Annotated in this window: 103 protein-coding genes, 1 tRNA gene and 1 riboswitch (1 of these 105 only partly in view); of the genes, 51 read left to right on the top strand and 53 right to left on the bottom strand. The window is 71.2% G+C overall.

Annotation, left to right across the window (positions count from 1 at the left end; all coding sequences use genetic code 11):
• Together pstA and pstB are read left to right on the top strand one after the other, a co-directional pair.
• Positions 1-333 carry the final stretch of a phosphate ABC transporter permease PstA gene (pstA, locus tag ACIPKM_RS15215; protein WP_092385143.1) on the top strand. It extends 753 nt beyond the left edge of the window, so the window shows 333 of its 1,086 coding nt (coding positions 754-1,086); its start codon lies beyond the left edge, outside the window; the stop codon is at positions 331-333.
• A 31-nt stretch (positions 334-364) separates the two neighbouring features.
• Positions 365-1,144 (top strand): phosphate ABC transporter ATP-binding protein PstB, encoded by a 780-nt coding sequence (gene pstB, locus ACIPKM_RS15210; RefSeq protein ID WP_070417788.1) that lies wholly within the window; start codon positions 365-367, stop codon positions 1,142-1,144.
• Between the two features lie 370 nt (positions 1,145-1,514).
• Here pstB and ACIPKM_RS15205 read toward each other — a convergent pair whose 3' ends face one another.
• The 3 genes from ACIPKM_RS15205 to ACIPKM_RS15195 all read right to left on the bottom strand — a co-directional run bounded on the left by ACIPKM_RS15205 (position 1,515) and on the right by ACIPKM_RS15195 (position 4,222).
• On the bottom strand, positions 1,515-2,396 hold the full coding sequence (locus tag ACIPKM_RS15205) for an anti-sigma factor domain-containing protein (protein ID WP_402737040.1): 882 nt from the start codon (positions 2,394-2,396) through the stop codon (positions 1,515-1,517).
• On the bottom strand, positions 2,393-2,992 hold the full coding sequence (gene sigK / locus ACIPKM_RS15200; RefSeq protein ID WP_070417786.1) for an ECF RNA polymerase sigma factor SigK: 600 nt from the start codon (positions 2,990-2,992) through the stop codon (positions 2,393-2,395). The genes ACIPKM_RS15205 and sigK overlap by 4 nt, the downstream gene beginning before the upstream one ends.
• 600 nt (positions 2,993-3,592) lie before the next feature.
• A complete protein-coding gene (locus tag ACIPKM_RS15195; RefSeq protein WP_070417785.1) occupies positions 3,593-4,222 on the bottom strand; it encodes a DNA-directed RNA polymerase subunit beta in 630 nt (209 codons plus the stop codon).
• A gap of 125 nt (positions 4,223-4,347) precedes the next feature.
• Here ACIPKM_RS15195 and ACIPKM_RS15190 point away from each other — a divergent pair, with 125 nt between their 5' ends.
• The gene (locus tag ACIPKM_RS15190) at positions 4,348-4,509 is read left to right on the top strand and encodes a hypothetical protein (RefSeq protein ID WP_175473634.1); all 162 of its coding nucleotides are present in this window, start codon (positions 4,348-4,350) and stop codon (positions 4,507-4,509) included.
• Positions 4,510-4,561: 52 nt separating this feature from the next.
• A tRNA-Lys gene (locus tag ACIPKM_RS15185) sits at positions 4,562-4,634 on the top strand.
• Between the two features lie 56 nt (positions 4,635-4,690).
• Here the strand turns inward: ACIPKM_RS15185 and ACIPKM_RS15180 are convergent.
• Positions 4,691-5,035, bottom strand: coding sequence for a tyrosine-type recombinase/integrase (locus ACIPKM_RS15180; protein WP_083403398.1), 345 nt, complete (start codon positions 5,033-5,035; stop codon positions 4,691-4,693).
• A gap of 249 nt (positions 5,036-5,284) precedes the next feature.
• Between ACIPKM_RS15180 and ACIPKM_RS15175 the strand changes: the two genes are divergently transcribed.
• The 4 genes from ACIPKM_RS15175 to ACIPKM_RS15160 all read left to right on the top strand — a co-directional run bounded on the left by ACIPKM_RS15175 (position 5,285) and on the right by ACIPKM_RS15160 (position 9,785).
• Positions 5,285-7,003, top strand: a complete 1,719-nt coding sequence (locus ACIPKM_RS15175; protein ID WP_071295868.1) for a hypothetical protein — start codon at positions 5,285-5,287, stop codon at positions 7,001-7,003.
• A gap of 319 nt (positions 7,004-7,322) precedes the next feature.
• A complete protein-coding gene (locus ACIPKM_RS15170) occupies positions 7,323-8,426 on the top strand; it encodes an acyltransferase (RefSeq protein ID WP_070417784.1) in 1,104 nt (367 codons plus the stop codon).
• 63 nt (positions 8,427-8,489) lie between these two features.
• Positions 8,490-9,299, top strand: a complete 810-nt coding sequence (locus tag ACIPKM_RS15165; RefSeq protein ID WP_175473635.1) for an SGNH/GDSL hydrolase family protein — start codon at positions 8,490-8,492, stop codon at positions 9,297-9,299.
• A gap of 165 nt (positions 9,300-9,464) precedes the next feature.
• Positions 9,465-9,785 (top strand): hypothetical protein, encoded by a 321-nt coding sequence (locus ACIPKM_RS15160; protein ID WP_070417782.1) that lies wholly within the window; start codon positions 9,465-9,467, stop codon positions 9,783-9,785.
• 240 nt (positions 9,786-10,025) lie between these two features.
• On the opposite strand, the gene ACIPKM_RS15155 is transcribed toward ACIPKM_RS15160, so the two are convergent.
• Positions 10,026-10,958 carry an aldose 1-epimerase family protein gene (locus ACIPKM_RS15155; RefSeq protein WP_071302105.1) on the bottom strand — a complete coding sequence of 311 codons (933 nt, stop codon included), beginning with the start codon at positions 10,956-10,958 and terminating at the stop codon, positions 10,026-10,028.
• Positions 10,955-11,833, bottom strand: coding sequence for a DeoR/GlpR family DNA-binding transcription regulator (locus tag ACIPKM_RS15150; protein WP_092385152.1), 879 nt, complete (start codon positions 11,831-11,833; stop codon positions 10,955-10,957). The genes ACIPKM_RS15155 and ACIPKM_RS15150 overlap by 4 nt, the downstream gene beginning before the upstream one ends.
• Positions 11,834-11,897: 64 nt before the next feature.
• Between ACIPKM_RS15150 and galT the strand changes: the two genes are divergently transcribed.
• Complete coding sequence (galT, locus tag ACIPKM_RS15145; RefSeq protein WP_071295865.1) at positions 11,898-13,007, top strand: galactose-1-phosphate uridylyltransferase; 1,110 nt, start codon at positions 11,898-11,900, stop codon at positions 13,005-13,007.
• Positions 13,004-14,140: a galactokinase gene (gene galK, locus ACIPKM_RS15140; protein WP_071295864.1), complete on the top strand. Its 1,137-nt coding sequence runs from the start codon at positions 13,004-13,006 to the stop codon at positions 14,138-14,140. The genes galT and galK overlap by 4 nt, the downstream gene beginning before the upstream one ends.
• 41 nt (positions 14,141-14,181) lie before the next feature.
• Here the strand turns inward: galK and ACIPKM_RS15135 are convergent, their stop codons facing one another.
• From ACIPKM_RS15135 to glyA, 4 genes are all read right to left on the bottom strand, one after another.
• Positions 14,182-14,685, bottom strand: a complete 504-nt coding sequence (locus ACIPKM_RS15135; protein WP_402737039.1) for a hypothetical protein — start codon at positions 14,683-14,685, stop codon at positions 14,182-14,184.
• Positions 14,686-14,714: 29 nt separating this feature from the next.
• Positions 14,715-15,167 (bottom strand): hypothetical protein, encoded by a 453-nt coding sequence (locus ACIPKM_RS15130; protein WP_071295862.1) that lies wholly within the window; start codon positions 15,165-15,167, stop codon positions 14,715-14,717.
• Between the two features lie 211 nt (positions 15,168-15,378).
• Entirely contained in the window at positions 15,379-16,290 is a 912-nt protein-coding gene (locus ACIPKM_RS15125; RefSeq protein WP_070419370.1) for a tetrahydrofolate dehydrogenase/cyclohydrolase catalytic domain-containing protein, read from the bottom strand.
• Between the two features lie 26 nt (positions 16,291-16,316).
• Positions 16,317-17,600: a serine hydroxymethyltransferase gene (glyA, locus tag ACIPKM_RS15120; RefSeq protein WP_302847420.1), complete on the bottom strand. Its 1,284-nt coding sequence runs from the start codon at positions 17,598-17,600 to the stop codon at positions 16,317-16,319.
• 59 nt (positions 17,601-17,659) lie between these two features.
• Positions 17,660-17,745: riboswitch (ZMP/ZTP riboswitch) on the bottom strand.
• Between the two features lie 37 nt (positions 17,746-17,782).
• Between glyA and clpS the strand changes: the two genes are divergently transcribed.
• The 8 genes from clpS (at position 17,783) to nagA (ending at position 24,201) form a co-directional block, all read left to right on the top strand.
• Positions 17,783-18,082, top strand: coding sequence for an ATP-dependent Clp protease adapter ClpS (clpS, locus tag ACIPKM_RS15115; protein ID WP_402737038.1), 300 nt, complete (start codon positions 17,783-17,785; stop codon positions 18,080-18,082).
• A complete protein-coding gene (locus tag ACIPKM_RS15110; protein WP_070417774.1) occupies positions 18,079-18,555 on the top strand; it encodes a DUF2017 family protein in 477 nt (158 codons plus the stop codon). Before clpS ends, ACIPKM_RS15110 begins: the two co-directional genes overlap by 4 nt.
• Positions 18,552-19,493, top strand: a complete 942-nt coding sequence (locus ACIPKM_RS15105) for a GNAT family N-acetyltransferase (RefSeq protein WP_402737037.1) — start codon at positions 18,552-18,554, stop codon at positions 19,491-19,493. Before ACIPKM_RS15110 ends, ACIPKM_RS15105 begins: the two co-directional genes overlap by 4 nt.
• Before the next feature lie 51 nt (positions 19,494-19,544).
• Positions 19,545-19,976, top strand: a complete 432-nt coding sequence (locus ACIPKM_RS15100; RefSeq protein ID WP_071295859.1) for a MarR family winged helix-turn-helix transcriptional regulator — start codon at positions 19,545-19,547, stop codon at positions 19,974-19,976.
• Between the two features lie 164 nt (positions 19,977-20,140).
• Positions 20,141-21,475: an MFS transporter gene (locus ACIPKM_RS15095; RefSeq protein ID WP_402737036.1), complete on the top strand. Its 1,335-nt coding sequence runs from the start codon at positions 20,141-20,143 to the stop codon at positions 21,473-21,475.
• A gap of 263 nt (positions 21,476-21,738) precedes the next feature.
• Positions 21,739-22,626: a formyltetrahydrofolate deformylase gene (gene purU, locus ACIPKM_RS15090; protein WP_083403393.1), complete on the top strand. Its 888-nt coding sequence runs from the start codon at positions 21,739-21,741 to the stop codon at positions 22,624-22,626.
• A gap of 7 nt (positions 22,627-22,633) precedes the next feature.
• Positions 22,634-23,032 (top strand): YrdB family protein, encoded by a 399-nt coding sequence (locus tag ACIPKM_RS15085; protein ID WP_083295174.1) that lies wholly within the window; start codon positions 22,634-22,636, stop codon positions 23,030-23,032.
• On the top strand, positions 23,029-24,201 hold the full coding sequence (gene nagA / locus ACIPKM_RS15080) for an N-acetylglucosamine-6-phosphate deacetylase (protein ID WP_402737035.1): 1,173 nt from the start codon (positions 23,029-23,031) through the stop codon (positions 24,199-24,201). The genes ACIPKM_RS15085 and nagA overlap by 4 nt, the downstream gene beginning before the upstream one ends.
• Before the next feature lie 13 nt (positions 24,202-24,214).
• Here nagA and ACIPKM_RS15075 read toward each other — a convergent pair whose 3' ends face one another.
• Complete coding sequence (locus ACIPKM_RS15075; RefSeq protein ID WP_402737034.1) at positions 24,215-26,671, bottom strand: GH92 family glycosyl hydrolase; 2,457 nt, start codon at positions 26,669-26,671, stop codon at positions 24,215-24,217.
• Between the two features lie 109 nt (positions 26,672-26,780).
• Between ACIPKM_RS15075 and ACIPKM_RS15070 the strand changes: the two genes are divergently transcribed.
• Together ACIPKM_RS15070 and ACIPKM_RS15065 are read left to right on the top strand one after the other, a co-directional pair.
• Positions 26,781-27,446: a hypothetical protein gene (locus ACIPKM_RS15070; protein WP_402737033.1), complete on the top strand. Its 666-nt coding sequence runs from the start codon at positions 26,781-26,783 to the stop codon at positions 27,444-27,446.
• 36 nt (positions 27,447-27,482) lie between these two features.
• The gene (locus ACIPKM_RS15065) at positions 27,483-28,670 is read left to right on the top strand and encodes a MalY/PatB family protein (RefSeq protein WP_402737032.1); all 1,188 of its coding nucleotides are present in this window, start codon (positions 27,483-27,485) and stop codon (positions 28,668-28,670) included.
• A gap of 9 nt (positions 28,671-28,679) precedes the next feature.
• Here the strand turns inward: ACIPKM_RS15065 and nagB are convergent, their stop codons facing one another.
• Positions 28,680-29,465 carry a glucosamine-6-phosphate deaminase gene (nagB, locus tag ACIPKM_RS15060; protein WP_402737031.1) on the bottom strand — a complete coding sequence of 262 codons (786 nt, stop codon included), beginning with the start codon at positions 29,463-29,465 and terminating at the stop codon, positions 28,680-28,682.
• A gap of 61 nt (positions 29,466-29,526) precedes the next feature.
• On the opposite strand from nagB, the gene ACIPKM_RS15055 reads away from it, so the two are divergent.
• Positions 29,527-30,006, top strand: a complete 480-nt coding sequence (locus tag ACIPKM_RS15055; RefSeq protein ID WP_071302114.1) for an NUDIX domain-containing protein — start codon at positions 29,527-29,529, stop codon at positions 30,004-30,006.
• 60 nt (positions 30,007-30,066) lie between these two features.
• Here ACIPKM_RS15055 and ACIPKM_RS15050 read toward each other — a convergent pair whose 3' ends face one another.
• The 4 genes from ACIPKM_RS15050 to ACIPKM_RS15035 are packed head-to-tail and all read right to left on the bottom strand — an operon-like array spanning position 30,067 to position 34,173.
• A complete protein-coding gene (locus ACIPKM_RS15050) occupies positions 30,067-31,137 on the bottom strand; it encodes an ABC transporter ATP-binding protein (protein ID WP_402737030.1) in 1,071 nt (356 codons plus the stop codon).
• A complete protein-coding gene (locus ACIPKM_RS15045; RefSeq protein ID WP_229085249.1) occupies positions 31,134-32,042 on the bottom strand; it encodes an ABC transporter permease in 909 nt (302 codons plus the stop codon). Before ACIPKM_RS15045 ends, ACIPKM_RS15050 begins: the two co-directional genes overlap by 4 nt.
• Entirely contained in the window at positions 32,039-33,025 is a 987-nt protein-coding gene (locus tag ACIPKM_RS15040; protein ID WP_402737029.1) for an ABC transporter permease, read from the bottom strand. Before ACIPKM_RS15040 ends, ACIPKM_RS15045 begins: the two co-directional genes overlap by 4 nt.
• A gap of 5 nt (positions 33,026-33,030) precedes the next feature.
• Positions 33,031-34,173: an ABC transporter substrate-binding protein gene (locus tag ACIPKM_RS15035; protein WP_071294751.1), complete on the bottom strand. Its 1,143-nt coding sequence runs from the start codon at positions 34,171-34,173 to the stop codon at positions 33,031-33,033.
• Positions 34,174-34,392: 219 nt separating this feature from the next.
• Between ACIPKM_RS15035 and ACIPKM_RS15030 the strand changes: the two genes are divergently transcribed.
• Positions 34,393-34,839, top strand: a complete 447-nt coding sequence (locus ACIPKM_RS15030; protein ID WP_071294752.1) for a YdeI/OmpD-associated family protein — start codon at positions 34,393-34,395, stop codon at positions 34,837-34,839.
• A gap of 94 nt (positions 34,840-34,933) precedes the next feature.
• Here ACIPKM_RS15030 and ACIPKM_RS15025 read toward each other — a convergent pair whose 3' ends face one another.
• The 8 genes from ACIPKM_RS15025 to ACIPKM_RS14990 form a co-directional block, all read right to left on the bottom strand.
• Positions 34,934-38,047 carry a glycoside hydrolase family 38 C-terminal domain-containing protein gene (locus tag ACIPKM_RS15025; RefSeq protein WP_071294753.1) on the bottom strand — a complete coding sequence of 1,038 codons (3,114 nt, stop codon included), beginning with the start codon at positions 38,045-38,047 and terminating at the stop codon, positions 34,934-34,936.
• Positions 38,048-38,078: 31 nt separating this feature from the next.
• Positions 38,079-38,909 (bottom strand): carbohydrate ABC transporter permease, encoded by an 831-nt coding sequence (locus tag ACIPKM_RS15020; RefSeq protein ID WP_175475703.1) that lies wholly within the window; start codon positions 38,907-38,909, stop codon positions 38,079-38,081.
• A 68-nt stretch (positions 38,910-38,977) separates the two neighbouring features.
• Entirely contained in the window at positions 38,978-39,928 is a 951-nt protein-coding gene (locus ACIPKM_RS15015) for a carbohydrate ABC transporter permease (protein ID WP_083403189.1), read from the bottom strand.
• Positions 39,929-40,038: 110 nt separating this feature from the next.
• Positions 40,039-41,397, bottom strand: coding sequence for an extracellular solute-binding protein (locus ACIPKM_RS15010; RefSeq protein ID WP_071294754.1), 1,359 nt, complete (start codon positions 41,395-41,397; stop codon positions 40,039-40,041).
• 121 nt (positions 41,398-41,518) lie between these two features.
• A complete protein-coding gene (locus ACIPKM_RS15005) occupies positions 41,519-42,358 on the bottom strand; it encodes a PhzF family phenazine biosynthesis protein (RefSeq protein WP_071294755.1) in 840 nt (279 codons plus the stop codon).
• 119 nt (positions 42,359-42,477) lie between these two features.
• Positions 42,478-44,886: a lamin tail domain-containing protein gene (locus ACIPKM_RS15000; protein ID WP_071294756.1), complete on the bottom strand. Its 2,409-nt coding sequence runs from the start codon at positions 44,884-44,886 to the stop codon at positions 42,478-42,480.
• A 189-nt stretch (positions 44,887-45,075) separates the two neighbouring features.
• The gene (locus ACIPKM_RS14995) at positions 45,076-46,320 is read right to left on the bottom strand and encodes an ROK family transcriptional regulator (protein ID WP_070417759.1); all 1,245 of its coding nucleotides are present in this window, start codon (positions 46,318-46,320) and stop codon (positions 45,076-45,078) included.
• 20 nt (positions 46,321-46,340) lie between these two features.
• Complete coding sequence (locus tag ACIPKM_RS14990) at positions 46,341-48,380, bottom strand: acyltransferase family protein (RefSeq protein WP_071294757.1); 2,040 nt, start codon at positions 48,378-48,380, stop codon at positions 46,341-46,343.
• 76 nt (positions 48,381-48,456) lie between these two features.
• On the opposite strand from ACIPKM_RS14990, the gene ACIPKM_RS14985 reads away from it, so the two are divergent.
• Both ACIPKM_RS14985 and ACIPKM_RS14980 read left to right on the top strand, forming a co-directional pair.
• Entirely contained in the window at positions 48,457-48,915 is a 459-nt protein-coding gene (locus tag ACIPKM_RS14985; RefSeq protein ID WP_070417757.1) for a GNAT family N-acetyltransferase, read from the top strand.
• On the top strand, positions 48,912-49,247 hold the full coding sequence (locus ACIPKM_RS14980) for an MGMT family protein (RefSeq protein ID WP_071294759.1): 336 nt from the start codon (positions 48,912-48,914) through the stop codon (positions 49,245-49,247). Before ACIPKM_RS14985 ends, ACIPKM_RS14980 begins: the two co-directional genes overlap by 4 nt.
• A 9-nt stretch (positions 49,248-49,256) precedes the next feature.
• On the opposite strand, the gene ACIPKM_RS14975 is transcribed toward ACIPKM_RS14980, so the two are convergent.
• The 9 genes from ACIPKM_RS14975 to sucC form a co-directional block, all read right to left on the bottom strand.
• Positions 49,257-49,682 (bottom strand): DUF805 domain-containing protein, encoded by a 426-nt coding sequence (locus ACIPKM_RS14975; RefSeq protein WP_071294760.1) that lies wholly within the window; start codon positions 49,680-49,682, stop codon positions 49,257-49,259.
• Positions 49,683-49,802: 120 nt separating this feature from the next.
• Positions 49,803-51,611, bottom strand: a complete 1,809-nt coding sequence (locus ACIPKM_RS14970) for an ABC transporter ATP-binding protein (RefSeq protein ID WP_071294800.1) — start codon at positions 51,609-51,611, stop codon at positions 49,803-49,805.
• Between the two features lie 110 nt (positions 51,612-51,721).
• Positions 51,722-53,545, bottom strand: a complete 1,824-nt coding sequence (locus ACIPKM_RS14965; protein ID WP_071294761.1) for an ABC transporter ATP-binding protein — start codon at positions 53,543-53,545, stop codon at positions 51,722-51,724.
• A gap of 356 nt (positions 53,546-53,901) precedes the next feature.
• Positions 53,902-54,108 (bottom strand): hypothetical protein, encoded by a 207-nt coding sequence (locus ACIPKM_RS14960; RefSeq protein WP_139199214.1) that lies wholly within the window; start codon positions 54,106-54,108, stop codon positions 53,902-53,904.
• A gap of 142 nt (positions 54,109-54,250) precedes the next feature.
• Positions 54,251-55,885, bottom strand: coding sequence for a bifunctional phosphoribosylaminoimidazolecarboxamide formyltransferase/IMP cyclohydrolase (purH, locus tag ACIPKM_RS14955; RefSeq protein WP_071294762.1), 1,635 nt, complete (start codon positions 55,883-55,885; stop codon positions 54,251-54,253).
• On the bottom strand, positions 55,882-56,475 hold the full coding sequence (gene purN, locus ACIPKM_RS14950; RefSeq protein ID WP_070417751.1) for a phosphoribosylglycinamide formyltransferase: 594 nt from the start codon (positions 56,473-56,475) through the stop codon (positions 55,882-55,884). Before purN ends, purH begins: the two co-directional genes overlap by 4 nt.
• A 23-nt stretch (positions 56,476-56,498) precedes the next feature.
• Entirely contained in the window at positions 56,499-58,700 is a 2,202-nt protein-coding gene (locus tag ACIPKM_RS14945) for a DUF6350 family protein (protein WP_402737028.1), read from the bottom strand.
• A gap of 140 nt (positions 58,701-58,840) precedes the next feature.
• Positions 58,841-59,728: a succinate--CoA ligase subunit alpha gene (gene sucD / locus ACIPKM_RS14940; RefSeq protein WP_071294764.1), complete on the bottom strand. Its 888-nt coding sequence runs from the start codon at positions 59,726-59,728 to the stop codon at positions 58,841-58,843.
• A gap of 11 nt (positions 59,729-59,739) precedes the next feature.
• Complete coding sequence (sucC, locus tag ACIPKM_RS14935) at positions 59,740-60,909, bottom strand: ADP-forming succinate--CoA ligase subunit beta (protein WP_070417747.1); 1,170 nt, start codon at positions 60,907-60,909, stop codon at positions 59,740-59,742.
• Positions 60,910-61,161: 252 nt separating this feature from the next.
• Here sucC and ACIPKM_RS14930 point away from each other — a divergent pair, with 252 nt between their 5' ends.
• From ACIPKM_RS14930 to ACIPKM_RS14915, 4 genes are all read left to right on the top strand, one after another.
• Positions 61,162-62,793 (top strand): RecQ family ATP-dependent DNA helicase, encoded by a 1,632-nt coding sequence (locus ACIPKM_RS14930; RefSeq protein WP_402737027.1) that lies wholly within the window; start codon positions 61,162-61,164, stop codon positions 62,791-62,793.
• 197 nt (positions 62,794-62,990) lie between these two features.
• On the top strand, positions 62,991-63,284 hold the full coding sequence (locus ACIPKM_RS14925; RefSeq protein WP_070417745.1) for a hypothetical protein: 294 nt from the start codon (positions 62,991-62,993) through the stop codon (positions 63,282-63,284).
• A gap of 40 nt (positions 63,285-63,324) precedes the next feature.
• The gene (locus tag ACIPKM_RS14920) at positions 63,325-63,732 is read left to right on the top strand and encodes a hypothetical protein (protein ID WP_402737026.1); all 408 of its coding nucleotides are present in this window, start codon (positions 63,325-63,327) and stop codon (positions 63,730-63,732) included.
• A gap of 80 nt (positions 63,733-63,812) precedes the next feature.
• Positions 63,813-64,580, top strand: coding sequence for an oxygenase MpaB family protein (locus ACIPKM_RS14915; RefSeq protein ID WP_402737081.1), 768 nt, complete (start codon positions 63,813-63,815; stop codon positions 64,578-64,580).
• On the opposite strand, the gene ACIPKM_RS14910 is transcribed toward ACIPKM_RS14915, so the two are convergent.
• The gene (locus ACIPKM_RS14910; protein ID WP_402737025.1) at positions 64,553-65,062 is read right to left on the bottom strand and encodes an FHA domain-containing protein; all 510 of its coding nucleotides are present in this window, start codon (positions 65,060-65,062) and stop codon (positions 64,553-64,555) included. The genes ACIPKM_RS14915 and ACIPKM_RS14910 overlap by 28 nt on opposite strands.
• Before the next feature lie 118 nt (positions 65,063-65,180).
• Between ACIPKM_RS14910 and ACIPKM_RS14905 the strand changes: the two genes are divergently transcribed.
• The 15 genes from ACIPKM_RS14905 (at position 65,181) to ACIPKM_RS14835 (ending at position 81,313) form a co-directional block, all read left to right on the top strand.
• Entirely contained in the window at positions 65,181-65,474 is a 294-nt protein-coding gene (locus tag ACIPKM_RS14905; protein ID WP_070417742.1) for a WXG100 family type VII secretion target, read from the top strand.
• A gap of 106 nt (positions 65,475-65,580) precedes the next feature.
• Positions 65,581-65,874, top strand: a complete 294-nt coding sequence (locus ACIPKM_RS14900) for a hypothetical protein (protein WP_070417741.1) — start codon at positions 65,581-65,583, stop codon at positions 65,872-65,874.
• Positions 65,874-67,157 carry a WXG100 family type VII secretion target gene (locus ACIPKM_RS14895; RefSeq protein ID WP_402737024.1) on the top strand — a complete coding sequence of 428 codons (1,284 nt, stop codon included), beginning with the start codon at positions 65,874-65,876 and terminating at the stop codon, positions 67,155-67,157. Before ACIPKM_RS14900 ends, ACIPKM_RS14895 begins: the two co-directional genes overlap by 1 nt.
• A 17-nt stretch (positions 67,158-67,174) precedes the next feature.
• Positions 67,175-67,786, top strand: a complete 612-nt coding sequence (locus tag ACIPKM_RS14890) for a hypothetical protein (protein WP_261646608.1) — start codon at positions 67,175-67,177, stop codon at positions 67,784-67,786.
• Positions 67,783-68,256 (top strand): hypothetical protein, encoded by a 474-nt coding sequence (locus ACIPKM_RS14885; protein ID WP_261646609.1) that lies wholly within the window; start codon positions 67,783-67,785, stop codon positions 68,254-68,256. Before ACIPKM_RS14890 ends, ACIPKM_RS14885 begins: the two co-directional genes overlap by 4 nt.
• On the top strand, positions 68,249-69,730 hold the full coding sequence (locus ACIPKM_RS14880; RefSeq protein ID WP_402737023.1) for a hypothetical protein: 1,482 nt from the start codon (positions 68,249-68,251) through the stop codon (positions 69,728-69,730). Before ACIPKM_RS14885 ends, ACIPKM_RS14880 begins: the two co-directional genes overlap by 8 nt.
• On the top strand, positions 69,727-70,302 hold the full coding sequence (locus tag ACIPKM_RS14875) for a hypothetical protein (RefSeq protein WP_092385215.1): 576 nt from the start codon (positions 69,727-69,729) through the stop codon (positions 70,300-70,302). Before ACIPKM_RS14880 ends, ACIPKM_RS14875 begins: the two co-directional genes overlap by 4 nt.
• Positions 70,299-71,771, top strand: coding sequence for a hypothetical protein (locus tag ACIPKM_RS14870; protein ID WP_402737022.1), 1,473 nt, complete (start codon positions 70,299-70,301; stop codon positions 71,769-71,771). The genes ACIPKM_RS14875 and ACIPKM_RS14870 overlap by 4 nt, the downstream gene beginning before the upstream one ends.
• Positions 71,768-72,358, top strand: coding sequence for a hypothetical protein (locus tag ACIPKM_RS14865; RefSeq protein WP_092385219.1), 591 nt, complete (start codon positions 71,768-71,770; stop codon positions 72,356-72,358). The genes ACIPKM_RS14870 and ACIPKM_RS14865 overlap by 4 nt, the downstream gene beginning before the upstream one ends.
• Positions 72,355-72,909: a hypothetical protein gene (locus tag ACIPKM_RS14860; protein ID WP_402737021.1), complete on the top strand. Its 555-nt coding sequence runs from the start codon at positions 72,355-72,357 to the stop codon at positions 72,907-72,909. The genes ACIPKM_RS14865 and ACIPKM_RS14860 overlap by 4 nt, the downstream gene beginning before the upstream one ends.
• A 208-nt stretch (positions 72,910-73,117) precedes the next feature.
• Complete coding sequence (locus tag ACIPKM_RS14855) at positions 73,118-77,488, top strand: FtsK/SpoIIIE domain-containing protein (protein ID WP_071302125.1); 4,371 nt, start codon at positions 73,118-73,120, stop codon at positions 77,486-77,488.
• A gap of 50 nt (positions 77,489-77,538) precedes the next feature.
• Positions 77,539-78,369, top strand: coding sequence for a phosphoribosyltransferase family protein (locus tag ACIPKM_RS14850; protein WP_071302126.1), 831 nt, complete (start codon positions 77,539-77,541; stop codon positions 78,367-78,369).
• A complete protein-coding gene (locus tag ACIPKM_RS14845; RefSeq protein ID WP_402737020.1) occupies positions 78,366-79,958 on the top strand; it encodes a nicotinate phosphoribosyltransferase in 1,593 nt (530 codons plus the stop codon). Before ACIPKM_RS14850 ends, ACIPKM_RS14845 begins: the two co-directional genes overlap by 4 nt.
• Positions 79,955-80,656, top strand: coding sequence for an NUDIX domain-containing protein (locus tag ACIPKM_RS14840; RefSeq protein ID WP_402737019.1), 702 nt, complete (start codon positions 79,955-79,957; stop codon positions 80,654-80,656). The genes ACIPKM_RS14845 and ACIPKM_RS14840 overlap by 4 nt, the downstream gene beginning before the upstream one ends.
• An 18-nt stretch (positions 80,657-80,674) precedes the next feature.
• Positions 80,675-81,313, top strand: a complete 639-nt coding sequence (locus tag ACIPKM_RS14835; RefSeq protein ID WP_071294778.1) for a pyridoxal 5'-phosphate synthase — start codon at positions 80,675-80,677, stop codon at positions 81,311-81,313.
• Between the two features lie 169 nt (positions 81,314-81,482).
• Here ACIPKM_RS14835 and ACIPKM_RS14830 read toward each other — a convergent pair whose 3' ends face one another.
• The 5 genes from ACIPKM_RS14830 to ACIPKM_RS14810 form a co-directional block, all read right to left on the bottom strand.
• Positions 81,483-83,840 (bottom strand): GNAT family N-acetyltransferase, encoded by a 2,358-nt coding sequence (locus ACIPKM_RS14830; RefSeq protein WP_071302127.1) that lies wholly within the window; start codon positions 83,838-83,840, stop codon positions 81,483-81,485.
• Positions 83,837-85,255 carry a lysine N(6)-hydroxylase/L-ornithine N(5)-oxygenase family protein gene (locus ACIPKM_RS14825; protein ID WP_071302128.1) on the bottom strand — a complete coding sequence of 473 codons (1,419 nt, stop codon included), beginning with the start codon at positions 85,253-85,255 and terminating at the stop codon, positions 83,837-83,839. The genes ACIPKM_RS14830 and ACIPKM_RS14825 overlap by 4 nt, the downstream gene beginning before the upstream one ends.
• Positions 85,252-86,703 carry a pyridoxal-dependent decarboxylase gene (locus tag ACIPKM_RS14820; protein WP_071302129.1) on the bottom strand — a complete coding sequence of 484 codons (1,452 nt, stop codon included), beginning with the start codon at positions 86,701-86,703 and terminating at the stop codon, positions 85,252-85,254. The genes ACIPKM_RS14825 and ACIPKM_RS14820 overlap by 4 nt, the downstream gene beginning before the upstream one ends.
• A gap of 94 nt (positions 86,704-86,797) precedes the next feature.
• Positions 86,798-89,263, bottom strand: a complete 2,466-nt coding sequence (locus tag ACIPKM_RS14815) for an ATP-dependent helicase (RefSeq protein WP_070417725.1) — start codon at positions 89,261-89,263, stop codon at positions 86,798-86,800.
• 12 nt (positions 89,264-89,275) lie between these two features.
• On the bottom strand, positions 89,276-90,286 hold the full coding sequence (locus ACIPKM_RS14810) for a glycerophosphodiester phosphodiesterase family protein (protein WP_071302130.1): 1,011 nt from the start codon (positions 90,284-90,286) through the stop codon (positions 89,276-89,278).
• A 59-nt stretch (positions 90,287-90,345) separates the two neighbouring features.
• On the opposite strand from ACIPKM_RS14810, the gene ACIPKM_RS14805 reads away from it, so the two are divergent.
• Together ACIPKM_RS14805 and ACIPKM_RS14800 are read left to right on the top strand one after the other, a co-directional pair.
• Entirely contained in the window at positions 90,346-90,858 is a 513-nt protein-coding gene (locus ACIPKM_RS14805) for a hypothetical protein (protein ID WP_071302131.1), read from the top strand.
• Between the two features lie 209 nt (positions 90,859-91,067).
• Positions 91,068-91,931: a Bax inhibitor-1/YccA family protein gene (locus tag ACIPKM_RS14800; RefSeq protein ID WP_070417722.1), complete on the top strand. Its 864-nt coding sequence runs from the start codon at positions 91,068-91,070 to the stop codon at positions 91,929-91,931.
• A 310-nt stretch (positions 91,932-92,241) separates the two neighbouring features.
• On the opposite strand, the gene guaA is transcribed toward ACIPKM_RS14800, so the two are convergent.
• The 5 genes from guaA to ACIPKM_RS14775 are packed head-to-tail and all read right to left on the bottom strand — an operon-like array spanning position 92,242 to position 97,037.
• Entirely contained in the window at positions 92,242-93,822 is a 1,581-nt protein-coding gene (guaA, locus tag ACIPKM_RS14795) for a glutamine-hydrolyzing GMP synthase (RefSeq protein WP_071294785.1), read from the bottom strand.
• Complete coding sequence (locus ACIPKM_RS14790) at positions 93,819-94,265, bottom strand: DUF3817 domain-containing protein (RefSeq protein ID WP_070417720.1); 447 nt, start codon at positions 94,263-94,265, stop codon at positions 93,819-93,821. The genes guaA and ACIPKM_RS14790 overlap by 4 nt, the downstream gene beginning before the upstream one ends.
• A 10-nt stretch (positions 94,266-94,275) precedes the next feature.
• A complete protein-coding gene (locus ACIPKM_RS14785; protein WP_071294786.1) occupies positions 94,276-95,055 on the bottom strand; it encodes an SURF1 family cytochrome oxidase biogenesis protein in 780 nt (259 codons plus the stop codon).
• Between the two features lie 5 nt (positions 95,056-95,060).
• Entirely contained in the window at positions 95,061-96,503 is a 1,443-nt protein-coding gene (locus ACIPKM_RS14780; RefSeq protein WP_071302132.1) for a cation:proton antiporter, read from the bottom strand.
• Positions 96,504-96,506: 3 nt separating this feature from the next.
• Positions 96,507-97,037, bottom strand: coding sequence for a cation:proton antiporter regulatory subunit (locus ACIPKM_RS14775; protein WP_022906983.1), 531 nt, complete (start codon positions 97,035-97,037; stop codon positions 96,507-96,509).
• Positions 97,038-97,136: 99 nt separating this feature from the next.
• On the opposite strand from ACIPKM_RS14775, the gene ACIPKM_RS14770 reads away from it, so the two are divergent.
• The gene (locus tag ACIPKM_RS14770) at positions 97,137-97,649 is read left to right on the top strand and encodes a hypothetical protein (RefSeq protein ID WP_071294788.1); all 513 of its coding nucleotides are present in this window, start codon (positions 97,137-97,139) and stop codon (positions 97,647-97,649) included.
• A gap of 54 nt (positions 97,650-97,703) precedes the next feature.
• Here the strand turns inward: ACIPKM_RS14770 and ACIPKM_RS14765 are convergent, their stop codons facing one another.
• The 7 genes from ACIPKM_RS14765 to ACIPKM_RS14735 all read right to left on the bottom strand — a co-directional run bounded on the left by ACIPKM_RS14765 (position 97,704) and on the right by ACIPKM_RS14735 (position 105,276).
• Entirely contained in the window at positions 97,704-99,593 is a 1,890-nt protein-coding gene (locus tag ACIPKM_RS14765; protein ID WP_071294789.1) for a glycerol-3-phosphate dehydrogenase/oxidase, read from the bottom strand.
• Positions 99,594-99,653: 60 nt separating this feature from the next.
• Entirely contained in the window at positions 99,654-100,775 is a 1,122-nt protein-coding gene (locus ACIPKM_RS14760) for a GuaB3 family IMP dehydrogenase-related protein (protein ID WP_071294790.1), read from the bottom strand.
• 66 nt (positions 100,776-100,841) lie between these two features.
• Complete coding sequence (locus ACIPKM_RS14755; RefSeq protein WP_139199221.1) at positions 100,842-101,027, bottom strand: hypothetical protein; 186 nt, start codon at positions 101,025-101,027, stop codon at positions 100,842-100,844.
• Between the two features lie 200 nt (positions 101,028-101,227).
• Positions 101,228-102,049 (bottom strand): ABC transporter ATP-binding protein, encoded by an 822-nt coding sequence (locus ACIPKM_RS14750; RefSeq protein ID WP_071294791.1) that lies wholly within the window; start codon positions 102,047-102,049, stop codon positions 101,228-101,230.
• Positions 102,046-102,933 (bottom strand): ABC transporter ATP-binding protein, encoded by an 888-nt coding sequence (locus tag ACIPKM_RS14745; RefSeq protein WP_070417714.1) that lies wholly within the window; start codon positions 102,931-102,933, stop codon positions 102,046-102,048. The genes ACIPKM_RS14750 and ACIPKM_RS14745 overlap by 4 nt, the downstream gene beginning before the upstream one ends.
• The gene (locus tag ACIPKM_RS14740; protein WP_071294792.1) at positions 102,926-103,912 is read right to left on the bottom strand and encodes a branched-chain amino acid ABC transporter permease; all 987 of its coding nucleotides are present in this window, start codon (positions 103,910-103,912) and stop codon (positions 102,926-102,928) included. Before ACIPKM_RS14740 ends, ACIPKM_RS14745 begins: the two co-directional genes overlap by 8 nt.
• A gap of 11 nt (positions 103,913-103,923) precedes the next feature.
• The gene (locus tag ACIPKM_RS14735) at positions 103,924-105,276 is read right to left on the bottom strand and encodes a branched-chain amino acid ABC transporter permease (RefSeq protein WP_071294793.1); all 1,353 of its coding nucleotides are present in this window, start codon (positions 105,274-105,276) and stop codon (positions 103,924-103,926) included.
• A 355-nt stretch (positions 105,277-105,631) separates the two neighbouring features.
• On the opposite strand from ACIPKM_RS14735, the gene guaB reads away from it, so the two are divergent.
• From guaB to ACIPKM_RS14720, 3 genes are all read left to right on the top strand, one after another.
• Complete coding sequence (guaB, locus tag ACIPKM_RS14730; RefSeq protein ID WP_070417711.1) at positions 105,632-107,134, top strand: IMP dehydrogenase; 1,503 nt, start codon at positions 105,632-105,634, stop codon at positions 107,132-107,134.
• 78 nt (positions 107,135-107,212) lie between these two features.
• Positions 107,213-107,596, top strand: coding sequence for a VOC family protein (locus tag ACIPKM_RS14725; RefSeq protein ID WP_070417710.1), 384 nt, complete (start codon positions 107,213-107,215; stop codon positions 107,594-107,596).
• Positions 107,597-107,829: 233 nt separating this feature from the next.
• Positions 107,830-109,164 (top strand): ABC transporter substrate-binding protein, encoded by a 1,335-nt coding sequence (locus tag ACIPKM_RS14720; protein ID WP_071294794.1) that lies wholly within the window; start codon positions 107,830-107,832, stop codon positions 109,162-109,164.
• Between the two features lie 226 nt (positions 109,165-109,390).
• Here ACIPKM_RS14720 and rarD read toward each other — a convergent pair whose 3' ends face one another.
• Both rarD and groES read right to left on the bottom strand, forming a co-directional pair.
• Positions 109,391-110,353: an EamA family transporter RarD gene (rarD, locus tag ACIPKM_RS14715; protein WP_070417709.1), complete on the bottom strand. Its 963-nt coding sequence runs from the start codon at positions 110,351-110,353 to the stop codon at positions 109,391-109,393.
• Between the two features lie 132 nt (positions 110,354-110,485).
• A complete protein-coding gene (groES, locus tag ACIPKM_RS14710) occupies positions 110,486-110,782 on the bottom strand; it encodes a co-chaperone GroES (RefSeq protein ID WP_017885484.1) in 297 nt (98 codons plus the stop codon).
• 163 nt (positions 110,783-110,945) lie between these two features.
• Here groES and ACIPKM_RS14705 point away from each other — a divergent pair, with 163 nt between their 5' ends.
• Both ACIPKM_RS14705 and ACIPKM_RS14700 read left to right on the top strand, forming a co-directional pair.
• Complete coding sequence (locus ACIPKM_RS14705; protein ID WP_071294795.1) at positions 110,946-112,148, top strand: class I SAM-dependent methyltransferase; 1,203 nt, start codon at positions 110,946-110,948, stop codon at positions 112,146-112,148.
• Between the two features lie 68 nt (positions 112,149-112,216).
• Positions 112,217-114,564: hypothetical protein (locus ACIPKM_RS14700; RefSeq protein ID WP_261646626.1), on the top strand; the 2,348-nt coding region annotated here is incomplete at its 3' end.

Raw genomic sequence — 114,564 nt, 5'->3', positions numbered from 1 at the left:
AAGTACCTCACGATCCTCAAGGTCGTGCTGCCCACGTCGCTCGCCGGCATCACCACCGGCGTCATGCTCTCGATCGCCCGTGTCATCGGCGAGACCGCCCCGCTGCTGGTCACCGCCGGGTTCACCGCGAGCATGAACTACGACCTGTTCAAGAACCCGATGATGACCCTGCCGGTGTTCGCGTACACGCAGTACTCGCAGCAGGGCGCCAACCCGGTGCCGTTCGTCGACCGGGCCTGGACGGCAGCGCTCCTGCTCATCCTCATCGTGATGCTGCTGAACCTGCTCGCCCGCTTCATCACCCGCCTCTTCGCCCCCAAGCTCTCGCGCTGACGCGCGGATCCACCCACCCCGAAGGAACACAGTGTCCAAGCGCATCGAGGTCGACGGCCTCAACGTCTACTACTCGAAGTTCAAGGCGGTCGAGGGCGTCGACATGACGATCGAGCCCCGCACCGTGACCGCGTTCATCGGTCCGTCCGGCTGCGGCAAGTCCACCTTCCTCCGCACCCTGAACCGCATGCACGAGGTCATCCCGGGCGCCTACGTCGAGGGCTCGGTCAAGATCGACGGCGACGACCTGTACGGCGCGGGCGTCGACCCGGTGCTCGTCCGTCGCCAGGTCGGCATGGTGTTCCAGCGTCCGAACCCGTTCCCGACGATGTCCATCAAGGACAACGTGCTCGCGGGCGTGAAGCTCAACAACAAGCGCCTCTCCCGCTCCGAGTCGGACGACGTCGTCGAGCGGTCCCTGCAGGGCGCGAACCTCTGGAACGAGGTCAAGGACCGCCTCGACAAGCCCGGCATGGGGCTGTCCGGCGGCCAGCAGCAGCGCCTCTGCATCGCCCGGGCGATCGCGGTGCAGCCGGACGTGCTCCTCATGGACGAGCCGTGCTCGGCGCTCGACCCGATCTCGACCCTCGCGATCGAGGACCTCATCGAGGAGCTGAAGAAGGAGTACACGATCGTCATCGTGACCCACAACATGCAGCAGGCCTCGCGCGTCAGCGACAAGACGGCGTTCTTCAACATCGCCGGCACCGGTGCCCCCGGCAAGCTCATCGAGTTCGACGACACCGCGACGATGTTCTCGAACCCGTCCGTGCAGGCCACCGAGGACTACGTCTCCGGCCGCTTCGGGTGATCGTCGTCCGCCCGTCGCGCTGACGGTCGACCAGGAGGCCCGGTGCACGTCCGCCACGGACGCGCACCGGGCCTTCCGGCGTGCGCGGGGCGCGGGGCGCTCGTGCGCTCGTGCGCGGGCATGTTCCGACGGTCCACCAGTCGATCGACCGGTGGAACGTCGAACGATGCGCACGCAGACGGTGCGGGTGCATGCGTCGACGTTGCACGTGTCGATCGACGAGCACGATGTCGGAACATGCACGGGCAAGAACCGCCCGCGCACGACCGCCCACGCCCCCGCCGCGCGACCGCCACCCGCCGGGCACGACGAACTCCCCGCCCGCGGACCGTGCCACGCGAGCGGGGAGACGTGCGAACCAGTGCCCGGGTCAGGCCGAGGTGGTCGGGACCGCCATGATCGGCGTCGTCGTCGGCTGGTCCGAGCCACCGGCGGGCTCCACCGTCATGCCGATCGTCGCACCGTGCGACAGCGACCCCTTGAGGACCGCCGAGTGCACCCCAGAGGACACCCCGTCCATCAGGCCGGCAGCGTTGATCTTGCCGCCGGTGCCCTCGGAGCCGATGTACCAGAGTTCGTAGGTCTTGCCCTCCGGAGCCGCGGGGACCCCGTCGAGGATGACCGCGGACTTGCCGACCTCGTTCGACCAGACGACCGTGGCCGTCCCGCCGCCCGCGACCTTGGCGGTGCTGCGCTGGAAGTCCGACGCGGCGTAGATGCGGTCGAGTCCGCCGGACGCCTGGGTCGTGCCCGGGCCGGGCTCGTTCGAGGGCGTGAAGGACGTGCCGACGCCGAGTCCGACGCCGAGGAAGACCACGGCGACGGCGGCCGCGGCGGAGAGTGCCGCTGCCGGACGCTGGAACCAGCGACGGCGAGCCTTCTCCGAAGCGGCACCACCGGCGGACGTGAGGTCCGTGGCGGGGGCGAACCGCGCCTCCTGGCCGGCATCGCCGACCGGCGCGTCAGCGACCGGATCGGTCGTGGCAACCGGCTCGGACCGCGAGGCCACCGGAGCAGCCTGCGGGATCGATGCGATCTGGGCCATCAGCGACGCCTTGAGCGACGAGGGCGGCTCGATCGGGGTGACGGCGTAGGCGAGCTGCAGCGCGGTCTCGCGCAGCGAGTCCGTCTCGGCCTGCAGCTCCGGAGAGGTGGCGAGCGCCGAGTCGAGCAGTGCCCGCTCGTCCTCCGACAGCGCGTCGAGGGCGTGTGAACCCGTCAGCAGTGCGGGGTCGTCGTGTCGTTCGGTCATGATGTCACCCCCATCTCGTCGCGGAGTCTGATCATCCCGTCACGGAGACGGGTCTTGACGGTGCCGATCGGGACACCGAGGTGGTCGGCCATCTCGCTGTGCGAGTAGCCGCCGTAGTACGCGAGTTGGACTGCCTGGCGCTGGAACTCGGTGAGCTTCGCGAGCGCCCGGCTGACGCGTTCGTGTTCGATCCGGATCTCGACCGACTCGGAGACCTGGTCGAAGCCGGCCTCGAAGTCGCGGATGCCGATCTTCGTGTCACGGTCGTGCGAGGACTGCGATGCCCGCACCCGGTCGACCGCTCGGCGGTGGGCCATGGTGAGGATCCAGCTCGCTGCGGTGCCGCGCTTGCGGTCGTAGCGGGTGGCTTGCTGCCAGACCTCGAGGAAGACCTCTTGCGTGACCTCTTCCGACTGCGCGCGGTCCCGGAGGAGCCTGGTCACGAGGCCGAGCACGCGGCCCGAGAGTACGTCGTACAGGTCGGAGAAGGCTGCCTGGTCGCCGGTCGCCACGCGGGTGAGGAGGTCGTCTGGGGACGCCTGAGCCGGCTCGGTCGAGCTCCAGCTCTCGGTGTCACTGTCCACGATGGCAAGCATTGCAGGTTTCCCTCCTCTCGGTTGCGATCTGGCTGTGAGTCCTGTCCGACCACGCGTTCGGGTCTCGTGGTCGGGACAGTGGTGCAGGACAGCACGAGGGCCCGCGTGACCCGCAGGGAATTGACCGCCAGGGAGCGGACCGGGTCTCGCGGGACCCTCGCTGTCGTGACCGGCTCATCGCCTGTCACGGTGATGATTCGGCACCCTCGCCCAACCGGATTGGAGCGGTTCTCACGGCTTGTCGCTGGGGCGCGCTCGGGGCACGCCCGGCGTCGGTTCTGTCCACCGAGAGTGAACAGGGTCGTGTGCACGGCCGCGGTCTCGTAGAATCGATGTCGCCGGGCCGCAGCAAGCCCCGGGCTCCAAAATTCGCCGCTTCGAGCGGCCTCGCGCCGAGAGGCGCTTCTGCGGCCCGGTTCTTCTCTGCCCGCTTCGTGCGTGCGCGTTCTGTGCCCGCTTCTCGGGTGCGCGTTCCGTGCCCGCTTCTTGCGGCCCGCTTCGTGCGTGCGTGTCGCGTGCCCGGTGGGCGTCGTCGCGTGCCCGGTGGGCGCCGTCGCGTTCGGGCCAGGAGGGGCGGTGCGGGTCCGCCCCGCGGCCCGCTCAGTCCAGGCTGTCGCGGCGCCAGAGCGACGCCGCCTCGGTGAGGTCGGCCGCCAGTTCCGACAGGCGCAGCGCACGCGTCGTGAGCTCGGACGCCCGGTCCCCCGCCGTGAGGTCCGCATCGTCCGCCACCGCGGTCGCTCCCGCCGCGGTGAGCCGGCAGAACGCGGCACCGCGGTCGAGCGCCACCGCGAGGTCCCCCGTGTAGAGGCCGTGCAGGATCCGGTCGGCCAGCGTCAGGATCTCCGCCGGTCCGGTCGGCTGCTCCGCGCCCGCGACGGCCTGGTCGATCGTGCCGATCCGCTCCGTGCCGCGCGCGAAGAGGTACGCGATCTCCTCCGGGTTCTGCCGGATGACGGTGCGGACGAGGTAGATCCGCCACAGTGCGCCCGGGAGCGTGTGCGCCCCGACCCGCGCCCACAGCTCGGCGATGGCGTCGATGCCGTGCACGTCCGTGTAGGTCACCAGGCGCTCGACGACCGCCGGGTCCGGGTCCTGCCGCACGCGGTGGAGCAGGGCGTTCGCGGTCTCGTGCGCGACGCGGTTCACCACGGCCGGGTCCTCGCCGCCCTGGATCGCGGCGAACTCCTGGTCGGTGAAGTGGACGGGACGGTGGTGATCGCGAGGCACCGCGTCAGTGTAGGCACGGCCGGTGACGCGCCCGCCCTCCGTTCGCCCAGAACGCAACCGCTCCGTCGCGCGTACGGTGTCTGATCGGGAGGCGCTCCTCCCGCACGCGAAGGAAGAGGACTCCCATGAACCCCCTGCTCATCATCCTGGCCGTGATCGCGGTCATCCTGCTGTTCGTCGGTGGCTTCACCGCGAGCCTGAAGTTCCTGCTCTGGGTCGGCCTCGTGCTGCTCATCGTCGCGGTCGTGCTGTGGCTCGTCCGCACGCTCACCGGGCGTCGCAGCTGACCCGTCCCCTCGGTTCTTCCCGGAGGCCCTCACCCGCTAGCCTTGCGGGTGAGGGCCTCTAGCTCAGTTGGTAGAGCACCGGACTTTTAATCCGAGGGTCGTGGGTTCGAGCCCCACGGGGCCCACAGTTGCAGGGATCGAAGGCGCCAGGCGCACCGCACCCCGAACTTTCCCCGAACAATCACGCCGCAGTAGCCCGTGCGAGCAGCGAGTCGAGAGCAGCTGCCGCCCTAACCGTACCGGCGGTGCGGCTCATGTACACGTCCTGCGTGAGGCTCGGATTCTCGTGCCCGAGGAACTCGGCGATCTCGCGGGTGCTCAGCCCAGCCTGGTCGAGCACCGTGGCCACGGTCTTGCGGAAGCCGTGTGATTTGAAGCCAGGGAAGCCCAGTCTGTCTCGGTTCGCGCGCCAGTCTGCCTCCGTGTTCGACGACACTCTCGCTGGCGCACCACCGATACGGCCGGAACTCACCGTTCCCTTCCTCCACCGACGGAAGTAGCGAGGCACGTCCGAGCACAGCGCCATGGCGCGCGCGCCTCCCGCCGCCGGTACTAGACCTCTCGACCAGGACTGGCGACTGGGTCTGTCGATCGACGCGGCGTCACGAAGAGGCCCGAACGACAGCGAGTCTCAGGAGCCCTCTTGATCGCTACGCTGCCAGGACGACTCAGGGTGGTGTGCCCACTACGGGGTACATCAGCTTCGCGATAGGTAGCGGCAGACTTGCGACCGATACTCACATCCGCGAGTGATCGTGGTGACGAACGGACGAGCATGCTCCCCAAGATTCCTGGATACACGGACGACTCCCCGTCGCTTGCCGCCGAGTGGCAGCAGCCGCCCGGTGACTACGCAACCGAGTTGTGGCCTAGTGGCGCACTCGGGTCGATCGAGGAGCATCCCACAGGTTGGCTTGTTGTCGAAGAGCATGACTACTCGGCATCGTCCGGCTCGTCCGGCGTCTCAACCTTCTTGACCAGCCTTGATGGATGGGCGATCGCAGCAGATCACTTCGATTGGGATGCTCGGTACCTCGGCGACTACTCCTTCGATGAATACTCCGGCGACGAGACAGGCCTCGCGCAGGACGATCGGGGGATTATCGCCGAGTTTTTCGTTGACACTCAGTCGAATCACGGCCTAAAGCCTCGGACGGTTGACGTGTCCTTGCCGTTCCAGTGGTTCTGGAATGCTATGAGAGACGGCAACAATTGGAGCTATCTTGATAGCGCAGGCAACGAGCATCCCCTCGTCCGCACAATTGCCACTTCCGACTCCTGGCGCGTCGAGGTGAGCGCGCGCGAATTCCGCCGCTTCCTTGAGCGGACAAGACGTGTCGCCGTCATCCAATACGACGTTGTCACCTATGCCAACTCCGCGCCCTTCGCGTCTACGTCGGACCAGTTCCGCAATGCTTGGGCGTCCTTCACGTGGACTCCTGTTCGCGACGCTATTGGCCACGGCTATAACGCCTTCTCCAGACTGCTGGGAAAGCGGCTAATCAGCGGGATGAGCAGCGGCCCCATTCCTCCCGCTCTCGATCACGAGGACCCGCGGAGCAACGAGCACCCCGACTACATCATCGGGGTGGATCCACAGACAGGCTCTGACCGAGTCTTCACCAGCGACCCCGAGAGGTTGGCGAATTACTTCGGGAAGAACCCTGAAGCTCCTCATTACCTCACCCTCGTGCACTTTGACCAGCGCGTTCTCAATAAATATCGAGATGAGCCTTCTAAGTACGAGGTGACCGCGACGCGGCTCAGTTGCCTTGGGCTCTGGTCTCTCGGGCTAGGCACAGGCACAGAAGGTTCCATCCAAGTTTACCTTGGTGACCTCGGTCGAGATCTTCCATGGCAAGAGCGAGCGCACTGGAAGAGCTACAACGTTCCACCCAGGGGCACTATGGATGAGTCTCGCTTCCGGCGTGATTTTCTTGCCGAGTGGGCTGGTGGCCCGACCACCCTGGAGGAGTTGCGAGCGAATCTCGAAAGCCTCCGGCAGACCGCCTTGGAGAGGCTGAGCACGCCTGTCATACGTGAGCTCGATAGCCACGACCGACTCAACTTCGAGCGACTTACGCCTCCAGGGACTGATGAGCGACACGAATTGGTCTTGCCAGTGATCACTCTGACGAAGGCACTTGTCGACGCGATCGATGTGAAGGGCCTACGGACATTCCTCGGTGCCGGTCATGAGGAAGAGCGAGGGCTTGCTCTCCTCGAATCTGTGGTTGTTCGAGTAGGCGGCTCCGCCACCATGGTTCAGCCGTTTCGGGCGCTTCAGCGACTGAGGTCCTCTGGTGGTGTTGCGCACTGGGGTGGAAGCGAAGCGGGCAAGGTGATAAAGGCGCTCGGCCTGGAGGGCATGAATCCGGCTGAGACAATTGAGTTTCTCGCCGCTGGGATTTCCGCCTCGCTAAAGGACCTGCGGGACCTCATCTCCGATACCCCGGGCGAGCCCGACGCGCCCCGCACGGAGCCTTCGAAGTGACGCGCGGTCCTCACGTCGGGCAGTGCTGGCACGTCCTCCCTCTGGTCGTCCGGAGGGGTTGGGGATCGTCCCGCGCGCTTGTGGAAGCGCCAGGACCGCTTAGCGAGCCCGAACTTACCCCGCACAAAAGACGGAACCTCGCGCAGTTCCACGCAATCCCTAGGCAGCCGTCCGCGGGTCCGTCGGCGGCCAGCGGAACATGGTGCGACCCCGCGGAAGGCTCCTACGCCTAATCCGAGGGTCGTGGGTTCGAGCCCCACGGGGCCCACCGAACGTGACCGTTCCTTGGCTTGGCCGGGCTTCCCGTAGGATCGTCGGCATGCGCGATCGCCCAACCGGCAGGATCGGCTCACTGGACGGACTCCGCGGCGTCGCTGCCGCCGTCGTCGTCGTCCACCACGCCTTCCTCTCGATCCCGACCCTCTCGGACGGCAACTACCGCCGCGACGTCCCCGACTGGGCGAGCTGGATGGTGTACTCCCCCGCCCACCTCGTGTGGGCCGGCAGCGAGGCCGTCTTCGTCTTCTTCGTGCTGAGCGGCTTCGTCCTGACCCTCCCGGCCCTCCGCCGGTCGCAGGACTGGATCGCCTACTACCCGAGCCGGCTCGTCCGCCTCTACCTGCCGGTGGTGGCGTCGATCGCACTCGCGCTCGTGTTCTTCTTCCTCGTGCCCCGGCAGGACCAGCCGCACCAGTCGTTCTGGATCAACCGGCACGCCGAGCCGTTCACCCTGCACGGCCTCGTGAACGACCTCACGCTCCTCGCTCCGACGCTCGTGAACAGCCCGCTCTGGTCGCTCACGTGGGAGGTCCTCTTCTCCCTGCTCCTGCCGCTCTTCGTCTCGATCGCCGCGGTCACCCGACGCTGGTGGTGGGTGACCGCCATCGTCGCCGTCTTCCTGTCGGCACTCGGCGAGTACGAGCACTCGAAGTGGCTGATGTACCTGCCGATGTTCCTGCTCGGCTCCGCGCTCGCGGCCGGCTGGGAGCGCCTGCCGGACGTCCCGACGCTGCTCGGCTGGGTCCTGCTCGTGGTGAGCCTGCTCGGCATCACCGTGAAGTGGTGGCTGCCGACGACGGCGTGGTGGTCGCCCGTGCTGCCCGCGATCATCCTCGCCTCGGCCGGCACGATCGTCGTGCTCGCCGGCAGGTGGTTGCCCGCCGAGCGCTTCCTGCTCGGCGCGATCCCCCGCGAGCTCGGACGGCTCTCGTTCAGCCTCTACCTCGTGCACGAACCCATCACGGTGTCCGTCGCGAACCTCCTCCCGCGTGCCCTGCCGTCCTGGCTGGTCCTCGTCGCGATCCCGATCGGCATCGGCGTCGCCTACGTGTTCTCGCGGCTCGTGGAACTGCCGGCGCACCGCTTGGCGAAGCACATCGCGAAGTCGCTCTCGAGCCGTCCACCCGTCCCGCAGGCTGTCTGACGGTTCAGCACCTCGCCGGGCGGGTGTCCGGGGGCACGGATGCTGAGCACCTACAATCCCGGTGTGGCTCGACGAACCGACGGCGGTGTGCCCGGCGGCTCCCGTCGGTCCACCGCGCAGACCAGGCGCCGACGAGCGGTCCCCGCGATCGCCCTCGGCGCCATGTGCCTCGGCATCGCCGGGCTGCTCGTCATGCTGCCCGCCGTGTCCGACGCCTGCCAGCCGGTGCCCGCGACGTCCGACTTCTCGGCTGAGCAGGTCGCGGACGCGATCGCTCCGGGCTCCGACGTCCTCATCGTCGGCGACTCGTACACGACGGGTCGCGGTTCCTACGACGACGTGCACGGGTGGGCGCAGGACCTCGTGTCCGAGCGGCAGTGGGACGCGACCATCAACGGCTACCCGGGGACCGGCTACGTGAACCCCGGCCGCGGTCGCTCCTCGCGCGCCGTCTACCTGTCCCGGATCGAGCAGCGGGCAGCACTCACGCCGGACCTCGTCATCGTCCAGGGCAGCCAGAACGACTGGCTCACCGACTCCGCCACCCTCGAGAAGACCGTCGAGCGGACGCTCCGACAGGCCGAGGTGCAGTGGCCGGACGCGGTCGTGGTGGCGATCGGCCCGTCGGCACCCCAGCCGCGCGCCGAGGCCACGACCGGCATCAACGACGCGGTGGCCGCCGGCGCCAGCGCCGTGGGCGTCCCGTACATCGACGCGATCGACGGGCAGTGGTTCACCGCGATGAACAGCGGCAGCTACGCCGCGACGGACCAGCAGCACCTCAACGACGCCGGGTACCTGTACCTCGCGGGCAAGATCGACGCCGAGCTCGAGCAGCTCGCGACGCAGCCCGACGGCGAACAGTGCCTCTGAGCACTCGACCGGGGTACAAGTCGTCCTCAGGAGCCTCAGGGTGGTTCCACTGCACAGTTCAGTCCGCGTTCAGCCGACTGTTGGGCTCCCGCCGATAGTGTCGTTCCCGGATCCGATCGACGGATCCTGCAGCACCGCACCATCGCAGAACGAACGGGGTACACCGTGATCGAGCCCATCGAAGCCACGCAGACCAGCACCACCGGTGACGCGCGCCGCATCGTCGAGCTCGCAGCAGCGACCAACACGACGATGAGCAACGAGCTCCTGCTCGACACGCTCCGCCGGAACGCCCAGGTCACGACCCGCCACATCCGCAAGGACTTCGTCGAGGTCGCGACCGGCACCGCGGTGCTCGGCTACGTCTGCCGGCAGCGCAAGGACTTCATCGCCCTCCGCGGGGACGACCCGGCGTGGGCGCACGAGGTGGGCCGCTACGCGAGCGAGTCCCTCGCGGTCGAGGCGCTGCGCATGCGTCGCGCCTGACCCTCCCGGACGAACGACGAAGGCCGCCCCTCCCCGGGGCGGCCTTCGTCGTGTCCGGCGCGGACCAGCGGCGGTGCCCCACTGCCCGACCGAGTCTCGCCTCCGCGGACACCCTCGCGCCGCACGAGTCGCGAACGTGTAAGCAGGGCCGAGTCTCGGCTCCGCGGACACCGTCGCGGCGCGGGACACGCGAAACTGTCCGCCGGGCCGAGTCTCGGCCGCGGACCGGCCGCGCCCGGGTCAGGACCAGACGCGGCGGATGCCCCAGCTGCCGGTCCAGGCCTCGTCGGGCTCGAGCCAGCGCAGCCCCTCCCCGGAGTTGAGCGCGTCGGCCGGCGCCGTCATCGGCTCCACCGCCACGGCCAGCCCGGTGCCGTCGCCACGGGGGAACTCGCGGGAGGTGAACACCTGCACGTAGGGGAACGATCCGTCCTGCCAGAGTTCGACGCCGTCGCCCTCCGGTCCGTGCATCGTCGTGCGCCGGATCCCCTCGGCGTCGGGCGTGACGTCCGTGTAGGCGGTGTCGAGGTCGGCGTCACCGGCGCGGACACCGGAGCGCAGGTCGAAGGGGGTGCCGTCGACGGCCACGGTGCCGTTCGGGATCTTCCGCTCGTCCACGGTGAACGCCGTCCCCGCGTCGAGCCGGACGACGAGGTCCTCGGCGGGGGTGTCCCCGGCGCGGAGGTACGGGTGCGCGCCGATCGCGAACGGCGCACGCACGCCCGAGCGGTTCACGACCTCGTGCGTCACCCGGATGCCGTCGTCGACGAGCTCGTGGTGCACGCGGGTCTCGAGCGTGAAGGGCCAGCCGTGCTGCGGGTGGATCGTGGCTTCCTGCACGATGCCGGACTCGGTCTGGGAGACCACGCGGTACGGCGCGAACCGGAGCAGCCCGTGCGACGCGTTGCCGTACTTCGGCTCGGAGACGTCGAGCTGCTGCCGCTTGCCGTCGAGTTCCCACACGCCGCCGGCGACGCGGTTCGGCCACGGCGCGAGCACGATCCCGTTCGCCCCGGGCGGCTGCGACGTGACGGGGAACGGCTCGGTGAGGTCGAACCCCGCGACGCGGAGTTCCCGGATGCCGGCCGCCACCTCGGTGACGATCGCCTCGACGACCCCGTCGGGTCCGGCGTGGCGGAGGTGGTACTGCCCTCCGGTGGGAGCTGCGGTCATGAGGTACGGGTCCTTCCCGGTGCGGATGGTGCGGATCGTGCAGATGGTGCGGGTACTGCCGGCTCGTCCGCCACGACCACCTCGACGCCGGCCGCCCGGATCGGGGCGACCTGCTCCGCCGTGGTCTCGGCGGTGACGACGACGTCGATGTCCTCGAGCGCGCGGACGACCCCGATGTGGGCCCGGCCGAACTTCGACCCGTCCGCGACCACGACCGTACGCCGAGCCGCGGCCGCGAGCATCCGCTTCGCCTCGGTCTCGGGCAGGTTGACGTTGGTGAGGCCGTGCGCGACGTCGACCCCGGTGCCGCCGAGGAACACGAGGTCCGCGGCGATCATCGGCAGCAGGGTGCCGTTGAACGGCGCCACGAGGGAGTGCTGCAGCGGACGGAGCGTGCCCCCGGTGACGATGACGGTGAAGCGCGGGACGGCGGCCTCGAGCACGAGCGCGGTCGTCAGCGAGTTCGTGACCACCGTGACGTCGACGAGGTCCTCGCGCGCGACCAGCGCTGTCGCGACGGCGGCGGGCGTGGTGCCGACGTCGAGCACGACGCACTGCCCGGAGCGCACGAGCGCCGCCGCGGCGCGGCCGATGGCGGCCTTGGCCACCTGGTGCTCGACGGCGGTCTCCTCGAAGGGGCGCTCGGTGGAACCGACCCCGAGGCGGACGGCACCGCCGCGGACCCGCCGGATCCGCGCCTCCTGGTCGAGCAGGGAGAGGTCCTGCCGGACGGTCACCTCGCTGGTGCCCAGGGCCGCTGCCAGGGCGGCCGTTCGGACGAGTCCGGGCGCGCCCTCGACGATCGAGACGATGCGGTCCTGCCGCAGCGGCGCGGGGAGCGCGCCGGCCAGGAAGGAGAGGTCGTCGTCCGTCATGCCACCAGTTTCGCGTGCTTACGAACACTTTCGCAATGCTTCGTGGAGCCGCTAGGGTTGTGCGGTGATCACCAAGCGCGTGACGAAGCTCGCGGACGGACGCGACCTCTTCTACTTCGATGACGCCGACTCGACGCTGCCCGCAGAACGCAGCATCGACCAGCGTGTCCTCGACCCGCGGCCGGAGACGGCGCGCATGCGGCAGGACGTCCTCACGGGCGAGTGGGTGTCCATCGCGGCGAGCCGGCAGAACCGCGTGTTCCTGCCGCCAGCCGACCAGGATCCGCTCGCGCCGCAGTCGGCGGAGAACCCCTCCGAGATCCCGAGCCGGTACGACGTCGCGGTGTTCGAGAACCGCTCCCCGTCCTTCGGCCCGATGCTCGCCGGACCCGACGGGGCGGACGACGCCCCGCCATCGCTCGACTCCCTGACCGAGGTCGGGCTGAACCGGCAGTTCCGGAGCGTCGGGCGGTGCGAGGTCGTCTGCTTCTCGCCCGCGACCGAGGGCTCCTTCGCGTCGATCTCCGAGTCACGCGCCCGCACCGTGGTCGAGGCGTGGGCGGACCGCACGGCGGCGCTGTCCCAGATGCCCGGCATCCAGCAGGTCTTCCCGTTCGAGAACCGGGGCGAGGCCATCGGCGTCACGCTCCACCACCCGCACGGGCAGATCTACGCCTACCCCTACGTCACCCCGCGCACCCAGCGCCTGCTCGAGAGCATCGAGCGGTTCGGGCCGGACCTGTTCGAGCAGCACCTCGCGAACGAGCGCGCCTCCGACCGGGTCGTCCTCGCCGGTGAGCACTTCACCGCCTTCGTGCCCTTCGCCGCACGCTGGCCCATCGAGATCCACATGCTCCCGCACCGGCACGTCCCCGACTTCGCCGGGCTCACCGACGCCGAGAAGGACGAGCTGGCGCACATGCACCTGCGGCTCACCCGCGGGATCGACAAGCTCTACGGCGACCCGACGCCGTACATCGCCGCGTGGCACCAGGCGCCGGTGCACACCGGCCGCGACACCGTGCGGCTCATGCTCCAGATCACGTCCCCGCGTCGCGCGGCGGACAAGCTCAAGTTCCTGGCCGGCAGCGAAGCCGCCATGGGCGCGTGGATCGGGGACCTCGTCCCCGAGAAGGCGGCCGAGTTCATCCGAGGAGGGATCGAACGCGCATGACGTTCCAGCAGGTCTACGGGTACGAGCCCGCGGTGCGGTACTCCGCGCCCGGCCGGGTCAACCTCATCGGCGAGCACACTGACTACAACGACGGGTACGTGCTGCCCTTCGCGATCGACCGTCGCACGACCGCCTCGATCGCGCCCCGGGACGACCGGCAGCTGCGCGTCGCGTCGGCGTTCGACGCGGGCACCGTCGTCGAGCTCTCCCTCGACGAGCTCGCGCCCGAGCGCATGGACGGTTGGTCGGCGTACGTCCTCGGCATCGCGTGGGCACTCCGCGAGCAGGCGGGCGCGGACCTCACCGACAAGACCGGCTTCGACGTCTTCATCGAGTCGGACGTCCCGGTCGGTGCCGGGCTCTCGTCGAGCGCGGCGATCGAGTGCGGCGTCGCACTCGCCTTCAACGACCTGTGGGAGCTCGGGCTCGACCGGAAGACCCTGGCCCGGGTCGGCCAGTACTCCGAGAACCACGCCGTCGGTGCCCCCACCGGGATCATGGACCAGTCCGCCTCGCTGCTCGGGGAGCAGGACGCGGTCGTCTTCCTCGACTGCCGCACGCTCGACACCGCCGTGGTCGACCTGGCGCTCGAGGCGAACGGGCTCGAGGTCCTCGTCGTCGACACGCGCGTCGAGCACGCGCACGCCACGGGCGGCTACAAGGCCCGACGCGAGTCGTGCGAGCACGGTGCGGCCGTGATGGGTGTCGAGGCGCTCCGCGACCTGTCGGTCGACGACCTGCCGCGCGCGCAGGAACTCCTCGACGACGAGACCTTCCGCCGTGTCCGGCACGTCGTGACCGAGGACCAGCGCGTCCTCGACACCGTCCGCACGCTTCGCGAGCACGGGCCGCGGGCGATCGGGTCCCTGCTGGTCGCGTCGCACGAGTCGATGCGGGACGACTTCGAGATCTCGGTGCCGGAGCTCGACCTCGCGGTCGCGACCGCGATGGAGCACGGTGCGGTGGGCGCGCGGATGACCGGTGGCGGCTTCGGCGGTGCGGCGATCGCGTTGGTCGACCAGGAGGCGCGGCAGACGATCGCAGACGCGGTCGCCGCCGCCTTCGCCGCGGCCGGGTACCGCGAGCCGACGGTGTTCACGGTGCACGCCGCGCAGGGCGTCCGGCGCGACTGACGCGCCGGGTCTCTCGGGCTGGGCCGGCCGGGGGCCCCGGGTCAGCGGGTCGCGTGCCCTGTGGTGACCGTCACGCCGCCCCACGGGAAGCCGTGCGGGTGCAGGACCTCGTGGTCGATCTGGTCCATCACGACGTGCCCCTGCCACACGGTGTAGATCAGCACGCCGACCACGACGACCACCGGGACGGCCAGGTACGCCGCGAACCGGACGACGTCACCGAGCGATCGCTTGCCGAACCGCGCGAGCATCGGCGGCAGGAACACCCCGACGACGACCACGAGGAGCAGGACGGCGATCGCGGCCGGCGCCGTATATCTCTCGACGTGCACGGTGGGCGGCGCACTCGACAGCGGGTTGCCGGCGTTGTCGATCCAGTGCCCGTCGCCGTCCGTCCCGCCGTACTCCGACGAGGCGGACCACATCGTGAGCGTCGGGTACGACAGGAGCGCGACGGCCCCGATCAGCACGAGGCCCCGCGCTCGCGGTCGCAGCTGCCGTCCGGCGTGCGCCATCACGGGCGCGGTCTGCACGTTCTCCCCCATGTTCGAGACCGTAGCACTGCGGTCGACGCTCACGGCGCGCCCTCGAGTCGCTGGATCGACCACGAGACGTCACCGATCGTGAACGGGTGCAGGTCGCCGTGCGCGACGGCCCAGTACACCCACTGCCACTGCACGATGAACAGCACCCACACCAGCACGGTCACCCCGACCACCCCGCCCAGACCGAGCGCGAGCACGCGGTCCTGGTCCCACCGTGCGGCTCCGCGCCGAGCGACCCCGACGACGAAGCCGGCCACCGCGAAGCCGACGGTGAGGAGCACCCACCCGCTCCACGGCCGGGCCTCGAACTGCACGAAGCCGAGTTCGTGCACGTCCGTGCTGCCGGGCAGCCGCGGCTGAGCGGACCAGTTCTGTCCGAGGACCTGCAGGAACAGGCACAGCAGCGTGATCCCGACGAGCTTGCGGGCGTCCTTCGTGAAGAGCGACTCGTGTGCCCGAGGCTCCGCGGCGGAGGTGGTCATGCTCGAACGGTAGCGCGGTGCCGGCCGCGGCAGAAGCGCCCGTCCGGGGCACGCCCCGGACCCGGCCACCTCGTGCCCGCGCGGACGTGGCGGCGGCGACCCGCGCCTCCCGACCGTGCTTCGTGAGCAGAAATGGTCGGGTTCCACGACGGGACCCGACCATTTCTGCTCACGAAGCGCACAGCGCGGCGCGCGCGACGCGCGCCGCGCGCTAGTGCAGGTGGCGCTCGGCGGCCTCGACCACGTTCTTCATCAGCATCGCGCGCGTCATCGGGCCGACACCGCCGGGCGTCGGCGACAAGAAGCCCGCCACCGAGGCGACCGCGGGGTCGACGTCGCCCCGGAGGCGAGCCTTGCCCGTGTCCGGGGAGACCACGCGACTGATGCCGACGTCGATGACCGCCGCACCGGGCTTCACCCAGTCCGGCTGGACGAGCCCCGCGACACCGGCCGCGGCGACGATGATGTCCGCGCGGCGGCACTCTGCGGCGACGTCCTCGGTGAGGGAGTGGGTGAGGGTCGCCGTGGCCTCGAGCCGGGTGAGGAGCAGCCCGAGCGGACGACCGACCGTGAGCCCCTGCCCGATGATCGTGACGTGCTGGCCCCGGATCGGGACGTCGTACGCCTCGAGCATCGCGACGATGCCGCGCGGGGTGCACGGCAGGGGTGCGTCGATCGTGCCGGCACCGCCCGGGACGGCGAGCACGAGCTCACCGAGGTTGGTCGGGTGCAGGCCGTCGGCGTCCTTCGCCGGGTTCATCAGCTCGAGCATCGGGATCGGGTCGATCCCCTGCGGCAGCGGGAGCTGCACGATGAACGCGGTGACCCGGGGGTCGTCGTTCATCTGCAGGATCGCTGCCCGGATGTCGGCGGCCGACGCGGTCTCGGGCAGGTCGATGCGGACCGAGTCGAGCCCGATCTGCGCCGAGTCGCGGTGCTTGCCCGCGACGTAGGACACCGAGCCCGCGTTCTGGCCGACCATGATCGTGCCGAGCCCGGGGCGGAACCCGTGGTCGTGCAGCCGGTCGATGCGGACCTTCAGGTCGTCGAGCGTGCGGGCGGCGAGGGCGGTGCCGTCGATGCGGACGGCACTGCCCTCACCCGCCCAGCGCTCGCGCGGCAGCGGCGCGGGCGACGGGGCGGCGCCGCTCACGCGTAGAGCGGGAACGCGTCGGTCAGGGCCTTGACCCGTGCCGAGAGCGCGTCGATGTCGGGGTTCGGCATGAGGGTCAGCGCGATGATGTCCGCGACCTCGGTGAACTCCGCGTCGCCGAAGCCACGGGTGGCCAGCGCCGAGGTGCCGATGCGGACACCCGAGGTGACCATCGGCGGGCGCGGGTCGAACGGCACGGAGTTGCGGTTCACGGTGATACCGACCTCGTGCAGGAGGTCCTCGGCCTGCTTGCCGTCGACCTCGGACGTGCGGAGGTCCACGAGCACGAGGTGCACGTCGGTGCCACCGGTGAGGACGTCGATGCCCGCAGCCTTCGCGTCGTCGGCCGTCAGCCGTGCGGCGAGCGCCTGTGCACCGCGGATCGTGCGCTCCTGGCGCTCCTTGAACTCCGGGGTGGCGGCGAGCAGGAACGCGGTGGCCTTGGCGGCGATCACGTGCATGAGCGGACCGCCCTGCTGGCCCGGGAACACGGCCGAGTTGAGCTTCTTGAAGAGCGACTCGTCGTTGGACAGGATGATGCCGGAGCGGGGGCCGCCGAGGGTCTTGTGCACCGTCGAGGACACCACGTGGGCGTGCGGCACCGGGGACGGGTGCAGGCCGGCGGCCACGAGACCGGCGAAGTGCGCCATGTCCACCCAGAGCTTCGCGCCGACCTCGTCCGCGATCTCGCGGAACTTCGCGAAGTCGAGCTGGCGCGGGTAGGCCGACCAACCAGCGATGAGGACCTTCGGCTGGTGCTCGATGGCCTTCGCGCGGATGTCGTCGTAGTCGACCTCGAACGTCTCGGGGTCGACGCCGTACGCGACGGCGTTGTAGATGCGGCCGGAGAAGTTGAGCTTCATGCCGTGGGTCAGGTGACCGCCGTGCGCGAGCTCGAGGCCGAGGATGGTGTCGCCGGCCGAGGCGATGGCGTGCAGGACGGCCGCGTTCGCGGTCGCACCCGAGTGCGGCTGGACGTTGGCGTACTCGGCGCCGAAGAGGGCCTTCGCGCGGTCGATGGCGAGCTGCTCGGCGACGTCGACGTACTCGCAGCCGCCGTAGTAGCGCTTGCCCGGGTAGCCCTCGGCGTACTTGTTGGTGAGCACGGAGCCCTGCGACTCGAGGACGGCGCGCGGCACGAAGTTCTCGGACGCGATCATCTCGAGGGTGTCGCGCTGGCGGCCGAGCTCCTGCTCGAGGACGCGGGCGATCTCGGGGTCGACCTCGTTCAGCGGGGCGTTGAAGGCGGTGTTGGTGGCTGCGGGGGGCAGATCGGTGATGGACACGGGACTCCTCGTTGTCTGTTCCGTCGCGCACGCGCACGACGAGGTGGACGGGTGGGCGCGGCCCAGGCGTACGGCCGCGCACCGTGTCAGGTGTCGCTCCCCGATGGTGACCCATCCAACGCCAGTCGCGACCCCCCGATCGTACCGAGCGAGCAGGTTCGTGTCACCCTGGGTGCATGACCCTGTTGACGCCCGACGTGGACGAGCGCACCGACGCCCGCACGAGCGTGCGACCGGACGCGCCGTGGGTCGCCGTCGTGTGGGACGACCCGGTGAACCTCATGTCCTACGTGACCTACGTCTTCCAGCAGTACTTCGGCTTCCCGCGCGCGAAGGCGGAGCGACTCATGCGCCAGGTGAACGACGAGGGGCGCGCGATCGTGGCGACCGGCCCCCGCGAAGCGATGGAGGCCCACGTCGAGGCCATGCACGGGTACGGGCTGCAGGCCTCGGTGGACAGGGCGCCCGCTCCGTGATCCCGTTCGTCCGCCGTGCCGACGGCGTGCACCTCGCCATGTCCTCCGGCGAGCGCGGCGTGCTCACGTCGCTGACCGAGCAGCTGCAGCAGGTACTCGACGGGGACCTCGCATCCGACCCGGTCGCGGCGCGGATGTTCCCGGACGCCTACCGCGACGACGCCGAGGCGAGCGCGGAGTTCCGGCGGTGGACCGAGTCGGACCTGGTGGCGAGGAAGACCGAGAACGCCCGGGCCGTGCACGCGTGGCTCACCGGGGCACGGGACGGCGCCTTCGAGACCTCGGACGAGCAGGCCTGGCTGCGCTGTCTGACGGACCTGCGGCTGACGATCGCGGACCGGCTGGGGATCGTGGACTCCGCCACGGAGGAGCAGTCGTACACCGCCGACGCGGGCGTCGGCCTCCGGGACGTCTACGACTGGCTCGGGTACGTGCAGGAGCACCTGGTCGAGACCCTGACCGGTCCGCGGTGAGCGTCGCCTTCCGCCCCGTCGACGGTGACGACCTGGAGGCGCTGCTCGCCTTCTCGACGGACGAACCGGTCGCGTGGATCGGTGCGGACCGGTACCGGGCCGAGTCCGCCACGGGGAACTACCGCCCGGAGTGGTCGTGGCTGGCCCTGCGGGACGGCCGTCCCGTCGGCCGTGCGCTCTGGTGGGGCGGTGCGGACGCTGCGGCGCCGTCGACACTCGACGACCTGCTCATCGCACCGGGGTCGTCCGACCGCGACGAGCGCCGGGAGATCGCCGCCGGACTCATCGCCGCCGGGACCGCCGCGTTCGGTTCGCTGCCGGAGTGGATCGTCGACGTCGCAGTGGACTGGCACACGGACGACGACGCCGTCGCGGCCGTGCGGTGGCGGACGGCAGCGGCCCGTGCCGCCGGACTCGGACGGATGACCGAGCGGGTCAGCGTCGCGCTCGAACAGCCGGGCGCTCCCGCGACGGGGTCGGGGTCGACGCCGGCCCTGCGGTTCCGCGGCGGCGATGACGTCGAGTTCGTGGACCTCTTCGCGCGCGTCGCGGTCGGGAGCCTCGACGCACACACGCTGGCCGCGGTCGCCGAGCTGGGCTCGCGGAGTGCGGCCGCCGACGACCTCGCGTTCTACCGGTCGCTGCCCGGATCACGGGACGGGTGGCGGATCGCCCTCGACGCGGAGGGGCTCGTCGTCGGCTTCGTCATCGCGACCCGGACGGCGTACGACGCGGCCGTCAGCTACATCGGCGTCCTGCCGCAGCACCGGGGGCGCGGCATCGTCGACGGACTGCTGGCCGAGGCGGTCCGGGTGCACGCCGCTGCCGGCGCACCGCGGGTGGTCGGGACGACGGACGCGACGAACACCCCGATGCGTCGGGCGTTCGAGCGTGCGGGGTTCGTGGTGTCGAAGCGGCGGATCGTCTTCGAGCCCTGATTTCAGAAGGCAGCCTTGCAAGTTCGCCTGTCGAAGTAGTACCGTGACGGTATGGAATCGGACGGTGACGGCTCGGACGTGCTCGCCGGTGCGCTGCTGACGCTGTACGGCAAGATCCGCCGCACGACCCTGGTCGGCAAGGTCGACGACGTCACGGCCTCGCAGTCCGCCGCACTCGGGCGGCTCGTCCGCGACGGTGCGACCACGACCGCCGAACTCGCCCGCGCCGAGGGCGTCCGCCCGCAGTCGATGGGCGCGACCGTCCAGGCGCTCGAGGACCTCGGCCTCGTCACCCGCACGCAGGACCCGACCGACGGGCGCCGGACCATCGTCGCCGCGACCGACGCCGGCCGCACCGCCCGCGACGAGTCCCACCGCGCCCGGACCCGCCTGCTCGCCGAGCGCCTCGCGACGCTCGACCCCGACGACCGTGCAACGGTCGCCCGCTCCCTCCGCATCCTCGAACCCCTCGTCGAACCGTGACCACCAGGAGGGGCGACCCGCGTCGACCGACGCGAGCCGCGCCTCCTGGCCGTCACGACGCGACCCCCTCGCAAAGGCAGCCGACCACGTCCACCGCAACCGCCCCCACACCCGTCTCCCCGTCGACCGGCCCCGGCGGCAGCGGCTTCGGCCCGAAGCTCCTCGTGCCGGTCCTGGTCGGACCGCTGCTCAACCCGATCAACACGACGATGGTGTCGGTCGCCCTCGCGCCGATCTCCCGCGACCTCGGGATCGGTGCGGCGCAGGCGATCTGGCTCGTCGCGGCGCTGTACCTCGCGAGCGCCATCGCGCAGCCGACGATGGGCAAGCTCGCCGACCGGTTCGGTCCGAAGAAGGTGTTCCTGACCGGACTCGTCATCGTCGGGATCGCCGGAATCGTGCCCGAGTTCCTGACCGGCTTCGGTGGCGCGGTGTTCGCGCGCGTGCTGATCGGCATCGGGACCTCGTCGGCGTACCCGGCCGCGCTCACGACCCTGCGCCAGCACTCCGCCCGCATCGGGAAGCCCACCCCGCCGCTCGTGCTCGGCGCGCTGTCGATCACGTCGCTCGTGTCCGCCGCCGCCGGGCCGCCCCTCGGTGGAGCGCTCATCGCCGCGTTCGGCTGGCACGCGATCTTCCTCGTGAACGTCCCGCTCGCCGCCTTCGGGATCGTCGTCTCCGCGCTGTGGCTGCCGTCGGACAAGCTCCGGCCGCGGACCGACGAGGACCTGCCCGTCCTCACCGCACTCGACCCGTTCGGGATGCTGCTCATGACCGGCTTCGTGTCGGCGCTCCTCGTGTTCCTGCTCGACCTGTCCGCCGGACTCTGGTGGCTGCTCGGCACGGCGGTCGTGCTGCTCGTCGCGCTCGTGCTCTGGGAGCTCCGCGCCGTGCGGCCCTTCGTCGACGTTCGGATGCTCGCCCGGAACGGTGCCCTCTCGCGCACGTACATGCGGCTGTTCCTCGTGTACCTGCTGGCGTACACGATGACCTACGGGTTCTCGCAGTGGGTGCAGGACGTCGCGGGGTACTCGAGCGACGTCGCCGGGTACATGCAGCTGCCCGCCGCGATCGTCGCCGGGGTCGCGTCGTTCCTCATCGCCCGGAAGACCGCCGTGCGGGGGCCGCTCATCGTCGCGGCCGTGGTGCCGATCGTCGGCGGGCTGCTCCTCCTGCTGCTCCACACCGGGTCGCCGGTGTTCCTGCTCGTCCTCGCGCCGGCGCTGTTCGGCGTGCCGCAGGCCCTGGCGTCCGTGTCGAACCAGGCGGCGCTCTACCGGGTCGTGCCGGCGGAGTACATCGGGACCGCGGCGGGGCTGTCCCGGACGAGCGTGTACATCGGGGCGATCGGGGCGTCCTCGCTGATCGGCGGGGTGTTCGGCCAGGCCCCGACGACGCCGGACCTGCACGTGCTGGCGTGGGTGATCGTGGGGGTGGCGGTGCTGTTGAGCGTCCTGACGATCGCCGACCGGGCGTTGTCGCGGCCGCTCCCGCGCTGACCGCGCGGCGCGGGCGGCGCCGGGCGGGCGCGGCGCCGGGCGGGCGCGGCGCCGGGCGCGGCGCGCCCGCCCCCGCGCCCGCGCCCGCGCCCGCGGACCCCACTTCGTGAGCAGAAATGGTCGGGTCACGTCACCGCACCCGACCGTTTCTGCCCACGATCCCGCCCGCGCGCGCCGCGGCCGCGCGACCGCCGGCGGGCCGCAGCCCGACCGGCGGGGCCGCGCCGCGCCTCCCGACAGCCCGATCCCGGTAGCCTGATCCGGTGACCGACCCGACCGCTCCGACCGCCCCGAGCGAGCAGACCCCCACGCACTGGACCCTCACGCTGGTCTGCGACGACCAGCCCGGGATCGTGCACGCCGTCTCCGGAGCCGTCGTCGCCGCGAGCGGGAACATCACCGAGTCACAGCAGTTCTCGAGCGTCGACACGAACACGTTCTTCATGCGCCTCCAGGTCATGGCCCCCGTCGACCGCTCCACGTTCGAGGCCGCGCTCGCTCCCGTCGCCGAACGCTACGACGCCCGCGTCCAGCTCGACGTCGTCGGCCGGCCGCTGCGCACCCTCGTCCTCGTGTCGAAGGCCGGGCACTGCCTGAACGACCTGCTGTACCGGCAGCGCGGCGGACAGCTCCCGATCGAGGTGCCGCTCGTCCTCTCGAACCACGCGGACCTCTCCGAGCTCGCGTCGTTCTACTCCGTGCCGTTCGAGCACCGGCCGGTGACCGACGCCGCGAGCAAGCAGGAGATGGAGCGCCGGGTGCTGCAGGCGGTCGAGGAGCACGACATCGAGCTCGTCGTCCTCGCCCGGTACATGCAGATCCTCTCGCCGGAGCTGTGCGCCGCCCTCGAGGGTCGCGCGGTGAACATCCACCACTCGTTCCTGCCGGGCTTCAAGGGCGCCAACCCCTACCGGCAGGCGCACGCCCGCGGGGTCAAGCTCATCGGTGCGACGGCGCACTTCGTGACGAGCGACCTCGACGAGGGCCCGATCATCGAGCAGAACGTCGTCCGCGTGGACCACACGAAGGACCCCGCCGAGCTGGTCTCGATCGGCCAGGACGAGGAGTCCCGCACGCTCACCCAGGCGGTGCGCTGGATCGCCGAGGACCGTGTCCTCCTCGACGGCGCCCGCACCATCATCTTCAAGTAGGCACCGCATGTCAGCACCGCAGTCCCCCGTCGATTGGGGCGACACCCCGGACCCGCACGCCATCCGCCCGCGGAGGCTCGACGGCTGGACGGTGCTCCGCATCCTGGTGTGCGCCTTCGGCCTGGTCTCGCTGGCGTACTGGGGCTACATCGCGTGGCCGTTCCCGATGCCCGGCATCCTGTTCATGATCGGCGCGCCGGTGTTCGCGGCGGTGGTCTGGTACCTGTTCCGGTCGCAGGCGTCGCCGATCGAGACCGACATCGTCGGCAAGACCATCGTCGAGGTCGCCCTCGTGATCGCGGCCGGCGGGTGCTGGATCTCGATCGGGCACCCGGTGGTGGGGCTGGTCTTCATCCTCGTGGCGGCCCTGTCGGGCGTGGTGCAGTTCCGCAAGGAGACCCGGTGAACGTCGGCGGCTCCGGCGGACGGGAGGCGCGGCGCACCCTGATCCGCTCGGCCCACGTGGTCGACGCGGCCGGCTCCACGGCGGACGGCTGGGTCCTCGTCGTCGGTGACACGATCCACGCGGTCGGCTCCGGCCCCGAGGCACCTGCGGCGACCTCGGTGCACGAGGTCGTGGACCTCGGCGACGCCGTCCTGACGCCCGGCTTCATCGACCTGCACGGCCACGGCGGCGGCGGCACCGCGTACGAGGACGACTCGATCGCGGCCGCCCTCGAGGTCCACCGGTCCCACGGCACGACCCGCTCGGTCCTGTCCCTCGTCGCGAACCCGGTCCCCGCGCTGACCGCCTCGCTCGACCGCATCCGCAGGGTGATGGCCGACGACCCGCTCGTGCTCGGCGTCCACCTCGAGGGACCCTTCCTCTCCCCGCACAACAAGGGTGCCCACAACGAGTCGTTCCTGATCGACCCGGCGCCCGGTCCGGTCGCGGACCTGCTCGAGGCCGGCGAGGGCGTCGTGCGCCAGGTCACCATCGCGCCGGAGCTCGCCGGCGCCCTCGACGCGACCGAACGGTTCGTCGCCGCGGGCGTCACCGTCGCCGTGGGCCACACCGTCGGCACGTACGACCAGGCCCGGGCAGCGTTCGACGCCGGCGCGACCCTGCTCACGCACGCGTTCAACGCCATGCCGGGCATCCACCACCGGGCTCCCGGGCCGATCGCGGCCGCCGTGGCCGACGACCGCGTGACGCTCGAGCTCATCCTCGACGGCGTGCACGTGCACCCGTCCGTGGCGTCGATGCTGCTGCGGGCGGCGCCGAGTCGTGTCGCCCTCATCACCGACGCCATGGGCGCTGCCGGTGCGGCCGACGGCCCGTACACGCTCGGATCCCTCGCCGTGACCGTGACGGACGGGATCGCGCACGTGGCGGGGACGGACACCATCGCGGGGTCCACCCTGACGCAGGACGTCGCGCTGCGGAACGCGGTGACCCTCGCCGGACAGACGCTGCCGGACGCCGTGGCGGCGCTGACCAGCGTGCCGGCGGCGGCGCTGGGGCTCGGCGACCGGCTGGGTCGGCTCGCACCGGGGTACGCCGCCGACCTCGTGGCGTTGTCGCCGTCGTTCGAGGTCCAGCGGGTGTGGGGCGCGGGGCGCGAGCTGCGCTGACCCGCCGCGGCGCCTACCGGTCGACCGGCCGGCCCCGCACCCCGCTCGCCCACGACGTGTCCACCGTGTCCCCGACCCGCAGCGACAGCGTCCCCCCGCGGGTCACGAACGACGCCGGCACCCAGGACCTCTCGAGCGTCCGGCCGTCCAGGCGTGCACCGTGGACGTACGGCTCCGTGCCGGAGGACCGGACGACGATGCGCTCCCCGCTCGACCGCCGGATGTCGACCGTGCTGAACGTCGGGCTGCCGATGAGCATCTCCGCCCGCCCCGGCGTCTGCGGGAACAACCCGATCGACGCGAAGACGTACCAGGCGCTCATCGTGCCGAGGTCGTCGTTGCCCGGCAACCCGCTCGGCCCGGTCGCGTAGGCGTCGTCGACGACCCGACGCACGGTCTCCTGCGTCTTCCACGGCTTGCCGAGCGCGTTGTACATCCACGGCGTGTGGATGTCGGGCTCGTTGGTCGGGTCGAACTTCGTGGGGTCACCACCGGTCACCGCGAACGCGCCGGAGCTGTCGTGGAAGAAGGCGTCCAGGCGAGCCGCGGCGGCATCGTCTCCGCCCAGCGCGGTCGACAGCCCGTGCACGTCCTGCGGCACGAGCCACGTGTACTGCGCACTCGTCCCCTGCGCGAACCCGGTGCCGGTCGAGGGCGACCAGTCCGGCGTCCACGACCCGTCGGCCTGGCGAGCGGCCTGGTACCCGACGGCCGGGTTGAACGTGTTCTTCCAGTAGGTCCCGCGCTCCGCGAACATCCGGGCATCCGAGCGCAGTCCGAGCGACGAGGCCCAGTACCCGAGCGCACTGTCGGAGATCGAGTCCTCGAGGGTCTCGGCAGCGCCACCCCAGCACGAGCAGTCGTCGTTCGCCGCGTACTGCCGCTGCAGGTACTCGTCGAGGGCCGGCCGCTGCGCCAGGCACTGGCCCGGGCAGCCGATGTCGCTCTCGGCGTCGGCGTTCTCGACGGTCGCCTGGTGCTTCAGCGATGCGTAGGCGGCCCGCACGTCGAAGTTCCGGACTCCCATGGCGTACCAGGTGGCGAGGGTCGCGGCCGAGGGGTCGCCCGTCATCACGTGCGTCGGCGCACCGAGGTGGAGCCAGCGGTCCCACACCCCGCCGTTCTGCTCGGCGAACCGCAGCATCGACTGCGCCATGTCCCCGGCGACGTCCGGTCGCAGCAGTGCGAGCAGCTGGATCTGTGCCCGGTACTGGTCCCACCCGGAGTACGTGCCGTAGACGGCCCGGTGTCCCCGGTCCATCCGGTGCACCCGCTGGTCCGGCCCCAGGTAGCGGCCGTCGCGGTCGTTCAGCGTGTTCGGCTGCATGAGCGCGTGGTACACGGACGTGTAGAGCTGGGTGGTCCGGTCCGCGGTGCCGCCACCGACGCGCAGGCGCGACAGTTCGCGGTTCCAGGAGGCGCGGGTGCCGGCCGCCACGCTGGCGACGGTCGAGCGCGGGGTCACCTCGCCGTCGCGGTTCGCGACGGCTCCTGCGGCGCTCACGTACGAGATGCCGATCTTCGCGTGCACCGTCGCACCGCGACGCGCGTCGAACCCGACCCACGCGCCGGAGCCGCGTCCGGCACGGTCGGCGCCGGTCAGGTAACCCTCCCCGCCGGAGGAGGACGTGCCTCCTGGCCGGACCGTGCCGTCCTGCCACGTGCCGGTGCTCGTGAACGCCCGGTCGAAGGTCGCCGTGAAGAACAGGCGGTAGTAGCTACGGCGGTCGGGGTTGGTGGCCCCGCCCCCGTTCGCACGGCGGCTGCAGAAGCCGCCGGTCAGGACGCTGCCGCTGACCGTGCGGGTCCGTGCGTCGACACGGGTGGTCGCCGCCTCGCTGCCGTTGATCGAGTTCGAGGTGCGGAAGAGCAGGTTCGCGTCCTCGCCGGCCGGGAACGCGAACTCGCCGACGCCGGCACGCGTGGTGACGGCGAGGTCGGTGCGGACGCCGTTGTCGAGGTGGACCGTGTAGCGGCCGGGGCTCGCGGACTCGTCGTCGTGCGAGTACCCGGCGGCGTAGACCGCGTCGGTGGAGTCGGACGACGGCGAGGTCGTGACCGGTGTGGTGACGGGCATGATCGGCACGTCACCGGCGGCCCCCGGCGCGCAGCCGGCACCGTTCAGGTGCGTCAGGCTGAACCCCCGCAGTCGGTCGACGTCGTACGAGTAGCCGTTCGCGACCGGGGTCGAGGTCTGGTCGCCCGCGGTGCCGGTGGGGCTCCACTGGAGCATGCCGAACGGGGCGGTCGCGCCGGGCCAGGTGTTGCCGTCGCCGCTCGTGCCGATGAACGGGTCGACGTACCGGGCGGGGTCGGAGACGGTGCGGGCCGCCTGCCCTGCCTGCCCGGTCGGCGAGGCGACCGCCGGCGCGGCGACCATCCCCGTCCCGAGCAGCGCGGCGATCGTGGCCACCGCGGCGAGCGGCAGCGGGCGGAGGAGCGGGCGACGGTGCACGCGGGAACGGTTCACGCCCGCGACGCTAGACCCCTCGGACGGGGGACGCGCGATCCGTCACCGAGCGCTCCCCTGCTGTTCACGTCGATCGGTCGCCCCGCCCGCGCCTGCTTGGATGGACGCCATGCACCACGGGGACGAGCGCGCGCCGGGCGGTCGACGTCGCCCACCGCGGGCGATCGTCCTCGTGATGGCCGAGTACGGCGTCGGGGACTCGCCGCTCTGGTACCGCGGATCCTCCGAGGACGTCGGCCTCGTCGATCGGGACGCGGACGGCCTCGGCCTCAGCGCTGCCCTGCGGCACGACCTCGAGGCGTGGAACGACGTGTTCGACTCGCTGAGCGGGACGTCGTTCGAGTGGCCCTCGGCCGCCGTCCGTGACGCCCACCGGGTCGACGCGTCCACGCTCGCGAGCAGGGTGCAGCTCGAAGTCGGTGACGACGTCCACGTCTGGTGCGGCGCCGGCGGCGGGATCGACACCTTCCCGGTCGCGCACCCCGTCGTGGTGGCGCCCGCCGACCGCACCGGCACCGAGGTCGAGTCCTGGAACGGCCGCCGCCGCGCCGAGGTCCTGTCCGCGCGCGCCGCCGGGCTCCGCGAGGGCACCGCGCGCGCGATCGTCGGGTGGCGAGCGCTGACCGAGCGGGCCGGGGGTCCGTTCGGTGACGCGGGGACCCGAGCACTGGGACTCCGCACGGCAGCACGCATGCAGGCCGACGTCGGCGTCCGGGCGCAGGTCGTCTCCTTCGCGGGCGCGAGCGGACCGTACACCCTCGCCGACGTCGACTGAGGTCCAGATCACACCCTCCGCTGCGAGGATGGCCCCATGAGCGTCATGGTCTCCCTCTTCGATGCGCACCGCACCCGCACCAGCGAGAAGTACACGGCCTACCCGCCGGACGTGCTGCCGATGTTCGTCGCGGAGATGGACAGCATGCTCGCCGAACCCGTGCGGGACGCCCTCGTGGCCGCGGTCACGAACGGCGACACCGGGTACGTCGGGCACGGGCGGGCGCTCCCCGAGGCGTTCGCCGACTTCGCCGAGACCCGCTGGTCGTGGCGCCTCGACCCGGACCTCGTGCGGACCACCACGGACGTCTCGGTGGCTGCGGTGGAGACGCTCCGCCGGGTCATCGAGCCCGGGGACCAGGTCGTCATCATGCCGCCCGTGTACCCGCCGTTCTGGGAGTACGTCGCCGAGGCCGGTGGCTCCGTGACCGAGGTCCCGCTGCTCGCACCCGAGGGCGCCGCGGACCCGTTCGACACGACGGCCGGGTGGCGGATGGACCTCGACGGGATCGGCCGGGCGTTCGCGGACGGGGCCCGCACGGTGCTGCTCTGCAACCCGCACAACCCCCTCGGACTCGTCCACACCCGCGAGGACCTCGCCGCCCTCGCCCGACTCGCCGCCGAGTGGGACGCCGTGGTCGTCTCGGACGAGATCCACGCGCCGCTCGTGCACGCGGACGCGACGTTCACGCCCTTCCTCGACTCCTGCCCCGAGGCGGCGGAGCTCGGGGTCACCCTCACGAGCGCGAGCAAGGCGTGGAACCTCGCGGGGACGAAGTGCGCCCTGATGGTCGGCGCCTCCGAGCGTGCCCGCGCCTGGTTCGACGGCATGCCCGGCGAGGTGGTGGAGCGCACCGGGATCCTCGGGTACACCGCGAGCGTGGCGGCGTTCAGCGAGGGCGGACCCTGGCTCGCGTCGCTGCTGACCGAGCTCGCCGCGAACCGCCGCACCCTGGCCGAGCGACTCGGCGACGTGCTGCCCGGCACCGGGTACCGCCAGCCGCAGGCGTCCTACCTGGCGTGGCTCGACCTGCGGGCGCTCCCGTGGGGTGACGACCCCGCAGCCCTGCTCGTCGACGAGGCGAAGGTCGCGCTCGGCAGCGGACCGGACTTCGGACGCCAGGGGGTCGGGTTCGCGCGACTCAACTTCGGGTGCTCGGCGGAGAGCCTCGACGACGGACTCAGCCGCCTGCACACCGCGTTCGAACGACGTGCAGGCGGCTGATCCGCGGCCCTACTCGAACAGCTGCCAGGCCGGCTTGTTCGCGTACGTGTACGTGTAGTAGTCGGCGAGCTTGAGGCCCGCCGCGGCTTCCTCGTCGACGACGACGGTGGCGTGCTCGTGCAGCTGCAGCGCGGACCCGGGGACGAACGACGACAGCGGCCCCTCGACCGCGGCGGCCACGGCGTCGGCCTTCGACGAGCCCTGGGCGACGAGGACGAGCTCGCGGGCCTCGAGGATGGTGCCGAGCCCCTGCGTCATGCAGTGCGTCGGGACCTGGTCGAGGCTGTCGAAGAACCGGGCGTTCGCCTCGCGCGTGGACGGGGCGAGGGTCTTGATGCGGGTGCGGGACGCGAACGACGACGTCGGCTCGTTGAACCCGATGTGCCCGTTCGCGCCGATACCGAGGATCTGCACGTCGACCCCGCCGGCGGCACGGATCGCGGCGTCGTACTCCTTCGCCGCGAACTCGAGGTCGGACGCGCGGCCGTCCGGGACCCGCACGCGGGAGGGCTCGAACCCGAGCGGATCGATGACGTCGCGCTGGATCACCGAGGCGTACGACTCGGGGTGCTCGAGCGGGATGCCGACGTACTCGTCGAGGGCGAACGCGCGGGCCTCGGCGAACGAGATCTCCCCCGCGTCGACACGACGCTGCAGGTCGGCGTAGATGCCCTGCGGGCTGGACCCGGTGGCGACACCGATGACGGCGGACGGCTTCTTCGCGACGACGGAGGCGATCTTGGCCGCGGCGACGCGACCGACCTCAGCCGGCGTGGGCAGGATGATGATCTCCACGGTGACAGCCTACTGGTCATGACCAGTCCGCGACAGGGTCCCGTGTCGGTAGCGTGGCGGCATGCCCACGCCTGACTTCGTCCTGTCCCTCCGATCGAAGATCGGGAACGAGCCGCTCTGGCTCACCGGGGTCACCGCCGTCGTGACGCGCGGCGAGGGCCCGGACCGTGAGCTCCTCGTCGTGCGCCGGGCCGACAACCACGCGTTCACGCCGGTCACCGGCATCGTCGACCCCGGCGAGGAACCCGCGGTCGCCGCCGAACGCGAGGTCCTCGAGGAAGCCGACGTCGTCGCCGTCGCCGAGCGCCTCGCGTGGGTGCAGGTGCTGCCGGAGATGACCTACCCGAACGGTGACCGGGCGCAGTACCTCGACCTGGTGTTCGCCTGCCGGTACGTCTCCGGGGAGCCCTTCCCCGCCGACGGCGAGAACACCGAGGCCTTCTGGGCGCGGCTCGACGCGCTGCCGGAGATGCCCGCGACCATGCGGGCACGGATCGAGGCGGCCCTGTCCGACGACCCGGCCGCGCGCTTCCAGCGCTGACCCACGGGACGGGAGGCGCGGTGCGGGCCCGCACCGCGCCTCCCGTCCGGCAGTTCGCGGCTACGCGAGCGGGGCGACCGCCACGGGCGCGCCGAGCAGGCGCACGGCGACGGCCTCGCCGGCCGCACGACGGTCGCCGACCTCGTGCTGCACCGTCACGACGGTGTCGTCGTCGAGCCGGACCGTGGTGCGCCGGATCGACCCGAGGAAGCTCGAGGCCACGACCGTGCCGGTGACGCCCTCCGAGGCGAAGGCGACGTCCTCCGGGCGGACGTAGGCGAGCACCGGGCCGTCCGGCACCGAGGCGTCGAGCGCCGGGACGCTGAACCCGTAGACGAACACGTCGCCCCCGCGCAGGTCCCCGCGGAGCCGGTTCGACTGCCCGACGAAGTCCGCCGTGAACGCCGAGGACGGGGACCGGTAGAGCTCCTCGGGCGTGCCGATCTGCTCGATGTCGCCGGCGTTCATCACCGCGATGCGGTCCGAGACGGCGAGCGCCTCCTCCTGGTCGTGGGTGACGAACACGGTCGTGATGCCGAGGTCGCTCTGGATGCGGCGGATCTCGTCGCGCAGGGAGACCCGCACCTTGGCGTCGAGCGCGGACAGCGGCTCGTCGAGCAGGAGCACACGGGGCCGGGTGACCAGGGCCCGGGCGAGGGCGACGCGCTGCTGCTGGCCGCCGGAGAGCTGGTGCGGGTAGCGGTCGGCGAACTCGGCGAGGTGCACCATGTCGAGCGCGTCGATGACCTGCTCGCGGCGCGCGGCGGCGGGGACCCGGCGCATCTCCAGGCCGAACGCGACGTTCTGCCGCACGGTCATGTGCGGGAACAGCGAGTACTGCTGGAACACCATGCCGATGTCCCGCTTGTCCACCGGGGTGCCCGCGACGTCGACGCCGTCGATGCGGATGGAGCCGGCGTCGATGGCCTCGAGGCCGGCGAGCGCCCGGAGCGCGGTCGTCTTGCCGCAGCCCGAGGGCCCGAGCAGCGACACGAACTCGCCGGGCTCGATGCGGAGCGACAGGCCGGCGAGGGCACGGTGCGCGCCGTAGTGCTTCTCGACGCCGTGCAGCTCGACGATCGCGCCGTCGGTGGCGAGCGATGCGGGGGCGGCGGGGGCGGTGACGGTCATGCGGACTCCTTCGGGGCACGGCGACGGCGGGAGCCGACCCGGCCGATGACGACGAGCAGCACGAATCCGAAGACGAGTGCGCCCAGCGAGAAGATCGCGGCGACGTAGGGGTCGGTCGACTGCACGAGCAGGAGCGCCGTCTGGAACGTCGTGCGGGAGAGGAACGAGGCGAGGGTGTACTCGCCGAGGACGACCGTGATGGTCAGGAAGCAGGCGGCGGTGATGCCGCGGCGGAGGTTCGGCAGGAGCACCCGCCACGTGACGGTCCACCACGACGCGCCGAGGGATCGGGCGGCCTCGGAGAGCACGGCCATGTCCATCGCGGTGATGGCCGCGGCGATCGGTCGGAACGCGAAGGGCAGCGAGACGATGCCGATCGCGAACGACAGGGTCCACGCGCCCGAGCCGAAGACCTGGGCGACGACCTGGTACACGGGGATGAACCCGACGACGAGGACGACCACGGGGACGGTGATCGGCACGATGCACACGAACTCGAGGACCCGACGGAGCCGCGGGTACCGCAGGGCCGTGATGATCTGGGCCGGCAGCAGGACGAGCAGCACGATCCCCACGGTGATGAGCGCGATGAGCAGGGACGCCCCGAGTCCGTCGAACACCGGCTGGTAGGTCGCGGCGTTCACCGGGTCGACGAGTGCGCCGTAGTGCGCGAGCGTCAGGCTGCCGTCGGTCCCCTGGCGGAAGGTGAACTGCGCGAGGGCGACGAGCGGGACGGCGAACACGAGGCCGACCACGACGAGCACGATCGCGGCGGTGACCCGTGACGGGGCCGCGCCGAAGCGGCCGGGGCGAGCCGCGCCTCCTGGCCGACGACGAGACGACGGGCGCGACGGGCGCGACTCACCCGACCCACGCGACGGACGCACCGGGGCAGCCGCGCTCATCGCTGCCACCTCGATGCCCGACGCTGCAGCAGCGAGTACGCGCCCATCACGACCGCCATCACGACGACCATGCCGAAGGCGAGCACACCGGCGACGTTCTGCAGTCCGATGATCGTCTCGCTCGTGAGCTGCGTGCGGATGGTGAGCGGCACGATCCCGCCCTGGGAGATCAGGGCCGCCGCGGTGGCGAACGACGAGAACCCGTTCGCGAAGAGGAGCAGCAGCGATCCCCAGAACGCCGGCGCGAGCACGGGCAGGCCGATGCGGCGCCAGTACGTCGCGCGGGAGGCGCCGAGGGTGGCGGCGGCTTCACCCCACTGGGTCTTGACGCCCTCGAGGGCGGGCATGAACGTGAGGACCATCAGCGGCACCTGGAAGTAGACGTAGGGGATGACGAGTCCGGGAACCGTGTAGAGGAAGGTGCCCTCGGCGTTGAGGTCGATGTGGAAGACGGACACCAACCACGTCGTGACGAGGCCCTGCGCGCCGATCGTGGCGATGAACGCGAACGCGAGCATGACGCCGCCGAACTGGGCGAGGACGCTCGCGGCGGAGTCGATCACGGACCGGACGAGCCCGTCGGGACGGAGCGCGGCGAGCGCCCAGCACACGATCGCCCCGACGACGGCACCGATCACGGCGGACACGGCCGACAGGGCGAACGAGCCGCCGAAGGCACGGAGGACCGACGGGTCGGCGAACGCGGCGAGGTTGGCGAACGTGAACGCGCCGTCGCTCGTGAAGAAGCCGCTGCCGATCGCGACCACCGCGGGGACGGCCAGGAACAGCAGGACGTAGGCGGCGAACGGGGTGAGGCCGAGCCACGCGATGCCGCCGCGGCGCCGGACACGGGGTCCGGCGACGCGGCGGGCGGTGGCATCGGCCGGCTGCTCGCTCGTGACGAGCGTCGCCCCGGCGACCGGTGCCGATGCGGTGGCGCCCGCCGCGGGGGCGGGCACACCCGGTGCCGATGCGGTGGTCATGCTGCTCAGGAGCCCATCGTCGAGGCCCACTTCGCCGACAGCACCTTCGCCGCGGCGGTGACCTGCTCGTCGGTCAGCTCGACGTAGTCCTTCGGCGCGCCACCGGCGGCGTCGAGGGCGTCCTGGTCGACCTTGCCCGACTTCTCGAGCGCGGCGAGGGTGGACGGGAAGGCGCCGGCCTGGAGGTACAGGTTCTGCACGTCCGGGCTGGCGATGTACTCCTGCCAGAGGCGCGCCGCCGCGGGGTGCGGGGCGTCCTTGTTGATCGCCTGCGAGTAGTACGAGCCGAGCGCCTGGCCCTCGGGGACGACGGTCTTCCAGTTCTTGTTCCCGCTCGCGCCGGCCGCCGGGCCCCACGCCAGGTTGTTGTAGGACCACTGGATCACGACGGGCGTCTCACCCGAGGCGACGGTCGCCTGCGACGGCAGCACGTTCTGGAAGTTGCCCGCCTGCTTCAGCTTGCCGAAGTAGTCGACGCCCTTCGTGATGTCGTCGGCCGAACCGCCGTTCTCGAGCGCCGCGAGGTACACCGCCGAAGCGGCCTGGTTCGCCTGGGTCGGGTCGCCCGCGATCGAGACCTTGCCCTTGTACTCGGAGCCGAGCAGGTCGTCCAGGTCCTTCGGGGCGTCCGTGATCTTCGACGAGTCGTAGCCGATCGACATCAGGCCCGTGTAGTCGCGGGTCCAGGCGCCGTCGGAGTCCTTCAGGTCCGAGGGGATGTCGCTCCAGTTCGCGACCTTGTAGTCCGTCAGCAGGTCGAGGTTCTGCTGCAGCACGGCGTTGCCGAGGTCGAGCACGTCCGGTGCCGTCGACTGGCCCTTCTGCGACTTCACCGCGGCGACCTCGTCGGCGCTCGAGCCGTTCGGGTTCGCGGAGGTGATCTTGATGCCGTACTTCTTGGTGAAGCCGTCGATGATCTTGCCGTAGTTGGCCCACGACGGCGGCAGCGCGATGACGTTGAGCTGCCCCTCCGCCTTGGCGGCCTTCACGAGGGCGTCCATGCCACCGGCGGACTCGGCGCTCGTGGCGGTCTTCCAGTCGGTGTCGTCCTTGGTCGTGCTGGCGGAGCTCGTGGCCGAACAGCCGGCGAGGGTGACGATGGCGGCGGCGGCCAGGGCGATGCCGGCGAGGGTGCGCTTGTGCTGCACGGGGTGTGCCTTTCGGGTGCTGTGGTGCGTCGGGGTGGACCGGGGTCCGGGTCCTGGACGATCGTGGACGCGTCCGGTTTCCGGCCAGTGCTGCGGCGGTGAACGGCGGCGGAACAGCGGGTTCGCCTGTACGGTTTCGCTTGTCGGCACAGGCGCCGGCACCGGCGTCGGCCCGCATCGGGCCGGCCGGGTCAGCACGGTCCAGTCCAGGAGGCACGGATGCAGTTCACGACGACCGTCCTGCAGGCGCGGAAGACGGCCACCGGCCTGCCGGTCCCGTCCGACGTCGTCGACGCGCTGGGCGCGGGGCGCCGCCCGCCCGTGGTCGTCACCCTGAACGGCGCCTACACGTACCGGTCGTCGATCGGCGTGATGAACGAGCAGTCGCTCGTCCCGCTGTCGGCGGAGCACCGTGCCGCCTCCGGGCTCGCGGCCGGCGACACCGTCGAGGTCACGATCGAGGTCGACACGCTGCCCCGCGTCGTCGACCTGCCGGAGGACCTCGCATCGGCGCTGCAGGAGGCCGGGGTCCGTGCGGCCTTCGACACGCTGTCGAACTCGCGGCAGCGGGCCCTCGCCGACCCGGTCGTGCAGGCGAAGTCCCCGGAGACCCGGCAGCGCCGCATCGACAAGGCCGTCGAGTCCCTGCGCTCCTCGACGCACTGAGGCGACCCGCGCCTCCCGGACGCAGCACGGCGCCGGACGGAACGCACCCGTGTCCCGTCCGGCGCCGCGGTCCTTCGCGCGCGAGCCCGCTGCCTCAGGCCCGACGCACCCGGAGGGTCACGATCTCGAAGGGCCGGAGCGTGAGCACGACCGGCTCCCCCGACTCCCACGAGTCCCCCAGCGGGCGTTCCAGCAGGTCCACCGCCGCCACCCCGGCGACGTCGAACCCGAAGTCGACGCCGACGTCGGCCGCGCGACCGCCCGACGCCTCGTAGAGCCGCACGACGACGTCGCCGGAGCGGTCCTCGGCGAGCTTCACCGCCTCGACGAACACCTGCGGCGACGACACCGTGACGAGCGGGTCGACCGTGGTCGTCCCCTCCACCGTGCGCACCGGAAGGTTGAGCCGGTACCCGGCATCGGCGGCGTCGAGCACCGAGGCGCCCACCCGCAGCACCGTCCGGAACACGTGGTGCCCCTGGTCGGCGTGCGGGTCCGGGAACGTCGGGGCCCGCAGCAGCGACTCCCGGACGAGCGTCGTGGTGCCGCCGTCGGCCCGGGTGCTCCGGGTGATGTCGTGTCCGTAGGTGGAGTCGTTGGCGACGGCGACGCCGAACCCGGGCTCGGCGACGTGCACCCAGCGGTGGGCGCTGGTCTCGAAGCGGGCCATGTCCCACGAGGTGTTCTGGTGGGTCGGCCGGTCGATGTGGCCGAACTGGATCTCGCTCGACGCCGACGCCGCGCGGACGTCGAGGGGGAACGCGAGCTTGAGGAGCTTCTGGCGCTCGTGCCAGTCGACCTCGGTCACGATCGTCAGCTCGGACTGGCCGGCGACGGCGGAGTACCGAGTCGTCAGGGTCGAGGACCCGAAGGACCGCGACACGACGAGTTCGTCGCCGGACACCTCGACCGAGGACGCCTCCAGCACCGTGCCGCTGCGCTGGTAGGCGCGGTCGATGTCCCACGCCTCCCACTGGTTCGGGGTGTCGCGGAACACGGTGTACTCCGCGGCGGCCGCACCCGGGGCGACGGCGTCGCGTCCGGACGCGTGATCGACGAGCGACACGACGTGACCGGCCGCGTCGATGGTCGCCGTGACGACGCCGGTGTCGAACACGAAGCGGTCGCCGTTCCGGACGGGAGGCACGGCTCGCGGTTCGTCGCCCAGCGAACCACCCAGGGCGGTTGCGTCTCCCGCCGCGACCGGCGAGGCGTTGAAGCGCACGACGTTCCCGGTCGAGCCGCTGCCGCCGGCGGCGTCCGCCCCCGACGGTGCGTCCAGCAGGGCGCTGCCACCGCCGGACCGGGCGGTGGACGACGCCCCGACCCCGGCGAGCGCCGCGGCACCGCCGTTCGCGAGCGCCGTCGTGGCGTTGCCGATCAGGCCCTCGAGCACCCGGGCGACCTCGGCGTAGTTCGCCTCGGCGTTCTCGTAGACCCAGGCGATCGAGGAGCCGGGCAGGATGTCGTGGAACTGCTGCAGGAGCACGGTGTGCCAGGCCTGCTCGAGCTCCTCGTACGGGTAGTCGAGCCCGAGTCGGACGGCAGCGGTGGACGCCCAGAGCTCGGCCTCGCGGAGCAGGTGCTCGGAGCGACGGTTGCCCTGCTTCGTCCGGATCTGGGACGTGTACGTGCCGCGGTGGAACTCGAGGTACATCTCGCCCGACCACACCGCCGGCGTCGGCAGTGCGGCCTCGATCTCCTCGAAGACCTGCGCCGGGGTGCCGAGGTCGACCCGGGGAGACCCGTCCAGGTCGTGCTGGCGTCGGGCAGCGGCGACCATCTCGCGGGTGGGTCCGCCGCCGCCGTCGCCGAAGCCGTAGAGCAGCATCGAGGTGTTCGCGACGCCGCGCTCCTTGTTCTGCCGTTCGCCGCGGTGCAGGTCGGCGGGTGAGACGTCCGAGTTGTAGGTGTCCGCCGGGGGCAGGTGCGTGAGGACCCGGGAGCCGTCGATGCCCTCCCAGTGGAACGAGGTGTGCGGGATGACGTTCGTCTCGTTCCACGAGGGCTTCTGCGTGACGAACCACTTCGAGCCGGCGGCGCGGACGATCTGCGGCAGGGCTCCGGAGTACCCGAACGAGTCCGGGAGCCACGCCTCGGGGGTGTCGATGCCGAACTCCTCGAGGAAGAACCGCTTGCCGGCGACGAACTGCCGCGCGAGGGCCTCGCCGCCGGGGAGGTTCGTGTCCGACTCGACCCACATGCCGCCGACCGGGATCCACCGGCCCTCGGCGACCCGTTGCTTGATGCGGGCCCAGATGGACGGGTAGCCGTCCCGGATCCAGGCGTACTGCTGCGCCGAGGAGCAGGCGAACGTGAAGTCGGGGTCGCGGTCCATCAGGTCGAGCACGTTCGAGAAGGTGCGGGCGCACTTCCGGACGGTCTCGCGCACCGGCCAGAGCCACGCCGAGTCGATGTGCGCGTGGCCGACGGCGATCGCCCGGTGCGCGGCGGCGCTGGCCGGCACGGCGAGGACGGGCGCGAGGACCGCTCGTGCGTCGGCGGCCGTCCCGGCGACGTCGTCCGGGTCGAGGGCGTCGGCGGCGCGCTCGAGCACGCGCAGGACGTCCGCGCCGCGGGTGCCGTCGGTGGGCAGCTCGGCCATCAGGCCCCGGAGGACCCAGAAGTCCTGCTGGAGCTCCCACACGGTGTCGTCCCGCTCGACGATCTCGAGCGCCTTCACCTTGTAGATCGGCTTCGTCCCGGCCGTCGAGCGCGACCCGAGCGGGGTCGCCCCCTGGAACGAGTCGCCGCCGATGTCCGGGTTCGCCGCGGCCTCGACGTAGAGCTCGAAGGACTCACCGGGACCGACCTCGAGCGGGACGGTGTCGTTCTTCGGCTCGATGCCCTTGACCGTCGTGCCGTCCGGTCGCCACGCGAGCCCCTCGGCCTGGAACCCGGGGTGGCGCTTCGTGAAGCCGAGGTCGACCCGGAGCTCCGCCGTGGTGCCCGGCGCCGTCCCGAAGTCCTCGGGCACGGTGCCGCGGATCCGGAACCACGTGGTCCCCCACGGTCGGCCGCCCCAGGAGCCGCCCACCGTGAACGGCTCGTAGTCGGCCGCGACCGCGACGTCGAACGGGACCGGTTCGTCCGGCACGGTCCAGGCGGCGATCTCCACCGGTGCGGACCGGCGCAGGACGGCGGGGTCGATGCGGTCCCGGACGAGCCGGGCGATACGGGCTTCGACGAGGGGTTCGTCGTGGTGCATGGAGGTGGTTCCTTTCCAGCAGGGACGGGTGTCAGCCCTTGATGCCACCGGCGAGGGCGTTGCCGCCGCCGAGGCCCCGGGACACGAGCACGTAGAGGGCGATGACGGGCACGGAGTAGATGATCGAGAAGGCCGCGAGCTGCCCGTACGCCACCGCCCCGTACTGCCCGAAGAAGTTGAAGATGCTCACCGCGGCGGGCACCTTGTCGGGCGAGAGCAGCAGGACGAAGGGGACGAAGAAGTTCCCCCACGCCTGGATGAACACGAAGATGAACACCACGGCGATGCCCGGGCGCATGAGCGGGATCACGATGCGCGTCAGCGTCGTCATCATCGAGGCGCCGTCGGTCCACGCCGCTTCCTCGAGGGAGATCGGCACCGAGTCCATGAAGTTCTTCGCCATCCAGATCGCCATCGGCAGCGAGGTGGCGGCGAGGAAGAAGATGCAGCCCCACACGTTGTCGATGAGGTTGAGCGACACGAACAACGCGTAGACCGGCACCATCATGGCGGTGATCGGCAGGCCGGTGCCGAACAGGATCCCGTACAGGAAGGGCTTGTTGACGCGCATCTTGTAGCGGGACAGCGGGTACGCGGCGAGCAGTGCGAACACCACGGTGACGAGCGCCGTGCCGCCGGAGATGAGCAGGCTGTTCGCGAGCGGGATGAACGACAGCTCCGGCGTGAGGACCTTCGTGAAGTTGTCGAGCGTGAACTGCGACGGCACCTTCACCGACAGGGACGCGTCGGGGTCGACCGAGGCGAGCACGAGCCAGAGCAACGGCACCGCGAAGCACACCGCGATGACGAGCAGCACGATGTTCGACACCCAGCGCATGGTCCGACCCCGCGGGGAGGTCATGTGCAGCGAGCCCGGGGCGGTCACCGAACGGGTGGTGGTCTGGTCGAGGGACGGGGCTGTGATGGCCATCAGTCCACCTCCGGCTTCAGTGCCTTGATGTAGATGATCGAGAACACCGCGCCGACCACGAGCAGGATCGTGGCGATCGCCGTCCCGAAGCCGAGCTGCGAGAACTTGAACGCCTCTTGGTAGGCGAGGATCGGCAGCGTGGACGAGTCCGTCCCGGGGCCGCCGGCGGTCATCACGTAGATGAGGGTGAACACCGACAGGGTCTGCAGCGTCGTCAGCATGAGGTTCGTCGAGATCGACCGACGGATGACCGGCAGGGTGATGTAGACGAGGCGCTGCCACCCGGTGGCGCCGTCGACCTCGGCGGACTCGGTGATCTCCTCGGGGACCTCCTGCACGGCGGCGGAGTACACGAGCATCGAGAACGCGGTGCCGCGCCAGATGTTCGCGAGGATGACGGCGAGCATCGGGTACGTGTAGAGCCAGTTCGGCCCGGTGATGCCGATCGACGCGAGGAACTCGTTGAGCGTCCCCTTGTCGTTGAAGAACGCGTAGGCCGCGAACGACGCCACGATCTCGGGCAGCACCCACGCGGCGACGACGAACGTGCCGACGACGGCGCGGACGACCTTGTGGGCACTGCGCATGAGGAGCGCCAGCGCGAGGCCGAGCACGTTCTGCCCGACCACGGCCGAGGCGAGCAGGAAGACGATGGTGAGGATGACGGACTTCGGGAAGTCCGGGTCCTGGAACAGCTCGACGTAGTTCTTCAGGCCGACGAACTGCTGGTCGGCGGCGCCGACCCCGGTCAGCGCCGAGTTGGTGAACGACCCGTAGAACGACGAGATGACCGGGCCGAGCAGGAAGATGACGAGCAGGACGACGGCGGGGAGGAGCGGGACCGCTCGTCCCACGTTCCGCAGCGGCTTCCGCTTGCGCGGGACCGGCGGATCGGTGCGCTTCGGCGCACCGGGCGCCGACAACGTCGGCGCGAGGGGGGTGCTGGACACAGTGGTTGCCTTCCGGGTGCGGAGGGGGTTCCGAAGGTGGGTGGGGTCGGACTGGAGGCGCGGCGCACGACGCGAGCCGCGCCTCCAGTCCGTCAGGTGGTGCCGTCCCGTCAGCCGGAGACGATGTTGTCCTTGCCGACCACCTGTTCGACGGACTTGTCGTACGCGGCGGCCGCCTGCTTCGGTGTCTGCTGCCCGGTCATGACCGACTCCATCGCCACCTGGATGGCATTGGACACCTGGGAGTACTCACTCGTCGCCGGGCGGAAGTTCGTGTGCTCCACGAGCCCGGAGAAGAACTTGAACGTCGGGTTGGACGCGTCGTACGTCGGGTCCTCGGCGACGTCCTTGCGGACGGCGATCTGGCTGTTCTCGATGTCGTACTTCAGCGAGCCCTTCTGGTTGAGGAAGGTCGAGATGAAGTCGAACGCGGCCTGCGGGTTCTTCGAGTTCTTGCCGACCGCGAGGGTCCAGCCACCGGACATCGAGTTGTAGCCCGGCTCCTGGCCGTTCTGCGTCGGCATCGGCGCCTGGCCCATCACGTCCGACCACTCGGGCCACGGCGCGGTGCCGGACTTCAGCCACGTCCCCGACTGCCACGACCCGTCGAGGTCGATCGCGAGCTGGCCCTTGGGGAGCCACGTCTGCGCGATCGTCGTGCCGACCTGGCTGTCGAGTGCCTGCTGCGGTGTCGGGCCGAGGCCGCCCTGGTAGACGTCCTTGATGAACTGCAGCGAGTCCTCGAACTGCTTCGAGCCGGTGACCCACTTCTTGTCCTTGTAGAGCGTGTTGCCGGAGCCGTCCGCGCCGTACAGGAGCATCTCGAAGCCCTGCATCGTCGACGCCTCGCCCTGGGGCTTGCCGGAGTAGACGTTGAACGGGATGACGCCCGGGTCCTTCTCCTTGATGGTCTTCGCGGCCGCGAGGACGTCGTCCCAGGTCTTCGGCTGCCACGGGACGGGCAGGCCGACCTTCTTGAAGATGTCCTTGTTGTACCAGAGGGCCCGGGTGTCGGTGCCCATCGGGATGCCGTAGGTCTTGCCGTCGACGCCTTCACCGGCCTGCTTGGCGTTGTCGTAGAACTGGCTCCAGTCCTTCCACTTCGCCGTGTACTTGTCGAGCGGCAGGAGGTAGCCGGCCTGTGCGTCGGCCTTGATGAGGAAGGTGTCCTCGTACATGACGTCCGGCGCGGTCGCCGGCGCCTTGTTCATGAGCGCGAGCTTCGTGTAGTAGTCGTTCTCCTGCGCCTGGATCGGCACGAGTTCGACCTTCTTGCCCGGGTTCTCCTTCTCGTACTCCTTCTTGACGACCTTCATCTGGGCGTCGAGCTGCTGGAAGGCACCGAACTTCTGGTACGCGATCTTGATGGTGTCGCTCGAGGCAGAGCCTGAGCTGGAACAACCAGCCAGACCGACCGCGGCGACTGCCACGGCTGCGAGTCCGGCGATGATTCGGGTGCGGCGTTTCATCGGTGCTCCTTTGCACGGGATGTTCGCGGGCTCCGTCACCCGCGCGCAGGATTACTCCACCGTATTGACTTATCCGTGTCAAGAGCTGTGGCGTGTCGATTCGGTCACGCTCCCGGACGGCTCAGACCGGAGTGGCACCGCCCGTGACCGTGATGCCGCCGGTCGCCGGGACGTCGACGAGCAGCACGCTCGGCCGTCCGACGTGGCGTCCCTGCCGGATCACCACGCGGTCGCCGGGCTGCACGGCCCCGATCTCGCGCAGGTACGCGCCGGTCGACGCCGCCGCCGAACCGGTCGCCGGGTCCTCGGTGATCCGGCCGGCCGGGAAGAGGTTGCGCGCCTCGTACTCCAGCGCGTCGGTGCGGTGCAGGACCGTGACCGTCCCCGCCCAGCCGGCCTCGCGCTTGAGGGCCGCGAGGGGCTCCGGGGCGAAGCGGAACTGGTGGAACAACTCGACGTCGGCGAGGACGATCACCGGGTGCCAGTTGCCGGCGAAGGACTCGAGCACCGGGAAGCCCGCCGCGACGTCGTCGACCGTCAGGCCGAGCAGGGCGAACAGGCGGTCGCGGAGGTCGGGGTCGAGCGGCCGGGACGCCGGCTGGACGCTCGTCATCGCGACCTGCACGCTGCCGTCCGGAGCGGTCGTGGCGTCGAGGGCGATCTCCCCCGCGGCGGTCGTGAAGACCCGGCGCCCGAGGCCCTCGCGCTCGGCGAGCACCACCGCCGTGGCGATCGTGGCGTGGCCGCAGAACGGCACCTCGGCCGCCGGCGAGAAGTACCGCAGGCGCGGGCCCGTGGCGGTCTGCCCGGTGACGAAGGCGGTCTCGGGGTACCCGACCTCCTGCGCGATCGCGAGCATCTCGTCGTCGGAGAGGTCGGCCGCGTCGAGCACGATGCCGGCGGGGTTGCCGCCGCCCGGCTCGGCGGCGAAGGCGGTGTACCGGAGGATCTCGTTGTGCACCCTGCGACCGTACCGCCGCGGGCGCGTGGGCCTCGCGGGCGCCGCGGCCCGCGGGCGCGCGTTCGTGAGCAGGAATGGTCGGGTCCGCATCACGAACCCGACCATTCCTGCTCACCGGATCACTCCGAGGCGGGGATCCCCCGGCGCCGACGGACCACGAGCACGCCCGCACCGGCGGCCAGGAGCAGGAACGCCGCCACGGCGCCGACCCCGAGCCCCTCGGCACCCGTGAACGCCAGCGCACCGGTCACGGGGTCGATCGTGATCGTGGTCCAGCCCAGCACCGTGCCGTCCTCGGCGGTCACCACGATGCGGTGTTCGCCTGCGGGGGCGTCGGCCGGGATGGTCGCCGTGACCGTGCCGTCCGCCGCGACCGTGGCGGTCCCGAGCAGCGTCGGCGTGGAGAACATCCAGACGTGCACCTGCTGCCCGGCGTACCGGGTGCCGACGGCGATCGTGATCGTCTCGCCGGGGCGCGCCGTGGCCGGGGCGGTGAGCGTGCCGCGGTTCCCCTCGGTCAGGGACGACTCGGACGGTGCGACGGGCGCAGCCGAGGGCGAGGCGCCCGCTCCGGGGGTGGAGCCACCCGGCGCGGTGTCACCCGGGGCGGGCGTCGACCCGCCACCCGGCGTCGGCGTCGGCGTCGGCGTCGGCGTCGGCGTCGTGCCACCGTCGCCCGGCGTCCCGCCGTCGCCCGGCGTCGACGAGTCGCACGGGTAGGTGCCCGTCCGGAGCGAGAACCCGTCCGTGTCGTTGTCGTCGGCGTAGAAGGTCGCCCGCGAGCCACCCGTGCAGACACCCGAGATCGCGAAGCCCTCGTTCGCCAGCGTCCGGTCGACGTTCGACGGCGCCTCGTACACGGTCGTCGCCGCGAAGGCTCCGTCGGCCACCTCGTACAGCGCCGTCCGGCCCGAGCACGCGTCGTCGCAGACCACCCAGAGCGCGTCGAGCGTCGGGTCGAACTGGACGTCCGCGACGACGGAGAACGGCGTCGCGATCGTGGCCACCCGCTGGAAGGCACCGTCGGACATCAGGGCGTACGCGTACACGCTGGCCGTGCCCTCGACGCCGACGAAGAACAGCCCGTCGCCGTGTCCGGTGTAGGTCGCCGGCGTGTACGCGGCGCCGGTGTGCTCGTCCGCGAAGCCGTGCGCGGTGAGCCAGGAGTCCGGGACCCAGGTGACGCCCTCGAGGCCCGCGTTCGCGCCGAGCCCGGGGAAGTCCGCCGAGAGGTTCCACTCGTCGGTGGCGTCCAGCGTCGACTGGGAGCCGTCGGAGGTGGCGAAGCGCAGCACGGCCGGGCGGCTCGTGGAGGACACGTCGTTGTTCCGCTCGGTCGAGACGTAGACCGCGCCGGGGTCGTCCGACGTGACGGTGACGCCCTCGGCATCCGGGGTGCCGGAGCCGTCGGCGTAGTGCAGTTCCGTACCGGCCGCGTTCGAGGGCGCCCATCCGCCCTCGCCGTCGGACACGAGGTGGTAGAGCAGCCCGTCGCCGTTCTGCACGGCCCAGAGCTGCCCGGCAGCCGAAGCCGACGTCGTCCAGTCGATGCCGCTCAGGTCACCGGTGAAGGTGTCCTCGTCGTCGAGCACCCGCTCGTCCGGACCGCCGGGCCAGGCCTCGGCGGTGACGATCCCGGCGAACCGGTTCGCGGTGCCCTTGGTCGGCGCCGAGGTCTCCGCGAACGCGCCGGTGCCGTCCGGGTTCCGGCCGTACGTCGTCGCGGCGTGCGCGGTCCACGTGTACGAGTCGACGACGTCGCCACGAGGATCGAACACCCGCGCCGAGTCCGCCTTGCCCAGCCCGACCCCGAAGTCCTGCTCGTCGAGGACGGTGAAGCCACCCGGTGCGACGGTCGTCCCGGTCGGGATCGTGTACGCGTGCGTGTCGTCGCTGTCCCGGAACACGTACCCGCCGAGGTCGACCGTGGTCGTCCCGACGTTCGTCAGCTCGACCCAGTCGCCCGGGCTCCCACCGTCGGACTCCACCTCGTTGATGCGCACCGGCGAGGAGCAGTCGTTCGCCGCACCCTTGGTCGACGCCGTGGTGTCCACGAGCGCGCCGGTCCCGTCCGGGCAGCGCCCGTACGTCACCGCGGCGTGCGCCGTCCACGAGTACCGCAGCACGAGGTCGCCGGCCGGGTCGTACACCCTGGCGGTGTCGGCGCCGCCGAGCCCGAAGTCGAAGCCGGGAGCGGTCGCCGACACCTGGTCGATGACGAAGTACCCGCCGGCGGCGATGGTCGAACCGGCGGGCAGGACGTACGCCTCGTGCGAGCTGTCGTCGTCGAGGAACGCGTACCCGGACAGGTCGATCGCCGCCGACGAGGTGTTCCGCAGTTCGACCCAGTCGGTGTCGTCGCCGTTCGACTCGACCTCGTTCACGACGAGTCCGTTCGGGCTCGCGGCGCCCACGGACGGGTCGTCGTCACCGACGGCAGCGGAGGCGGGCGACGTCGTCAGCACGCCGGCGGCGACGACGAGGGCGGCGGCGACGGACGCGCCGAGGCGCAGAGCACGGGGATGCATGCAGAGTCCTTCTCAGGAGTTCGGGGGGGACCTGCACGACTGTTCAGCATCCGGGCATCCGGCCGGTGGCGGCGAGGTGAACGACAGGTGTCGCGCGCGACACGGGGAACGGCACCGTGTGCCGGACGGGAGGCGCGGGTCGGGCCTGCACCGCGCCTCCCGTCACGGGCTGGTCGCGACCGACCCCCGTCAGCGACGGATGAGGAGGGTGCTCGCCCGCGGCGACAGCGCCGCGTCGAGGACGAGGCAGGCCGCGCCGACCGCGGCCACGTCCGCTCCGCGACCGCTCTCGGTCACGACGACGGGGTGCTTCGGCACGAGCAGCGGCGAACCGACGATCGCCTCGCGCGCAGCGGGCAGGGCCGCGCTCGCGATCCGCGACCAGAACGGGCCGCCGAACACCACGCGGTCGATGTCGAGCAGGTTCACGATGAGGACGACGGCGTTGCCCATCACGGTCCCCGCCTCGGCCGCGAGCCCCACGGCGACCGGGTCCTCGGCGTCGATCGCCGCGCCGAGTGCGTCCCAGGCGCGGTCGACCGCCGCGACGTCCGCGGGTGCGCCGCCGAGCGCGAGCCCCCGGGCCTGCGCGATGTGCACCAGGCGGTCCGGTGCCACCGCCGCGCCGACCTCGCCCCGCGTGCCCTCGCCGTCCGGCGTCCCGGCGAGCGAGCCCTGGTCGACCATGATGTGCCCGGCGTCGCCGGCGTTCGACCCGACCCCGCGGACGGGCTCGTGGTCGACGGCGAGGCCCACGCCGAAGCCCGTGCCGAAGTACACGAAGGCGAAGTTCCGCGCGGAGGACTCCCCGGCGAGGAACATCTCCCCCACCACGGCCGCCGTGACGTCCTTCTCGAGGAGCACCGGGTACCCGGTCGCCTCGGCGAGCGCGTCGCGCAGGGGGACGTCGCGCCACCGCGGCAGGAAGGGCGGGTCGAGCACCACGCCGGCGTCGACGTCGATGGGTCCGGGGCTGGCGATGCCGACCCCGAGCACGGCCTCGACGTCGACGCGGGCGCCCGAGACGAGCTCGTCGATCGCGGTCGCGATGGTCCGGACGACCTCGGACGGGTCGTCCGCGGTCGGGGTCGACGTGGTGCTCGACGCGACCACGGTGCCCGCCAGGTCGAGCAGCACGTACGTCACGACGGCCGGGTCCACGTGCACCCCGACGGCGTAGCGGCTGCCGGCCTCGAGTCGCAGGATCGTGCGGGGCTTGCCGCGACCGGACACGACCGTGCCGGACTCGGCGATCATCCCCGCCTCGATGAGGAACCGCGTGACGTTCGACACGGTCTGCGCGCTGAGGCCCGTACGGGAGGCGAGCTCGACGCGGCTCAGGCCGTCCGGCGAGCGGCGCACGGCGTCGAGCACCACCGTCCGGTTGAACCCGCCGATCGACGGGAGGTTCGCCCCGCGTCGATGCTCTGCCATGCCGCGACCATACCGCGCTGTCACCTCTCGGCGAGTACCGCTTCGCGGAGGACCACGGCGAGACGCTCGGAGAACTCGCGCGTGATGTGTTGGCCGTCCTTCCGGATCAGGACGTCGTCCGCGAGGACCGGGCAGCGGCCGTCGACGCAGTACCAGCCGCTCGAATCGACGAAGTCCACGCCCGCCCGGGACTCGGCGACTCGACGCTCGGCAGCGGCTCCGAGCTGGTACGCGTCCGACAGTTCCGAGGTGCACGCGTCCGGGCCGTTCAGCCGCAACGCCGCACACTGCGACGGGTCCCCGCCCTGCGGCACCGCGGCGACGAAGACGACCCGGGCACCCGAGCCGGCGACGGCGTCGACGAACCGACCGGCGGCGGCTTCCCACTCGCGCGCAGCTTCGGGCAGACTCGGGCGCCCGACGAGCTGCGCGACCCCGTCGTACCCGTGGGTGACGACCACGATGTCCGGCGTCGTCTCGTTGATCTCGTCGATGGCCGCGGCTCGTTGCTCATTGCACCGCCTGCGATCGTCGTCTGACTTCCCGCGCACGGCGATGTCGAGCATCGGACAGCCGCTGGCGGTCAACCCGCGCACGATCGAGTCATGTCCGAAGGCCCCGACAGCCGCGGGCATCAGGGCGACCCCCACGGAGCTCCCCACGACCGTGACCTGTCGGACGGGATCATCCGCCGCGAAGCGACACGACCCGGGATCGCCGATGACAGTCCGGTCGCACGCCTCGTACCCTTGCGGCGGCCCCGGCACCAGTTCGTCCAGCGCCGGGGTGAGTCCGACCGGCCACCGTTCCGACCGGAGACCATTCCCGAGCGCGGCACCGAGGGACCGCGGGGTCCAGGGTTCGGCGACCGCGCTGGCCACCCCGTCGCCGACCCGCTCGGTCTGCGGGGTCGGGGCTGCCGTGAGCGTACCCGTCCCGAACGCCACCACCGCGAACGACGCGACCGAGGCGACGACGCGGACGGTCGCACAGGGTCGGCGTCCGACCCGCATCGCCGGGAGTTCCACCCAGCGGCGCGACAGTCCGCCGAGGACGAGCCCGACGAGGACGGCCGCGCTCCCGGCGACCGCTCGCTGCTCAGGGAAGACGTACGCCGCCGCGACGATCGCCGGGAAGTGCCAGAGGTAGATCGAGTAGGACGCTCCGCCGACCCACTGCACCGGGCGCCACCGGAGGACAGGGAGCGGAGGAAGCCCCTGCCCGGAGACGAGCACCACGATCGTTCCCACGACCGCCAGGACCGCGTCGGGGACCGGGACGGCATCCGCACCAGGGGCGGTGAGGGCGGCGACCCCGATGATCCCGAGCCCGGACAGGACGCCGCCGACGCGGATGCAGGCCGGCACGCGCTGCGTCCGCGCACCGACTGGGACCGAGAGTGCTCCGAGGGCGGCTCCGGCGGCCAGTTCCCAGAGACGCGATCCCGTGTCGAAGTACGAGGCTGCTGGCGCGGTCGTCCCCGCCGACGCGGCCCAGGCCACGGACGCGACGAGCACGAGCACCGAGGCCGCGACGGCGATGCGTCGCACCGAGACGGCGTCGGGTCGACGGAGCGATCGCCAGAGGACCGCCACGAGCAGCGGGAACACGACGTAGAACTGGAGCTCGACACTGAGCGACCAGAAGTGCTGGAGGGGGGACGTCGAGGACGCCGACGCCCAGTAGTCAGCGTCACGGCCGAGGAACACCCAGTTCACGATGCCGAGCGCGGCCGCTCCCGAATCGCGCAGGACGGACGCGGCGAGCGGCTGGCGGAGCGCGACCACAGCGCCGATCGCCACGACGGCGAGGGTCAGCACCGCTGCCGGGAACAGCCGCCAGAAACGGCGGCGGAGGAAGCCGCCGAGTGCGAAGCGTCCGGTTCGCACTCGTTCGGACACCATCGATCGCGCGAGCAGGTACCCGGAGAGCGCGAAGAACACGTCGACGCCGACCCACCCGCCGATCGGGACGCCGAACGCGTGGACGCAGACGACGAGCAGGACGGCGACTGCCCGCAACGCGGTGAGGTCGTGGCGGATCCGTCGATCGAAGGTCATGATGTTGACATATTACATGTCATGCGTTGGGATCGGTATTGGCCCCCACACGGGTCGCACGGCTACCCTGAGCGGCATGACGGACCTCCGCCTCGAAGAACTCTCCGCGTCGACCGCTGCGGCGGCGAACTCCCTGACGCTCAAGCCCGGGCAGGAGCAGTTCGTGCAGCCGACGACCTACGGCGTCGCGGAGTCGGACGTGAAGCCGAGCTCGGCGTGGACGCGCGTGGTCCTCGACGGCGACGAGGTCGTCGGCATGATCATCGGCACCTTCGACGAGGACAACGCCGAGGAAGAACTGCGCAGCGCGATCTGGCGGGTCAACGTGTCCGCGACGGCACAGGGCCGGGGCGTCGGTCGCTTCGCGGTGCACGGCCTCGCCGACGAGGCCCGCAACCGTGGGCTCGAGCGCCTCACCGTCGTGTACGAACCCGGTGGCGACGACAGCCCCGAGGCGTTCTTCCGCGCCGTCGGGTTCGAGGTGGTGCGCGAGACCCAGTACGGCGACCACTTCGCGGTCCTGCAGTTGGTGTGACCGAGGCTTCCCCCGACGACTTCGGCGCAGCCGTCGCCGAGGTCGTCCGGCTCATCCCGGCAGGTCACGTGATGACCTACGGCGACGTGGCCGCGGCGCTCGGCTCCCGGGCGTCGCGTGCCGTCGGCAAGGTCATGGCGCACGAGGGCTCCGACCTGCCGTGGTGGCGCGTGGTGCGGTCCGGCGGTCTGCCCCCGGTGCACCACGAGGCCCGGGCGCACGAGCACTACCGCGCCGAGGGCACCCCGCTCGTGCAGGGGACGACGACCTGGAGGATCGACATGCGTCGGGCGCGCTGGTCACCGGCCACGGACGCGGACGACCCGTTCTGAGCGGCGCTATCACGCGTCGAAGCGTGTGCCCTTCGGGTTCGACGGCAGCAGGCACATGACGAAGAGCACGAGCGAGCCGATGCCGACCACCACGTGCAGGAACTGCCAGAAGCCGGAGAGGTTCGCGTCGTGCAGCCGTCGGGCGCCGAGGGCGAGGGACCCGATCAGCGTCGCCAACCCCCACAGCACGAACAGGTAGGAGCCGACCGGGTTCTCGAGCACCGGGGTGTCCGGCGTGAAGACCTGTGGCACGAGCTGCAGCACCAGGCCGATCGCGAGCGACGTGATCCACCACCACCAGAACTCGGAACGGGAGGCCCGCCCGGTGAACACGGTGTACTTCCGCCAGAACCGCCGGACGGCCTCGGTGAAGGGTGCCCCGTAGAAGGGGTCGCGCAGGGCCACGCCGCCGGGCTGCACGCTGTCGTCGCTCATGGGTCAACCCAACCACGTGGAACCACGAATCCGACGTGGAACCAGCGCGAGTGCGTGGTTCCACGTCGGATCCGTGGTTCGTCCGACAGTGCCGATCGACAGTGCCGATCGACGGTGCCGCTACACGAGCGAGTCCCGCCAGGCCGCGTGCAGCTGCGCGAACCGTCCGGTCCCGGCGATGAGGTCGTCCGGGGTGCCGTCCTCGACGATCCGGCCGTACTCCATCACGAGCACCCGGTGCGCGATCGCCACGGTCGACAGCCGGTGCGCGATGATCACCGCGGTCCGGTCGGCGAGCAGCGTCTCGAGCCCCTCCTGCACGAGTCGCTCCGACGGGATGTCGAGCGACGCCGTGGCCTCGTCGAGGATGAGCACCTTCGGGTCCGCGATGAACGCCCGGGCGAACGACAGGAGCTGCCGCTGCCCGGCCGACACCCGGCCACCGCGCTTGTTCACGTCGGTGTCGTACCCGTCGGGCAGCGCCATGATGAACTCGTGCGCGCCGACCGCCTTCGCCGCCGACTCGATCTCGGACCGTGACGCCCCCGGCTTGCCGAGCGCGATGTTGTCCGCGACGGTGCCGGAGAACAGGTACGCCTCCTGCGTGACCATGACGATCGCGCGGCGCATGTCCTTCGTGTCGAGGTCCCGCAGGTCCACGCCGTCGAGCTTCACCGAACCCTGCGACGGGTCGTAGAAGCGCGCCATGAGCTTGGCGAGCGTCGACTTGCCGGCACCGGTCGACCCGACGAGCGCGATCGTCTGCCCCGCCGGGATGTGCAGGTCGAACTCGGGCAGGACGACCTTGCCCTTGTTGTAGGCGAACACGACGTCGTCGAAGTCCATCCGCCCGGTGGCGTCCGGCAGCTTCACCGGCTTCGCGGGGTCCGGCACGCTCGGCCGCTCCTCGAGCACGCCCGAGATCTTCTCCATCGCGGCCGATGCCGACTGGTACCCGTTGTAGAACATCGCGAGTTCCTGGGCCGGGTCGAAGAAGCGCTTGGCGTACAGCGCGACCGCGAGCAGCGCGCCGACCTCGAGCGTCCCGCCGACGATCCGGAAGCCACCGACGACGACGACCGCGGCCAGCGTGACGTTGCCGATGAGCACGAGCACCGGGTCGAAGGTCCCGAACAGGTTGAACACCTTCGTGTTCGCCTGCCGGTAGTCCTCGACGTAGCCGCCGTACTCGTCGCGGTTGCGGGACTCCTTGCGGAACGCCTGCACCGCCCGGATGCCCGTCATCGTCTCGACGAAGTGCACGATCACGCGCGCCGAGGTGACACGGGTGGCGCGGAACAGCGTCTGCGAGTTGGACTGGAACCAGCGGATCAGGAACCACAGCGGCACGAGCGACACCGCGAGCACGAGCCCGGACGTCGGGTCGAGCGCCACGAGCGCGATGGCGGTGAACACCATGTACAGCACGCCCTGGATGAGCTGGTTCAGCCCGGAGTCGAGCAGCTCGCGGATCGAGTCGAGGTCACTCGTCTGGCGGGAGATGATCCGACCGGACGTGTAGGTCTCGTGGAACTCGAGCGAGAGCCGCTGCGTGTGCAGGAACACCCGCTTGCGCAGGTCGAACAGGATCGCCTGGCTGATCCGCGCCGCCAGCACCGTGTACCAGGCCGTGAGCACGGCACCGAGCACCGCCACGACGATGTACGTCGCGACGACGCCGAACGCCGGCACCCAGTCGTTCTGCTCCATCACCGCCGGCAGCGCGTTGTCGATGCCCCAGGCGATGAGCGCCGGACCCGCGACCGTGCCCGCGGTCGAGACCACGACCACGACGGCGAGGACGACGAGCCGGGCCTTGAGCGGCGCGGCGAGCGACCCGAGCAGGGCGAGGGAGCGGCGCCGCAGGCGCTTGCTCTCCGCCTTGGTGAAGTCCTCGCGCTCCTCGCCGCGCACGCCGAGCGTGGTGATCGACGCGGTGACGGGCGCGGCAGCCTGCGTGTCGGCGATGTCGTCGACGACGGGATCCGCGCCTCCTGGACCGGCCGACGTGTCGACCGGGAGGTTCTTCTCCTGCTGGCTCATGCCATCGCCTCCTCTCGTGCGGTGGCGTCGTCGTCGTCGAGCGACGAGATGACGTAGCGGTAGTGGTCGTTGTTCGCCATCAGCTCCGAGTGGGTGCCGACGGCCGTGACGACGCCGTTCTCCATGAGCGCCACCCGGTCGGCGAGCGTCACGGTCGACGGGCGGTGCGCCACGATGAGCGACGTGGTCTCGGCGAGGACGCGGCGGAGACCGGCCTCGACCCGCGCCTCGGTGTCGACGTCGAGCGCGGACAGCGGGTCGTCGAGGACGAGCACCGACGGCCGCGCCGCGATCGCACGGGCGAGCGCCAGGCGCTGCCGCTGCCCGCCGGAGAGGGACAGGCCCTCTTCGCCGACACGGGTGTCGACCCCGTCGGGCAGGTCGTCCACGAAGGACGCCTGGGCGATGTCGAGGGCCTCGCGCATGAGGGCCTCGGCCTCGTCGCCGGCCAGGTCCGGGCGACCGAGCAGCACGTTCTCGCGCACGGTCGTCGAGAACAGCGTGGCGTCCTCGAACGCGACACCGACGTGGCGACGCAGCTCCGCACGGGTCAGCGAGCGGATGTCGACGCCGTCGATCGTCACGGAGCCGCCCGTGACGTCGTACAGCCGTGGCACGAGCGACAGCAGCGTGGTCTTGCCGCAGCCGGTCAGCCCGACGAGCGCCATGGTCTCACCGGGTCGGAGCTGCAGGTCGACCCCGTTGATGAGGTCCGGGAACTGCGGCGGGGAGTCCTGGTACCGGAAGTGCACGCCGTTGAACGACAGCGCACCGTGCGGCTCCGTGATCGTCTCCGGGTGCTCGGGGTCCGTGATCGTGTTCTCCGAGTCCATGACCTCGAAGAAGCGGTCGACCGCGGTGCGCGTGTCGAACGTCATCGAGAGCAGGAAGCCGATCGACTCGATCGGGAACCGGAGCACCGTCGCCGTCGCGAAGAACGCGAACAGCTGCCCGACGGACAGTTCCCCCTGGCTCGCGAGCCAGATGCCGGCGAGCAGGCAGAGCGCGAACGCGACGTCGGGCACGAGCAGCAGCCACAGCCAGATGCCCGCGATCGCCTTCGCCTTCTCGATCTCGGTGCCGCGCAGCGCCTCGGCCTGCTCGCTGAACTCGTCGAGCTTGTAGCGACCGCGGCCGAACGCCTTGAGCACGCGGATGCCGTGCACCGACTGCTCGACGCTCGTGGCGAGGTCGCCGACCTGGTCCTGGCTGCGGCGCGCGACGACGGAGTACCGACGTTCGAACAGCAGGCCGTTGATCCACAGCGGGATCGACGCGACGAGGAACACCAGGCCGAGCAGCCACCCGAAGGTGAACAGCACGACGAAGCCGACGACGATCGTCACGATGTTGACCACCAGCAGCACGACGCCGAAGGCCAGCCACCGGCGGATCAGCGACAGGTCGGACACGGAACGGGACAGCAGCTGCCCGGACTCCCACCGGTCGTGGAACGCCACCGGCAGGTCCTGCAGCTTCGCGTAGAGCGCGTTCCGCATGCTCGTCTCGATGCGCGTCGACGGCCGCATGACCATCCGACGCCGGGACGCGATGAAGAACGCCTCGAGCACGCCGAGCGCGAGCACACCGAGGCCCGCGGGCCAGATCTGTGCGGAGTCCTTCGAGGACAGCGGGCCGTCGACGAGCCACTGCAGGACGTAGGGGATCGCGAGCGCGACCAGGGAGGCGCCCATGGCGGCGAACATGCCGCCGATGAGCCGGCCCTGGTAGGGCTTCACGTAGGGGTAGATCCGCGCGATCGCGCGGAAGGTCGAGGGGCGGTCGGTGGACGGGCGCGCCTGGTCTGGCGTCTTGGACATGGATTGCGTCCTCGTGCGTCGTGCCGAGACCCTCTGGATCGGCCGCTGCTGTCGCAGCCGTCGGTCTGGAGGCTCGGTGTCCGTTGCGTGGTGGTCGTCGGCCGAGCGGGTCGGTCGCGTCCCGGGCCGTGCCCACCCCGGTGGGGCGTGCTCGGTCCTCGTCGCGGTCGCCCGCCGCCGCGTCGCGCGCGGCGTCGGTTCGGTCGGAGTGCACCGGGAGACAGTCGTCCCCCGGGTTCAGGCGTGGGCTCGCGCTGGCCCGTGCTCGTCGTCGTCGCTGGTGTCGCGGCGGCTCGTCGCGTGCTCGTCGTCGTCGGGCGGTGCCGACGGCTCGTCGCTGGCTGTGGGAGGCAGCCCTACGCGGACAGCGGTGCCGTGACGGCGGGCGCACCCCGGTGGGGGTACGGCGCGACGGCCGCGTGTGCGGGACGCGGGCGGATGCCACGTGCCCCACCGAACGGTCGTGCGTCGGGAGCGGTCCCCACGAAGAGCACGAGACCCGCACGGGCAGCCGTCGCCACGGTTCCGGTCGTCGTGTTCATCGTCACTCCAGTCGTCGTCATCGTCACCGTTGTGTCCGCGGTGCCGCCGGCCGGTGTCTGTCGTGGACACTGGGGCCGTCGGCGTGCCTGTCGCGGAGCCTTACAGACTATTCACAGTCGAACGTGGTGCGCAAGCGTTTCCCGGAGTTGCCCGTTGTTCGACTCAGTGGAAGAAGTGCCGCTCGCCCGTGAAGTACATCGTCACGCCGGCAGCCGTGGCCGCGGCGATGACCTCGTCGTCGCGCACGCTCCCACCGGGCTGGGCGACCGCACGGACGCCCGCGTCGAGGAGCACCTGCAGCCCGTCCGCGAAGGGGAAGAAGGCATCGGAGGCCGCGACGCTGCCCGTGGCGCGCTCACCCGCACGGTTCACCGCGAGGTGGCACGAGTCGACCCGGTTCACCTGACCCATGCCGACGCCGACGCTCGCGCCCTGGTTCGCCAGGAGGATCGCGTTCGACTTCACCGCACGGCTCGCCTTCCACGCGAAGGCGAGGTCGGCCAGGGTCTGCTCGTCGGCCGGTTCGCCCGCGACGAGGGTCCACGTGGACTGGTCGAACGCGGTGAAGCGGTCGGCGTCCTGCACGAGGAACCCGCCGGAGATCTGCTTGACCTCACGCGGAGCGAGGGCGAAGTCGGTCGGCAGCGTGAGCAGGCGGATGTTCTTCTTCCGCGAGAGGATCTCGATCGCCTCGGGGTCGAAGGCCGGCGCGACGACGACCTCGGTGAAGATGTCGGCGACCGTCTCGGCCATCTGCTTCGTGACGGGTCGGTTGGCGGCGATGACCCCGCCGAACGCCGAGAGCGGGTCGCACGCGTGCGCAGCGGCGTGCGCCGCGGCGATCGGGTCGGCCGCGTCCGCCGGGGCGATCGCGATCCCGCACGGGTTGGCGTGCTTGATGATCGCGACGGCGGGCTCGGCGAAGTCGTAGGCCGCGCGGACGGCGGCATCGGCGTCGACGTAGTTGTTGTACGACATCTCCTTGCCGTGCAGCTGCGCCGCCTGGGCGATCCCGGTGCCACCGGCGCTCGTGTACAGCGCCGCGGCCTGGTGGGCGTTCTCGCCGTACCGGAGCGTCGCCGCGAGGTCGGCGTCCGCCGTCAGGTGCTCGTCGAACGACCCCGGCGTCTCGATGTCCCCGCTCGTGGTCGGTGCCGCGGCGTCCGCCACGACGTCGCTCGCGAAGTAGCCGGCGACCGCGGTGTCGTACGCGGCGGTGTGCGCGAAGGCCTGGGCGGCGAGGCGCTTCCGCAGCTCGAGCGTGGTCCCGCCGGCGCGGACGGCCTCGACCACCTCGGCGTAGGACGACGGCGACACGACGATCGCGACGTTCGGGTGGTTCTTCGCCGAGGCGCGGACCATGGCGGGGCCGCCGATGTCGACGTTCTCGACCACGGTCGCGGTGTCGGCACCCGAGGCCACCGTCTCGACGAACGGGTACAGGTTGACCACCACGAGCTCGAACGGCTCGATGCCGAGGTCGGCGAGCTGCTGCTCGTGCGACTCGAGTCGGAGGTCGGCGAGGAGCCCGGCGTGCACCGACGGGTGCAGCGTCTTCACCCGGCCGTCGAGCGACTCCGGGAAGCCCGTGACGCTCGACACGTCCGTGACGGCGTACCCGGCGTCGCGGATGGTCTGCGCCGTGGAACCGGTCGACACGATCTCGACACCGGCGTCGGCGAGCGCCCCGGCGAGCTCGAGCAGGCCGGACTTGTCGCTCACCGAGATGAGCGCCCGCCGCACGGGGACGAGGTCCCGGTCGCGGTACAGGCTGGGGTCGGCTGCGTGCACGCTCATGCGCTCGGGGTGCCCTTCAGGTCGGTGGTGCCGTTGGCGATGTCGAGGATGGTCTGGATGAGCAGGCGTCGCTCGACCGGCTTGATCCGGTCGTGCAGCGTCGACTCGGAGTCGCCGGGGAGCACGGGGACGCGCTCCTGGGCGAGGATCGGACCGCTGTCGACGCCGTCGTCGACCTGGATCACGCTCGCACCGGTCTGCTCCACGCCGGCGGCCAGGGCGTCCCGCACGCCGTGGGCGCCCGGGAACTCGGGCAGGTACGCGGGGTGCGTGTTGATCACCGCGGGGCCGAACTCGGAGACGACCGCCGGCGGCAGCAGCCGCATGAGGCCCGACAGCACGAGCAGGTCCGGCGACCACGGCCGGATCTGGGCGGCGAGCTCACGGCCCCACTCCTCGCGCGAGTCGAACCGCGAGAACGGCACCGTGAACGTCGGGATGGAGAACTCCTCGCCCAGACCGAGCCCCTCGGCGTCGCGGTCGGCACCGATGGCGACGACCCGGGCGGGGTACTCCGCGTCGAGGGTCGCCTCGAGCAGGGCCCGGAGGTTCGAGCCGGCACCGGAGATCAGGACGACCAGTTCGAGCACGGGACAACCCTACCGGGCTGCGGTCACCGGTCGTCCTTCGGCCGGCGCCACCACGGCAGCTCGTCCTCGGGGATCTGGTCCGTGGCGTCCCACCGCTGCTGTACGGTCGGCGCGGACGGCACCGAGCCGCCCTCGGCACGGGCCCGGTCCTCGTGCCGGTCGCCGTGACGGTCGTCGACGTCGTCGCGACCCGCGACGAACTCCTCGGTGCTCCAGGGGAACGCGGGCTGCGGCTCCGTCCCCGGCGCACGCGGCACGGCGGTGGCGGCCTCGTCCGGCTCGCGGTCGACGTCGGATCCCGTGACCCGGTCGCGCAGGTCGCCGGCGCGCTCGCGGACGCCGTCGGCCGCTCCGCGCAGGCGGTCGCGGATCGCGCCGACTCCCCCGCGGCCGGTGGCACGCGGTCGATCGGTGACGCGGTCGGCGGGCACCCGGTCGGCAGCGACGGCGACGGTGCGGGCCCAGTCCGGCAGTGCGACGTCAGCGTCCGGGTCGCGGCCCGGTGCGGGGTCGGGTGCCGTTCGGGAGGCGCGGCTCGACTCCGCCGGGCCGCCCGCCTCGGTCGCGGTGCGGGTCGGCTCGGTCCGCGCGCTGCGGTCAGCCCCGGTCCCCGGCCCGTTCCCGCCCTCGGTGCCGTTCCCCGACCCCCGCGGGCCACTGCCCGGGACGCGGCCCACGGTCGCATCGTCGCGGTCGTACCGCGTGGCGGCGACGCGTGCCCGATCGCCCTCTTCGGGTCCGCCGCGCCCCGGCAGGCCCCGGGCGTCGCCGCCGTGGGCACCGTCGGCGCGGCCGCCGTCGGCCTGGGCGTCGTCCGCGCGTGCGGCCTCGGCCGTGGTGCCGCCGTGCGTCTCCTCGACCACGAAGCGGTGCACGTCGGTGGTCCGACCGGCACCGGCGCGGTCGAGTGCGGCGAGCAGCGAGCCGTCGGCAGCGGCCTCGGTATCGGCGTCCGCAGGGCCGTCGTCCGTCTCGTGCCACTGTTCCCGGGCCCACCCGCGCTCGGGCATCCGGACGAGGTCGCTGCCGGCCGCGAGCGCCACCACGGCGGGCACACCGACTTCGAGGGCCGCGAAGGCCCCGACGACCAGCGCGTGCGGACCGACGTCGGCCAGGCGGCCCGGGCCGAACGACCCCGCCGAGAGCCACGCCACGAGCCCGGTCAGCACACCGGCGACGATGCCCGCCGCGACGCCGCCGAGCGCCCGGTGCAGGGCGGAGTTCGCACTGCCGAGGGCCTGCACGAGCCGGGGGCGCAGGAGGCCGCCGGCCGCGAACCCGGCCACGACCGGCACGAGGACCCAGACCAGGCCGAACGCGTGCCCGGACGCCGGGAGCGCGCCGAACACCGGCAGGCCGGGGATCGGCCCGAGCGTCGTGCCGATCGGCGACACGCTGGAACCGGTCCCGATCGCGAAGCCGGGCCCGACGAGCCACGACGTCGCCCAGCCGACGAAGTCCGGCAGGAACGCGAGCTGGCCGACCGTCAGGGCGATCCCGCCGACCACGCCGGCGTGCGACCGCTCGTACAGGGAGATGACCTCGGCGAAGGAGGCGAAGAGCAGGAAGGCGACGACGACCCCGGCGACGGCGACGACCGCAGCCGTCGCGGCGGTGCCGGCACGGAGGCCGAACGCCGCGATCGCACGCCAGGCGGTCGGGACACGGTCGAGCTGGTCGAGCACGCGCCCGGTGACCGGGTCGGCCGGGAGCCCCCGTCGCCGTCGGCACACCTCGCTCGTGACGAGTGCGGGGATCCCGAACCAGAGCGCCGGGAGGACGATCGCCTGCCAGAGCGTCGGCACGGTCGCCGCGGACCGGGACGACAGTGCGACGAGGAGCCCGAGGACGGCGACGACGCCGGTGCCGACGAGGAGCCCGGTCGTGCGGTGCTCGGTCTCGGCGAACCGGCGCCCGGCACGTCCGGCGAGCCAGGCGGTCACGAGGGCGAACCCGAGCGCCGCGAGCGTCACGTGGATCGGGTCGGTGGCGCCGCTCACGCCGGACGACCTCGCGAGCGCCGAGCCGAGCACGAACGACACGTCGACCCCGTGCCCGACGAGCCACACGCTCCCCGTGGCCTTCCAGAACACGTCCCAGTCGACCTGGAGTCCGTACTCGAAGCCCCACAGGAGCGTCAGCGGCACGAGGGCGATCCCGATGCCGACGCCGACCGTCACGACCGCCTCGATCGCGGCGAGCACTGCGGTTCCCAGGCGGTTCATCGCAGCGAGGATACGTGCTCCGCCGCGCAACCCGCGGCAGCCGCGCGGCTGCTGTGGAGAACGTCCGGCACCGGAGCGGACGGGAGGCGCGGTGCCAGCCGGCACCGCGCCTCCCGTCCGTCCGTCCGGACCTGCGAGCGCTACTTGCTCGCGACCACCTCGCGCAGCAGCGCCGCGGTCTCCGACGGCGTCTTGCCGACCTTGACGCCAGCGGCCTCGAGCGCCTGCTTCTTCGCCTCGGCCGTCCCGGCGGAGCCGGACACGATCGCGCCGGCGTGGCCCATCGTCTTGCCCTCGGGCGCGGTGAAGCCCGCGACGTAGCCGACGACCGGCTTGGTGACGTGCGCCTTGATGTAGTCGGCCGCACGCTCCTCGGCGTCGCCGCCGATCTCGCCGATCATGACGATCGCCTCGGTCTCGGGGTCGGCCTCGAACGCGGCGAGCGCGTCGATGTGCGTGGTACCGATGACCGGGTCGCCGCCGATGCCGATGGCGGTCGAGAAGCCCAGGTCACGCAGCTCGTACATCATCTGGTAGGTCAGCGTGCCCGACTTCGAGACGAGCCCGATCGGGCCCTTGCCGGTGATCGTCGCCGGGGTGATGCCGACGAGCGACTCCCCGGGGGTGATGATGCCGGGGCAGTTCGGGCCGATGATGCGGGTCTTGCCACCGAGGGCCTTGGCGTGCGCCCAGAACTCCGCGGAGTCCTGCACGGGGATGCCCTCGGTGATGACGACCACGAGCGGGATCTCGGCGTCGATGGCCTCCGTCACGGCGTCCTTCGCGAACGCCGGCGGCACGAAGACGATGGAGACGTCGGCACCGGTGGTGTCGATGGCCTCGCGCACCGAGCCGAACACCGGCAGCTCGACGTCGCCGTGGGTCACGGTGGTGCCGGCCTTGCGGGCGTTGACGCCACCGACGACCTGCGTGCCGGCCTTGAGCATGAGCGCGGTGTGCTTGGTGCCCTCGCCGCCGGTGATGCCCTGGACGATGACCTTGGAGTCCTTGTTGAGGAAGATCGACATGGTCAGTCCCTTCAGGCCGCTGCGGCGGCGAGTTCGGCGGCCTGCTCGGCCGCGTCGTCCATGGTCGCGGCGACGGTGACGAGCGGGTGCGCTGCCTCCGCCAGGATCCGACGACCCTCTTCCACGTTGTTGCCGTCGAGGCGCACGACGAGCGGCTTGGTGGCCGCGTCGCCGAGGATGCCCAGCGCGGCGACGATGCCGTTCGCGACGGCGTCGCAGGCGGTGATGCCGCCGAAGACGTTCACGAAGACGCTCTTCACCTGGGGGTCGCCGAGGATGACGTCGAGGCCGTTGGCCATGACCTCGGCCGAGGCGCCGCCGCCGATGTCGAGGAAGTTGGCGGGCTTCACGCCGCCGTGGCGCTCACCGGCGTAGGCGACGACGTCGAGCGTCGACATGACGAGCCCCGCACCGTTGCCGATCACGCCGACCTGGCCGTCGAGCTTGACGTAGTTGAGACCGTGCGCCTTCGCCTTGGCCTCGAGCGGGTCCTCGCTCGCGGTGTCCTCGAGCGCCTTGTGGCCCTCGTGCCGGAAGTCGGCGTTCTCGTCGAGCGAGACCTTGCCGTCGAGCGCGAGGATCTGGCCGTCGCCCGTGCGGACGAGCGGGTTCACCTCGACGAGGGTCGCGTCCTCACCCTTGTAGACGTCGTAGAGCTTGACGAAGACGTCGGCGACCTGGTCCACGAGCTCCGCCGGGAACCCGGCCTGCTCGGCGATCGCACGACCGGCTGCGGCGTCGATGCCCGTCAGGGGGTCCACCTCGACGCGGGCGAGGGCCTCGGGCTTCTCGACGGCGAGCTGCTCGATCTCCATGCCGCCCTCGACGCTCGTGAGCGAGAGGTACGAGCGGTTCGCCCGGTCGAGCAGCACCGAGAAGTAGAACTCCTCGGCGATGTCCGCGCCCTGGGCGATCATGACCCGCTTGACCGTGTGGCCCTTGATGTCGAGGCCGAGGATCGCCTGGGCGTGCTCGTAGGCCTCGTCCGGGGTCTTGGCGACCTTGACGCCGCCGGCCTTGCCGCGACCGCCGACCTTCACCTGCGCCTTGACGACGACGACTCCGCCGATCTTCTCGGCCGCCGCCCTCGCCTCGTCCGGGGTGTCGGCGATGATCCCCTGCAACACGGGGACGCCGTAGGACTCGAAGAGGTCCCTGGCCTGGTACTCGAAAAGATCCACGCTGTTCTTCTTCCCGCACGTTCCGTGCGATCGGCATCGGTTACCCGGTCGCCACACTCACCATCGAGGGTCGCTCGATGTCGAGACAACGGCCGGCAGCCAGCCTAGCGCCGGCAGGTGGACGCGCGGTGCGCGCCCGTCACGTCGCGCGCGCACCCGTCGGTCGGGAGGCGCGGATCACCTCCGCCCCGCCCGATCCGCTGGGCGCACCCGTCGAACGGTCCCCCAGCGTCCGCCCGGCAGTGTGGAACGGTGAACGACGCCCTCCGTGCCCGCGCCGCCGACGTGTTCGGCTGGCACCTCCGACCCGACCAGGAATCCGTCATCGACGCCGTGCTCGACGGACGCGACGCACTCGCCGTGATGCCGACCGGATCGGGGAAGTCCGCGATCTACCAGGTCGCCGGCATCGAGCTGGACGGCGTCGTCGTCGTGGTCTCACCCCTCGTCGCGCTGCAGGAGGACCAGGTCGTCGGACTCGAGCACCACGAGGGCGCTCCCCGCGCCGTCGCGATGAACGCCACGAGGAAGGCCCGCGCCGTCGCCGAGGCCTGGGACGCCGTCGCCGCCGGTGCGGTCGGCTACGTGTTCCTGGCGCCCGAACAGCTCGCGAAGGACGACGTGCTCGAGCGACTCCGCGACGCCGGCGTCGTGCTGCTCGCCGTCGACGAGGCCCACTGCATCTCGTCCTGGGGCCACGACTTCCGGCCGGACTACCTGGCGCTCGGCGAGGTCGCGGAGCGTCTCGGCCGTCCGCCCGTGCTCGCACTGACCGCGACCGGCTCCGCTCCGGTGCGGGACGACATCGTCGAACGGCTCGGCATGCGCGACCCGTTCGTGCTCGCGTCGGGATTCGACCGGCCCGGCATCCGGCTCAAGGTCGTCCGGCACGCCGAGGACGCCGAGAAGCGCGCGGCCGTGGTCGAGCAGGTGGCCGAGCTCGACGGCGCCACCGTGGTCTACGTCGCCACCCGTGCCGCGACCACGGAGTACGCGGACGCGCTCGCCGCCCGGGGTCGTCGGGCCCGGCCGTACCACGCCGGCATGCCGATCCGGGAGCGGGAGGCCGTGCACACCGGGTTCCTGGACGGCGACGTCGACGTCGTGGTGGCGACCAGCGCGTTCGGCATGGGCATCGACAAGCCGGACGTCCGGTACGTCGTGCACGCCGACGTGCCCGAGTCGATCGACGCCTACTACCAGGAGATCGGGCGTGCCGGACGGGACGCCGAACCCGCCGGCGCCACCCTGCACTACCGCGCCGAGGACTTCGGCCTGCGCACGTTCTTCGCGTCCGGGGCACCGCGGCCCGCCTCGGTCCGCGCCGTGTTCGACGCCGTCCCGGCCACCGGCTCGTCGCCCCGTTCGGCGGTCGAGGAGGCCTCGGGCCTCTCCGGCCGGACCGCGGGTCGCGCGCTCAACGCCCTGCTCGACGCCCGGGCCCTGCGCGAGGACGTGGACGGGATCGCCCGGGTGCCGGACGGTCCACGGGACGCCGGCCGTGCGGCCCGTGCCGCCGCGGACCGCGCCGCCGAGCGGGAGCGGGTCGAGGAGTCCCGGATCGCGATGATGCGCCAGCTCGCCGAGACGACCGGCTGCCGGAGGCAGTTCCTGCTCGGCTACTTCGGGGACGAGCTGCCGGAACCGTGCGGGAACTGCGACACCTGTTCGTCGGGGACGGCCTACGAGGCCGCCGCACACGTCGCCGACGGCGCCAACGACACGGCCTGGCCGCCGGACGCCCGGGTCGAGCACGCCGAGTGGGGCACCGGTGTCGTGATGAGCACGGAGGAGGACCGCATCATGGTGTTCTTCGAGTCCGCCGGCTACCGCACGCTCGCGCTGGCCGACATCGAGCGGCACGACCTGCTCGAACGGCTCTGACCCGCCGGGATCGCCCGGGCGGGGAAGGCGCGGTCGCTCGACCACCCGTCGGCGACCGCGCTCCACTCCCCCGAGCACCCGCGATGCTGCCCTGGCGGCGTGACCGGCAGGTGTCCTCCGGGTGAACACGACACGAAACCGGACGCCCGTCGAGGCCTGACGGGTAGGCAGGAAGCCCGCAACGGAAAGGAACCACCATGAGCGATCCCGGCATCAGCCCCGTCGACGACTTCGAGGCCCAGCAGCGTCGCGACGACGACGTCGACCGCGAGCACGTCGGCCCGTACGAGGTGGACGAGTCCGAGGAGTCCCTCGAGACCGTCACGAACGACGCCGTCGCCGGCGAGACCGTCGAGCCGCAGCCCGGTGACGGTACCGACGACGGGCCGACCGGTGGCTCGCCGCGCGAGGGTTCCCCCGACCTGTGGGAGCACGACGACGACGAGGACCGTCCCGACCTCGGCAACGACCTCGGTACGAAGCCCCTCTGACCGACGGCCCCCACGGAGCACGGCCCAGTACGATCGGGCCGTGCTCCGTCGCGTCCAGGACAGTGTCCGCAGCATGCCCGCCGTGGCTCGGCTGCTGGCCCTCGCATCGCTCCTGCTCGTCGCGGCCGCAGCACACACGGGAGTCCGGTCCGGTGTGACCGACTGCGGTCCGGGCACGTACGGACCACCGTGCGGCACGAACGTGCTCTGGGTGCCGCTGGTCGTCGGCGGGGTGCTGCTCGCGGTGGTCGCCGGATCGCCGAGCCACCTCTGGCCGCTCCCGGCGATCTGGCTGGTCGCCGTCCTGGTCGCCGCCGCCACGGGGCAGGTCGGGAGCGCGGCGTTCCTCGTCGCCGCCCTGGTGGGCGGGACGCTCGCGCTCGCCGCCGCCATCGTGATCGACGTGCTCCCCCGCCTCCGCGCCGGACGGCGCGGGCCACGACCGTGAGCGGTCGCCGGACGGGAGGAACGGGGCCGGGCCCGCGCCGTCCCTCCAGTCCGTCCTCGGGCGGGGTCCCGGAACGCGACCTGCGTCGGTTCCTCGCCGACAGCACGCCCGTGGCCGCCGGAGGCCGGGCCATCCTGCTCCAGATCGCCGACCCCGTGGTCGCCGCGGGGGTCCGGCGGCACTCGGACTTCGCTCGACGGCCGCAGCAACGGCTCGCCCACACCCTCACGTTCGTGTACGCGGTGGTGGTCGGCACCGACGCCGACGCTGCCGTCGCGGCCGGTTTCGTGGACCGCGCCCACCGCCCGGTCGCCGGAGCCGACGACGTGGGCCGGCAGCTCTGGGTGGCCGCGACCCTGTACGACTCCGCGATGCGCGCCCACGAGCTGTTCGGCACGCCAGCGGGACCCGCGCTCGCCGGACGCGTGCTCGACGCCTACGCCCCGATCGGCACCGCGCTGCGCGTGCCGGCGGACCGTTGGCCGGCGACGGTGCCGGACTTCGACCGGTACTGGACCCGCACGCTCGCCGGGCTCCGCGTCACCGACGACGCCCGCGGCGTCGTGCGCGACCTGCTGCACCCCCGGTTCGCGCCGCTGTGGGTTCGGGCCGCGATGCCGCTCGTGCGGGTCGTCACCGTCGGGATGCTCCCGGACGCCCTCCGGTCGCAGTACGGCTTCGCGTGGGGGCCGCGCGAACAGCGGCGCTTCCGGCGGACCGTGCGCCGGGTACGGGTCGCACGGGCGATCCTGCCCGGGTGGCTGCTGCGGCTGCCGGGGCCGCTGCTCCTGCGGGCGATGCGGCGGTACGCGGGCGGGGGTCAGCCGGCGAGGACCCGGACCGCGTAGTCGCCGACCATCACCACGTCACCGGGTCGGGCCACGACCTGCGCGCCACCGACGCTCGGCTCCTGCGCCCCGGACGCCCGGACCACCACCGTGCCGTTCGCGGAGCCGAGGTCCTCGACCACGAGTCCACCGTCGCCCGTCGGCCGGATCGCCGCGTGCTCGCGCGACACCGAACGACCCGGGTCGTCGAGCAGCACCGCACGCCGTCCGGGCACCGTCTGGACCTTGCGCCCCAGGACCACCGGCTGGTCGAGCGGCACAACGTTGCCCGGTGCGACCTCGAGCACGAGCCGCGGCACCACGCCGATCGTGGGGAGCGGCTGGTCGGTGTGCACCACGGCGTCCTGCTCACGGTCGGACACCGGTGCGCTCGGCAGCACCCACGCCCGCGACAGGTGACCGGCCTGTCGATCGCGCTCGACCTCGGCGTGGGTGACGACCGGACGCTCCGGTGTCCCCTCGTCCTTACGACGTCGTGCCACGGTGTACCCCTCGTTCTGGTTCTTGTCCCCACCTGGTGCGAGATGCAACGGAATCAAGTATCGTCGAACCGCCGGGGGGCTCCCGGTACATCAAATACCGCATCGGGAGGGTATGCACATGGCAAACGTCAACGTCACCTACGACGATCTCCGCAACCAGGCTTCGCAGCTGCGCAACGGCCAGAAGTCCATCGAGGACCAGCTGAGCCAGCTCAAGAGCCAGATCGACAACCTCGTGTCGTCGGGCTACGTCACCGACAAGTCGTCCAAGGCGTTCGACGCGACGTACTCGGAGTTCAACTCCGGCGCGACGCAGACGATCCAGGCGATCGACGGTATGGCCGGGTTCCTCGAGAGCGCGGCGAACACGCTCGAGTCGACGGACGAGCAGCTCGCCTCGAGCATCGGCTAGTCAGGACCAGCACGACGGTGGCCGGCGCCTGGGGGTGCCGGCCACCGCTCTCGCCGCAGGGGCGGCGTCGAACGACCAGCAGCAGTAGGAATCCACCGGGGGAACCGTGGCCGGCACCATCAAGCTCGATCTCGACCTGATCGGGAATCTCGCATCCGACCTCTCGAGACTGCACGGCGACTTCCAACACGTCGCCTCTGCCGCATCCGACTACAAGACCGGCATCGGCTCGATGACGGTCGGCAGTGCGATCGACGACTTCGCCGGCAACTGGGACATCCGGCGCGGGCGCCTCCAGGAGTCGATCAAGGCCGTGGCCGAGATGGCCGAGAGCGCGCACGACGGCTTCACCCAGACCGAGGTCGAGCTCGCGAACAAGATCCTCGGGAAGGACAGCTGATGGCACGGCCCAGCGACTGGAGCGCCGTCGACATGCAGCTCGACCCGGTGCCCGGCGACCCGGCCGAGATCCGGCAGTCCGCCTCCGGTGCCCGTTCGATCGAGCAGGCCATCACCGAGCAGGTCAACCGCCTCAACAGCCTGAAGGACGGCGAGGGCTGGGAGAGCGAGTCGGGGACGAAGTTCCGCGACTCCGCCGGAGACCTCGCCGGCGCCATCGAGAAGGCCAAGGGCCGCTACACCGAGCTCGCCGCCGCGCTCGACCAGTGGGCGGACGGGCTCGAGGGGCTCCAGCGCGAGGCCGACGCAGCCCTGCTGCAGGCGCAGGACGCGCGGGACGCGCACCGCGCTGCGGCGAACCAGACCATCACGGCCGAGGCCGACAGTCCGGAACACCAGGACCAGGTCGACGCGCAGGACCGGGCGCTGAGTTCGGCGCAGGGTGACATCGACGCGGCGAAGGCGATCATCCACCGGCTCGCCGGTCCCTTCGGCGAAGAGGGCGAGTACGGGGAGCTGGCCGGTCGGGTCGCCGATCGCATCCGACAGGGCGCGGACGACGGGCTGAAGGACGGCTGGTTCGACCACGTGAAGCAGGCCATCCACGGGGCGCGCGGCGTGCTCAACGTCATCAAGGATGCGCTCGACGCCGTCGGCGCCGTCCTTCTGGTCGTCACCGTGGTCGCGGCCATCTTCTTCCCCGTGGCGCTCCCGGTGATCGCCGCCATCGGGCTCGCTGTGGCCGGCGCGAAGCTGCTGATCACGGCAACGCAGGCGGTGGCGGGTGACGCGAGCGCGGGGGACGTCGGCAAGGACGCCCTCGGCTTCGCACTGGCCGGGGTCGGGTTCGGTGCCGCCAAGTACGCCGGCTCCGCGATGGGGCTGCTGCGGGGCGCAGTGGGAGAGACACGTGCAGCATCGGCTGCCGCTGCGGCGCGAAACGCGAACGCCGGAGTGGGCGGCGAGCTGAGTGCGTTCCTCCGGGGTGGCGATGCCGGCATCCGGGAGGCAGAAGCGGTCGGACGGAAGCCCCTCACGGCGTTGCTCGACACGTACGTGACCGGCGGTCTGATGGAGACCGCTCAGGTCCTCAAGCTTGCGCCGGATTCCGCCCTCGCACGCGAGGCAGCGACGCGCGCAGCGCTGGCCAACGGTGTCGTCGCCGGCTCCGGACTTCCCGGTCTCCCGGATCTGCCGGAACCCGTGGTGAACGTCGTCTCCGCCGCCACGGACTGGAACGGGTACTGGAAGTCGAAGAGCGAGATCCACGTCGGTTCCCTGTGACACAGTACCGAGTCCTCTTGCCCGACGGGTGGTACCGGTACCCGGTCGACGGCGATCCGAAGCGCGCTTCGCGAGCGTTCGCCGATCGTCACCTGGTCCTCCGGGGTGGGGACGACCCGACGGCTGTGGAGGCACGGCGCCGCGCGCGCGACGACATCCGCTCCGCCTTCGGCACGATGGCGAACGCGGGGACGACGGACCTGTACTTCTTCGACGGCCAGTTCGGCGGAGTGCCGATGAACATGTTGTTCACGGTCGGTGTGGTCTACCTCGGACCGACGATCGCCGATCTCGAACTCCCTGCGGTCGCTCCGGTGCTCGGTGCATCGACGACGCTCACGGAGTTGCCCGTGGGGGAAGCACTCCGGGCGCGGTCCGAAGGAGAGATCGACGGAGGAGGATCGCTGCCGTCGTCGCTCCCCGGTGACATCGCCGCGGCGTTCCTCGCTGTATCGGGATCAGGCGGGCCAGCGAGGACGACTCGCGTGGACTACCTCCTGCCGGTGCCGCAGGAGCACGGCTCCTTCGCGCTGATCTCGTTCCAGTGCGCGGGCGATCCGTTCGTGGACGAGCGCGTTGCACACTTCGACATCCTGATGACCGGCTTCGCCTGGGACGGCGGGCGATGAAGTTCACCTGGCCACCGACCGACACGCTCCGTCCACTCGACCTCGAAGCGCATCGTCGTGATCCCTCGAGTGCGCCGACGATCATCAGACTCCTCAACGAAACGGATGCAGCAGCAGCCTGGACGGTCCTCGAGGACTCGCGCGAGGTCGGCTGGGTCGCCGTCCGCACGGCCCCGCTCGACGGCCGTCCCGCCGGGGTCGCCCGGGCTGGCCTCCGTGCGTCTGATCCGATCGGGCCGATCGAGGAATCGATGCTCCCCACGAGCAGCGGCGACACGCTGCGACTGGTCCAACGCCTCGCGCTGGAACGGCCGGACGGCGCAGCCTTCGTCGTGGTCCAAGCATCGTGGTCCTGGGTCGTGGGTGACGAGCTCGTCGTCCTCTCATCGAGCAGCGCCGAACCCGCGCTCGCCGAGCTGTTGATCGCACGCATCGACGCCCTCGCTGCGAAGATCGTCATCGATGCTTGAAACCCTTGCCCGCCCTGCCGCGTCGAGCGACCGGGCGGCCGCTGCGACCAGTGCCATGCGGCTCGTCATCGACGAGCGAGATCGGCTCGTCGTCCTCGACCAGGGCGGTGAACGAACGACGACGGACACCGTCGCCCGCGCCTGGTTCCTGAACGGCGACGTCCTCCCGAGGCACCTCGCGCCCACAGCCAGCAACGGCGCCGTGCTGATCGAGGACGTGAGCGGCAGCCTCTACCTCGTTCCGATCGACGATTGGTGGATGGCTCCCGTCTCCATCGTGCCGAAGGAACTCGCACTCCGCTCGAGCGGTCTCTCCGCGTTGCTCGATCGTTTCGGCACCGATGATCCACCGCCCGGCCACTTCGCCTCGGCCCACGTCCTGACACCCACGGATGAGCGGCGACGCCGCAGGATTCAGAAGATCCTGGTCGTCGTCATCCTGCTCGGACTCGGCGCATTCCTGACGGATGCATTCGGCCCGATCGTGCTGGCGATGACCCGCACCCCCGACGCCCCGGCCTTCGGATGGATCTCGGCCGGTGCAGCCGCCGCCAACGCATTGGTGGTGCTGGTCGTCGCCGCAGGGCGCAGGCGTCGGCCCAGGAGCGCCGACGCGCCGGCACTCCGGCCCGTGGCCGGCCCCTCCTGGTTCCGCAACGCGGCGTCGATCAGCGCGGACGACCAGGGTCTCGTCCTCGTCGACGGGCAGGGCATCGCGCAACGGTTGGCAACACCGGATCGGCATCTCGGGCCGGATGCCGTGGTGCGCGCGGCGTTCGTCCACGACGAGGACCCTCGAGTGCTGCTCATCGACGGAACGGACACCGTCCGCGCGCAGTTGCCGCTGCGTCTGTGGGCGCCGTCGCCGGACGAGGCACTCGTCCTCCGAGAGTTCCTGCAGCGTCTCGGTGTCCTTACCGTCGCATCCGACGATCTGCGCAACCAGCCCGCGCTCGCGCTTGACGAGATGCGCAGCAGCCGCGTCGGCCCGTCGTCGCTGATGCTGCCGAACGTCCTGGGCGCCGTACCCGCGTACCCGTTCCTCGCATCGTCGGCCTTCACGACGGTCGTGCTCGCCGGGGCTCGGTCGGCGGGCCCCGGGGACACCGCGACGATCGTCACGGCGCTGTTCGCCGCCATCGCGGTCGCAACGGTCGCCGCGGTCTTCGTCGTCGAATCGAGTTCGCGCCTCCCCGTCACTCGCATCCGTCCGGAACAGCACGGACGTCCGGACCAGCCAGCGCTCACCCGACGCCACCTCGTCGCTGTGGGCATCCCGCTCATCGGAGCAGCTGTCGCCGTCTGGTACTTCGAGCAGGGCAACATCTTCTCTGCGACCAGCATCCTGCTCCTGGTGCTCGCCGTCCCACTGGTCTCGTGGCTGACGTTCCGTCGCCGTCGCGCAGAGCGGGGAAAGGCACCGGTCGGGCTCGGACGGTGGATCGTGATCGGAGCCCCGAGAGGAGACGAATGACTCGCCTGCTGTGGAACTACAACCGCGCGTGGACGCTGCTCGACGACGAGGGTGAGGTCGACGAGGTCACCGACGCAGCGGTGGAGCATGCGCTTGCGCAGGCGAAGCAGCGGCCGAAGCGTCGAGAACGCACGGTGCTCCGAACGGTCGTGCGTGACATCGCCGCCTTCCAGACCGCGGCGAAGGCGGAGACCTGCTTCGTGCTCTCGACCACGGCGCCGACGGTCCGAGCGATCGCGTACACGGTCGTGCACACCGTCGCCGGTGTCGACCGCGCGGACACCTTCATCGACGACGCTCGTGCACCGCGGGCGTCCGGCATCGGCGACGCCAGTGTCGGGACACTCGACCTGCCCGTCGGCCGTGCAACGCTCGTGGAGATGCGGGAACGCAGCACCGGCGGCCGGGGGCGGCCGGTGATGCAGGTCGTTCGTGCGATCATCCCCATCGTCGACGGCTTGAACGAGCTCACGGTGGTCGTGTCCTTCTTCGTCCCGGACGAGAACGACAGCGCCCTCGCTCGGCCCATGCTCGATGAGCTCCTCCGCGACCTGCGCATCGACTGGGGGTGAGCGTCATCGACGGGGCGGAGACGGTCGCCCACGCGGCCGTGCTGAGCGACCGACGCGCCGCGCGGGGTCAGCTGGAGTCACTCGCTGTCGTGGACGACCGCTTGTACGGCGTGCGGTCGACGGGCCACCTCGCGCTCACCGGGCGGATCGTGGCCGCTTGGGCCCTCGACTGGTCGGACGTCCCGCGCTCGATCGTCGCGAGTCCCGGCAACGGAGCCGTCGCGATCCGCGACGAGCACGGACGCGAGTTCATCGTGCCGATCGACGACTGGTGGATCATGGCGTCGAGCCCGACGCTCTTGTCCACCGCACTCGATTCGAGCGGTCTCGCGTTGCTGATCCAGCGGTACGGAGCATCGGCAACGCTCAACGGAACCCCACGTCCCACGGTCATCCTTCCTCGGCCACCGGCGTTCTTCACCCGTGCCGAGCTCCTCGTGCGCGTGGCGGTCCTCGGGGGTGGTGCGCTCATCCCGCTCTCCGTCGCCTCCGCCCTCGTCGTGGCAGCGACGGCGCATCGCCTGCTCTGGGAGTTGTGGAGCCTCCCACAGATCGCGGCATCGATCGCTGTCGTCGTCGCTGCCTTCTCGGTGATCATCGGCAGGCGACGGATCACGAGGGAACCGACTGACGCGATCCGACCACACGGACCAGCTTGTTTCACGAGTATGGCATCGCTGTCGGTCAACGGTGGTCAGCAGCTGGAGCTCACGGACGGCCAGGGCATGTGGCGCCGTCTGGAGACTCCCGGTTCGACGCTGTCCCCGATGGCGGTCAGCCGTGTGGTGTTCACCGACCACGCTCGTCGCACTGCTCTGCTGGTCGACGGCTCCGGTACCGTTCGCGCAGAACTGGATGCAGCGACCTGGTACCCGGACGGACCCGACCAGCTGACGGCGTTCTTCAACGCATCCGGCATCCTGACGGCGCATCAACCGGACGTGCGGTCTTCTCCGGCGCAGCGCCTCGACACCCGATCCAGCCTGGACATCGCGAAGGGATCACTGTCGTCCTGCAACGAGCCCGGGGTCGCACGGGTGACGCCGGTCCTCGTCGCAACCATGTTGCCGGTCCTGGGTTCTGCGACGTCGTTCGCCGCGGGACTGCCCTGGGCCGGTGCACTGTGCCTCGCGCTCGCTGCGACGAACGTCTGCCTCACCTGCTGGCTGGGCTGGACGGAGACGTCTGTGCGCGTCGGCGACCCGACGAGAGTCACGGTCGACAAGCCCAACCGGATGAGCGGACGGTCCGCAGCGCTGACGATCGTCGTGCTGGCTTCGCTGCTGACCCTGCTCTGGACCGTTCCGGCCCAGCGCTGGGACCTCGTCGTCGCAGCCGTCTTGCTCGCGATGGCCCTCCCCGGTCTCGCTTGGGTGGTGTACCGGCGTCGAGCACTGATCAACGGGAGCGGCCCACTGGCGCTCCACCGGTGGTGGCTCAGCGGCGCATCACGAGGAGAGGAATCATGAAGAACCTGCACTTCCGGCCGATCGACGCCTGGACGTTCATCGAGCCCGGGGCGCCGGATGAAGTCGGGACGGCCGCTGCCACTCGCGCGGTGAGCTTCGCGGAGACGGCCGTGTCGTCGAGGGACCGTGCCCGCCTCGTGCGCGAGTTCAGCGACCTTGCTCGGTACCGCGACACGTTCGAGGCGCCGGACTTCGCCGTCCTCACCACGAACAGACCGTCAGTGCACGTCATCGCGCACACCGCGGTGCACTACCTCGTCGGAGACGGAGCGGCCGACTTCGTGATCGACGACTCCTGGGCGGAGCGCCGCGATGGATCGCTCACTGCTGACCCCGAGATCACGACGACACGCACCGCGCTGGGTACCGCCACACGGATCCTGCTCAGACACACTTCGGAACCGAGCAGGTTCCTCCGGAGACGATCCGTCAAGACCTCGGTCCGATGGGTGCAGCCGTTCTCCGACGAATCGCTCTCCCGCACGGCCGTGCTCACATCGGTGATCGCGCACGAGAGCAACGTCGATCTAGCGCTGCCGCACGTGGACCGGCTCGCGCTCAGCCTCGAACTCCGGGAGACGTCATGAGCGGCGCCGCGGACCCGACGCCCGTCGGCCTCCCCGACCTCGAGGGCCTCGCCGGCGCGGACTGGTTGGTCGTCCCGCTGCCGGAGGATGTCCGGGGCAAGCCGAAGCGCTGGGCGAACTCGACTACCTACCGGCTCTTCCCCTGGTACGTGCGACCGTTCAAGACCGTGGAGGTCATCTTGACCGCTGGGTCGCTCGAGCAGCACTGCAGGATGAGCGCGCCCGACCTCCGGTTCGCGTTCTTCCGCCCGCAAATCACATCCCCGACGGACACGACGACCGTCTCCGTCACCGCGACCGGGGACAGACCGGGCGGTACCGGCATCCCACCCTTCGAGGGCCTCCGCGCCGGCGCCCAGACGGTGTGGGAGCAGACAGGGGAGACGTGGCCGTTCGTCGATCCGACGGGAGCCGTGGTCGCGCGCTGCTGGCGTTTCCGATCCGGCACCCTGACCATCACGGTCACCGGTCTCGGCGATCACGCTGCGGCCTTCGCTGCCGCTGAGGCGTCCCTGGAGGCGTTCGTCCGACGCATCCACAACGCGAGGTGAGCGCTGGGGCTGGACGCGTCGCAGGTGAGCCGACCCGTTACCCCACACCGCGCCTCCAGTCCGACCGCCCATCCACAAGCCGGACGCAACCCGGCCTGCACGGCGCAGGAACCTGCGAGAATCGACGCATGAGCGGCAGCACGACGCTGCGGGGGGCCTCGACCGGGTGCTCCGCGACGACCAGGACCCACGACGTGGCAGGTGCCACGTGCGCCTGACGTTCACCGCGACCCACCTGCCGACCGACGCCACGGCGGACTTCGTGGTCGAGTGCGACGAGGACACCGTCCTCGGCGAGGTCGTCGAGATCGTCGCCCGTCGCTTCGGCCTGAGCGCCGAGTCCATCGTCGAGGTCGCGGTCGACGCCGTCCCGACGACCCCGCACGCCCGGCTCGGTGACGGTGTCCTGCTCGAGGGGTCCCGCCTGACCTTCGGCGCCCCCGCGCCGGTCCTCCCGCTGCCGGCCGACCTGCCGAGCGTCCGCATCGTGGGCGGGCCCGGAGCCGGCACGGTCGTGGTGCTGGACGCGGGCATCGCACACGTCGGTTCCGCTCCGGACGCCACGGTGCACCTGCCGGACCGCACCGCCCCGGAGTACGCGGCGATCCTGCGCCTCGACCTCAACCGGCGGTTCTCGATCATCCCGACGCGCGGCTCGCGCGTCCTCCTCGACGGCACGGAGCTCGACGAGGAGACGCCCGTCGAGCCCGGCAGCGTCGTCACGATCGGCGACACGCTGCTGTCGGTCGCGGTCCCCGACGCCGACCGGGCGGCGATCACGCTGACACCAGGTGGCGGGACGCTCGACTACACCCGGCCGCCGCGCCTGCTGCCGGAGGAGACCCCGACGGTCTTCAAGCTGCCGGCCGCGCCGGGGCAGCAGTCGCGCCGCTCCATCCCGATCATCGCGGCACTCGCGCCGCTCGGCATGGCGGCCGTGATGATCTCGATCTTCCACAACGTCGCGTACCTGGCCTTCGGCCTCATGTCGCCGATCATCATGTTCGGCAACGCCTGGTGGGACCGCCGCAACGGCAAGAAGACGCACCGGCAGCGGGTGGCCGAGTACGAGGAGACGAAGAAGGCGGTCGAGGCGGACGCCCTGGAGGCAGTGGTCCGGTATCAGCGCGAGTCACGCACCAGCGCGCCCGATCCGGCGACGGTGCTCGACATCGCCCTGCGCCGTCGCGCCCGGCTGTGGGAACGTCGGCGGACCGACCCCGACTACCTCACGCTGCGCGTCGGCACGGCGGACGTGCCGTCGGGCGTCGTGCTCGAGGACCCGGCAGCGCTGGAGCACCGGCGGGCGGTCGACAAGCTGGCCGAGGACGTGCCGGTCGTGGTCGACCTCGGCGAGCACGGCGTGGTCGGTGTCGCCGGACGCGACGAGCACACCAGGCACCTCACGTCGTGGCTCGTGGCGCAGCTCGCGGTGCTGCAGAGCCCGCGGGACACCCAGTTCGTGGTGCTCACCGACGCGCAGTCCGCCGACGAGTGGGCGTGGCTGCGATGGGTGCCGCAGGCGCGACCGGGGTTCGGGCAGGACGCCGTCATCGCGATCGGCAACGACGCCGAGACGCTGGGCGCGCGGGTCGCCGAGATCGGGCAGCTCATCGACGCACGGCAGCGGGCGATGCGCGAGTCGAACGTGCGGGGGATCCCCGGTCCCGACGTGGTCGTGGTGCTCGACGGCGCTCGACGGCTGCGCGCACTGCCGGGCCTGATCCGCATCCTCAAGGAGGGCCCTGCGGTCGGCGTCCGGGCGATCTGCATCGAGGAAGAGGCACGCCTGCTGCCCGAGGAGTGCTCGGTCGTCGTCACGGTGGGTCCGGAGCGCATCCGTGTCGCCGCCCAGCGTCAGGCGACGGTCACCGACGTCCGACCGGACCGCATCCCGGACGGCTGGTTCGAGACCGTCGCCCGGGCGGTGGCGCCGATGGTCGACGCCGACGACGAGAGCGATGCCGGTGGGCTGCCGTCGTCGTCGCGACTGCTCGACGTGATGCTGCTGGAACCGCCGACGGCGCGGGCGATCACGGGCAAGTGGAACGTGCGTGCGCGCACCACCGAGGTGGTCGTCGGCGAGAGCCTCGACGGCCCGTTCGCGTTCGACCTCCGCAAGGACGGCCCGCACGGCCTGGTCGCCGGCACGACCGGGTCGGGCAAGTCCGAACTCCTGCAGACGATCGTCGCGTCCCTGGCGGCGACGAACACCCCGGAGGGCATGAACTTCGTCCTCATCGACTACAAGGGCGGCGCGGCGTTCCGCGACTTCGCGCCGCTGCCGCACACGGTCGGCATGGTGACGGACCTCGACACGCACCTGGTGGAACGCGCCCTCGAGTCGCTCGGCGCCGAGCTCCGTCGCCGCGAGCACCTGCTGGCCGACGCCGCCGCGAAGGACATCGAGGACTACGTCGACCGCCTCGTCCGCGGTGAGCCGCTGCCGCCGATGCCGCGCCTGCTCATCGTGATCGACGAGTTCGCGAGTCTCGTGCGCGAGCTCCCGGACTTCGTCACGGGCCTGGTCAACATCGCACAGCGGGGACGGTCGCTCGGCATCCACCTCATCCTCGCCACGCAGCGTCCGACGGGTGTGGTGTCGAACGACATCCGCGCCAACACGAACCTCCGGATCGCGCTCCGCGTCACGGACTCGAGCGAGAGCACCGACGTCATCGACGCCGGTGACGCGGCGCAGATCCAGAAGAGCACGCCCGGCCGCGGGTACATCCGGCTCGGGGCCGGCGCGCTGCTGCCGTTCCAGGCCGGTCGGGTGGGCGGCCGGCGTCCGGGGCTGTCGACCGGACGCAAGCAGGTCTGGGCCGGAGCCGTCTCGTGGTCGTCGCTCGGCACCACGCCACCGGCACCACCGAAGTCGAAGGAGCTGCAGGCAGAAGAACGCACCGACCTGCAGGAGCTGGTCGGTGCGGTGGCCGAGGCGGCGACCGAGCTCGGTGGACCGGCCCCCTACCGTCCGTGGCTCGACGCCCTGCCGGAGACGCTCCTCTTCACCGACCTGAACGACCGGGCGTGGGAACTCGACGACAGCAGCACGACCGATGCCCGGGTCGGCCCGCTGCCCTTCGCGCTGCAGGACTTCCCGGCCGAGCAGGCGCAGCGGGTCCGGAGCCTCGACCTCGACTCGGACGGACACCTCTACGTGGTGGGTGCTCCGCGGAGCGGTCGGTCGCAGGTGCTCCGCACGATCGCCGCCGCGGTCGCCCGGAACACCTCGGCAGCCGACGTCCACGTGTACGCGCTCGACTGCGGCAACGGTGCGCTGCTGCCGATCCAGGCCCTCCCGCACGCCGGCGCCGTCGTGCAGCGCGTGCAGACCGAACGCGCGCAGCGTCTCCTCACGAAGCTCACCCAGGAGCTCGCCCGCCGGCAGCAGGTCCTCGCCGACGGCGGGTTCGCGAGCATCGTCGAGCAGCGCGCGGCGGCGGTCGTGCCCGCCGACCGGCTCCCCCACATCGTGTTCATGCTCGACCGGTGGGAGGGCTTCGTGGGCTCGCTCGGCGAACTCGACCACGGTGCACCGACCGACCAGGTGATGACCCTCCTGCGCGAAGGGGCGAGCGTCGGCATCCACCTGGTGGTCACCGGGGACCGTCAGCTCCTGTCGAGCCGGATGGCGACCCTGGTCGAGGACAAGCTCGTCCTCCGGCTCTCCGACCGCGGTGACTACGGCCTCGCATCGCTCAACCCCCGCAAGCTGCCCGAGCAGGTCCCGGACGGACGGGCGTTCGCGTCGGAGTCCGCCACCGAGACGCAGATCGCCCTGCTCGCCGCCGCCGGCACCGGCCAGTCGCAGGCCGCGGCGATCACCGCGCTCGCGACCTTCGCGACCGAACGCGACCGCTCCGTCGAGCGGGCGCGTCGGCCGTTCCGCGTCGACCAGCTGTCCGGGCCGGTGCCGTTCGACCGGGCGTGGGAGATGCGCGACGACGACGCCGCCCTGTTCGGCCTCGTCGGCATCGGCGGGGACGACCTCACCGCCATCGGGCCGGACCTCGCGGCCGCGGGCTCGTTCGTCGTGGGCGGTCCGGCGAAGTCCGGTCGGAGCTCCGTCCTGCTTTCGATCGCACGGTCGGTGCTGCGCGAGGGGGGCGAGATCGTGCTCGTCACCCCGAGGCAGTCGCCCCTGCGCGCCCTCGCGTCCGAGCCCGGCGTCCTCGGCGCACACGAGGGCGTCGACGTCACCGAGGCCGACCTCGCGCCGCTGTTCGACGGGCAGCCCGGCCGCCGGGTCCTCGTCATCGACGATGCCGAGCTCGTCAAGGACGCACCCGCGAAGAGCTGGCTGCAGGGCTTCGTGAAGAGCGCGGCGGACAACGGGCAGGCCATCGTCGCGGCGGGGTTGACGGCCGAGTTCGGCGTCGGGTTCACGGGCTGGCAGGTGGACATGAAGCGACGTCGGTCGGGGGCGCTCCTCAGCCCGCAGGCGATCACCGAGGGCGACCTGCTCGGCATGCGCCTGCCGCGCAGCAGCATCGTCGAACGGGTGCAGGTCGGCTCCGCGCTGGTGCACCTCGGCGACGGCGAACTGGTGTCGGTGCAGGTTCCGGTTCCCTGATCGTACGCCGGTTCTTGTCACACTGACAAATACCGTGGTACGGTCGGGTCATGGCAGTCGAACTCAGCACCCGGACCACCCGGGGCACCCAGGCGACACCGACGTTCTCCACCATGCGGTTCCCCGCCGGTGAAGCACACGTCAAGGTCGCACACGACGCCGACGCGGGGGACCTCATCGAGATCGCGACCCTGCGCGGCACGAACGGCGACGACCTCCTCATGCTCGGCATGTGGGCGGACGCCGTCCGGCAGCGCGGATCCCGGTCCGTCGCCCTCGTCCCGTACCTGCCCGGCGCCCGGCAGGACCGCGGCCTCCCCTTCGGCGCGAAGGTCTACGCGGACGTCATCAACGGCTTCGGGATCGACCAGGTGATCGCGTTCGACCCGCACTCGCCGGTGATCGTCGACCTGGTGGAGCGCCTGACCGTGGTCACGAGCGAGACCGTCGTCCGCGACCAGGTCGTCGCCGGCTCGGACTACAGCGGGATCATCGCCCCCGACAAGGGCGCGGTCGCGCGGGCCTCCGCCGTCGCCGACGCCTGCGGGCGGCCGGTGTTCCGCGCCGAGAAGCACCGCAACCCGGACACCGGCAAGCTCGACGGCTTCACGTGCGAGCCGCTGCCGGACACCGGTCGCCTGCTCGTCGTCGACGACATCTGCGACGGCGGCGGCACGTTCATGGGCCTCGCGACCGCGACGGGGCTGACGAAGGACCGCCTCGGCCTCTGGGTCTCGCACGGCGTCTTCTCCGGCCGGGCCCCGCAGCTCGCCGAGCACTTCGGGGAGATCGTCACGACGGACTCCTACCCCGCGCAGAACGCCATCGAGGGCCTGCGCACGATCGAACTCACCCCCTACCTGACGGAGCAGATCCGATGACGCAGACCGACACCACCACGACCGGCACCGACGGCACCACCGGCATCGCGCCCCGCTTCACCGGCCCGAGCCCGATCGCCCCGCTCCTCGCCGTCGACGGCTACAAGCACTCGCACCGGCAGGTCTACCCGGCCGGCACCACCCGGATCCTCATCAACTGGACGAACCGTTCGAACGCGCACATGCCCGAGTCGACGCACGCCGTGGTGTTCGGCCTGCAGGCGTTCATCCAGCGCTCGCTCGTCGAGGCGTGGGCGCCGTTCTTCGCCGCGGACGAGGACGAGGTCGCCGGCCTGTTCGAGCAGGCACTGCAGGGGTACTTCGGCCCGAACCACATCGGCACCGACCACGTCCGGGCACTCCACCGCCTCGGGTACCTCCCGCTCGAGATCCGCGCGCTCCCCGAGGGCACCCTCGCCCCGATCGGCGTCGCGACCCTCACCGTCGAGAACACCGTCGACGAGTTCTTCTGGCTGCCGAACTACATCGAGACGGCACTGTCGGCCTCGATCTGGCACCCGTCGACCGTCGCGACGAAGGCACTCGAGTACCGCGACCTCATGGAGGACTGGGCCGCCCGCACCGGCGCCGACCCGGCCAGCATCGACTTCGCCGCGCACGACTTCTCCTTCCGGGGACAGTCGAGCATCGAGTCGGCCGCGGCCGGTGGCGCCGGGCACCTCCTCTCGTTCCTCGGCACCGACTCGATGCCGTCGCTCGACTTCATCGACCGCTACTACCCGGGTGACAACGGCTGGGTGGCCGCGAGCGTCCCGGCCACCGAGCACAGCGTGATGTGCGTGCGCGGCGCCGAGGGCGAGCTGGCGACCTTCGAGCAGATCCTCGACGTGTACCCGACGGGCATCGTGTCGGCCGTGAGCGACGGGTTCGACCTCTTCAAGGTGATCACCGAGACGCTGCCGCAGCTCAAGGACCGGATCACGGGTCGCGACGGCAAGCTCGTCATCCGCCCGGACTCGGGCGACCCGGTGGACATCGTCACCGGCACCGTGCACGGGGTCGACACCGCGGCACTGACCGACCCGGCCCGCAGCCACGAGGAGAAGGGTGTCGTGGAGCTCCTCGACGAGATCTTCGGGCACACCGTGAACGACCAGGGCTTCAAGGTCCTCGACCAGCACATCGGCGTGATCTACGGCGACAGCATCACCCTCGACCGTGCCCGCCGCATCTACGAGCGACTCGCCGCCAAGGGCTACGCGAGCGACAACATCGTGCTCGGCATCGGCTCGTACACGTACCAGTACATGACCCGCGACAACCTCGGCAGCGCGGTCAAGGCCACCTGGGCGCTGGTGGACGGCGAGCCCGTCGACATCCAGAAGGACCCGAAGACGGGCAGCGGCAAGAAGAGCGCGAAGGGACGGATCGCCCTGCACCGCGACGAAACCGGCGAGATCCGCCAGACCGACCAGGCCACCGCCGAGGACGAGGCGACGAGCCTGCTCCAGCCCGTGTGGGTCGACGGCCGGTTCCGGGTCCTGCAGTCGTTCGCGGACGTGCGGGAGACCCTCCGCCGCGAACGCACCGAGCGCGCCGACCGCGCGGCCCGTCGGGCGACGGCGTGACCGACGCCACCTCGGCGGCCCGCGACCAGCCGCTCATCGCGATCGACGTCGTCCCGATGTCGTTCACGACGAGCGACGGGTTGCGGGTCGCCACCGCGCGTCGGCAGTACGCACCGTACGCGGGCCAGGAGGCGCTCCCCGGCGTGCTCCTGGAGGGTGCGGAACTCCTCGCCGACGGTGCACGACGCGCACTGCGCACCAAGACCGGGATCGACGCGGCGGCGGTCCGGCACCTCGCGCAGGTCGGCGCGTTCGACGGACCCGACCGCGACCCGCGGAGCGCCGCGATCAGCGTCGCCTTCCTGGCCGTCGTGGCACCGGCGGTGACGACCCCGACGCCGGCCGCGGCGGCCGCTGTGGTGGCCCCGCCCTCGGCCGCCGGACCCGCGGTCTGGCGCGTGCCCGGGGAAGACGACCCGCGCCTCCCGTTCGACCACGACGCGATCATCCGAGCCGCCCTCGACCACGTCCGCACCCGGATCTGGCGCGACCTGCCGCTCACGCGCGCGTTGCTCGGCGAGGTGTTCACCACCTCCGACGCCTCCGCGCTGCAGACCGCACTGACGGGCGTGCAGCCGGACCCGGGCAACACGAACCGGGCGCTGCGGACCAACCCGGCGCTCGTCCGGGCCGACGCACCGGCCACGGCCGCGGTCCGTGGCGGCCGTCCCCCGGCAACCTGGACGTGGGCGGGCTGATCGCGGTTGGGTGGGGGCATGCCCTCCGCTCCGCTGTCCGGTGACACCTCGTTCGCGTTCCCGGAGTACACCGACCCGCCAGCATCACCGTTCGACGTCGCCCGCACCTGGATCGACGAGGCGCGGGACGGCGACGTGTCCGAGCCGATGTCGATGACGCTCGCCACCGCGGGGTCCGACGGCCGGGTCTCGGCGCGGACCGTGGACGTGAAGCGGCTCGACGACCGGGGGCTCGTGTTCGGGACCTCGACGCTCAGCCCGACGGGCCGGCAGCTCGACGACAACCCGTTCGCCGCGCTCCAGGTGTACTGGCGGGAGACCATGCAGCAGCTGCGGTTCGAGGGCCGGGCCGTGCAGCTCTCCGACGCCGAGTCCGACGCGCTGTTCGCCGACCGGTCGCCGAAGTCCCGCGCCGCCACCGCGATCGCCGACCAGTCCTCGGTGCTCGAGCCCCGGACGTTGCAGGACCTCATCGACGACGCGAACGCGCTGCTCGACGAGTCCGAGGACGACGTGCCCCGCCCGGAGGGCTGGGTGGCGTGGCGACTCGAGCCGGACCGCGTCGAGTTCTGGCACGGCAGCCGCGACCGGATGCACCGGCGGTTGCAGTACGTGCTCGCCGACGGCGCGTGGTCGGCGGCGCGGCTGCAGCCGTAGCGCGCCGCGGGCGGCGGCCGGCCGCTGGCCTGCCGGCCGCACAACCAAAGTGCGCTCGAACCACGCAATCCCGTGGCTCGAGCGCACTTTGGTTGTGCGAACGCGAACCGACCCAGCCGCCGCGCGCGCGGGGCGGGGCGCCGCGCGCCCCGCGCCGCGCGCGCCCGCGCTACCGCGCGATCGGGTTCGGCATCGCCCCCGCCCGGATGAGCGACGACGACTGGTCCGCCAGGTCCACCATCGACAGCGTGTTCCGCAGCTGCAGCCGGTTGAGGCACGAGTGCTCGAACGCCGGCACCCGCAGGTCCAGCGGTCGCCGGCGCCCCGGGTGGGCCGCGGCGTGCGCGTCGACGCACTCCCCCACCACCTGCCAGAACCGCGACTCCGGCAGGACCCCGTCGTCGTCGAGGATCGCCGCGACGAAGCGCAGCACCCCGTCGAACACGTCGGTGAACACGGCCAGCGCCGCTTCGTCGTCGTCCACCGGGTGCACGATGCGCTCGATGTCGGCGGGCACCGGGCGGTCGGCGTGCCGCCCGAGTACCGCGACCTCTTCGCCGATGTCCTTCATCACCGCGCGCACCACGACCCCGTCACGGACGACGAGCACGAGGTTCTCGCCGTGCGGCATGAACACCAGGTCGTGCACGGTCAGGCAGTGCACCACGGGCAGCAGGTACGCGTCGAGCCAGCGCCGCACCCACTCGTCGGCAGGGAGGCCCGATGCCTCGATCAGCGCCGACACGACGGCGTCACCCGAGGCGTCCCGGTGCAGCAGCGCCGCCATCGTCAGCAGTCGCTCGCCGTCGGTCACCCGCGGCAGCGGGCTCTCCCGCCACAGCGCCGCGAGCATCTTCCGCTGCGGTGAGGACACGTCGACCCGGTGGTAGGCGTCCCCGGTGTACCCGATGGCCGCGTGCTCCCGGAGCACCGAGAACCCGGCGCCGGCCAGCGTCTCGTCCGCGGACACGAGTGCCGCGACCCAGTCGTTCACCGCCGGGGTGTTCCGCATGTACGCGGGCGACATCCCCCGCAGGAACCCCATGTTCTGCACGGCGAGCGCCGTCTTGACGTAGGAGCGCTCCGGGCGGGAGCGGTCGAACGCCGTCCGGATCGACTGCTGCGGCTGGTACTCGTCCGGCCCCTCCCCGAGGTCGACCAGGTCCTGCCGCCCGAGGTCCGGCGCGAACGTCACGGCGATCCGGTGCTGCCACTGCCACGGGTGCACGGGGATCCAGACGTAGTCGTCGGGGTCGAGTCCCCGGGACACCAGAACGGCCCGGAACCCGGCGGTGGTCTCCGGGTCGAGCTCGGCCGCCCAGTGGTCGCGCTCGGTGCGGTCCGCGGCGAGCGCGAGGTGCGTGCAGGCCCGGCGTGCGGCGAGCCAGCGGTAGCGGAACCGACCGCCGGCCTCGGGAGCGTAGGCGCGGTACTCGTCCAGCCCGAACCCGATCCGCCCGTTCGCCGCCACGAACGCCGGGTGCCCCTCGGTCATCGCCGACTCGACGTCCTGGAACGATGCGACGACGCGGTCGGTCCCCTCCGTGCGCCCCCGTGCGAGCTGCGCGGCTGATGGCCCACCGCGACGGTGCTTCGCGGCGGCGCTCGCGAGGGTGGAGGCGATCTCCTCGAGGTACGTGCCGAGCAGCGCGTCGGGGACCCCGAGCACGTCGCGCAGCTCGAGGACGAGGTCCTGCGCGCTGAGCGGGGCCGCCGCACCGGCACGGGTGCGGGTCAGCGACGTCTCGTCGATCGACCAGTGCTCGAGCACGTGCCGACGCGCGCGGAACCGGTAGGTCGACTCCCCCGCGTCGAGCCGCCAGGCGTCGCCGTCCGGCTGCGGTTCCACGAGGCGCTCGTGCGTGAACTCGGCGATCGCCTTCGCCACGAGGTGCCGCTGGGCCGGTTCGAGGTGCTCCGGCCGGAGGTGCGCCGCGAGCCCGTCGCCCTCGGGCAGCCCGATCCGGTCGGTGTCGAGCACGGACAACAGGGCGCGCTTGCCGTCGACGTCGACCTCGCGCAGCACGCGGAACCCGACCTCGGCGTTCTTCGCGTGCACGGCGGTGTTCCGGACGTCGGGCTCGACGACGACGCGGCGTGCTCCGAGGACGTCGCGACAGTGCTCGACGACGGTGCACATGACGGCGCTCGTCAGTCCGTGCACCCGTCCGTCGGCGGGCGGCGGCGCGACGAGCAGGTGCATGCCGACGTCGCCGGGTTCGGCGGCGAACACGTCGGTGAGCAGGACCCGGGCCGGGTCGTACGTCTCCGCGAGGAACACCGGGACGCCGTCACGACGGCCGAGCCACGCGGCCTGCGCGGGATCCGCCTGCACGTCCGCGAGGTACGTCCGCACCGCGTCGACGTCGAGGTGCCCCATGCTCCACCACGACGACGCGGGGTGCGCGAGCCACGACTGCACGAGGGCGGCGTCACGATCCGGGTCCACGGGTTCGACGGCCAGGAGGCGCGGCTCGGCCCCGCCGACCTCGGTCACGTCCGGCAGGGTGGTCGCGTCGACGGTCATGCGGAGACCTCCGCGCGCTCGGTCGCGTGCCGGGGCGGCGCGCCGTCCGCGGTGCTGCCACGTGCCGTGGAGCGGGCGGAGGCGGGCAGGCCGAACTCCTGGAAGGCGATCCGTGCCTCCAGGCCGTAGACGGGCCGACCCGTGACGGACCGGATGATCGACGCGTTCCGCCACGCCCCCATGCCGAGGTCGGGTGCGGTGAGGCCGTGCGTGTGCTCCTCGGCGTTCTGCACCCAGATGCGGCCGCCGAGTCGGTCGACGTGGTGGTCGCGTGCGACCGCCAGGCGCCCCCGGGAGTCGCGGGCGACGAGGTGCTCGACCGGTGCGAGGAACGCCGCGGACCGCGGTCGGTACCCGGTCGCCAGGACCAGCCGCTCGACCTCGTGCTCGTACGTCTCGCCGAGCTGCTCGTGCCGGAGGGTCAGCCGGTACGTCCCCCGGTCCGCCAGCCAGACGGCGTCGACCACGCTGGTCTCGGTGCGGAGCGTCGTCGGGACCGGTCCCGGCGCGCTGAGCCGGTACAGCTGGTCGTACAGCGCGTCGACGAGGTCCGCGCTGATGCCCTTGTACAGCCCGCGCTGCTCGCGACCGAGGTGGTCGCGGACGTCCTCGGGCAGGGCGTGGAAGTGGTCCGTGTACTCCGGGCTCGTCATCTCGAGCGTGAGCTTGGTGTCCTCCATCGGGAAGAACCGCGGCGAGCGGGTGATCCAGTCGAGGCGGTAGCCGTCCCGCCGGACGTCCTCGAGCAGCTCGCGGTAGACCTCGGCGGCGGACTGGCCGCTGCCGATCACCGCGATCGACCCGGCACGGCGCAGGGCGTCACGGTTCGGCAGGAACTCGGCGGAGTGGATCGCCGGCCCGTCGATGCCCCGCAGGGGTGCGGGGACGGACGGCTCCGTGCCGATGCCGACGACGACGTGGCGTGCGCGGTACGTCTCGGGGCCCTGATCGGTCTCGGCGTGCACCGTGAACAGGTCGGTCGTCACGTCGTGCTCGACGGCCGTGACCCGGCGGCCCCAGCGGAGGGTGTCGAGCCGGTCGGCGGCCCACCGGCAGTACGCGTCGTACTCGCTGCGGAGGGGGTGGAAGTCCTCGCGGATGTAGAACGGGTAGAGCCGACCGGTCTCCTTGAGCCACGCCAGGAACGAGAACGGCGAGGTCGGGTCCGCCATCGTCACGAGGTCCGCCATGAACGGCACCTGGATCGTGGCGTCGTCGAGCATCATGCCGTGGTGCCAGGCGAAGCCGTCGGCGGCGTCGAGGAACACCGCGTCGAGGTCGTCGAGCGGGTCGGTGAGGCAGGCGAGGCCGAGGTTGAACGGCCCGATGCCGATGCCGATCAGGTCGTGGACGGGGCGGTCGGCGGGCCGGTCGACGGTCTGGTCGGCGGTCCGGAGGTCGTCAGCGGTGGTCATCGCGTTGCTCCTTCCGGGGCGGAGGCGGCCGCGCGGACGCGCGCTGCCGTCGCCGCGACGTGGTCGAGCGAGGCGCGCATCTGCGCCGGGGTCGTCTCCGGGTTGAGCAGCGTCAGCTTGTTGCAGGGGCGCCCGTCGATCACGGTCTTCGCGATGAGCACCCGCCCCTCGGCGAGGAGGGCCGCACGGATCGGAGCCACCAGTGCGTCGGCGTCCGCATCGGTCACGCCGGCGGGCTGCCACCGGAACAGCACCGTGCTGAGCTGCGTCGGCGCGACGAGCACGAGGTCCGGGTGCTCGTCGACGATCGCGTGCGTCTCCGTCGCGAGGTCGATCACCGCGTCGAACGCCCGCCCGACGGCCTCGGCGCCGGACGCTCGGAGGGTCGCCCAGAGCTTCAGCGCGTCGAACCGCCTGGTGGTCTGCAGGGACTTGTCGACCTGGTTCGGCTCGGCGGCGTCCTCGGGGTTGAGGTAGTCCGCGTACCAGGCCGTGCGGCGGAGGTCGGCGGGGTCGCGGACGACCAGGGCGCTCGACGACACCGGCTGGAAGAACGACTTGTGCAGGTCGGCGGTCACGCTCCGCGCACGCTCGATCCCGTCGAGCAGGTGCCGACGGGTCGGGGACACGAGCAGGCCGCAGCCGTACGCGGCGTCGACGTGGAGCCAGACGTCCTCGAGGTCGCACACGTCGGCGATCGGCTCGAGCGGGTCGATCACGCCGCGGTCGGTGGTGCCCGCCGTGGCGACGACGGCCATCGGGGTGCGGCCGGCCGTGCGGGCGGCCGCGATCGCCTCGGCGAGGGCCGCGGGACGCATCCGGCCGGCCTGGTCGGTGGGGACGTCGACGACGGCGTCGTCGGGGAGGCCGAGGAGCCGGGCGGACTTGCGGACGCTGAAGTGGGACTCGGCGGTGGCGAAGACGGTGAGCATCGGGGCCGTCGCGGCTGTCGCGGCCGTCGCTGCTTCTCGCGCCAGCAGCAGCGCCTGCAGGTTCGACTGGGACCCGCCCGAGGTGAACACCCCGTCACCGCTCGCGAACCCGATGCGCCCGGCGAGCCACGCCACCACGTGCCGCTCGATGTCGGTCCCGATCCGCGACTGGTCCCAGGTGTCCACCGAGGTGTTCACGGCGGCGAGCACCGACTCCGCCGCGACCGCGGGCAGCGCGACGGGGCAGTTGAGGTGGGCGAGGTACGCCGGGTCGTGGAACCAGACGGCCTCGCGGACGAACAGGTCGTCGAGCTCGGCGAGCGCCCGGTCCGTACCGAGGGGTTCCGCGTCGAGGTCGACGGCGGCGACGCGGGCCCGGAGTTCGTCCGCGGCGGTGTCGGTCGTCGGTCGGTCGACGTCGGAGATGCGGTCCGCGAGCCGGTCGACCGTCGTGGTGACGGTGGTCCGGTAGCGCTCGGCGTTGGCAGAGGTCAACAATTCGATGAGGGCTGTCACGTTAGGTAAGGCTAACCTCACCTCGCCGCGATTGTCACGTGCGGCAGCGCGCTCCCGACATGGCCGGGCGCGTCGGCGTCAGGGGCTCAGCGCCTCAGAGCTTCTCGATCGGCGCGATCTTGATGAGGAGCTTCTTGCGGCCCGCGGAGTCGAACGCGATCTCGGCGATGCGCTTGGCGCCGATGCCGGTCACGGCCGAGACCGTCCCCTCGCCGAAGTCGACGTGCTTGATGCGGTCGCCGGCCACGAGCTCCATGTCGCCGTTGTCGCGGACCTGCCCGGACACGCGGTTCGCCCACTCGGTCTTCGGACGGGTCTTCTGCGCTGCGGCCGCCCGGTCGTACGAGCCACCGCCCCAGCCGCCACCGCCGCGGTACCCGCCGCCGGCGCCGCCGCCCGAGCCGCCGATCCCGCCGCCCCGTCGGGCGTTGAGGGCCCGGGGTTCGGTCCCGCCGCGGCTGTTCGCCATGCCGGGAGACTGCTTCCACTCGATGAGCCCCTCGGGGATCTCCTGCAGGAAGCGGGACGGCATCGCCACGTTGACGTCACCGAACTGCGCGCGGGTCATCGCGAGCGACAGGAAGAGGGACTTCTTGGCGCGGGTGATCCCCACGTAGAAGAGCCGGCGTTCCTCGGACGGGCCACCCGGCTCGTTCGCCGACATCCGGTGCGGCAGCAGGTCTTCCTCGACGCCGGTGAGGAACACCGCGTCGTACTCGAGCCCCTTCGCCGTGTGCAGGGTCATGAGCGACACCGTTCCCGACGAGTCGTCGAGCTCGTCCGCCGCGGCGACGAGGGAGACCTCGGTCAGGAAGTCGGACAGCGTGCCCTCGGGGTTGTTCTTCTGGAACTCCCGCGTCACCGCGACGAGCTCGTCGATGTTGTCCGCACGGGCGGCGTCCTGCGCGTCGGGCGACTTCCGGAGGTTCTCGAGCAGCCCCGAGCCGTCGAGCAGCTGCGTGAGGGTGTCCACGACCGGCTGCGTACCGGCGCGGGACGAGACGTCGTCGAGCAGGGCGGCGAACGCCGTGATCGCGTTGCGCACCTTCGGCCCGAATCCGAGTTCGTCGGCGTGCCGGAGGGCGTCCCGCATCGTCGTCTCGTGCTCGTCGGCGTAGCGCTGCAGGGTGGTCTCGGTGACCGCGCCGATGCCGCGCTTCGGTACGTTGAGGACCCGTCGGAGTGCCATCGGGTCGGCCGGGTTGGCGACGGTGATCAGGTACGCCATGGCGTCCTTGATCTCGGCGCGCTCGTAGAACTTCGTGCCGCCGAGGACCCGGTACGGGATCGCCGCACGGATGAAGATCTCCTCCAGCGCACGGGTCTGCGAGTTCGTCCGGTAGAAGACGGCCATGTCGCGGTAGGACATGCCGTCCTCGTGCAGGCGCTGGATCTCGTCGGCGACGAACTGGGCCTCGTCGTGCCCGGTGTAGCCCGTGAACCCGACGATCTTGTCGCCCGCGCCGACGTCCGTGAAGAGGTTCTTCGCCTGCCGGTCGAAGTTGTTCGCGATGACGGCGTTCGCGGCGTCGAGGATGTTCTGCGTCGACCGGTAGTTCTGCTCGAGCAGGACGACCTTCGAGTTCGGGAAGTCCCGCTCGAACTCGACGATGTTGCGGATGTCCGCCCCGCGGAAGGCGTAGATGGACTGGTCGGAGTCACCGACGACGGTCAGCGACGCCGGGGCGATCGACCCGTCGGCCTCGCGCATGCGGGCGACGTGCTGCCCGGCGTCCTCGAGCTTGTCCACCTGCTCGACCGGGACCGGCCGCGTGAGCTCGCGGATGAGGGCGTACTGCGCGTGGTTGGTGTCCTGGTACTCGTCGACGAGGATGAACCGGAACCGGCGCTGGTAGAGCGCGGCGACCTCGGGGAAGGCGCGGAAGAGGAACACCGTCTGGCCGATGAGGTCGTCGAAGTCGAACGCGTTCGCCCGGCGCAGCTCGTTCGTGTACCGCCGGAAGACCTCGGTGAACATGACTTCTTGCGGGTCGTTCGCGTTGATGTTCCGGGCGTAGGAGTCGATGTCCTGCAGCTCGTTCTTGAGCTTCGAGATCTTCGAGGCCGCAGCGCCGACGGTCAGCCCGAGCGAGTCCGCCTCGAGCTCCTTGATGATCCGCTTGAGCAGGGCCTTCGAGTCGGCGGAGTCGTAGATCGTGAACGACTGCGCGAACCCGAAGCGCTCGGCCTCGCGCCGGAGGATCCGCACGCACGCCGAGTGGAAGGTGGAGATCCACATCCCCTCGGACGCCTGCCCGACCAGCGCCCGCACGCGCTCGCGCATCTCGGCCGCGGCCTTGTTCGTGAAGGTGATCGCCAGGATCTGCGACGGCCAGGCTTCTCGGTTGGCGAGCAGCAGGGCGATGCGGCGGGTCAGCACGCTCGTCTTGCCGGAGCCCGCACCCGCCACGATGAGCAGGGACTCGCCGCGGTACTCGACGGCTTCCTTCTGCTGGGGGTTCAGACCCGCGGTGAAGGGGTCGTCGTAGGCGCGGTCACCGGCGCCGGAACCGTCAGCACGGCCGGGCGTCGAGTCGAAGGGGTCGAGCACGATCGTCATGTCCGGGACAGTCTAGGCCGGGCCTCCGACAGCCGAGCGGGCGAGCACGGCCAGGTCGGTGTGGTCGGCGAACACCCCGTCGACGCCGGTGCGGACGACCGAGGTGAACCACCGCTCCCAGTCGCCGAACGCCGCGACCTCGCCGCCACGACGCAACGGCGCCGGCAGGAAGCGGTTCTCCGGTCGCAGCGTCCACGTGTACACGGCGAGCCCGGCCTCGTGCGCGCGGTCGACGACGACGCTCCGCACGGGTGCCGGATCCTCGAGCGCGACGCTGTCCACCCCGGCCATCAGCGTCCCCAGGTCGACGCTGATGCCGTGGAACTCCGTCGCGAAGGCTGTGAGCGCGTCGTCGGACCGCTCGGCCGCGTAGGTGGGAGCCAACGACCCGTGGGACGCGACCTCGTCCGCCGCGCTGCCCCGCGCCTCCTGGAGGTAGACGAGCCGCCCGCCGGTCCCGCGCTCCCGGAGGTCCCGCAGCACCCCCTTCTCGAAGCTCTCGACGGTGAGGCGCTCGTCCCCGCGCCACCCGGTCTCGGCGAGGACCCCGTCGAGGAGCTGCCCCATCGGGAAGCCGGCGCGGTCGAAGAAGTCGGCGTGCTTGATCTCCGCGACGAGTCCGACCGGCCGGGGAGCCGCGTCGAGGATCGCGAGCAGGTCCTCGAGGCGGAGGACCGGCTCCTCGCCGTCGTGCTCCGCCGACCCCGGTCGCAGGGCGGGGAGGCGCTCGCGGGTCCGCAGCGTCCGCAGCTCGGCCCACGTGAAGTCCTCGGTGAACCAGCCCGTCGTCTTCTGCCCGTCGACCGTCTTCGTCGTGCGCAGGTGCCGGAACTCGGGGTGGTCGGCGACGTCGGTCGTGCCGGAGACCTCGTTCTCGTGCCGCAGCACCAGCACGCCGTCCTTCGTGGGCACGAGGTCCGGCTCGATCGCGTCGGCACCGAGTTCGATCGCGAGCTCGTACGCGCTCCGCGAGTGCTCGGGACGGTAGCCGGACGCGCCGCGGTGGGCGATCACCAGGGTCATGGCCCCGACACTACGGCCACATCCGGCGCGCGGCGTCCCCGGGCCGGTAGGTTCACGGCATGGGGCTCGACCGGGGGTGGAAGCGGAGCAGCGTCGCCGCGGCGACGGTGCTGGTCGGCGTCGCGGCGTGGGTCGTGCCGGCCTCCGGATCGGCACCCCTGCACCTCGCCGAGGGCGGGGGCGAGGTCTGCATGGAGGGTCGCACGGACGCCACCGTCGGCATCGCGATGCTCGACCACCCGACGGGCGACCCGATCGTCGTCAGCGCGGTGTCCGCACCGGGGGACGGCGTGCGCATCGTCGACGCGTTCGTGGTCCGGTACCCGCACGGTGCGACGGACCCGGTCCGGTACGGGACGGACGAGTGGCCGGTCCCCGCACACTGGGGCGAGCCGGAACCGGCGCTCGGCGCGTCGGTCGCCGCGGGCGATGCCGCCGACCTCGTCGTGCACGTCCGCCGCGATGCGCGCGACGGCGGCTCGGTGGGTCCGGTGCGGGTCGCGTACACGCAGGGCGCGCGGCTGTGGTCGGAGACCACCGGTACCGAGGTCGCGCTGCGCGCGCACTGCTGATCCAGGAGGCGCGGTGCCGGTCCGTTCCGACCCTCGCCGTGAGCGGTCGGCGGGCTCCGGGCCGGTTCGGGGCGCGCACGCAGCGCACGACCGTAGGCTGCGCTCGTCGGGTCCCCACGGGGCCGCTTCCGCTCGCCGCGAATCCTCAGCCTTCCGCGACCGAGCCCACCTAGGCTGAGAGGACTCGAATCTCCAAGGAAGAGGACACCATGGCCTTCAAGCCCGGTTTCGACCAGTCCCCCGCCTTCAACAACCAGGGGCCCAACACCTGGGGTGGGCGCGGCGCTGGTCAGCAGCAGGCCGGCTGGGGACAGACCCCGCAGCAGGCACAGGGCGGGATGACCCCCGAGCAGCTGCAGTACATGTACGACCGCCCGGCGGCCAGCACGGTCGACACGGACCGCATGTCGTACGAGGACACCATCGTCAAGACGCTGCTCGCGTTCGGCGTGCTCGTCGTGGGTGCCGTGGCCGGCTGGAACGCACCGATGATCGTCTGGATCATCGGCGCCGTCGCCGGGTTCGTGCTGGCGCTCGTCAACATGTTCAAGAAGAAGCCGTCGCCCGGGCTCGTCCTGGCGTACTCCTTCGCCCAGGGCCTGTTCGTCGGTGGCATCTCGCACTACTACCAGAACGCGTTCGGCGGCATCGTCGTGCAGGCCGTGTTCGGCACGCTCGGTGTCTTCGCCGTGACGCTCGCGCTGTTCGCCTCCGGCAAGGTCCGCGCGACGCCGAAGGCCACGCGCTTCTTCCTCGTCGCGATGGTCGGGTACCTGGTGTTCTCGCTCATCAACCTGGTCCTCATGTGGACCGGCGTGACGCAGACCGCGTTCGGTGCCCTCGGGTTCGAGATCTTCGGCATCCCGCTCGGCGTGATCATCGGCATCCTCGTCGTGGTCATGGCGGCGTACTCGCTGATCCTCGACTTCGACCAGATCCAGACCGGCGTCCGTCGTGGCGCTCCCCGGATCTACGCGTGGACGGCGGCGTTCGGGCTCATCGTCACGATCGTGTGGCTGTACCTCGAGATCCTGCGCATCCTCGCCATCGTGGCGAGCAGCCAGCGCAACTAGTACTCGGCACGACCCGAAGGGCCCCGGCGAACACGCCGGGGCCCTTCGTCGTTCCCGGGTCAGGGGCGGCCGACGACCCTCCCACGCCGAGATCGCATGACATGCCGCACGTGCATCGCCGAGGTCGCACAACGTGCCGCCCGTGCATCGCCGAGGTCGCACAACGTGCCGCACGACCTCGCCGCGAGCGGCAGATCGTGCGACTTCGCCGCACGCACGACCTCGCCGCACGCACGACCTCGCCGACCGGCCTCCGGACGCGGGACGGCCCGGCACGCAGGACGCGTGCCGGGCCGTCAGCGCGGGAGGACTACTCCCACTCGATCGTCCCCGGCGGCTTCGACGTGACGTCGAGCACGACCCGGTTCACGTCGGGCACCTCGTTCGTGATGCGGTTCGAGATCTTCGCGAGGGTGTCGTACGGCAGGCGCGTCCAGTCGGCGGTCATGGCGTCTTCCGACGAGACCGGACGGAGCACGATGGGGTGGCCGTACGTGCGACCGTCGCCCTGGACGCCCACGGAACGGACATCGGCGAGCAGGACGACCGGGCACTGCCAGATCTCCTCGTCGAGGCCGGCCGCGGTGAGCTCTTCGCGGGCGATCTTGTCGGCCGCGCGGAGCAGCTCGAGACGGTCCTTCGTGACCTCGCCGACGATGCGGATGCCGAGCCCCGGGCCGGGGAACGGCTGGCGACCGACGATGACCTCGGGCAGTCCGAGCTCGCGACCGACGGCGCGGACCTCGTCCTTGAACAGGGTGCGGAGCGGCTCGACGAGCTCGAACGTCATGTCGTCGGGGAGACCGCCGACGTTGTGGTGCGACTTGATGTTCGCCGTTCCCGAGCCACCGCCGGACTCGACGACGTCCGGGTAGAGCGTGCCCTGCACGAGGAACTTGACCTCGGCATCAGAGTCGGAAGCCTGGGCCTCGAGCACCAGCGCCTCGGCCGCGGCCTCGAACGTGCGGATGAACTCGCGCCCGATGATCTTGCGCTTCTGCTCCGGGTCGCTCACGCCGGCGAGGGCGTCGAGGAACTGCTGCTCGGCGTCGATCGTGATGAGCCGCACACCGGTGGAGGCGACGTAGTCCTCTTCCACCTGCTTGCGCTCGTCGGCGCGGAGGAGCCCGTGGTCGACGAAGACGCAGGTGAGCTGGTCGCCGACGGCCTTGTGCACGAGCGCCGCGGCGACGGCGGAGTCGACGCCACCGGAGAGTCCGGCGATGACCCGGGCGGCACCGACCTGTGCGCGGATGCGTTCGACCTGCTCCTCGATCACGTTCGCGGAGTTCCAGTCACCGGGGAGCCCGGCGGCACGGTGCAGGAAGTTCTCGAGCACGGCCTGGCCGTACACCGAGTGCTTGACCTCGGGGTGCCACTGCACGCCGTAGAGCTTGCGCTCGTCGGAGGCGAACGCGGCGACGGGGGTCGAGGCGCTGGACGCGAGGACCTCGAAGCCCTCGGGTGCCTTCGCCACGGAGTCGCCGTGGGACATCCAGGTCACCTGCGACTCCGGCTGGTCGCCGAGGAGTGTGCTCGTGCCGGGCGAGAGCGTGACGTCGGTCGCGCCGTACTCGCGCAGCCCGGTGTTCGCCACCTCGCCACCGAGCGCGGTCGCCATGGCCTGGAAGCCGTAGCAGATGCCGAGCACGGGGACGCCGAGGTCGAGGATGTCGCCGTCGAGCGCGGGCGCACCGGTCTCGTACACGGACGACGGGCCGCCGGACAGCACGATGGCCGCGGGGTCCTTCGCACGGACCTCGTCCGCCGTGATCGAGTGCGGGACGATCTCGCTGTAGACGTTCGCTTCACGGACCCGACGCGCGATGAGCTGCGCGTACTGGGCACCGAAGTCGACGACGAGGACGGGACGCTGTTCGGTCTCGCTCACCGAGCGGCCTCCTTCTCACGCTGCTGGGCAGCGGTCAGCTCGTGGTAGGTGTCCATGGCGATCTTCTGCATGCGGTGCTCGACCACGAACGACATGAACGGGATGATGCCCCCGAGGGCGATGAGCAGGAAGCGGATCGGCTTCCAGCGCATGATGCTCCACAGACGGAAGTCGGTGAAGAGGTAGAGCACGTACAGCCAGCCGTGGGCGATGAGGATGCCGATCGACAGGTTGAAGGTGCCGGGCTCCTTGCCCGCCGTGCCCTCCGGCACGAAGAACGCACCGCCGCCGAGCTGCATCTCGAGGTGCAGCGGCGTGTACTTGATGACCATCTCGACCACCAGGGCGAGCAGCAGCACGCCGGTGATGTACGCCGAGACGCGGTACCACTTCACCGCGCCCGGGATCTTCGGGATGTCGCGGGTACGGACGGTCAGAGCCATATCGGCCATCCTACCGTCGGTCGACGAGGGCACCGTCGACGCTGAGTGCGGCCTCACGCCGCTCTTCTTCCTCACGCTCCCAGGCGTCCTTCACGAACCGGTACCAGAGGAAGACGGCGAACCCGGCGAACACGACCCACTCGATCGCGTAGAACAGGTTGAGCCAGTCGAACTGGACCTCGCGCGAGGGCGCCCGGTCGGCGATGGTGCCGAGGTCGGCCGCCTTCGCCGTGGTGCCGTCGGCGACGACGTACCCGAGGTACATCCGGTCGTCGAACGCCTTCCACGTGTTCACGAACCGGGCCGGCGCGACCGCCGAGTACTCGCCCTTGTCGTAGGTGTCCTGGTCGGGCGACTCGGCCGGGTAGTAGCGCCCCTCGACCGTGAGCCGCGTGCCGTCCGCCAGACGATCACCACCGGCGACGGCGGCGGACCGCTGGTCGGACCACCCGATCACCACCGGGAGGCTCGCGCCGCTCGTGTCGTCCACCAGGTGTCCGACGGTCTGGTAGGTCCCGCCACCGGTCCGGCCGGTCAGGACGGTGGTGTCACCGGCGACGAACGTCCCCGTGACCGTCACCTTCTGCCCGGCCATCTTCTCGGTCGCGGGCTGCATCGGCCCGGTCACGGCGTCGAGGCTCTTCCGGTTCTCGGTCGTCGCGGGGAGGGGGGTGCCGTTGGCGATGCTCCGCTCGAGCTGCCACTTGCCCAGCCCGGCGAACACCGCCGCGAGCACGAGCGCCAGCAACAGCAGCGCGATCCACCTCGGTCGTCGGGCTACGGCCCACATCTGTATCAGTACTCCGGATCGCGCTGGCGGACCGGGCGCTCGGGGCGCTCGGCGGGGGTCTCGACCGACGACGTCCGGGGCTCGGACACCGTCTCCGGAGACTCATTCTCCCGCTCTTGGCTGCCAGCGGCCTCCACCAGGGCGAACTCCTCGGCGAACTGGCGGTCCCGCTCCGCCCGACGAGCGGCAGCGGCGGCGTCCGACTCGGCCTCTGCCGCCTCGGCCGCGGCAGCCGCTGCGACCGCTCGACGGCCGCCGAGACGCGTCCGCAGGCGTGCCAGACGGGCCGGGCGGATCACGAGGCGACCGATGCGGTCCGAGTTGACCGCGAGCAACGGCCCGAGGATCGCCATGACGAGGACGTACAGGCCCGCGAAGGCGGTGATGCGGGCTTCGAGCCCGGCAGCGGCCGAGAGCGTCGCGAGGATCAGCGCGAACTCGCCGCGGTTCACCAGGATGACGGCGGTGTTGATCCCCTGCTGGATGTTGAAGCCGTTCATGCGCGCGACGAGCTGTCCCGCGATGGCGTTCAGCGCGACGGTCATGCCGATCGCACCGAGCACCGGCCAGAGCACCTCGCCGAAGGTCGACAGGTCGAGCCCGAGCCCGAAGTTCACGAAGAAGAACGCCGCGAACACGTCGCGCATCGGCAGGGCGAGCTGTTCGATGCGGTCGCGGTAGCGCGTGGCGCCGCAGAGCAGGCCGATCACGAACGCCCCGATCGCGTCCGTGACACCGAGCAGGTCGCCGATGCCGCCGAACATGACCGCGAGGCCGAAGAACAGCACGGTGAACAGCTCGTCGTCACGGGTCGCGAAGATCCGGGACACCCACTTGCCGGCGAACCGGGCCAGCGTGAACATCACGATGAGGAACCCGAACGCGAGCGCGAGCTTGCCGACGACACCCCACACGTTCGTGTCGCCGGAGAGGACCACCGAGACGATCGCGAGGTAGATCGCGATGAAGACGTCCTCGATCACGGTGACGCCGAGGATCATCGGGGTCTCGTCGTTCGCCAGGCGACGGAGCTCGATGAGGAGCTTCGTCACGATCGCGCTCGACGAGGTCGCCGTCATGCCGGCGATGATGAGGGCTTCGCGGGTGCCCCACCCGAGCGAGAACCCGAAGGCGAACCCGACGCCCATGTTGATGGCGACGTACGTGCCACCGGACACCAGGAGCTTGCCGGCGTTGCCGTAGAACTCTTCCTGGTCGAACTCCAACCCGAGGTTGAACAGCAGCAGGATGAGCCCGAACGTCGCGATCAGCTCGATCGTGTGCGACTCGACGTTCAGCCCGATCCACGGGGTGTGGGGACTCGCGATGAGCCCCACGACCATGTAGATCGGGATCGCGGGCAGCCCGATCGTCTTGCCGAGTCGTCCGAGGACGTAGGCGATGATGAAGAGGATGCCGATGGTGAGGAGCTCACCACCCAGGTGCACGGGCTAGCTCCTCGGCGGGGCCTCGGCCGCAGCGGCCGCAAGCTCTCCGCTGCGGTAGAACGAGAACGCCTTCGCGACCTTCTCGGGTGCACCGGCGACGACGATGGTGTCGCCCGGGAACACGACGAAGTCGGACGACGGGGCCGGGTTGGCGCTGTCACCACGGACGACCGCCACGACGGTCAGGCCGATGAAGCCCGAGTCGTGCAGGTCGCCGAGGGGCTTGCCGGCGATGGCGTCGTCGTAGTCGACCGAGAACCAGTCGATGCTGAGGCCCGGGATCTCGTCGAGCTTGTCGAGACCCTCGGTGATGCGCGTGCCGCCGAGGAGTTCGGCGAGCGTGTGCGCCTCGTCCTCACTGAGGCGCAGCGACACCTTCTCCGACTTGTCGGCGCCGTCCGAGACGTCGGCGAAGGAGATGAGGTCGGAGTGACCCGACCGGTGCGTGATGACACCGCACTTGCCACCGTCGTCGGTGTAGAAGCTGTGCAGCACGCCGACTCCGGGGAGTTTGACGCGATGGACGTCGACCATGATGGCTCCCTTTTCGAGTACCCCGATGATAACCACCGCGATGGTCCGTCCATTCCGTTCCGCTACAGTCCGGTGGACGGGGAAGACAGGGGGAACGCTGTGGACGAGCAGGACAGGACCAACCGGCTGGTGGCCGGCACCGGGATCGCGGTGGTGGCACTCTACGCCGCACTGCTCGCCGTCCAGGCACTCGTGCTCGATCCGCTCGCCGCGGTGCCGGGCGCCTCGCTCGGCGAGGTCCACGCGGAACTCGAGCGCCAGGGCTTCGCGGTCGGCACCGACATCGCCGCCGTCGTCGGGATCGCCGTCGTCGGCGTCGCCCTGGCGATCGGCCTCGGCAGCTCCCTCGTCGTCACCCGTGCACGGCCGTACGTGACCGCCGCGGTCCTGCTCGGGGTGGTCGCGCTCGGCGGTCCGATGACCTGGTGGAGCGGCTTCTGGCTCGGCATGGACGTCGCCGACGCGTACGGCGTCGGCGGTGGAGCGCACACCGCCTGGGCCGGTGTCCTCCTCGTCACCAGCGCGATCGCGCTGGCCGCGGTCCCCTTCGTCCTCGTGATCGGCCAGGCGATCAGTGCACGCCGGACCACGCACCGGTCGCGCGCTGCCTGACGGAGCCGACCCGCGCCTCCAGGCAGTCGAGAGCCAGGAGGCACGGGGCGCGTCCTACTCGGGCTCGCTCGTCTTCTCGCCGACCACCTGCTCGTCGGACGCCTTGGCACCCTCGGCACCGCTCGACCGGCCACCGCCGACCACCACGTCGTCCTCGTCGAAGCCGAAGGCGATGTCCGGCGCCTCGAGCCGCACGCGGTCCGCCGAGGCGTCGTCGGGCTGCAGCTGCGACTCGCGTTCCGCGGCGACGCGCTTGAGGTAGTTCGAGACCTCGTTCTCGGTGGTCTCCTGGTCCCAGCCGAGCACGTCCGCCATGAGCTTCGCGGCGACGGGCGCCGCCGACTCACCGCGGTCCCACGCCTCGATCGAGATGCGGGTGCGGCGGGCGAGGACGTCCTCGAGGTGCAGGGCGCCCTCGTGCGAGGCCGCGTAGACGACCTCGGCGCCGATGTAGTCGTCGGCACCGGGGAGCGGCTCGGCGAGGGACGGGTCCTGCTTCACGAGCCGCAGCACCTCGGTCGCGAGCGTGCCGTAGCGGTTCAGCAGGTGCTCGATGCGGACCTTGTGCACGCCGAAGCTCCGCGCGGTGCGGCCGCGTCGGTTCCAGGCGGCGGGGTAGCCCTCGGCACCGAGCAGTGGGATGTCCTCGGTGGTCGAGCCCGGGATCTTCCCGTCCATCGCCGCGACGGCCTCGTCGATGGCGTCCTTGCCCATCACGCGGTACGTGGTCCACTTGCCGCCGGCGACGACCACGAGCCCGGGGACCGTGTGCGCGACGACGTGCTCGCGGCTGAGCTTCGACGTCTGGTCGGACTCCCCCGCGAGCAGCGGCCGGAGTCCGGCGTACACGCCCTCGACGTCCTCACGCGTGAGCGGGACCGCGAGGACCTTGTTGACGTGCTCGAGGATGTAGTCGATGTCCGCCGCGGTCGCCGCCGGGTGCGCCTTGTCGAGGTACCAGTCGGTGTCCGTCGTGCCGACCAGCCAGTGCCGGCCCCACGGGATCACGAAGAGCACGCTCTTCTCGGTGCGGAGGATCATGCCCGTGTTCGACTGGAAGCGGTCGCGTGGGATGACCAGGTGCACGCCCTTCGACGCCCGCACCTTGAACTGCCCACGGGTACCGACCATCGCCTGGGTGTCGTCCGTCCAGACGCCCGTCGCGTTGACGACCTGCTTCGCGCGGATGTCGAACTTCTCGCCCGTCTGGATGTCGTGCGCGTGCGCGCCCACGACCCGCTCCCCGACCTTGATGAAGCCCTCGATGCGGACGCGGCTCGCGGCGGAGGCGCCGTACGACGCCGCCGTGCGCACGAGCGACGCGACGTACCGGGCGTCGTCGACCTGGGCGTCGTAGTACGTCATGCCGCCGACGAAGGCGTCCTTCTTGAGGCCGGGCATGTTCTTGAGGACCTGGCTCCGGCTGAGGTGCCGGTGGTGCGGGACCCCCGGCGGCCGACCACCGGACCAGCTGAAGACGTCGTACATCGCCATGCCGATGCCGATGTAGAAGCGCTCCCACACGCGGTGGTTGAGCGGGTAGAGGAAGCGGACGGGCTTCACGAGGTGCGGGGCGATGCGCTGCAGCAGGAGGCCGCGTTCGATCAGTGCCTCGCGGACGAGCGCGAAGTTCAGCTGCTCGAGGTAGCGGATGCCGCCGTGGACGAGCTTCGACGACCGGCTCGAGGTCCCCGAGCCCCAGTCGCGGGCCTCGACGATGCCGACGCTCAGGCCACGGGTGACGGCGTCGAGTGCGCTGCCGCCACCGACGATGCCACCGCCGACCACCAGGACGTCGAGCTCCTTGGTCTTCAGGGTCTCGATGGCGGCCGCGCGTTCGTCGGGACCGAGCTTCGCCGACGGGTCGAACCCCACCCCCGGGGCGGCGGTCTCGGGCCGGGCGGGCCGGGTCGCGCTGGACGTGCTCGTGCTGGTCTTCGCCATCGTCGCCTCCGTGTCACGGTGACGCCGGGCGTCACCCGCGCCGGAGTGCGGGTGCCACCGTCAGTTCCGGTGGTACGGCGCCACGACCACTTCTACTCGCTGGAACTCCTTGACGTCGGAGTATCCGGTCGTGGCCATCGATCGACGCAGGGCGCCGACGATGTTCGCGCGGCCGTCCCACGTCGGGGTGGGGCCGTTCAGGACGTTCTCGAGCGGGGCGATCGTGCCGACCTCGACCCGGCGGCCGCGCGGCAGCTCCGGGTGGTGCGCCTCGGCACCCCAGTGGAACCCACCGCCGGGGGCCTCGGTCGCGCGGGCCAGTGCGGTGCCGAGCATCACGGCGTCGGCGCCCATCGCGATGGCCTTGACGACGTCGCCGGCGGTGTCGAGCCCGCCGTCGGCGATGACGTGCACGTAGCGGCCGCCGGACTCGTCCATGTAGTCACGGCGAGCGCCGGCGATGTCCGCGACGGCCGTGGCCATCGGGGCGTGGATGCCGAGGGCGGCCCGCGTGGTCGATGCCGCGCCGCCGCCGAAGCCGACGAGCACACCAGCGGCACCGGTACGCATGAGGTGCAGGGCCGCCGTGTAGGTCGAGGCGCCGCCCACGATCACCGGGACGTCGAGCTCGTAGATGAACTTCTTGAGGTTGAGCGGCTCGGTGTTCTGCGAGACGTGCTCGGCCGAGACCGTCGTGCCGCGGATGACGAACAGGTCGACACCGGCGTCGACGACGGTCTGCGAGAACTCCTGCGTGCGCTGGGGGCTGAGCGACCCGGCGACCGGGACACCGGCGGCGCGGATCTCGGCCAGGCGCGCGGTGATCAGCTCGGCCTTGACCGGCTCGGAGTAGATCTCCTGCATGCGCTTCGTGACGTTGCCGTCGGTGAGCGCCTTGATCTCGTCGAAGTAGGGCGTCGGGTCCTCGTAGCGGGTCCAGAGGCCTTCGAGGTCGAGGACGCCGAGCATGCCGAGCCGGCCCATCTGGATGACCGTCGCGGGCGAGGCGACGGAGTCCATCGGGGCCGAGAGGATCGGCGACTCGAACGTGAACGCGTCGATCGACCACTGCACGCTCACGTCACGCGGGTCACGCGTGCGCCGCGAGGGGACCACCGCGATGTCGTCGAACGCGTACGCCCGACGTCCGCGCTTGCCAGCACCGATCTCGACTTCACTCACCCGGCAAGCCTAGCGGTCGTGTCCCCCGGGTGACACGGGCGCGACGGGCAGGGCGCGCGGCGGACGTCAGCGCGTCCGGCGTGCGCGGCGCCTGCGGAGCGTCCGCAGGACGAGCCCGAGCAGCAGCGCCAGCACCACCAGCACGCCGACCAGCGCCGCGGCGACCTTCACGAGCAGCGCCGCCCCGACGAAGAGCACGGCGAACACCAGCCACACGAGGGCGTCGAGCACGAGGGGGCCGGGAGTCCGCACGCGACCGACGATAGCGACCCGGCGGGGGCGGGTCGCGCCTCCTGGACGACGCGCCGTCCCGACGACGCGCCGTCCCCGCGACGTGGGCCGCGCACCGGTCCGCATGAGGAGCGGGGCCGTGCGGCGCTGAGCGTCCACGCACGACCCCACTCGGTGCGGGTACCGCCCCCACAGCGGCACCCACGGTCGACACCGCTCGCTCAGCGCGCGGAGTCGACGTCCTTGGCGAGCGTCCCCAGGTACAGCTCGATGACCTTCGGGTCGTCGGCGAGCTCCTTCCCGGTGCCCGAGTACGCGTTCTTCCCCTGGTCGAGCACGTACCCACGATCGCAGATCTGCAGACAGCGTCGCGCGTTCTGCTCCACCATGACGATCGACACACCGGCCTTGTTGATCCGGCGTGTGCGGATGAACGTCTCGTCCTGGCGCACGGGCGACAGCCCCGCGGAGGGTTCGTCGAGCAGCAGCACCTTCGGGTCCATCATGAGCGCCCGGGCCATCGCGACCGACTGCCGCTCACCGCCGGACAGCGATCCGGCACGCTGGCCCTTCCGCTGTCCGAGGACGGGGAACAGGTCGTAGATGACCTCGAGCCGCTCGGCGAACTTCCGGGGTCGCAGGTACAGGCCCATCTGCAGGTTCTCCTCGATCGAGAGCGAGGGGAAGACGTTGTTCGTCTGCGGGACGAAGCCCACACCGGCCTGCACGAGCTTGTTCGCCTTGAGGTTGGTGATGTCGTCGCCCTGCAGGGTGACGGAGCCCTCGCGGATGGACACGAGGCCGAACAGGGCCTTGAGGAGCGTCGACTTGCCGGCGCCGTTCGGCCCGATGATGCCGATGAGCTCGCCCGGGTAGCAGTCGAGGTCGCAGCCGTTCAGGATGTTCACCCCCGGCAGGTAGCCGGCGACGAGGTTCTTCGCGCTGAGCACGGGCTCGCGTTCCAGCGTGGCCGCCGGGGCGGCGGTCGCCGGCGACGGACTGGAGGCGCTGCTCGCGTTCGTGGGCTCGCTTGCGTCGGTCATCGGGTCGCCTCCTGCTCGTCTTCTTCCGCTACTTCCTCGGCGAGTTCCTCGTAGGTCTCCTCGTTGAGGAGCGAGTCGTCACCGAGGTCGGTGTCGTGGTGCGCACCGAGGTACGCATCGATGACCGCACGGTCGTCCATCACCGTGTCGGCCGGCCCCTCGGCGACGACCTTGCCCTCGGCCATCACGACGACCCAGTCCGAGATGTGCCGGACCATGTGCATGTCGTGCTCGACGAAGAGCACGGTCATGCCGTCGTCGCGCAGGGACTGGATGTGCCCGAGCAGCGACTGGGTCAGCGCCGGGTTCACGCCGGCCATCGGCTCGTCGAGCATGATCATCGTCGGGTCGGACATGAGCGCCCGGGCCATCTCGAGGAGCTTGCGCTGCCCGCCGGACAGCGAGCCCGCGTAGTCGTCGGCCTTCGTGTCGAGCTTGAAGCGGGCGAGGAGGTCCTCGGCCTTCGCCGTGATCTCGCGCTCCCGCTTCCGCCAGAGCGCGGGGACGAGGCCGACGAAGAAGTTCTCGCCGGGCTGGTCGCGGGCGCCGAGGAGCATGTTCTGCATCACGGTGAGGCGGCTGAGCGCCTTCGTGAGCTGGAACGTGCGGACCATGCCCTTGTTCGCGATGTGGGTGGCGCTGGTCTTCTGCAGGGTGTTGCCGTCGAACCGGGTCGTCGCGCCGGGGCTCGGCTTGTCGAACCCGGTGAGCAGGTTGAAGAACGTCGTCTTGCCGGCGCCGTTCGGGCCGATGAGGGCGGTGATCGAGCCGCGCTGGACCTCGAGGTGGTCGACGTCGACCGCGGTCATGCCGCCGAAGCGACGGGTGACGTCGTCGACGACCAGGATCGGGTCGTTCTTGGGGTGGGCGTACGACTCAGACACTGAACGTCAACTCCTTCTTGTTGCCCAGGAGGCCCTGTGGACGGAACACGATGAGGAGCATGAGCGCGACGCCGACGAGCACGTAGGAGAACTGCTCGGCCTGCTGCGCGTTCATGATCGAGTTCGGGATGAAGTCACCGGCGAGGGTGCGGATCGCGAGTCGGACGACGAAGAAGAGCACGGCGCCGAGCACCGGTCCGAACACCGTCGCCGCACCGCCGAGGATGAGCGCCGTCCAGATGAAGAACGTCATCGAGCGGCCCATCGCGTCCGGTTGCACCGAACTCGGCAGGACGTAGATGATCCCGGCCAGGGCCCCGAGCGCACCGCCGAACACGAGCGCCTGCATCTTGTACGAGTAGACGTTCTTGCCGAGGGAGCGGACGGCGTCCTCGTCCTCGCGGATGGCCTTCACGACACGGCCCCAGGGGCTGCGCATGAGCAGGAACAGCACGAGCGTGAACAGGGCGACGAGCCCCCACGCCGCGATCCGGATCCACCAGCCGTTGACGCCGTTGTTCGAGTACGTGAACCACAGGAGCGTGGTGGTGCCGTCGGGGAGCGGGCTGAGGGCGTTGAACGGGTCGCGGTAGCTCGACCCGGTGATGCCGTTCGAGCCGCCGGTCGTCGTGGTGAGCAGGCTCGACCGTCCCACCATGCGGATGATCTCGGCGCCGGAGATCGTCACGATCGCCAGGTAGTCGCCGCGCAGCCGCAGGGTCGGGATGCCGAGGATGATCGCGAACACGATCGACACGAGCAACGCGACCAGGACGGCCATCACGAACGGCAACCCGTTGGTGATGGAGATCGCGAAGCCGTACGCGCCGAGCAGCAGGAACGCCGCCTGGCCCATGTTGACCAGGCCGGTGAGTCCGAAGTGGACGTTGAGGCCGATCGCGGCGAGCGCGAACGCCGCCGTGGTCGGGGCGAGTGCTTCCTGCGTGAGGGAGGACAGCAGGTTGAGGATGTAGTCCATGGCGGCGCTCCTTAGCCGATCCGCTCGGCGCGGCCGAAGATGCCCTGCGGCCGGAACAGCAGGATGAGGATGAGGATCACGAGGGCGGTGGCGTACTTGAAGTCACCGGGCAGCACGAGGTTCGTGAGCTCCACGACGACGCCGATGATCATCGAGCCGACGAGTGCGCCGTAGGCGGTCCCGAGGCCACCGAGCGTGACCGAGGCGAACATGAGCAGCAGCAGCTGCAGGCCGGTCTGCCAGTTCACGCCGTTGAGCACGAGGCCGAGCATCACGCCCGACAGTCCCGCGAGGCCGGCGGCGAGCGTCCACACGAACCGGATCACCCGGTCGACGTCGATGCCGGACGCGCTGGCCAGTGCCGGGTTGTCCGACACCGCACGGGTCGCACGGCCGAAGCGCGTCTTCGCGAGGAACAGACCGGTCGCGACGAGGACGACGAGCGCGATGCCCATCGCCACGTACGACTGCACCGTGAGCGTGACCCCGGCGAAGCGGACCGTCTCGGGGTTGCCCTGCTGGATGCGGACGGTCGAGGCGCCGAAGAAGTACTGGAACGCGTACTGCGCGGCGATCGACAACCCGATCGTCACGATCATGAGCTGCGTCAGGCTGATGCGCTTGCGCCGCAACGGCCGCCAGATGCCGGCGTCCTGCAGGTAGCCGGTCGCCGCGCACAGCAGCGTGACCACCACCCCCGTCAGCCAGATGTTCCACCCGAGCTGGTTCGCGAAGAGGTAGGCGAGCAACCCGCCGAGGGTTACCTGCTCACCGTGCGAGAAGCTCGACAGGCCGGTCGTGCCGTAGATGAGCGAGAGGCCCACCGACGCCAGCGCGATGAGGAGCCCGAGCCGGATGCCGGACGCGAACTGCTGCCAGGCGCGCTGGGGCGTGACGCTCGTGGCGTCGTCGTTCGTGACGACGCCCTGCTGGTCGGACAGCTGGAAGATCTGCCCGACGTTCGCGTTGAGGCTCGCCGACACGGTGCGCTTCGCGTCCGCCGCGTTCGTCAGGTACTGGCCCTTGGGCAGCGTGTCCTGGTCGACGCTCACGGTGTAGCTGCCCGCCTCGGTCACGCTCACCGACCAGCGCCCGGCGTCGGACGTCGTCGCGGTCTGCGCGAAGCCACCCGGCCCGGCGACGTCGACGTCGACGCCCGGGACCGGTTCGCGGTCCGAGTCGGTGATCGTGCCCTGGATGCAGCCGTTCGTCGGGCTGACCGTGCACGGCTGGGTGCTGGCGGGTGCGGTGCTCGCGGACGCCGATGCGCTCGCGGTCGGGGCCGAGGTGGCGCCGATCGCCGGCAGCGTCACCGCCCAGTCGATCAGGAAGGTCGCCAGGAACGCGAGCACGAGGACGGCCATGATGACCGGTCGCTTTCGTCCAGGGCGGAGGCGGAACCTGCGCAGCAGTGCAGGTCCCGGCGGAGTGATGGATCCCACGGAAGAGCCTCTCGTTCGGATGACGAGGACGCTAGGGGGATTGTGTGACACCCGTGTTTCCATCACGTTCCCTGTGTGATTCGTGCCGCAACTGTGACGTTGTGGAGGAAGGCCGGACGGAGGTCCCGGGACGGGGCCGCACCGCGCCTCCTGGCTGCTCACGGGTGTCCACGGGGCGGAATGCGGAAGAGCGCCTGCGCGTTACCATGGTCTATCCGGAACCCGCCGCAGCGTTCCCGGTGTCTCGACCACTTCACCTCGCCCACGAAGGGGACCCATGGACCAGCCGGATCCGTTCGGATTCATCGGACTCACGTACGACGACGTCATGCTCCTGCCGGGGTACACCGACGTCATCCCGAGCGAGGCGTCGACCGCGTCCCGGCTCACCAAGCGCATCACGGTCAACGTCCCGCTGCTCTCCGCGGCGATGGACACCGTGACCGAGGCCCGCATGGCGATCGCCATGGCCCGACAGGGCGGCATCGGGATCCTGCACCGCAACATGTCGATCGCCGACCAGGCGGCCGCGGTCGACAAGGTCAAGCGCAGCGAGTCGGGCATGATCACCAACCCGGTGACCACCAGCCCGGACGCCACCGTGGCCGAGGTCGACGCGCTCTGCGGACAGTTCCGCGTCTCCGGCCTGCCGGTGGTCGAGGGTGACGGCACCCTCGTCGGCATCATCACCAACCGCGACATGCGGTTCGTGGCGCCGTTCGAGCAGCAGACCACGCTCGTGCGCGACGTCATGACGAAGGCCCCGCTCATCACGGCTCCGGTCGGCATCGACCCGGACGACGCCGTCGCGATCTTCGCCGAGCACAAGATCGAGAAGCTCCCCCTCGTCGACGAGGACGGCAAGCTCCGCGGTCTCATCACCGTCAAGGACTTCGACAAGAGCGAGAAGTACCCGGACGCCACGAAGGACGACGCCGGACGCCTGCGGGTCGGTGCCGCGATCGGCTTCTTCGGCGACGCCTGGGAGCGCGCGACCGCGCTGCGCGAGGCCGGCGTGGACGTCCTCGTCGTCGACACCGCCAACGGCCACAGCGCCGGCGTGCTCGACATGGTCCGCCGTCTCAAGGCCGACCCGGCGTTCGCCGCGGTGGACGTCATCGGCGGGCAGGCCGCCACGCGCGAGGGCGCCCAGGCGCTCATCGACGCGGGCGTCGACGCCGTCAAGGTCGGCGTCGGCCCGGGATCGATCTGCACGACGCGCGTCGTCGCTGGTGTCGGCGTCCCGCAGGTCACCGCCGTGTACGAGGCCTCCCTCGCCGCGCGTGAGGCCGGTGTGCCGGTCATCGCCGACGGCGGGCTGCAGTACTCGGGCGACATCGCGAAGGCCCTCGTGGCCGGTGCCGACACCGTGATGCTCGGCTCGCTCCTCGCCGGCACCGACGAGTCGCCCGGTGACCTGGTGTTCGTCAACGGCAAGCAGTTCAAGGCCTACCGCGGGATGGGCTCCCTCGGCGCCCTGCAGACCCGCGGCAAGAAGACCTCGTACTCGAAGGACCGCTACTTCCAGGCCGACGTCCCCTCGGACGACAAGCTCGTGCCGGAGGGCATCGAGGGCCAGGTCCCGTACCGCGGCTCGGTGGCGAACGTCGTCTACCAGCTCGTCGGCGGCCTGCGGCAGTCGATGTTCTACGTCGGCGGCCGGACCGTCCCGGAGCTCAAGGCCCGCGGCAAGTTCGTCCGGATCACCCCGGCCGGGCTCAAGGAGTCGCACCCGCACGACGTGCAGATGGTCGTCGAGGCGCCGAACTACAGCCGCTGACCCGACCCGCACCCGCGAACGCCCCTGCTCCCGGACGGAGCGGGGGCGTTCGTCGTCGGTCGGCAGTAGGGTCGCGGCATGGTCAGCGCCGTGTCCCACACCTCGATCGACTGCCGTGACGCCTACACGCTCTCGGAGTGGTGGAAGCAGGTCCTCGGCTACGTCGACGTCGCCGACGACCCGAACGCGCCCGGGCACGAGGAGTGCATGATCGTCGCTCCCGACGGCTCGCACCACGTGCTCTTCATCGAGGTGCCGGAAGCGAAGGCCGTGAAGAACCGCATCCACTTCGACCTGCGGCCGACCGACCGGACCCGCGACGAAGAGGTCGTGCGGCTGCGGGGCATCGGTGCGCTCGAGCTGGCCGACCGACGCACGGCGAGCGGCGGCTGGGTGGTGTTCGCCGACCCTGAGGGGAACGAGTTCTGCGTCCTCCGGTCCCAGGCCGAGCTCGACGCCTGACCCCGGCCAGCCTCCACCCGGGCGGCCGGCGTCCCTGTCCGGACTGCGCGGGTCCGGTCGACCGCGCCCGGGCGCTCGGCTCGAGACCCGCGGGTTTCCGCAGACCTCGCGTCACGGCTGGGTAACGAAACACTTTGCGTACCGCCCCGTCACGCGGCTGAAACACCGTGACCCTACGTTCTCTCACATCCCCAGCGGGACCTGAGGTTCCGCGCAGAGAAAGGGCTCCACGGATGATCAGAACCACCCGTGCCACCACGGCACTGGCAGTGGCAGGAGCGGCGGCGCTCCTCCTCGCCGCCTGTTCCACCACCAGCGGCGGCACCTCACCGTCCTCCTCCGCGTCGGGAGGCGCGAAGAAGGACCCCGCCGCGAGCTGCAAGGCCCCCGACACCCCGGGCACCGACGCGCTGAAGATCGGCACGATCCTCCCGCTCACCGGTTCGCTCGCCTACCTGAACCCGCCCGCGGAGTCCGGTGTGGGACTCGCGGTGCAGGACATCAACGCCGCCGGCGGTGTGCTCGACAAGGACGTCACCATCGACCCCGCCACCGACTCCGGTGACAGCAACGACATGACGGTGTCGAGCTCCGCGGCGACGAAGCTCGTGAACGCGAAGGTCCCGGTCGCGATCGGCGCCGAGTCCTCCAGCGTCACGCTCAACGTCATCGACCAGCTCACGAGCAACTGCATCGTGGAGATCTCCCCCGCGAACACCGCGTCGGACCTGTCCGGCTACTCGTCGTACTACTACCGGACCGCTCCGCCGGACTCAGTGCAGGGATCGGCGCTCGGCCAGCTCGTCACGGGTGACGGCAACGCCAAGGTCGCGTTCCTCGTCTTCAACGACACCTACGGCACCGGTCTCCGCAACACCGTGCAGAAGGCGATCGAGGACTCGGGCGGATCCGTCGTCTACGGCGGCAAGGGCAAGGGCCAGGAGTTCCCGCCCGGCCAGACGACCTTCTCGTCCGAGGTGACCGCGGCGCTCGCCACGAAGCCGGACGCCATCGTCGTCCTGGCCTTCGACGAGACGAAGTCGATCATCCCGGAGCTGAAGTCGCAGGACGCCGACATGTCGAAGATCTACATGTCCGACGGCAACACAGCGGACTACTCGAAGGACTTCGACAAGGGCACGCTCACCGGCGCGCAGGGCACCATCCCCGGTGCCTCGCCGAAGGACGAGTTCAAGGCCCAGCTCTCCGCCTACTACAAGAAGTCGTCGGGCAAGGACCTCGCCGACTACTCGTACGCGGCTGAGTCGTACGACGCCACCGTCCTCGCCGCCCTGGCCGCGGTGAAGGGCAAGGGCACGGACTCCGGCACCATCCAGGCCAACATGGCCGCGGTGTCCGGTGCCGACGGCGGCACGGAGTGCTCGACGTTCAAGGACTGCGTCGCCCTGCTCGACAAGGGTGAGGACATCCACTACACGGGTCCGTCGGGCATCGGTCCGTTCGACGACAACAACGACCCGTCGAGCGCCTACATCGGCATCTACAAGTTCGACGGCGACAACAAGCCCGTCTACCAGAGCGCGATCCAGGGCTCGGTCAAGAAGTAGTCGGCAGCACCGGATCGACAGCGCCTCGCGGCCCGGCCGCGGGGCGCTGTCGCGTGCGGCGGCGGCGCCGGCGGCGGGCCGAGACTCGGCTGCGCGGACAGTTCCGTGGCGGACACGGCGCGAAACTGTCCGCCGGGCCGAGACTCGGGGCCCGGCGGGCGGGCCGGCAGGCAGGCAGGCCGGCAGGCGGACAGGACACGGGCCCTGGAGGCGCGGCTCGGCCCCGTCAGACCGGCTCGGCCGCGGTGGGCGCCACCGCCCGGCGCCGCGATGCCCGAGCGGCCAGGAACGAGTCGGCCGTCAGGATGACCAGGGCGAGCCAGACGATCCCGAAGCCGAACCACCGGGCACCCGACATCGGCTCGTGCTGCACGACCACCCCGACGAGCAGCTGCATCACCGGCGCGAGGTACTGCGTCAGCCCGAGCGTCGACAGGCTCACCCGACGGGCGGACGACGCGAACAGCAGCAGCGGCACGGCCGTCGCGGGCCCGGTCAGCACCGTCACGAGGACGTGCACCCAGCCCTCGCTCGTGAACGTCACCCCGCCGCCGAGGCCGGTCGCGCCGAGCACCACGAGGGCGACCACGGCGATCGGCAGCAGCCACACGGTCTCGATCGTCAGGCCGCTCAGGGCGTCCACCGTGCCACCGACCCGCTTCTTCACGAGCCCGTACAGGCCGAACGAGAACGCCAGCACGAGGGAGATCCACGGCATCTGTCCGTAGCCCACCGCGATGACGACGACGGCCACGATGCTGATGCCGACGGCGGTCCACTGCAGCGGACGCAGGCGTTCGCGGAGCACCACGACACCGAGCGCGATCGTCACGAGCGGGTTGATGAAGTACCCGAGCGCCGCCTCGACCGTGTGGCCCGTGGTCGTCGCCGCGACGTACACGGTCCAGTTCACCAGGATGAGCACGGCCGCGAGGCCCATCACGAGCATCACCCGACGCTGGGCCATCAGGGTGCGGGTCCGGAGCCAGGAGCGGGTGACGGCGATCGCGATCGCGCAGAACACCAGCCCGAAGACGATCCGCCAGGCGACGATCTCGAACGCGCCGGCGGGGGCCATCGCCGCGAAGAGCAGCGGCATGAGTCCCCACAGCCCGTACGCGATGATCGCCTGCACGACGCCGACGGATGCCTCGCTGCGGGCCGGGCGCGCCGGGGACGGTTCACTCACGGAACCATCCTAGGAACGGGCACCGACGGTGCGGGGTCGAGCCGCGCCTCCTGGACCCGCCGACCCGGCGCGGAACGCGAGAACGCCCCGCCCGGCCGGAGCCGAACGGGGCATTCGCGATGTGTACTGGACTCAGTGCACGATGACCGCGAGGACATCGCGCGCCGAGAGGACGAGGAGGTCCTCGCCCGAGTACTTGACCTCGGTGCCGCCGTACTTCGAGTAGATGACCTTGTCACCCACGGCGACGTCCAGCGGGACGCGGTTGCCGTTGTCGTCGATACGACCCGGGCCCACGGCGACGACCTCGCCCTCCTGGGGCTTCTCCTTCGCGGTGTCCGGGATGACCAGACCGGAAGCGGTGGTCTGCTCCGCCTCGACCTGGCGGATGACGATGCGATCCTCGAGCGGCTTGATGCTGACGGCCACGGTGACCTCTTCTTTCTCGGTACTGACTCGGTACAGATGAAAACCGTGTTGGCACTACGCACAGGAGAGTGCCAACCGCCCCAACTCTAGGGCGTCGTTGGCACTCGGTCAATCCGAGTGCCAACGTCCGACCGGGCTCTCGGCGACCTGGGAGGATCGTCGGGTGGAAGCCGCCGATCTCGCCCAGTTGCTGACCCCCGAGGGGATGGCCCTGCTCGACCGTACCCCGGCCGTGTCCGACGGTGGTGAGATCGTCCGGGTCGTCTCACGACTGCGCTCCGAAGGACACGATCCGGGCCTCGTCGCGGCGGTCCTGACGCAGGCGAGGCTCCGGCAGAAGGCCCGTGGGAAGTTCGGGGACTTCGCCTCCCGCATGCTCTTCACCGAGGCCGGCCTCGAGCAGGCGACCCGGCTGCAGGTCGCCGCCCAGCACGCCGGACGCTTCGCCGCCGCTGGGCTCACCCGGGTCGCCGACCTCGGGTGCGGCATCGGCGGGGACGCGATGGCGATGGCGGCGCTCGACCTCGAGGTCACCGCCGTCGACCGTGACGAGGCCACCGCGGCCGTCGCGACGCACAACCTGTCGCTCTGGGACTCCGCACGGGTGGAGCTCGGCGACGCCGCTTCGTTCGACCTGTCCCGCGTCGACGGGGTCTGGATGGACCCGGCGCGCCGGACCTCCGGCCACGCGAACACGAAGCGCCTCGCCGACCCGGACGACTGGTCCCCGTCGCTCGACACCGTGTTCGCCGCCGCCACGACGACCCCGACGGGTGTGAAGCTCGGGCCGGGCGTCGACCGCGACCTCATCCCGGACCCCGCCGAGGCGCAGTGGACCTCCGTGGACCGCGAGGTCGTCGAGCTCGCCCTCTGGTTCGGCCCCCTCGCCCGTCCCGGTGTCCGCCGTGCCGCGACCGTCATCGGGGCGCACGGGATCGCCGAGCTCACGGGCGACGCCGACGCCGCGGACGTCGAGGTCGGCGCGCTCGGCGCGTACCTGTACGAGCCCGACGGAGCGGTCATCCGTGCGCGGCTCATCGGCGACCTCGCCCGGTCGTTCGACGGCCGGATGCTGTCCGACGGCATCGCGTACGTCACCTCGGACCGGGCCGTCACGACACCGTTCGCGCAGGGCTTCCGGGTGCTCGACACGATGCCGCTCGACGTGAAGCAGCTCGCCGCGCGACTCGCGGCGGACGACATCGGGACCGTCGAGATCAAGAAGCGCGGGGTCGACGTGGACCCGGCGCAGTTCCGGAAGCGGTTGCGGTTGCGCGGACGGGGGCGCGTCACGCTCGTGCTCACCCGTCTGGAGGGACGGCACGCCGCGATCCTGTGCGAGCGGCTGGGAGACGTGGCCGGGTAGGCATCGCACTCAGTAGCGACTTTTCGATATGTGACATCCTGAATGCTGTCCGCTCCGAAAGGTTCAGCATGAAGCACTCCCCCTCACCCATGTCCCGGTGCCTCCTCGTCGTCGGCACGTCCGGTCTGGCGCTCCTCGCGCCACTCGCGCTGTCGGTCCCTGCAGTCGCCGTCGCACCCGCCACCGTACTGGCGGTCTCGGATGCGCCCCGCGCCGCACTCACCGTCGACACCACCACCTACCGTGCCGGCGACACCGTCACCGTGACGGGTACCGCAGCGCCGGGTGCGCGCGTCGGTGTCCTGTTCGGCGATCGAGACCTCGTCCGGAAGAGTGCCGCCGCCGACGGCCGCTGGACCATCACCAGCGAGCGCGCCGTGCTGAGCACGGCCGGTCTCTCGATCACTGTGACCGCCGGGACCGGGAACGACGCCGAGACCGTGACCCGTACCCTTGCCCACGACACCAGCGAACGGCCGCTCACGGTCGACACCACCAGTTACCGCGTGGGCGACCTCGTCACCGTGAAGGGCACCGCATCGCCGCGCGCGCTCATCGCGGTCGTCTTTGGCGGCAAGGACTCCGAGACCGGCCGTGCCGACGACCGTGGCAACTGGAGCATCACCAGTCTGCGGCCGGCCACCGCCACCAATGGACTCTCCCTCGAGGTCAGCACCGGTATCGGCGAGACCGCGCGCACCATCGAGCGCACGCTCACCGTCGACACCAGTGAGCGCCACCTGACGGTCGACACGGACAAGTACCGCGTCGATGACCTTGTCACCGTCAGCGGCACCGCCGAACCCGGAGCGTTCGTCCACGTCCGGTTCCGCTCCAACGACACGGTCGACAGCCGCGCCGACGACGACGGCAACTGGCGCATCACCAGCATGTACGCGGCCACGGCGACCGACGGGCTCACCCTCCAGGTCAGCACCGGCGCCGGCGCCAGCCTGCGTACGATCGAGCACACCCTCGCCCGAGACACCAGCGAACGGCCGCTCACGGTCGACACCACGAAGTACCGCGTCGGGGACCTCGTCACCGCCACCGGCACGGCCGAACCCCGAGCGTTCATCGCCGTCAGCTTCGGACGCGTCAACAACTCCGACACCGCACGCGCCGACGACGACGGCAAGTGGAGCATCACGAGCCCGAAGTCCGTCACCGAGACCGACGGCATCACCCTCACCGTCAGCACCGGTACCGGCGACTCCACACGCACCATCGAACGCGCCCTCACCGTCGACACCAGCGAACGCCACCTGACGGTCGACACCACGAAGTACCGCGTCGGGGACCTCGTCACCGCCACCGGCACCGCCGAACCGCGCGCGTTCATCGCCGTCAGCTTCGGACGCGTCAACAACTCGGAGACCGGCCGCGCAGACGACGACGGCAAGTGGAGCATCACGAGCCTGAAGAACGTCACCGAAACCGAGGGCATCACCCTCACCGTCAGCAGCGGCACCGGCAGCAGCACACGCACCATCGAACGCGCCCTCACCGTCGACACCAGTGAACGTCACCTCACCGTCGACACCACCGACTACGCGCCGGGTCACCTTGTGACCGTTTCCGGCACCGCCGAACCCCACGCGTTCGTCGGCGTGGAGTTCGGTCCCCGCAACTTCTTGGACGGACGCGCGGACGCCGACGGTGACTGGAGGATCACCAGCCCGAAGGGCGTCACCGTCACGGGTGGGCTCCAGATCCGGGTCCACACGGGTTCCGGGTCGACCGCCCGCACCGTCGAGCGCACGCTCACCGACGCCACCGAGACCGACGTGCGCGTGACGTCGCCGAAGCAGTACCTGAGCGGCACACCGCTCCGTGTCGAGGGGACCGCACGCCCCGGCGCGACGGTGAGGATCTCGGCTCAGGACGCGGTGATCAACATCCCGCTGGGCGGAGCGGTCGTCGCGTCCCCGACCGGACAGTTCTCGTTCACCTCGAAGCGATCGGTGGCGTTGTCGGACGGAGACCCGAAGCTGTCCGTGACCGTGCAGCAGGACGCCGACGCAGCGACCGTGCACGAGTTCCGATCACTGCAGGAAGGCGTGGAGTACGTTCCGACGCGCCTGACCTCCGACAAGACGTTCTTCAAGGGCGAGGGCGCTCGCCTCGTCGGCACGGCGTCCCCGTACACGTCGTTGAGCGTTCGAGTGGACGACGGGGCCCAGGAGTTCGTCCGCGCCGACGCCAACGGAGCGTTCGATCACACCACGCGCAAGCTCCCCGGGGAGTCCTACCGGATCACGATCCACCAGCTGTTCGGTGACGAGGACAAGACGACCCACGAGTTCACGGCGCGGGACGGTGCGACCGAGCCCGCGCTCCGGCTCACGTCCCCCACCGAGTACACCAAGGGACAGAAGATCACCGTCACCGGCAAGAACACCCCCGGCAAGACCGT

The sequence above is a fragment of the Curtobacterium sp. NPDC086286 genome (assembly GCF_044746255.1).
Lineage (GTDB): Bacteria > Actinomycetota > Actinomycetes > Actinomycetales > Microbacteriaceae > Curtobacterium.
The sequence above is the reverse complement of the archived record's forward strand: the minus strand, read 5'-3'. Positions and strand labels throughout refer to the sequence as shown.

What these genes read in the sequence shown, in the direction of transcription:
- ACIPKM_RS14785 (WP_071294786.1), bottom strand. Translation starts at nt 95,055, where the DNA reads ATGTGGGCCGTAGCCCGACGACCGAGGTGGATCGCGCTGCTGTTGCTG.
- ACIPKM_RS15040 (WP_402737029.1), bottom strand. Translation starts at nt 33,025, where the DNA reads ATGACCACCGCATCGGCACCGGGTGTGCCCGCCCCCGCGGCGGGCGCC.
- ACIPKM_RS14720 (WP_071294794.1), top strand. Translation starts at nt 107,830, where the DNA reads ATGATCAGAACCACCCGTGCCACCACGGCACTGGCAGTGGCAGGAGCG.
- purH (WP_071294762.1), bottom strand. Translation starts at nt 55,885, where the DNA reads ATGAGCGTGCACGCAGCCGACCCCAGCCTGTACCGCGACCGGGACCTC.
- ACIPKM_RS14845 (WP_402737020.1), top strand. Translation starts at nt 78,366, where the DNA reads ATGACGCAGACCGACACCACCACGACCGGCACCGACGGCACCACCGGC.
- guaB (WP_070417711.1), top strand. Translation starts at nt 105,632, where the DNA reads ATGGACCAGCCGGATCCGTTCGGATTCATCGGACTCACGTACGACGAC.
- ACIPKM_RS15025 (WP_071294753.1), bottom strand. Translation starts at nt 38,047, where the DNA reads ATGCACCACGACGAACCCCTCGTCGAAGCCCGTATCGCCCGGCTCGTC.
- ACIPKM_RS14865 (WP_092385219.1), top strand. Translation starts at nt 71,768, where the DNA reads ATGAAGAACCTGCACTTCCGGCCGATCGACGCCTGGACGTTCATCGAG.
- ACIPKM_RS14945 (WP_402737028.1), bottom strand. Translation starts at nt 58,700, where the DNA reads ATGAACCGCCTGGGAACCGCAGTGCTCGCCGCGATCGAGGCGGTCGTG.
- ACIPKM_RS14830 (WP_071302127.1), bottom strand. Translation starts at nt 83,840, where the DNA reads ATGACCGTCGACGCGACCACCCTGCCGGACGTGACCGAGGTCGGCGGG.
- ACIPKM_RS15170 (WP_070417784.1), top strand. Translation starts at nt 7,323, where the DNA reads ATGCGCGATCGCCCAACCGGCAGGATCGGCTCACTGGACGGACTCCGC.
- ACIPKM_RS15205 (WP_402737040.1), bottom strand. Translation starts at nt 2,396, where the DNA reads ATGACCGAACGACACGACGACCCCGCACTGCTGACGGGTTCACACGCC.
- ACIPKM_RS14985 (WP_070417757.1), top strand. Translation starts at nt 48,457, where the DNA reads ATGACGGACCTCCGCCTCGAAGAACTCTCCGCGTCGACCGCTGCGGCG.
- sucD (WP_071294764.1), bottom strand. Translation starts at nt 59,728, where the DNA reads ATGTCGATCTTCCTCAACAAGGACTCCAAGGTCATCGTCCAGGGCATC.
- ACIPKM_RS14995 (WP_070417759.1), bottom strand. Translation starts at nt 46,320, where the DNA reads ATGGCAGAGCATCGACGCGGGGCGAACCTCCCGTCGATCGGCGGGTTC.
- ACIPKM_RS14810 (WP_071302130.1), bottom strand. Translation starts at nt 90,286, where the DNA reads ATGACCCTGGTGATCGCCCACCGCGGCGCGTCCGGCTACCGTCCCGAG.
- ACIPKM_RS14725 (WP_070417710.1), top strand. Translation starts at nt 107,213, where the DNA reads ATGGTCAGCGCCGTGTCCCACACCTCGATCGACTGCCGTGACGCCTAC.
- ACIPKM_RS14975 (WP_071294760.1), bottom strand. Translation starts at nt 49,682, where the DNA reads ATGAGCGACGACAGCGTGCAGCCCGGCGGCGTGGCCCTGCGCGACCCC.
- ACIPKM_RS15175 (WP_071295868.1), top strand. Translation starts at nt 5,285, where the DNA reads ATGCTCCCCAAGATTCCTGGATACACGGACGACTCCCCGTCGCTTGCC.
- ACIPKM_RS14790 (WP_070417720.1), bottom strand. Translation starts at nt 94,265, where the DNA reads ATGGCTCTGACCGTCCGTACCCGCGACATCCCGAAGATCCCGGGCGCG.
- galK (WP_071295864.1), top strand. Translation starts at nt 13,004, where the DNA reads ATGACGTTCCAGCAGGTCTACGGGTACGAGCCCGCGGTGCGGTACTCC.
- ACIPKM_RS14800 (WP_070417722.1), top strand. Translation starts at nt 91,068, where the DNA reads ATGGCCTTCAAGCCCGGTTTCGACCAGTCCCCCGCCTTCAACAACCAG.
- clpS (WP_402737038.1), top strand. Translation starts at nt 17,783, where the DNA reads ATGACCCTGTTGACGCCCGACGTGGACGAGCGCACCGACGCCCGCACG.
- ACIPKM_RS15055 (WP_071302114.1), top strand. Translation starts at nt 29,527, where the DNA reads ATGCCCACGCCTGACTTCGTCCTGTCCCTCCGATCGAAGATCGGGAAC.
- ACIPKM_RS14990 (WP_071294757.1), bottom strand. Translation starts at nt 48,380, where the DNA reads ATGACCTTCGATCGACGGATCCGCCACGACCTCACCGCGTTGCGGGCA.
- ACIPKM_RS14960 (WP_139199214.1), bottom strand. Translation starts at nt 54,108, where the DNA reads ATGACGACGACTGGAGTGACGATGAACACGACGACCGGAACCGTGGCG.
- ACIPKM_RS14925 (WP_070417745.1), top strand. Translation starts at nt 62,991, where the DNA reads ATGAGCGATCCCGGCATCAGCCCCGTCGACGACTTCGAGGCCCAGCAG.
- ACIPKM_RS14750 (WP_071294791.1), bottom strand. Translation starts at nt 102,049, where the DNA reads ATGACCGACGCAAGCGAGCCCACGAACGCGAGCAGCGCCTCCAGTCCG.
- ACIPKM_RS15070 (WP_402737033.1), top strand. Translation starts at nt 26,781, where the DNA reads ATGCACCACGGGGACGAGCGCGCGCCGGGCGGTCGACGTCGCCCACCG.
- ACIPKM_RS14740 (WP_071294792.1), bottom strand. Translation starts at nt 103,912, where the DNA reads ATGGACTACATCCTCAACCTGCTGTCCTCCCTCACGCAGGAAGCACTC.
- ACIPKM_RS14895 (WP_402737024.1), top strand. Translation starts at nt 65,874, where the DNA reads ATGGCACGGCCCAGCGACTGGAGCGCCGTCGACATGCAGCTCGACCCG.
- ACIPKM_RS15190 (WP_175473634.1), top strand. Translation starts at nt 4,348, where the DNA reads ATGAACCCCCTGCTCATCATCCTGGCCGTGATCGCGGTCATCCTGCTG.
- ACIPKM_RS14815 (WP_070417725.1), bottom strand. Translation starts at nt 89,263, where the DNA reads ATGACGATCGTGCTCGACCCCTTCGACTCGACGCCCGGCCGTGCTGAC.
- ACIPKM_RS15135 (WP_402737039.1), bottom strand. Translation starts at nt 14,685, where the DNA reads ATGGGGGAGAACGTGCAGACCGCGCCCGTGATGGCGCACGCCGGACGG.
- ACIPKM_RS14880 (WP_402737023.1), top strand. Translation starts at nt 68,249, where the DNA reads ATGCTTGAAACCCTTGCCCGCCCTGCCGCGTCGAGCGACCGGGCGGCC.
- ACIPKM_RS15150 (WP_092385152.1), bottom strand. Translation starts at nt 11,833, where the DNA reads ATGACGGACGACGACCTCTCCTTCCTGGCCGGCGCGCTCCCCGCGCCG.
- ACIPKM_RS14875 (WP_092385215.1), top strand. Translation starts at nt 69,727, where the DNA reads ATGACTCGCCTGCTGTGGAACTACAACCGCGCGTGGACGCTGCTCGAC.
- ACIPKM_RS15085 (WP_083295174.1), top strand. Translation starts at nt 22,634, where the DNA reads ATGTCAGCACCGCAGTCCCCCGTCGATTGGGGCGACACCCCGGACCCG.
- ACIPKM_RS14805 (WP_071302131.1), top strand. Translation starts at nt 90,346, where the DNA reads ATGGGGCTCGACCGGGGGTGGAAGCGGAGCAGCGTCGCCGCGGCGACG.
- ACIPKM_RS14735 (WP_071294793.1), bottom strand. Translation starts at nt 105,276, where the DNA reads ATGGCCGTCCTCGTGCTCGCGTTCCTGGCGACCTTCCTGATCGACTGG.
- ACIPKM_RS14885 (WP_261646609.1), top strand. Translation starts at nt 67,783, where the DNA reads ATGAAGTTCACCTGGCCACCGACCGACACGCTCCGTCCACTCGACCTC.
- ACIPKM_RS14835 (WP_071294778.1), top strand. Translation starts at nt 80,675, where the DNA reads ATGCCCTCCGCTCCGCTGTCCGGTGACACCTCGTTCGCGTTCCCGGAG.
- ACIPKM_RS14965 (WP_071294761.1), bottom strand. Translation starts at nt 53,545, where the DNA reads ATGTCCAAGACGCCAGACCAGGCGCGCCCGTCCACCGACCGCCCCTCG.
- ACIPKM_RS14905 (WP_070417742.1), top strand. Translation starts at nt 65,181, where the DNA reads ATGGCAAACGTCAACGTCACCTACGACGATCTCCGCAACCAGGCTTCG.
- ACIPKM_RS15130 (WP_071295862.1), bottom strand. Translation starts at nt 15,167, where the DNA reads ATGACCACCTCCGCCGCGGAGCCTCGGGCACACGAGTCGCTCTTCACG.
- ACIPKM_RS14775 (WP_022906983.1), bottom strand. Translation starts at nt 97,037, where the DNA reads ATGGTCGACGTCCATCGCGTCAAACTCCCCGGAGTCGGCGTGCTGCAC.
- ACIPKM_RS14825 (WP_071302128.1), bottom strand. Translation starts at nt 85,255, where the DNA reads ATGACCACCGCTGACGACCTCCGGACCGCCGACCAGACCGTCGACCGG.
- sigK (WP_070417786.1), bottom strand. Translation starts at nt 2,992, where the DNA reads ATGCTTGCCATCGTGGACAGTGACACCGAGAGCTGGAGCTCGACCGAG.
- ACIPKM_RS15020 (WP_175475703.1), bottom strand. Translation starts at nt 38,909, where the DNA reads ATGACCTCCCCGCGGGGTCGGACCATGCGCTGGGTGTCGAACATCGTG.
- ACIPKM_RS14850 (WP_071302126.1), top strand. Translation starts at nt 77,539, where the DNA reads ATGGCAGTCGAACTCAGCACCCGGACCACCCGGGGCACCCAGGCGACA.
- ACIPKM_RS15050 (WP_402737030.1), bottom strand. Translation starts at nt 31,137, where the DNA reads ATGACCGTCACCGCCCCCGCCGCCCCCGCATCGCTCGCCACCGACGGC.
- ACIPKM_RS15030 (WP_071294752.1), top strand. Translation starts at nt 34,393, where the DNA reads ATGCAGTTCACGACGACCGTCCTGCAGGCGCGGAAGACGGCCACCGGC.
- ACIPKM_RS14860 (WP_402737021.1), top strand. Translation starts at nt 72,355, where the DNA reads ATGAGCGGCGCCGCGGACCCGACGCCCGTCGGCCTCCCCGACCTCGAG.
- ACIPKM_RS15010 (WP_071294754.1), bottom strand. Translation starts at nt 41,397, where the DNA reads ATGAAACGCCGCACCCGAATCATCGCCGGACTCGCAGCCGTGGCAGTC.
- ACIPKM_RS15100 (WP_071295859.1), top strand. Translation starts at nt 19,545, where the DNA reads ATGGAATCGGACGGTGACGGCTCGGACGTGCTCGCCGGTGCGCTGCTG.
- ACIPKM_RS15065 (WP_402737032.1), top strand. Translation starts at nt 27,483, where the DNA reads ATGAGCGTCATGGTCTCCCTCTTCGATGCGCACCGCACCCGCACCAGC.
- ACIPKM_RS15000 (WP_071294756.1), bottom strand. Translation starts at nt 44,886, where the DNA reads ATGCATCCCCGTGCTCTGCGCCTCGGCGCGTCCGTCGCCGCCGCCCTC.
- ACIPKM_RS15045 (WP_229085249.1), bottom strand. Translation starts at nt 32,042, where the DNA reads ATGAGCGCGGCTGCCCCGGTGCGTCCGTCGCGTGGGTCGGGTGAGTCG.
- ACIPKM_RS15180 (WP_083403398.1), bottom strand. Translation starts at nt 5,035, where the DNA reads ATGGCGCTGTGCTCGGACGTGCCTCGCTACTTCCGTCGGTGGAGGAAG.
- ACIPKM_RS14765 (WP_071294789.1), bottom strand. Translation starts at nt 99,593, where the DNA reads ATGGCGAAGACCAGCACGAGCACGTCCAGCGCGACCCGGCCCGCCCGG.
- ACIPKM_RS15155 (WP_071302105.1), bottom strand. Translation starts at nt 10,958, where the DNA reads ATGACCGCAGCTCCCACCGGAGGGCAGTACCACCTCCGCCACGCCGGA.